Source organism: Pseudomonas sp. NyZ201 (assembly GCF_049860765.1).
Classification (GTDB): domain Bacteria; phylum Pseudomonadota; class Gammaproteobacteria; order Pseudomonadales; family Pseudomonadaceae; genus Aquipseudomonas; species Aquipseudomonas bharatica.
In genome coordinates, this window is sequence record NZ_CP187557.1 from 2710352 (window position 1) to 2823738 (window position 113387).

Sequence of the window (113387 nt, forward strand, 5' to 3'; positions counted from 1 at the left end):
GGTGTTGGGCATCAGTGATGATGCGGCGCGTGTCGCCGGCAACCTCGACGCAGGCGAACAGGTGGTGGCGCTGGGCGCGCACCTGCTGCGTGAAGGCGAAGAGGTACTGTTGGCGCAAATGGCTGGGGCATCGGTCGCCGGGGTCCAGCCATGAGCCAGCAGCGTTTCAACCTGTCGGCCCTTGCCGTGCGCGAGGGCTCCATCACGCTGTTCCTGATCCTGTTGATCGCAGCGGCCGGGACGCTGGCGTTCTTCAAGCTCGGCCGGGCGGAAGACCCGCCCTTTACCGTCAAGCAGATGACCATCATCACCGCCTGGCCAGGCGCTACCGCCCGGGAGATGCAGGATCAGGTCGCCGAACCGCTGGAAAAGCGCATGCAAGAGCTGCGCTGGTATGACCGCAGTGAAACCTTCACCCGCGCGGGGCTGGCGATCACTATGGTGTCGCTGCTCGACAGAACGCCGCCGTCGGCAGTCCAGGAGGAGTTCTACCAGGCGCGCAAGAAGCTCGGCGATGAAGCCAGGGCGCTGCCGGCGGGTGTGATCGGGCCGATGATCAACGATGAGTTCTCGGATGTGACCTTCGCGCTTTACGCGCTCAAGGCCAAGGGCGAACCGCAGCGGCAACTGGTGCGTGACGCCGAGTCGCTGCGCCAGCGCCTGTTGCACGTGCCGGGGGTCAAGAAGGTCAGCATCATCGGCGAGCAGGCCGAGCGGATTTTCGTCTCCTTCTCCCATGATCGCCTGGCAACGCTGGGGGTGACGCCGCAGGACATCTTCGCTGCCCTCAACAGCCAGAACGCGCTGACCCCCGCTGGTGCTGTCGAAACCAGCGGGCCGCAGGTGGTGGTGCGCCTGGATGGCGCCTTCGACGAACTGGCGAAGATCCGTGAAACCCCGATTGCCGTGCAAGGGCGCACGCTGAAGCTTTCCGATGTGGCAAGCGTGGAGCGCGGTTATGAAGACCCGGCCACCTTCCTGGTTCGCAACGGCTGCGAACCGGCATTGCTGCTGGGCGTGGTGATGCGCGAGGGCTGGAACGGCCTCGATCTCGGCGCAGCGCTGGACGCCGAGACGGCGAGTATCAACGAGGCCATGCCGCTGGGCATGACGCTGGCCAAGGTCACGGATCAGGCCGTCAACATCACCTCGTCGGTCGATGAATTCATGGTCAAGTTCTTCGTCGCGCTGCTGGTGGTGATGCTGGTGTGCTTCCTCAGCATGGGCTGGCGCGTGGGTGTGGTGGTTGCCGCGGCCGTACCCTTGACGCTGGCCATCGTGTTCGTGGTGATGGCGGCCACCGGCAAGAATTTTGACCGCATCACCCTGGGTTCACTGATTCTTGCCTTGGGCCTGTTGGTAGACGATGCCATCATCGCCATCGAAATGATGGTGGTGAAAATGGAGGAGGGCTACGACCGCTTCAAGGCGTCGGCCTACGCCTGGAGCCACACCGCCGCGCCGATGCTTTCCGGGACCCTGGTCACCGCCATCGGCTTCATGCCCAACGGATTCGCGCAGTCCACGGCGGGTGAATACACCAGCAACATGTTCTGGATCGTCGGCATTGCCCTGATCGCCTCCTGGATAGTGGCGGTGGCGTTTACCCCGTACCTGGGCGTGAAGCTGTTGCCGAACATCAAGCGGGTCGAAGGCGGCCATGCAGCTATCTATAACACCCGCCACTACAACCGTTTTCGCACCCTGCTGGCGCAGGTCATCGCCCATAAATGGCTGGTGGCGGCTGCGGTCATCGGCCTGTTTGTCATGGCCGTGCTCGGCATGGGGCTGGTGAAGAAACAGTTCTTTCCGACCTCCGACCGCTCCGAGGTGCTGGTCGAATTGCAGATGCCCTACGGCACCTCCATCGAACAGACCACCGCCACCGCGATCAAGGTCGAGTCCTGGCTGCGCGAGCAAGAAGAAGCCAGGATCGTCACCTCGTACATCGGCCAGGGCCCGCCGCGCTTTTTCCTGGCCATGGCACCTGAGCTGCCCGATCCGTCGTTTGCCAAGATCGTGGTGCTGACAGGCAGCCCCGAGGCCCGTGAAGCCCTCAAGTTGCGTCTGCGCGAAGCCGCCGCGCAAGGGCTGGCGCCCGAGGCCAGGGTGCGCGTCACGCAGTTGGTGTTCGGCCCGTATTCGCCTTACCCGGTGGCGTATCGGGTGATGGGGCCCGACCCTGTGCAGTTGCGCCAGATCGCTGCGCGCGTGGAGGAGGTTCTGCAGGCCAGCCCGATGATGCGCACGGTGAACGCCGACTGGGGCCCGTTGGTACCAACGCTGCATTTTTCGCTGGACCAGGATCGCCTGCAGGCGGTGGGCCTGACGTCCAGTGCGGTCGCGCAACAATTGCAATTCCTGCTCAGCGGCGTGCCGATCACCTCGGTGCGCGAGGACATCCGCTCGGTGCAGGTGGTCGGTCGCGCGGCCGGGGCGATTCGCCTTGATCCCGCGAAGATCGAAGGCTTCACCCTGGTAGGCTCGGCTGGCCAGCGCATACCGCTATCGCAGGTCGGCGAAGTCGATGTGCGCATGGAAGATCCCATCCTGCGCCGCCGTGACCGCACGCCTGCCATCACCGTACGGGGCGATATTGCCGAAGGGTTGCAGCCGCCAGACGTGTCTGCGGCGATCTGGACGACGTTGCAACCGATCATCGCGACCTTGCCGGCCGGCTACCGTATCGAAATGGCCGGCTCCATCGAGGAGTCGGGCAAGGCCAGCCGGGCGATCCTGCCGCTGCTGCCGATCATGATCGCCCTGACGCTGCTGATCATCATCGTGCAGGTACGCTCGATCTCGGCCATGGTCATGGTGTTCCTCACCTCGCCGCTGGGGTTGATCGGGGTGGTGCCCGTTCTGCTGCTGTTCCAGCAACCGTTCGGCATCAATGCCCTGGTGGGCCTGATCGCGCTGTCGGGCATTCTGATGCGCAACACGCTGATCCTGATCGGGCAGATCCACCACAACCAGCGCGACGGGCTCGACCCGTTCAATGCCGTGGTGGAGGCTACGGTACAGCGGGCCAGACCCGTCCTGCTGACCGCGCTGGCGGCCATCCTCGCCTTCATTCCGCTAACCCATTCGGTGTTCTGGGGCACGCTGGCCTACACCCTGATCGGCGGGACATTCGTCGGCACCATCATGACCCTGGTGTTCCTGCCCGCGATGTACTCCATCTGGTTCAGGATCGGCCGCGATATCACGCCGCCGAAGCGCAAGCCCGAAGCCGAACGACGCACGTACAGCGAAACCAGGAGTGTGCAATGACCGATCTGCAGAACCAGTCCGTAGCGCTCGATGGCCTGGCGCCTCCCCGGGGCAGCCCGATACTGACGGGCAGGCTCGTCGCCTTGCTGGCGTGCCTGTCGGCGATCAGCGTGCTGTCTACCAACATCATCCTTCCTGCGTTCCCGGAAATCGGCCGGGAGCTGGGCGTTACTTCCCGCGAATTGGGGCTGACCCTCTCCAGTTTCTTCATCACCTTCGCGTTCGCGCAATTGCTGGTGGGGCCGCTGGCGGATCACTACGGGCGCAAGAGGTTCGTGTTGGGAGGGCTGGCCCTGTTCGTGATCGGCACACTGGTCGCAGGCGTTGCCGGCACCCTGGATGTGCTGATTGCCGGGCGTGTCATACAGGCGTTGGGGGTGTGCGCCGCAGCCGTGCTGGCGCGGGCCATTGCCCGCGATCTGTTCGACGGCGAAACCCTGGGGCGTGCGTTGTCGCTGACGATGATCGCGACTGCCGCGGCCCCCGGGTTTTCGCCGCTGCTTGGCAGCCTGTTGACCACCGCCATGGGATGGCGGGCGATCTTCGTGATGGTCGGGGTAGCCGCTGTCCTGATCGCCTGGTTCTACGCCCGCGGCCTTGGCGAAACCTTGCCGCCTGGACGCCGCACGGCGCTATCGGCAGCGAGCGTGCTGTCGGCTTATGGCCGGCTGCTCTGCGATGGCAGGTTCATTCTTCCGGCCGCCTCGGTGAGCCTGTTGATGAGCGGTCTGTTTGCCTCGTTCGCCGCCGCGCCGGCCATTCTGATGAGCGGGATGGGCCTGTCTTCGTTGCAAGCGGGTCTCTACTTCGCTGCCACTGTTTTCGTCGTCTTCGCTGCCGGCCTGGCGGCCCCGCGACTGGCCCACCGTTTTGGCAGCCGAACGATCACTACCCTGGGGCTCGCCACGGCGTTGCTGGCCGGGGCCCTGTTGCTTATCGGGCCGAAGAACCCCGGCCTGGGCTGGTACTCGCTATCTATGGTGATTTTTCTCTGGGGCATGGGCCTTGCGAATCCATTGGGCACGGCCATCACCATGGGTCCGTTCGGCAAGGAAGCGGGCCTGGCGTCCGCATTGCTCGGCTTCTTGACCATGGGCGCCGCGGCGATCACCACCTGGCTGGGATCGGTACTCGAATACCCGCCGGTGCTGACCCTGGGGGCTATCCAGGCGACGGTGTGCGCCGTGGCACTGGTGACGTTCTTTTCGAGTAGACGCGGTTAACCTCGCAACGCCGAGGTCAAAGGGGGCAAAGGCCCGGTCAGGCACGGCCTGCATCCCCGGACCTGAACAGGTGTTCGAAGCCCAGCAGGGTGCTGTCGACGAAGCGCGCGTCAGTGATGTCGGCGGGGAATTGCAACACGCCGTGGATCACCAGCGAAGCCAGCCCGTGGGTGTACGACCAGCCTGCCAGGGCGGCGCGGCGAACGTCGGCGCTGCCGATGTCCTGGGAGAGGATTTCGGCAATGATGCGCTTGAGTTCGCCGAAGGCTTCGTCCCGGGCTTCACGGTATTGCACCGGCATTGCGTCGCCGCCCAGCTCGGGCCCGAACATCAACTGATAGAGCGCCGGGTTGGCGCGGGCGAAGCTGAAATAGGCCAGGCTGGCCTCACGCAGTTTCTGCAGGCCAGCCTGGCCCTGATCGCCCTTGCGCAGGGCCGTTCCCAGCTCGCGAAAACCCTGGGCTGCCAGATGGCCAATCAGTTCGGCGCGGTTGGCGTAGTGGTAATAGGCGGCCGTCGAGCTTACCCCGACCCGCTCCGATACCGCGCGAAGCGACAATTTGGTCGGTCCCACTTCTTCGAGCATGTGTCGCGCGGCGTCGAGAAGCTGCGGCGCGAGGTTGCCTACGTGGTAGGTGTCGCGGGCTCGCTGGGAAGACTTGGTCATGTGGGGAAGGCCTTGATCCTGTGGGTTTCGAAGCGCCGTGATCTTAGCATTCGAAAGTATCTTGACGATGATAAGATTCGATCTTAGCATCGTTAACATTGCTCCCTGTGGTACGCCATGGCTTCACGTTACGAACGGCCGAAGCCTTTTTTTGCACTTAAATCTTAGCGCTGATAAGTTCGAGGTGAAGCATGAAGCACTACGACGCCGTGGTGATTGGCGCCGGCAACGCCGGGCTGACCGCCGCGACTGCGCTGCAGCGCGGCGGCAGCCGCACGCTGCTGGTGGAGCGGCACAATATTCCGGGTGGCTGCGCCACGTCCTTCGTGCGTGGGAACTTCGAGTTCGAGGTGGCGCTGCATCAGTTGAGCGGCCTGGGTACCGAGGACAAGCCGTTCGTGATGCGCAGGTTTTTCGAGCAATTGGGGGTGATGGACAAGGTCGAGTTCATCCAGGAGCACGCGTTGTATCGCCTGGTGGTGCCGGGGGAGCTGGACGTCACCCTGCCGGCCAGCTGGTCGGGCATCCGGCGCCTGCTGCAGTCGATGTACCCGGCCGAAAGTGAGGCCATCGAGCGCTTCATGCTGGTGTGCGAAAAGGTCACCCTGGAAAGCTTCATGACCCTGCCGCAGGCTTCGCGCGCCAACAGCGAGGCGATGCTCAGGTCGATGTGCCCCTACTACTTGCGCTATGGCTTCCGTCCGGCCCGCGAGGTGCTGGACGAGTTCTTCGCCGACGCCAGGCTGAAGAATATCCTCGCCACCTACTGGCTCTACCTCGGCGTGGCGCCGAGCATGCTGCCGTTCGCCGACCTGGCCACCATGCTTTACGCCTACGCGGTGTTCAAACCCTGGCATATCAAGGGCGGCTCCCAGGCCATGTCCAGCGCGCTGGTGGAGTCCTTCCTCGAAGCGGGCGGCGAGGTTCGCTTCAACTGCGGCGTGGAGCAGATCCATACCGCGGACGGGCGCATCCGTGGCGTAAGCCTGGAAGGCGGCGAACGGATCGACTGTGATGCGGTGGTCTCCAACGCCAGCCCGTTGATCACCTTCAATGAACTGCTCGACCTGGAGCGCCCGCCGGCGAAGATCCGCCAGGACTTCAAGTCGCGACGCATGGGCACCTCGGCGTTCGTCATCTACCTGGGCCTGGACTGCACGCCCGAGGAACTGGGGGTGACCACCGCCTCCAGCTTTATCTACGAGACCCTCGACGAGGAGCAGATCCACGCGCGCATGGGCAGCCTGGAGCCGCCGCTGGGCGGCATGCTCACCTGCTACAACCTGGAAGACCCGAGCGCCGCGCCTGCGGGCAAAAGCCAGGTGGTACTGGTTTGCCTGCAGTACGGCGAGGTATGGAAGTCGGTATCCCCGGAGCGCTACGCGCAAACCAAGTATGAGTTCGCCGAAAAGCTGATCGCGGTGATCGAGAAGGTCTACCCCAAGGTGCGCGAGTACATCGAGGAGGTAGAAGTGGCTACGCCGCTGACCATGATGCGCTACCTCAACACGCCGGGCGGGGCCATCTACGGTTTCCAGCAGAGTGCCCAGGATTCGGCGCTGCTGCGCGAACGGCTGGATGCGGTGCCGGGCCTGTACATGGCCGGCGCCTGGACCACCATGGGCGGCTTCCAGCCAACCTACATGGCCGGCGAATCCACCGCCCGCGCCGTACTCAAGCAACTGAAGGCCAGGAAGTCCGAACATGTCTGAACAGAATGCGTTGAACCTGATCGCCGGTTACCCGGAGGCGGCCGCGGCCAAGCTGGCGCTGGAGCAGAGCGGCAGCGATTTCCAGGAGGTGCGCGGCGAGGTCGGCAGCACCGTGGTGCAACTGCATCCCAAGCGCCTGGCCCTGCGGGTTGCCGCGATCATCGAGGATACGCCAAGCACCAGGACCCTGCGTCTGGTGGCGGCCGATGGCCAGGCGCTGCCGCCCTTCCAGGCCGGCCAGTACATCAACCTGTTCGTCGAGATCGACGGCGTGCACACGGCCCGGCCCTACGCCATATCCTCGTCGCCGGTGCAGCGCATGCACTACGACCTGACCGTCAAGCGCGCCCGGGGCGGTTTCGTTTCCCACTACCTGCTCGACCACGCGCAGGTGGGGCAGGGCTTCAGCAGTTCCGGGCCGATGGGCACTTTCCATCACAACCCGCTGTTTCATGGCGACGACCTGGTGTTCCTGGCCGGTGGCTCCGGCGCGGCGCCGGCGCGCAGCATCCTCCTGAATATCCTCGATCGCGGGCTGCCGCAGCGCCTGCACATGATCTACCTGAACAGCCATGTGGATGACGTGATCTTCGCCGATGAGCTACGCGAACTGGCCCGGCGTCACGAGCATTTCACCCTCAGCGAAGTGATCTCGCGGCCTCCCGCCGGCTACACCGGCCGCAGCGGCCGCCTGAGCCGGAGCATGCTCCAGGAATTGCTGGGCGAGATCGGCAACCGGATGTTCTACATCTGCGGCCCGACCCCGTTCAACGACAGTTGCGTCAGCCTGCTGGGCGAGCTGGGCGTGGCCCGCAGGCGCATTCGCGTGGAGGCCAACGGTGCGCCCAAGGCGCCGGACGAGCAGCATGGCTGGCCGCAGGGCGTCAGCCTGGACGACGAGGTGCAGATAACGGTGCAGGGCAGGGGCAGGTTCCGCAGCAAGGTCGGCGAACCGCTGCTCAACGCCCTGGAACGCAATGGCTACTTCGCCGAGAACGCGTGCCGCTCGGGCGAGTGCAGCCTGTGCCGGGTCAAGCTGGTGGCGGGCACCGTGTTCAACCCCCAGGAGGCGCGCCTGCGCACGTCCGACCGCGATTTCGGCTGGATTTATTCCTGCGTGGCCTTTCCCACGGGTGATATCGAAGTGCTGTTGTGAGTCGCCGCGTTGCGCTTGCGGCGCGATTGGCTAGGCTCTGTCTGGATAGCTGATTGGAGGATGCACGCATGGGAACCAGATTGAATCTCGCCGTAGCGCTCTCGTTGGTAATGGGGATAAGCCCGATGCTGCTGGCAGACCCCGGAAAAGGAAAAGGCCATGACAAGGGTGGTCAACACGGCAACCAGGGGCATCAAGGCAACGGCAGCGACTGGCACGCAGGGCCTGCCGTCGACCTGGGCGGGGTGCGGGTCATACTTAACGACAATCGTGCCTACTGGAACCCGGGCTCCGCGCTACCGCCAGGGATCCAGAAAAACCTGGCACGCGGCAAACCGCTCCCGCCCGGAATCGCCAGGAAGCTGGACGGCAGGCTGGTTGGACGACTTCCTCACTACGATGGCTATGAGTGGCAGCAGGCTGGCACTGACCTGTTGCTGGTGGCCATTGCGTCGGGTCTCATCTACGAGGTGCTGCATAACGTGCTGGATTGAGGTCGCCAGCCCTGGGCAAGCCGTAAAGTGGCGCACCCGTCGCCCAGGCTGCAGCGGGTGACGAGGTGCGATCACTCTGCGAAAGAAGGGAAAATCACCGCGAAAAGGGTGCCGTCCTGTTCGGTCGATTCCACTTCGATCCTGCCGCCGTGCCCTGCGACGATCTCCGCCGCGATGAACAGCCCCAGGCCGAGCCCCGCCGCCGAGCCCCGCTCACCGGATGAATAGCTTGAATACCGACCTTCCGGTTTGAAGATATAGGGCATCACCTCCGGCGCAATAGGCTCTCCCTCGTTATGAATGCTGACCCGCGCAACGCCCTGTGCCTCGGCTATGGTGATCTTGATCGGGGCCGTGGAGTCGCCATGCCGAAGGGCGTTGCCAATCAGGTTGGTGAACACCTGGGCGATGCGCTCCGGATCGAATCGACCGGTTACATGGGCCTGCTCATCGAGAACGATGCTGGCATGCGGAAACCCGGTGCGTAGCTCGGCAATCACAGCGCGGCAGATCGGGTTCAACTCTGCGCTCTGCAGGTCCACTGGAATACCGCTACCCAGGTTGCAGCGAGCCAGATCCAGCAGGTCCCTGATCAGGGCGTCTGCGCGGCGCGCGCTGACACAGACCTGCGCCGCCAGGTCCATGCCTTTCTCATCCAGCCCCTGTTGCCGCTGGATCAGCTCGCCAGCCATGAGGATCGCGCCCAACGGGGAGCGCAGATCATGGCCTAGCACTGCCAGCACCGTTTTCCGGGTTGACTCGACGGCCGATCCATAGGCCGCGATCGACTCTGCCAGCGCCTGGTCGATTGCCTCGTTGAACCTGATCATGTCCTGGACCCGATGCGGGTCTGCGAACGTCTCCTGCTCCAGCCAGAGCGCCAATACGCTTGCGCGCAGTGCCCTGTATTCGGACACCAGTTGATCCATGGAAAACCCGGCTATCAAGCGCGCGACTGCGTGGGTCTGCGCGGCGGTATCGCTTGAACTCGTGGGGCCTCTTCCCTGGGCCTTCTCGGCTTGCTGGTGCCGGGTTTGTGCGGTTCGCATATCGGCGACCACCGTGTGCAGCATCATTTCGGCATGATCGCGCAAGCCGATCGAGTCCAGCTTCGGCTGCTCTGTTTCAACCGAGCGAGCGTAGTTCTCCCACGCCTGGAGAATCATCTCCATGTCGTTTTCGATGAAATCGGACAATCTCATGGAAGGGCGACCCCTGTTCTTGAAAAAAGGCGCCGAAAAGCCTAGCCCACATGTCATTGGCTCACCACGCGTGTTTGAGCATCGTGCAACGTCGCACACGGTGCCGACAGTGTTCGCCCGGAGCATGATGGTCACCCTTCAAACCGCCTACCCTGCCACCCCGGCAAAGGCGTAATCCTTGAAAACCAACCACCCGATTCCATGGGAGCACCGTACATGCGCGTCGACTTCAGACCCGCTCAAGCCTCGGACGCGCACGACATTGCGCGCTTCTTTCAACTGACATCCGAAGGCATGGCCGATTACATATGGAGCAAGCTTGCCGCGCCTGGAGAAACCTTGCTGGATGTCGGTGCGTCTCGCTATGCCAGGGAGCAGGGCGACTTTTCCTACAAGAACTGCCTGATGGCCACTTTCGAAGGGCGTGTCATCGGCATGATGCATAGCTATGCCTTGCGCGAGATCCCAGACAGGCCGGTCGAGACAGATCCGGTCCTCGCCCCTTATTCCGACATGGAAATACCCGGCACCTTGTATATATCCAGCCTGGCCCTGGATGAGGCCTGGCGCAGCCAGGGGCTGGGCGTCCAGTTTCTTCGCCACGCCCAGCAACGCGCCGAGGACGCTGGCCTGGATGGGCTATGCCTGATCGATTATGCAGAAAACCACGGTGCGCGCCGCTTCTACGAGCGTCACGGGTTCCAGATTGTCAAAACCTGCCAGATCGTTCCGCACCCGATGCTGGGCGTAACCGGTGAAGCCTATTTGATGTATCGCCCTAACCACGAAGCCCGAGAAAAAACCATGAACATGAAGAAGACACTAACCGTGTTCCGCGATCTGGAAATCCAACCGGTGCGCGACCTTCCCTTTTTTGAAGAGGTCGTTGAAGGCACCCCTCATACATTGACGTCCAAGTACTATCACGATGAACAGCACGGTCGCATTTCCGGAGAATGGCAAGCCAGTACCGGAGCGTGGCGCATCGACTACAAGGTCTGGGAGTTCTGCCATGTCCTGAGTGGATGCTGTGTCATCGAACTCGAGGGTTGCGCCCCCGTCACACTGGCCGCCGGCGACACCTTCATTATCGAACCGGGCGCCAAGGGCAAATGGACCGTGCTGGAAGACATGAAAAAGAATTTCGTGATCCTCTTGCCCGCGAACTAGATCGCGCGCCGTGCAGGAGCGCTTTGCCTGCTTGCCCGATAGCAGCGCTTGATGCTCTTGCGCAGGCTTCATGCCTGGAACAACCCACGAACGACCTCCCTCAGCCAGCGGTTCCCGGTGTCCTGGTGATAGCGGGCATGCCAGTGCTGCTTGACCGTGAACCCCTCCACGTCGAACGGGCAGTCATGCACCCGCAGCCCATGCATGTCGGCCAGGGTCTGCCCGATATGCCGCGGCAAAGTGGCCAGCAGGTCGGCCGTCCCGATGATCATCCCCAGCCCGAGAAAACCCGGTAGTTCGAGCATGATCCGCCGCTCGATGCCGGCCCGGGCCAGCCCTGCCTCCAGCAGCTTCTGCCCGGTGCCGGAACTGACCTGCACATGGCCCTCGGCGCGGTAGCGCGCCAGGCTCATGCCCTTGCGCAGGCGTGGGTGTTGCGGATTGCTCAGGCACACCCAGTCCTGCTCGAACAGCACCTGCTGGTACATCCCTCCACCCAGCGAAGGCACGAAGCCGATGGCCAGGTCCGCCTCGCCGGATTCCAGCGCGCTTTCGGTGTTGCCGTCGATCCGCGCCGCCTCCAGGCGGATGCCCGGCGCATGGCTGCGCAGGTGGTTGAGGAGACTTGGCAGCAGGGTGATGTGGCTGGCGTCACTGACACACAGGCGAAAGCGCCGCTGCGCGCTGGCAGGAATGAACTGCGGCTCCCAGGTGGTCAGCCGGCGCATGGATTCGAGCACTTCGCGGCACGGCCCGATCAACTGATCGGCCCGCGGGGTAGGGGCCATGCCACCCGGAGTACGCACGAACAACGGGTCGTTCAACTGTTCGCGCAGGCGTGCCAGCCAGATGCTGATGGTCGGCTGGCTCTGCCCGAGCTGCTCGGCCGCGCGGGTCACGCTGCGGCATTGGTACAGCACTTCGAACAACTGCAGCAGCTTGGGGTCCGGCAGGGGCGCCAGTGTCGTCATTATTGAAAATCCCAATAGCGTTATTGGTGCCATTGTATAGCTCAAATAATCGTCGCTGCATAAGGTAGTCGCAAACCACAGGAGGTCTGCGATTTGAAAATCTGCATTCTGGGTGCCGGCGCCCTGGGCTGTGCCATCGGCGCAGCGCTGAGCGAGGCCGGGCACGATACCTGGCTGATCAACCGTAGCCGCGCGCACGTCGACGCCATGAACGCGAACGGGCTGCAGGTGCATGACGAGCGCGGCGAGCGTCAGGTACGGGTCAATGCGACCAGCGACGCCAACGACGTCGGCGTAGCCGACCTGGTCGTGGTACTGGTGAAGTCGTTCCACACCGCCGAGGCGATCGCCGGGGCCACGGCCTTGCTGGGGCCCCGGACGCTGGTGCTGTCGCTGCAGAACGGCCTGGGGCACGAGGACATCCTGGCCGAAGCGGTGGGCCGGGAGCGGGTGCTGGCCGGCAAGACCTATGTCGGCGGTGTTTTGCTGGCGCCGGGTTGCGTTCGTGCCGGGGTGGCGGGCAAACACACCTATATCGGGGAACTCGACGGGCAATCGATCCCGCGCGTGCGAGCGATCGCCGAGGCCTTCAACGGTGCCGGACTGGCCACCACGGTCAGTGACAACATCCTCGGCACCATGTGGGACAAGCTGCTGGTGAATGTCGCCACCGGCGCACTCAGCGGCATCACCATGCTCAATTACGGCCAGTTGTACGCTGAGCCGTTGCTGGCGCACACCGCCAGGGCGGCGGTGGCCGAAGCCATCGCCGTGGCCGAACGTGCCGGTGTCCGCCTGAGCCTGAACAGCCCCGACGCCGCCTGGCAACTGGCGGCCGAAGGCCTGCCGGCAAGCTTCCGTACCTCGATGCTGCAGAGCCTGGAAAAAGGCTCGGTCACCGAAATCGACTTCATCAATGGCGCCGTCGTGCGCTGGGGCGAGCGCCATGGCATCGCCACGCCGGTCAACGCCACCTTGGTGGCCTGCATCAAGGGCATCGAACGCGCAATGGCCGATCACCAGAAAGAGGGCAATTCATGAGCCAGCCGAAAGCCTACCTCGAACACGTCGCCTTCTGGGTGCGTGACATCCACTGGCACATCCGCTTTTTCAGCGAGGTGTGCGGCATGACCATGCGTGAAGTGCAGGGCTCTCCCGAGCAGCCGGCGCAGTACTGGACCCTTGGTGGCCTGCAGTTCATTCACCAGCCGGACTTTGCCGGGCCGGAAGGGCGCATGGCGCACCTGGGCATCATGTGCGAGGACCTTGAGGCCGCACTGGCGGCGGCTCGACGCTTCGTTGTCAGCGAAATGCCCCAGGGCCGCAACTGGCTGCGCCTGCCTGACGGCCTGGCGGTGGAATTCATTCAGGCGCGGCCGGCCGGGTGCGTGGCCCAGGCACTGGCTATCGATCCACGTGCGGAGGTAGAGGCATGAAGGTGGTGGAAAAATACTGGGACGATGCCCGCGAAGGCGACGAATGCATCAGCCCCACCTACACCGTGACCCGCGAGCGCATCATGGCCTACGCCGACCTGACCGGCGACCACACCCCGGTGCATGTCGATGAGGCCTACGCCAACGCCAGCCACTTTGGCTGCCTGGTCGCCCACGGGCTGTTCGGCCTGTCGATTGCCGATGGCCTGAAGACCCAGTGCGAGTACCGCTTCGTGCCGGGCATGTCGCTGGGCTGGACCTGGGACTTTGTCCTGCCGATCAAGGTCAACGATGTGCTGCACGTGCGCATGCGCGTGGGGGCGATGCGCCCGAGCAACAGTCGGCCGGGGTGGGGCATCGTGGTGTTGCCGTCGGAACTGATCAATCAGCACGGCGAGGTCGTACAGCGCGGCGAGCACCGGCTGATGGTGCCAAGGAGGGCGCAGGCATGAGCCAGGCACTGCCTTTGGCGGGTATCCGCGTTATCGACTACAGCCACTTCCTCGCCGGTCCCTATGTCGGGCGCTGCCTGGCGGCGCTGGGCGCCGAGGTGATCAAGGTCGAACGGCCGGGCAGCGGCGACGCCGGTCGCCAGCACGCCTTCACCCTGGACGACCAGCAGAGTGGCTACTTCCTGCAACTGAACATGGGCAAGCAGGGCGTCAGCGTGAACATGAAGGACCCACGCGGCAAGGCCTTCATGCAGCGCCTGACCGATTCGGCCGACGTGTTCATCGAGAACTATCGCCCCGGTGCCCTGGACAAGCTTGGGCTGGGCTACGCCGAGCTGTCGGCGCGCAACCCGCGCCTGGTGTACTGCTCGATTTCCGCCTACGGCCACACCGGGCCGGATGCCCATCGCGCCGGCTTCGGGCTGATTGCCGAAGCCAAGAGCGGGATCATGCAGATGGTCGGTGTGCCGGGGGAGGCGCCGCCGTTGCTGCGCATTTCGCTGGGCGACATGTACACCGGCATCCACGCGGTCGCGGCAATCAACGCGGCGTTGCTGGGGAGGGTGAGCAGTGGCCGCGGCCAGCACATCGACATGGCCCTGTACGACACGCTGGTGTCGATGCATGAATACGCCGTGCAGTGCTTCACCTTGTCGGACGGCGCCGTGCTGCCCGAGCAGACCGGGCATGACATGCCGACTTCCACCTTGTATGGCGTGTTCCGCGCTGCCGACGGCGACCTGGTGATCGCGGCCCAGGTCGATGATGCCTGGCAGCGCTTTGCCGCCATGCTCGAAGCCAACGGCGGCCCGGCAGGCTTCGCCAGTGACCGTCGTTACCACAGCCTGAGCGGCCGCAATGCGCACCGCCAGGCGATTCTGGCGGTGGTGCGCGACTGGGTGGGCGCGCGCTCCGTGGCCGGGATCCTGGCACTGCTCGATGCCATCGACGTGCCCGGCGCCAAGGTCCAGCGCATCGACGAGGTGCTGGCCGACCCGCAGATCCAGGCGCGCAATATGGTCATCGAGCAGCAGCACCCGCGCTTCGGCACGTTGCGCCTGCCTAACCTGCCGTTCCGCTTTTCCGACTGCGACACCACGGTCCGCCAGGTGGCCCCGGACCTTGGCCAGCACAACGCCGAAGTGGCCGCCGCGCTCGGCTTCAGCCCTGAAGAAATCACCGTCCTGCAGGCAGACGGTGTCCTGTTCACCCACGGAGATGCACGATGAGCGACCGCTATGCAGTGATTGGCCGACCGATCAGCCACACCAAGTCACCGCTGATTCACGGCTTGTTCGCCCAGGCCAGCGGCCAGGCGCTGGAATACGGGGCGATCGAGGGCTCGCTGGAGGGCTTCGAGGCCCAGGTGCAGCAGTTTCGCAACGAGGGCGGGCGGGGGATGAACATCACCGCGCCGTTCAAGCTGCGGGCCTTCGAACTGGCCGAGCGGTGCAGCGAGCGTGCGCAACTGGCCCGTGCGGCCAATGCGTTGAAGTTCGAGGACGGCCTTGTCGTCGCCGAGAACTTCGATGGCATCGGCCTGCTGCGCGATATCGAGGAAAACCTTGGTGAGCCACTGCGCAACCGACGCGTGCTGGTACTGGGCGCCGGTGGCGCAGTGCGTGGTGCGTTGTTGCCCTTCCTGCAGGCCGGCCCGGGCGAGTTGGTGCTGGCCAACCGCGATATGACCAAGGCCCTGGCGCTGCGCAACGAGCTCGACCACCCACTGCTGCACATCAGGCGCTATGAAGCGTTGCAGGGGCAAACCTTCGATATCGTGGTCAACGCCACGTCCGCAAGCCTGGTCGGTGAATTACCGCCGTTGCCTGGCGGTGTGCTCGGGAAGGCCGGGTTGGCGTACGAGCTGGCGTATGGCAAGGGGCTTACCCCGTTCCTGCGCCAGGCCCGTGAGGAAGGGGTCGCCCGCCTGGCGGACGGCGTGGGCATGCTCGTCGAGCAGGCGGCGGAGGCCTTTGCCTGGTGGCGCGGGGTGCGGCCCGCTACCCGTGCCGTTATCGATCGACTGACCATCCCGCTGACGTAGGCTCAGAGGCTGGTTCTGCGCGGGATCTGTAGGAGCGTGGCTTGCCCGCGAAGGGCCGCGAAGCGGCCCCAAAACCTGCCACGCCGAACATCTGGAACACAGAGGTCAAGCAAGCGCTGAATCCAGAAAGCTTCCCCCACCTAGCTCGTGCTGGATGGTTTTGGGGCCGCTTCGCGGCCCTTCGCGGGCAAGCCACGCTCCTACGGGAACCGCGTTGGTCAGAAATCTGCGTGTCGACGCGAGCTGTGTAGATAACCCTGGCTCAGGGGCGAAGCGGCTGTGCCTGCACACTATCGAGGAATATCCTGGCATCCCGGTTGGAGCGCAGGCAGACCACCTGGCACGTCGACGGGGCCGTCGCCGCGAGTTGCTTCATCTTTTGCCGTGCCGAGATCCTCGTCCGCCACATGAACCCGAAGAACTCCGGCAGGTTGGCCAGCCGTTCCGGGCAGTCGTCCGGCAAATCCGGCCGGGAGCGACCGTGGTTAAGCAGCGTCCTGAGCACTACGCGCCAGAATCGAAGCGGTGCGGACCGGTCGATCCAGATCAGCAGGTCCGCACGGGCCAGCCTGTTGTTCCAGGTTGCAGAATGCCCACCTTCGAAGATCCAGCGCTCACCGGCCTCGACCTCATGGCAAAGACGGGTCTTCTGGTCATGGCTGCGTTCGACCCACCCAGGCTGCCAGTGAATCGTATCGATATGCACGACCGGCAAACCCGTGCGTTCGCCCAGCGCGCGCGCCAGGGTACTTTTCCCGGACCCAGGCTGACCAATGATCATCACCCGTTGCATTGAAGTTCCCTCTCGCCGTGCCTGCTGGTTTTTTGGGGGGCGCGATTGTACGGCAATGAACGGGTCGGTCCAATCATGTCATTTCAGTATTTGTCGCTACGCTGCGCTGCACGAGGGTTGGTAAATACATACACAAGTTCATCGGCGAGCAGCCGGGCTTCTCGTGTCAGAAGTTCCTGGTTTCGATAGACCAGGGAGATATTGAGTGCTGGCGGCTGTTCCTCGAGGTTCAGTACCTCCATCGCCTGGCCATCCCGGTTGACGTAGTCGAGCATGCGAAGCGGCCAAAAGCTGATGACGTCCGTGGTCCGTGCCAGTTCGCAAAATATGATTCCAGCCGAGCATTCAAGGACATTTTCCGGGGGCGCCAGTTGGTATTGCTCGAACATCAAGCCGACCTGCGAGCTTTCCAGCGGCTCCTGTAGCAGCCAGCGCTGCTCGCGCAGGTGTTCAAGGGAACGTATATGGCGCAGCGGGTGGTCCTTGCGTACCACCAGGGCAGTCGGCTGCTGGTAAAGCTCGGTCCATTGGAACCCGTCGCCATAACGACTGGCCGGTTGGCACGACAATGCCAGGTCCACTTGCCCTTCACGCAGGCCCTCCATCAGCTTCGAAGGACGCATCTCATGAATGCGCAGCCGCACCTTCGGGTAGCGTTCGCTGTATTGATTGACTGCCGCGATCACCTGTGCGCGGGGCGTCGCCGGTGACAGGCCGATCGACACCCGGCCGTTCGTTTCGCCCTTCAACGCTGCGATTTCTTCCTTGGCGCGATTAGCCTCTTCCAGCATCAGGCGGGCCCTGCGCACCAGGCGTTCGCCGTATTCGGTGGTGGTGATGCCGCGGTTGGAGCGGACCAGCAGCGGCACCCCGAGGGAGGTCTCGAGTTCCTTGATGGTCCTGGAGAGTGCCGGCTGGGAAAGGTGCAGCAGGCGCGCGGTTTCCTGAAAGCTGCCGCTCTCGCAGATGGTGACCAATATTTTCAGTTGATGGAGCTTCATAGGTTTTGCACACGGGCCAGGTAATGCAGCGTGGGCGTCCTGCCGGCCGCCCGCCGTCTGGTGTTTTTCAGGATTCGCGCGAGAGTGCTTGCGAGCGTGAATGGGCGGCTTGCACGGCGGCGCCGACCAGCCGACGCAAGCCGTCATCGTGTTCAAACGTGGAGATCGCCGCGGCAGTGGTGCCATTGGGCGAGGTGACGGCGCTGCGTAGCGTTGCAAAGTCGGCGCCTGGCTGGGTTTGCAGGGTTGCGGCACCTAGCGCTGTCTGCGCGGCCAGGGTCTTTGCCAGGTCCGGGCTCAGGCCCAGGGCCACACCCGCGGCGGCCAGTGCTTCGCTGAACAGATGGTAGTAGGCGGGGCCGCTGCCCGACAACGCCGTTACCGCATCCAGCAAGCCCTCGTGCTCCACCCAACTGGCGCTGCCGACGGTTTCGAACAGCCGGGTTACCCGCGAGCGCAGGGCTTCATCCAGGCCAGCAGGGGCGAACAGACCGGTGCAACCGGCGTTGACCAGTACCGGTGTGTTGGGCATCGCGCGTACCACCGGGCAGCTGTGGTCCAGTGCCTGGCTGAGTTTTTCGTGGGGCACGCCTGCGGCGACGGAAATCACCACGGCGTGCTCGCACGCTGCACGGGGGAGCGCGGCCAGCACTTCGCATGCGTAGTTCGGCTTGACCGCCACCACGATGATGTCAAACGCCAGCGCAGGCAGGGCTTCGACCTGGCTGTAGAGCATGACCGGGCTGGCTGTTGGCAAATCCTGCAGATAGGGGTCGACGGCGCTGACCTGGCTGACCAGCCCGGCCTTGAGCCAGGCCTGGCCAATGGCGCTGCCCATGCGACCGTAGCCCAGAAAAAGTGCGTTCATGATTGTTCCTCGTAGTGGTGCGAAGCGTAGTGGTTGCGTGTTGTTATCGCTGGACAAGAGAACTGACTAACGGAACGGCGGGCAGATTAAACCGCCCATCAACAAAGGTGCAACCGGGCGCAACCCAATAACGCGATATCTTGTACTTGGTCACTTATTCAATAAAAACAATTAGGTACTGATATAAATCAGCAAACGTTTGGCAGATACTTTTCATGCACTCTGATGGTGCACTCAAGTGTCATCCTGCCATTTTGTTATACCCATAATAAAGTCTGAGGTTGCACCTTTCGCCCGGGAAAACCTAGGATCGGTGCTACCCGGTAAAACTTGGGTCGTCGCTGCCCATCCTTAGAAAAACAAGGCATACAACATGAGCAATTCCCTCGCCGAAACACAGTCGGCAAAGACCCGTCGCCGTGCGCTGGTGGCCAGCCTTACTGGCAGTTCCATTGAATGGTTCGACTATTTTCTTTATGGCACCGCCGCCGCTCTGGTTTTCAACAAGCTGTTCTTCCCCAACTTCGATCCGGTGGTCGGGCTGCTGTTGGCTTACTTGTCGTTTTCTCTAACCTTCTTCATCCGGCCTATTGGAGGCGTGCTCTTCGCCCATATCGGCGACCGTATCGGACGCAAGAAAACCCTGGTCATCACCTTGTCGTTGATGGGGGGCGCAACCGTACTGATCGGATGCCTGCCGACTTATGAACATATCGGTGTCTGGGCACCGATACTGTTGATCCTGCTGCGGGTGATCCAGGGCCTTGGGATTGGTGGCGAGTGGGGCGGGGCGCTGCTGCTGGCCTACGAGTACGCGCCGGCCAAGCGCAAGGGCCTGTTCGGCAGCGTGCCGCAAGTAGGCGTGACACTTGGCATGTTGCTGGCCACCCTGGCCGTGAGCCTGATGGCGATGCTGCCCGAGGAAGACTTCCTGTCCTGGGGCTGGCGGGTACCCTTTGTGTTGAGTGCCGGCCTGGTGTTCCTCGGCCTATGGATCCGCCATGGCCTCGACGAAACCCCGGACTTCAAGCACGCCAAGGCCAGCGGTAACGTGTCGAAAATGCCGGTCGTGGAAACGCTACGCAACCACTGGCGTGAAGTGCTGATCGCTGCAGGCCTGAAAGTGGTCGAGACGGCGCCGTTCTACATCTTCTCGACCTTCGTGGTCAGCTATGCGGTAAACAACCTCGGCTACCAGAAAGTCTCGGCGTTGAACGCCGTCATGATCGGTGCCCTGGTGGCCTCCCTGCTGATCCCGGTGATGGGCTGGCTGTCCGACCGGGTCGGCCGCAAGCGTGTGTACATCGGCGGCATCATTGCCATCGCGCTGTACATCGTGCCGTACTTCATGCTGCTCGATACCCGCAGCCAATGGGGCATCACCCTTGCCACCGTGGTTGGCTTCGGCGTGCTCTGGGCGCCGGTCACCGCCGTGCTCGGCACCTTGTCTTCGGAAATATTCTCCACCCGCGTGCGCTACACCGGCATCACCCTGGGCTATCAACTGGGCGCTGCGCTGGCAGGCGGCACCGCACCACTGATCGCAACCTGGCTGCTGTCCGAATATAAGGGCGACTGGCGGCCGGTGGCCCTGTACATGCTGGCAACCGTAGCCATCTCGCTGGTCGCCATCCTATCCGTTGGTAAACGTCGCAAAGACGACGAAATTCAAGGCGGCGCTCGCGCTACCTGAATGCAATAACCGGAGCCTGCGCGCTCCGGGTTCTATCTGTCGCCACTCCGTATCCGTTCCCCGGTGCTGCCTTGTCATGGCAGCACCGCGGGCAGGTGCGTCCTAAAAAAGCAATACAAGGGAGAGTTGCTTCACATGAAGAGAAAACTATTGAACCTGGCCATTCTTGCAGCCACGGGGAGTTTCGGCGGGCAGGCGCTTGCCGCAGGTTTCATCGAGGACAGCACGGCCAAGCTCGAGCTGCGCAATTTCTACTTCAACCACGATTTCCGTGACACCGACACCCAGACCCAGGACGAGTGGGGCCAGGCCTTCCTGCTCAACGTGCAGTCCGGTTTCACCCAGGGCGTGGTCGGCGTCGGGGTCGATGCCACCTACACCCTGGGCGTGAAGCTCGATGCACCGGGTGCGCGCTCCATTTTCCCGGCCGACAGCGATGGCGAGGCCGTGGACAACTTCAGCCGCGGTGGCCTGACCGGCAAGGTGCGCCTTTCCAGGACCGAGGCCCGCTATGGCATCCTTACGCCGAAGCTGCCGATCCTCTGGTCGAACGACGGCCGCATGCTGCCGCAACTGTTCGAGGGCGGGCAGATCACCAGCAACGAGGTCGACAACCTGACCCTCACGGGTGGTCAGATCGAGCATGTGGTCGGCCGTATGTCGAGTAACTTCACTGGCATGGCCATCGCCGGTGGCAGCCAGCAAAGCAACCACCTGCGTTTTGCCGGCGGCGACTACAAGGGCATCAAGGACCTGACCCTGCAGTATTACTTCGCCAACCTCGAAGATTATTACGACCAGCATTTCCTCGGTGCGCTGCACAGCCTGCCGCTGGGCCCGGGCGTGCTCAAGACCGACCTGCGCTACTTCCGCACCACCTCCGATGGCAAGAATGCCGAGCGTGCCGCAGGCTACCTGGCGTCGACCAATGGCAGCGGCAATGACGGCGAACTGGACAACTCGACCTGGAGCGCCAGGTTTACCTATGCCCTGGGCGGCCATGCCCTGACCCTGGGTTACCAGCAGGTGTCGGACGACAGCATCTTCACCCAGTTGAACCAGGGCGGCCTGGTGAACGAGGGCGCAGGTGGTACCAGCACTTATGTGATCACCGACAGCCTGGTGCAGAACTTCACCTATGCCGGTGAGCGCACCCTCCTTGGCGGCTACGCCTACGACTTCACCGCGCTCGGCGTACCAGGCCTGAACGCCAGCGTCACCTGGCTCAAGGGCGACCAGATCAAGACTGCCGTCGGCTCCGACCGTGAAGAGTGGGAGCGCGACATCGTCCTGAGCTACGTGGTGCAGGGCGGAACATTCAAAGGCCTGGGCGTTGCCTGGCGCAACGGTGTACTGCGCAGCGACGTGCTGGGCGATATCGACCACAACCGCCTGACCGTCAGCTACACCTTGCCGATCTGGTAAGGGCTTCGAAGCGATGCGATGAATTCTTCCTCCTCCCGCAACCCTCGGGAGGGCCGGAGCGGTGCGTCCGTGATTTGCCACGAGCGACTCAGGGAGCATCGGTGCTTGAGCTGTTTTGCCCCGCTGGTGCAGGGGGCTGCATGACGCAGTGAGCGACGGCGACGCCGTCACGATCATTCCAAGGAGACAGTTATGCCTTTCAAGTTCCGCTCCATGCTTATCCCGACTTCGATGTTGTTCACCCTGGCCATGGCGGCACCCTTTGCGTCTGCCGCCGAGACCGTGCAGATGGGGGCCGTGCTGTCCCTGACGGGTGCCAACGCCACCGTCGGCGAAGACGTGCGCCGCGCCGTGAAGCTGGCTGAAGACAAGGTCAACGCCGACGGAGGTGTGCTCGGCAAGCCATTCCAGGTCATCGTCGAGGATTCCGGCGGCAACCCCACCACCGCCATCAACGCCGCCCGCAAGCTGGTCAGCGTTGACAAGGTGCCTGTGGTGATCGGCGAATACTCGTCGGGTATCAGCATCCCGATGGGCCAGTACCTGGTGAAAGAAGGTGTGGTGCATATCAATATCGCCAGCACCAGCGTGAAGATCCGCGACCTGGGCAGCAGTTCGTTCAACCTGATCGGTCTGGAGGACAAGGGCAACAGGTTTTCTTCCCAGGATGCCTGGGACCTGGGCTTTCGCAATGTCGCCGTCCTGGCCCCGAACAATGCCTACGGCCAGGGCGTAGCCCACGGTTTTCGCGCCGAGTTCGAAAAGCTGGGCGGCAAGATCGTCAACGAGACGCTCTACACCGCCGGCCAGTCAACCTACCGCCGCGAGCTGCAGCAGATCGCCCGCAGCAAACCGGACGCATACATCTACACCGCCTACGGGCAGGAGTCTGCCGTCATCAATCGCGAGGCCCTGGAGCTCGGGCTGCGGGAACAGCCGTGGTACGCGATCCTGTTGTCCATGAGCCTGTCGGACACTCCGGCCAACATCGCCCAGGGCCAGTTGGGCATGGAAGTCGGTTCGGTCGTCGGGCCTGCCGGCAAGGCCTACGCCGATGCCTTTGCAGCCAAGTACAAGGAAGGCATGAAGACCTCCTACACCGGCTATGCCTACGACGCCGTGCTGATGGCGGCCAAGGCGATCGAAAAGGCCGGCAGCCGCGAGCCGGCCGCAGTACAGGCCGCGCTCAAGGAGGTGGGCAAGGGCTATGACGGCGTGACCGGAACGGTAGTCTTCGACGACGGCCGCCAGCGGCTCGACCCGCCCTACGCCAAGCTCAAGTATGACGGCGGCAAAGTCGTGCCTCGATAAGTACGCGATACCCCGCCCGGTTGGCCGGGCGGGCTTGTGCCTGCTCTTGCGGAGTGTTTTCCATGTTGCAGTTCCTGATCGATACCTTGCTGCGGGCAACCGACCTGGCGCTGATCGCCTTCGGCCTCAGCCTGGTTTATGGCCTGGTCAAGTTTCCCAATATCGCCCACGTACAATACGCCATGCTGGGTGCATACCTGACCTATGGCCTGGGCGCCATGGGCGCGCCCTTGCCGCTGGCCTTGCTGCTTGCCGCACTGCTGGTCGGTGCCCTGACCCTGGTGCTGCAGCGCCTGGTGTTCCAGCGTCTGCTCAAGAGCGGTCCGGCCATCGCCATGATCGGTTCGCTGGCCATCGCCATGCTGCTGGTCGCCGCGCTCCAGGGCAGCGCGGGTACTTTCCCGCGGATGTTCGAGCTACCCCTGAAAGCACCGATTCTCCTGGGCGACGCACGCATCACCCATACCCAGCTGTACTTCTTCGCCACCACCCTGGTACTCCTGGCAGCGTTCACCGTGGCCCTGTTCCATACCCGCCTGGGGCGTGCGATGCGCGCGCTGGCCGGCAACCCGGCACTGGCCAACGCCAGCGGCCTGCACGCTGCCCGGATCACCCTGATGGTGACCTTCGCCAGTGGTGCGGTCGCCGGTCTGGGCGGCGGCCTGCTGGCCTTGTCCACTGGCGCCCATATCAACCTGGGGCATGACCTGCTTCTGCCGGTGTTCGCCGCGGCCATCCTCGGTGGCCTTGGCAACCCCATGGGGGCGGTTGCCGGTGCCTTGTTGATCGCCTTTACCGAAACCCTGGTCACCAACCTCAACTTCGGTTGGCTGCTGGGTCGGGAAATTGCCTTCCTGCCCGTGTCCTACATCAGCGGCGCGGCGTTCCTGATCCTGCTGCTGGCCTTGCTGTTCAAGCCTTACGGCCTGTTCGACCGGGAGGTGCGCCGTGTTTGATTTCCTGGTTTCCGCGCTTACGTTCGCTAGCCTCTATGGCCTGATGGCGCTGGGGCTCAACCTGCAGGGGGGTTATGGCGGCCTGCTCAATTTCGGCCACATCGCCTTCGCCGGTCTCGGCGCCTACGCCACCGGTATCGCGGTCCAGGCGGGTTATTCGCCATGGCTGGGCATGGCTGTTGGTGTGCTTCTGGCCATGGGCCTGGCTGGGTGCGTGGCCCGCCTGGGGCGCAAGCTGGCTTCGGACTACTGGGGGATCGCCACCCTGGCAATTGCCGAAATCCTGCGTGTGGTGGCGACCAACGAGGGCTGGCTTACCGGTGGTGCGCAAGGCATTGGCGCCATTCCCACGCTGTTCGACGGTGTCGGTTTCCTGGTGATGATGCTGGTGCTGCTGGGCATCGCCACGCTGCTTTGCCAGCGCCTTGGCGATGGCCGCTTCGGGCGCGCCCTGCGGCTGATGCGCGAGGAGCCGCAACTGGCCGCGTGCATGGGCTACGACCTGACCTCGCTGAAGTCGCGGGCGATCATGTCCGGCGCCGCGCTGACCGCCATCGCCGGTTCGTTGTACGCCCACTTCATGAGCTATGTCGGCCCCGACTACCTGCTCGCCTCCGAGACGTTCCTGCTCTGGACCATGTTGATGATCGGTGGCCTGGGCAACCTGCGCGGCGTGCTGCTGGGGGTGTTGCTGGTGCAGGCCGCCTACAGCCTGGTGCCGTTCGCCAAGGATTACCTGGGCCTTGGCTCCGACCTGGCCGGCGCCCTGCGCCTGGGCCTGATCGGCGCGATCCTGCTGGCCTGCCTGATGTGGCGCAGCGAGGGTCTGATCCCTGAAAAAACAAGGAAGATCCCATGAGTGCTTCTCGTGAATACCTGCTCAGTGTGCAATCGGTAGCCAAGGCCTTCGGCGGCAACCAGGTACTGCGCGACGTGAGCTTCAACGTGCAGCGCGGCGAGATCGTCGGCCTGCTTGGTCCCAACGGTTCCGGCAAAAGCACCTTGCTCAACTGCATCACCGGTTTCGAAGCGGTGGATGGTGGCGCCATTGCGCTCGGGGCGCGGCGTATCGAGCGGTTGCAGGCACATCGTATCGTCCGTCACGGCATTGCCCGGACGTTCCAGCTGCCTTCCATGCCCAGCAAGATGTCGGTCATGGAAGTGGCGATGGCAGCCTGCACTCGCCAGCATGGTGTGTTCGCCACGCTTCTCGGCCTTCCGGCGCTGCGCCGGGCCGAAGAACAGGCTCGGGCCAAGGCCGGGCGGCTGATCGATGAGTTGCTGCTCGGCCCGGTACGCGACCTGCCGGCTTCGGCGCTGTCGGGTGGGCAAAAGAAACTGCTGGGGATTGTCTGCGCCTTGATGGGCGAGCCCGAGCTGGTGCTGCTCGACGAGCCTACCGCCGGGGTCCACCCGAACCTGCGGCGTGACCTTGTCGAGGCGCTCAAGCGCCTCAATGCCCAGGGCATGACGCTGGTGATCGTCGAGCATGACATGCACTTCATCCGCGATGTGTGCAGCCGCTGCGTGGTCCTGGACCGCGGCGAGATCGTCGCCAGTTGCCGGCCGGACAAACTTGCCTCCAACCCGCGGGTGATCCAGGCCTACCTGGGTGGCCGCCACACTCCGCAAGCCCTTGAGGAAAATGCGCCATGATCGAAGTGAAGGACGTCGTCGCCGGCTACAGCGCCGAGGTGGACATCCTGCGCGGCATGACCCTGCATGCCGCGCAGAAGGAGATCGTGACCTTGCTGGGCCCCAACGGTTGCGGCAAGAGCACCTTGCTCAAGACCATCGCCGGCTACCTGCTGCCGCGCAAGGGGCAGGTCCTGCTGCGGGGGCAGGATATGTCGCGGGTGCCGGTGCACGAGAAGATCCGCCGCTGCGGGATTGGCTTCGTGCCGCAGACCGACAACGTATTCGCCAGCCTGAGCGTCCGCGAAAATCTCCACGTGGGCGGCCATTACCAGCACGCACGGGACAACCAGCGACGTATCGATGAACTGTGCACCGCCTACCCGATCCTCGCCAGCAAGTTCAACGCGCCGGCGGCGTCCATGTCCGGTGGTGAGCGGCAGATCCTCGCTCTGGCCCGGGCGCTCATGCCCAGGCCAAGCCTGCTGTTGCTCGACGAACCCTCGGCGGGGCTGTCGCCCAAGGTGCTGCTGGAAGTGTTCGAAGCCATCCAGCGGGTCCGCGACCAGGAAGGCGTGACCATCCTGATGGTGGAGCAGAACGCGATGGAGGCGCTGCGCATCTCCGACCGCGCCTATGTGCTGTCCATGGGCAATGTCGCGTTGACCGGCAATGCCCGGGAGCTGATGCATGACCCGCAAGTCAGCGAACTGTACCTGGGCGGGCGGGTCGCCTGAGACTCTGTCGGCATTCGCGATCTTGTGCTCCTGGGGCCGCGAATGGCGTAGAGCGTGCTTGGCCGCGCGGGTTTTCCTGCGCGGCCCTTTTTAAGGCCTTGATGATGAAATTCAGCCACAAGATTCTGTTGGCCGCTGCGCTGGTGGTGGTCAGTGCCTTCGCTTCGTTCACCCTGTACAACTACATCTGGCAACAGCGGTTGCTGGCTCGAGAGCTGCAAAGCCAGTTGCGCGAGGTGGGTGCCCTGGCCGCCGACAGCGTCCACAACTGGCTTGGCGGGCGGGTGCTGCTGGTGGAAAGCCTGGCGCAACGATTGGCCGCCGACACCAGCGAGGCGGCGGTCGAGCAGGCCTTCGGCCAGGATGTGTTGAAGAACACCTTCAACATGGTGTACCTGGCGCGCGCCGATGGCAGCTTCAGCATTCGCCCGCAGCAGGAAATGCCCGCCGGCTATGATGCCCGCCAGCGCGACTGGTACCAGCGTGTGCAGGCGCGCAACGACAGCGTCCTCACCGAGCCCTATATCAATGCCGCTACCCAGGAAATGATCATGGCCGCCGCCGCCCCGGTGGTACGTGCCGGCGAGTTGCTTGGCGCGGTGGGGGCGGGAATGCCGATCGACACCCTGGTGCAGATCATCGGTAGCGTCGACCTGCAGGGCAAAGGCTATGCGTACCTGGTCAATGGCGCCGGGAAGATCCTGGTACACCCGCAGACCGACCTGATCAACCGTCGTCTCGACGAGCTTGACCTGGCGCAGCCCCTGAAGGTCAGCCGTGATCTGCAAGAGCACGAGGCCGATGGCCGGGTTCGCATCGACACGTTCGTGCCGATACCCGGGCTGCCGGGTGCCGACTGGTATGTCGGGCTTTCGGTCGATCGTGACCTGGCCTACCGGCAACTGCGCGATTTCAGTGAGTCGGCATTGATCGCCATGCTGGTGTCGGTGCTGCTGGTGATGCTCGCCCTCGGCGTGCTGCTGCGTTTGCTGATGAAGCCGCTGCTGCGCATGATCGCCGCCATGCAGGACATCGCCGCCGGTGAGGGCGATCTGACCCAGCGCCTGCCGGCCTCTGGTCGTGACGAACTGGCCCGGTTGGCCCAGGCCTTCAACCTTTTCGTCGAGCGCATGCAGCGCACCATCCGCCTGGTCGCCAATGGCAGCGTAGGCGTCGAGGAAGGCTCGCGCAGCGTCGTCCAGGCCAGCCAGGCCACCCTGCGCCAGTCAAGCGACCTGGTGCAGCGCAGCGATACGGTGGCCGCTGCCATCGAACAATTGGGGGCCGCCGCCCAGGAGATTGCCAGCAACGCCGCCAATGTTTCGCTGCAAAGTGCCGCGGCGCGCAACCAGGCCGAACAGGGCCAGCGTATTCTCGGCGATGGCGCCGCGGCACTCGATGCGCTGGCGGCCAGGGTTGAAACCACCCGCGCGAGCATGGAGCAACTGGGGGACCAGACCGAAGCCATCGGCAGCATCCTCGAAGTGATTCAAAGCATCGCCCAGCAAACCAATTTGCTGGCGCTCAACGCAGCCATTGAAGCTGCGCGGGCAGGGGAGTCCGGCCGAGGCTTTGCGGTAGTGGCGGACGAGGTGCGCCAACTGGCACATCGCAGCCAGGGAGCGACACAGGAGATCCATGCCATGATCGAGTCTCTGCGGGGCGGCGCCCAAGCGTCGATTGCCTCGATGGTTACCAGTCATCAGCACGCCGAACTCAGCGTCAGCGTCATGGCCCAGGCTTGCAAGGATATCGACGCCGTGATCGAGCGCCTGGCCGATATCGATGACATGAACCAGTCCGTCGCTGCGGCCACCGATCAGCAACGCGCGGTGGTCGAATCGATCGGTCGCGAAGTCGGCGAAATCGCTACGCTCAACCAGCACGTTCAAGTGGGTCAACAGCACACTCTGGACGTTTGCAGGACCATGGACGCCAGGTCGGGTGAGTTGCGCCAGCTGGTGGCAAGTTTCCGCATCGAGCATTGACAGGTGATCCTGTCATGTCGCTGCGGATCCTTGCCATCCGGGCCGGCTGCCTGCTTGGTGACGATCACCTGGCGGTATAGCGTGGAGCAAGCCGGTTGCTGGACAACTGATCGAACAGCGCCTGCCGGCTGGCCTCATGGCGTTCGAACGGCTGCAGGTCGTGCATCGAGGGGATGGAGATCAATACCTCGTCGTCGAAGTCCTGCAGCGCGCCGTCTACCAGGTCCTCGGCCGACATCACGATGCCCGGGTCGAGGTTCTCGACGGGCAGGCCGCCGATCTGCCAGAAGTCGGTCGCGGTGGCTCCCGGCAATACGGCCTGGATCCTGATGCCCTGGTCCGCCAGTTCCTTGTGCAAGGATCGGGTAAAGGCGGTGACATAGGCCTTGCTGCCGCCGTAGACGCCGTTGAGCAGCTCCGGTGCCAGGCTGACGATGGAGGAGATGTTGATGACGGCGCCTTGCTTGCGCGCCACGAACCCCGGAATGGCCGCATAGGTGAGGCGGGTCAGGGCGGTGATGTTGAGGGTGATCATTTCGGCCATGCGCTCGACGTTGCTCTCCAGCAGGCTGGTGTGGGTGCCGATGCCGGCGTTGTTCACCAGCAGGGTGATGCTGGCGTCCTCGCGCAGCTTGCCTTCTACCCTGGCCAGGTCATCCGGGTTGGCCAGGTCGGCCGGAAACACCTCGACGTTGCGTTGGGTTTGCGTGGTGATGCGATTGGCGAGCGTGTTCAGGCGCTCGTGGTTACGGGCCACCAGCACCAGGTCGTAACCCCGGTGTGCGAGGCGTTGCGCGTAGATGGAACCGATGCCGGTGGATGCACCGGTGATGAGGGCGGTGCCTTTGGATTGCTGGGTCATGGTCGTGCTCTGTTGGCTGGTTGTGAAGCCATGATGCAGAGGATCGCCTTTGTCTTAAACGACGCATATGCTACGTTTTCAGGACATCAACACCGTGGAATTCTGCCATGCACCGTGTCGGCTATCTGCTCACCGATGGTTTCCAGGTCATGTCACTGGCGACCCAGGCCGTATTCGAGTTCGCCAATATGGTTGCCGGCGAAGCGATCTACAGGATCCAGAATTTCTCCGTCGATGGCGGTACGGTGCGCTCCTCCCTCGGGATGTATATGGACACGCTGCCGTTGGCTGCTCCCGGTTTGGCCGACACCTGGATGATCACCGGAACACTGACTCCGCTGACGCCGCCGAGCGAGAAAGTGCTGGAAAGCGTGCGAGGTTTCGCCGACGGCGCTCGCCGCACCGCCGGCCTGTGTACCGGTGGTTTCATCCTGGCCCAGGCAGGTGTCCTGGATCACCGCAGGGCCACCACACACTGGGCCTATGCGAAACAGCTGCGTGAGCTGCATCCGAAAATCGAAGTCGAGGAAGACCGGATCTTCATCGTGGATGGCCAGGTCTGGACATCCGCCGGCATGACCGCCGCCCTGGACATGGCACTTGGCATGGTGGAGAAGGATCTGGGAAACGAGGTGGCCAGGTCGGTGGCACGCCAGCTGGTCATGTATCAGCGCCGCTCCGGGGGGCAATCCCAGCATTCCGAGCTGCTGACGCTGTCGCCGAAGTCGGACCGGATCCAGGCCGCACTGGATTACGCGCGCCGGAATCTGGGGCGGCCCTTGAGTGTCGAGGAACTCGCCGAAGCCGTGCACCTGAGCCCCCGGCAATTTACCCGGGTATTCACCGCCGAGACCGGCCAATCACCCGCCAAGGCCGTGGAAAGGCTGCGTCTTGAAGCGGCCCGGGTGATGATCGAGCAGAGCCGGCACAGCCTGGACGTGGTGGCGAAGGAAGCCGGCTTCAGGGACCGGCGGCATCTGCGCGAGGTCTTCATTCGTGGTTACGGCGTGCCCCCGCAGGCGGTGCGCAGGGATGCCCGGCGGGTAGGGGCGTGAGGGCAAGGGGCCATTCATGGAGGGCTGCTAGAGATTGTCAGGGTCGCCAAAGAACATTTGGCTATGGCTCTAGATCGCTACTTACGTCTCAAAAATAAAGACATATACCCGCAAAAATACCCTCGATACCCTTGGATGGATGCGCGATCTAGAACGGCGATTTCTGAGTACTGCCGAGTTGGAGCCAGATGGAGCTCAGTGTACCTCCGTGGTGAGGGCGGCGGTACCGAGATAATCAGTTCGCATTGGATCGCAGTCGAAGGGCAACTCAACGCAGGCAAATATCCATAGCAACGTTTTCACTGCTTCACTGCGGTGGAGGTTGCTCAAATGGGGAAGTGTTTGTCGGGCTCTGTGCCGGCTGATCCTCACGCCGTCCCCCAGGTAGAAGTAGCCACTCGCCTCGGCATTTCCATCAAGATTGTGGAAAAGCTTAGGGCGAGTCAGCCTGTGGCTATTAAATTCTTCCTGAGTTATCCCGGCTGCGATTTACATCACATTGCTTCGCAACCCTGCTGTTTCACCCCGAACTCCGTCGCTGTAGGCCTGAATGAGCGGGGTACGTTGGTATCTACGGTCAACGAAAGCATTGATCGAGGTGCCGACGATACTTGGCGATATCCTGCTCAATCTGTGGGTTCTTCACGACGTCATTGGCGATGAAGGTGGGCAGCGCTTCCAGTCCGAGGAACTGATTGGCCTTGTGGAAGTGCAGATAGACGCCGTCGACCCCTACGCCGTGGAAGAACTGCTCGGGGTCGTCAAAGGCTTCCCGCGGCGCGTTCCAGGTCAGCGACAGCATGTATTTCTTTCCCTGCAGCAGGCCGCCACTGCCATATTTTTTCGAGTCATCGGTATGTGAGCGGCCATCGCTGGCATACAGGACGCCATGGCCGGCGGTGAAGACTTCATCGATGTATCGCTTGACGATCCAGGGCTCGCCCATCCACCAACCGGGCATCTGGTAGATGATGACGTCGCTGTTGGCGATTTTCTGGATTTCCTCGTCAACAGAGTAGGGGGCGTCGACCGGTGTGGTCGAGACGCGATGGCCGAGTGCGGTGAGATGCTCGGCGGCCACTGTGGAGAACATATTGTTAAGTTCTCCCTTGGAGATAAGGAACGGCTTGGCGCCGTTGATGATCAGTACGTTGCTCATGAAGTTTACTCAGTGGTTACGGCGGAGTTCGTAGGCAGCTCGGTCGTGATCGACGCTTATCTGCCATGCTTGCAAGCTAGTGGGCTTGCACGATGGTGTTTTCGCTATGAGCGGGTTCGAGTTGAACGTTGCGCCCGGCCAGCATGCCGGTACATGCGCCCGCAATAGAGATTGCGGCCGTGATCAGCAGCGGTGCTGTCCAGCCACCCGTCCAGTCGTGTAACTGGCCCAACAGTAAGGGGCCTGCGGCTGCCATTAAATAGCCCACGCATTGCGCCATTCCTGAAAGTGCTGCGGTGTCGCCCGCATTTTTTGTGCGCAAGCCAATGAACGTCAGGCCTAGCATCATGCTTGCACCAGAGCCAAAGCCCAGGAATGCGGCCCATAACATGGCGTAGCCTGGGGCACAAATAAGCCCGATCAGGGATGAGGCGGTTAGCAGGCTGACGGAAGCGGCTGCCGATCTCTGGTCTTTAAGACGGCGAAGCGTGGCCGCCAGAACCAAGCCGGGAATGGCTGTGGTCAGTTGAAGCGTGCCGTGTACCGCTCCCGCTTGCTCCGGGGATATGCCATGATCCATCAGAATGGTCGGAAGCCACCCTACGGCGACATAGAAAGGCATCGCGTTCAGCCCCATGAACAGTGTGACCTGCCAGGCAAGCGGCGAACGCCAGACGGCCACGGTAGCTACTTGTTTAGGGCCGGACAGATTTGCCTGTTCGTGCTTTTTCAATTGCGGTAGCCACGCGATCAGCGCCAGCAGCGGGGCGGCGACCAATAAACTCAGCGCAATCGGCCACCCCCATGATTGGGTCAAGGGAATTATCACTGCTGATCCGACAGCGCCTGCTGCACCCATGGTGATGGAGTAAACGCCGGTCATGGACGCCATTTTCGTTGAGAAGTCGCGTTTTATCAGGCCGGGTAGCAGTACGTTGCCCAGGGCGATGCCGGTGCCTATCAGTACCGTACCGGAGTATAACGCCCATGCACTACCAGAGGAGCGGAGCAGGATGCCCGATGAAATGACCAACAGCGCACCGAAGAGTGTGCGCTCAATGCCGAACCGGTGGGCGACCGACGCGCTGAGTGGGGAAAAGGCGGCAAAAGCCAGGAGTGGCAGTGAAGTGAGCAAGCCTAGAGCCGAGGCGCTCAAGCCATAATCATTCTGGATGAGCGGCAAAACGGGTGCGATGCTGGTAAAGGGAACGCGCAGGTTTACGGCAATAAGCAGAATGCCCGCGACGAGCGCGATGGACTGCCACTTATCTTTTACGTCGAACATATTCTCTAGTTGTCTCTGAAAAACGACGATTGTAGAAAACTTCAAAATTAACCAATATAGATATTATGACATTTTATACCTAAATTATGACACGCTCGAAAAACGTCGTTTCCTCGCCTGAAGATTTCGATTCAGATCTCTTTGCTCAAGCTGCGGTTGCCCTCAAGGTTGCGCATGCCCTCAATGATTCCAGTGTCCGCTCGCATGATCATCGTAAAGGCCAATTGATCCTGTCTCTGCACGGCGCGGTGAGTTGTGAAGTGCAGAACGCACTCTGGCTTGTGCCTCCCCAGCACGCGGTATGGATCCCCGGGGGCACACCGCACAGTTGCCGTGTGACCGAAAACGCCCGTACGTGCTTTCTTTTTGTTGAGCCCGGCGCAGCAGCCATGCCTGAAACCTGTTGTACGGTTGCCATCACGCCCCTTGTCCGGGAATTGATCCTGCATCTTGCTGAACAGGAACCCACCTATCATTCCGAGGGTAAGACAGCGCGGCTGGTTACAGTGCTTCTCGAGCAGCTTTCAGATGCCCCGTTGAAAGAGCTTCACCTGCCAATATCAGACAACCCCAAGATCAAACAGATCGCAGATACGCTCTTTGCAGATCCCGGTGACCGAACCACTTTGCGCGAGTGGGCCACTAGGCTTGCAACCAGCGAACGAACGCTGGCAAGGCTGGTAGAAAGCACGACCGGGCTGAGCTTCGGGCGCTGGCGCCAACAGTTGCATTTGATGATCGCACTGAGTCAATTGGCGGAAGGGGTATCCGTGCAGCGTGTGGCGGGCATTCTGGGCTATGACTCTGTTAACGCTTTTATCACGATGTTCAAGAAAGCTCTGGGTAAACCGCCTACCCAGTATTTTTCCTCCCTGCGTTGATACTCTGCTAGAGATGCAACGCGAGGCTGTAGAGCGATCACGAAGCACCGTTATTGGTCCATCGCGCTCGGTTAGTTGTCGATCATCTGCGCCGCTTGCTGGGTGGCCTGGCTGGTGCGCGTGGCCAGCTTGCGCACTTCGTCAGCGACCACGGCAAAACCGCGCCCTGCCTCACCTGCCCGTGCAGCCTCGATCGCCGCATTCAACGCCAGCAGGTTGGTCTGGCTGGCGATTCCCTGGATGGTGGCGACGATATGGGTAAGCTTGCCGAGGGTCTCCTGCATCACCTGGTGCTGTTGCGCCTGGGCCACCCGGGCGTTTGCCCGGCACCAGAAATCCCCGGTCGCCGAAATCTGGAAGGAACGGCTCAACGCCAGCCGCGCAGCGATCGAACGCGGCCAAATAAGACGTGTTTCCCAGGCCGCGCTGGAATTCGGGTTCTCCGATTTCTCGCATTTCAGTCATGCGTTTCGGAAGGCTTTTGGAGAGGCGCCGCATTCGTTGTTGCGGCGGAGTAGGGGGTAAGTCCGCCGCCCTTAAGGTAAAGACCAGGCTGCGTCTTATCGGCCTTGAAGCTCGGTCATGCCAGGTTGGAGTTGAACGCGCGAGCGTCGAAAAATTGAATTGTGGTGTTCAGGGCGTTCAGATTGGTTTCGTGAGTGATCGCGCTGTCGTGGTGGCAGATGAAACTGTGGCCAACATCGGCATAGACAATAAGGTGGTGTGGAACGTTAGCGGTTTCCAGTGCTTCCTTTAATTGAATACTCTGTAGATAAGGGACCTTTTCATCCTTTTCCCCCACCAAAATCAAGGTGGGTGCTGATTCGTTGGACACTTCCAGCGCAGGACTGGCCCCTTCAGGAACATCTGATGACCCGGGTGGATAACCCAGCAATTGCGACTCTGGGGCGAGCTGCTGGGGGGGCAGAGACAAGCCGAGGCGTTCAGCTTGGTATTGAAGGGTTTGGAGGCAGAATACGCCGTACCAGACCGCTACGGCTTGGACCTTCAGAGCACCGGGCCCAGGTCTGGCTGCTCGGGAGTCGCGATCTGTCCACGGATTGCCCAAGCTTGCAGCGATGTGCGCGCCAGCGGACACTCCCCAGACGTAGGTATTGGTAGTGTCAATTTGAAGATCTTCAGCCATTCCCGCCAGATAATGCAGGGCGGCTTTGGCATCCTCGAGCTGTGCAGGCCACCTTGCTTCCGCGCTCAGTCGGTAGTTGATCGACGCCACGGCATATCCACGGGCGGCTATCTCTGCCAGCAGCCGCGGGAAATCGCTGAACACGCCTGACCGATGACTGTCGCCTCGTCGCCATCCGCCGCCATGTATATAAATCAGCAACGGGGAAGGAGAGGTCCGACGCGGGCTGGGCGGTAGGTAGAGGTCCAGTGTCAGAGGACGATATCCCTCGATCCGTGCGTAGGGCATTGCTCCATTAAGGGTTACGCCATTGTCAAACTCAACAATCCAGGGCGGCATTGCGTCTTTGTACACCATCGAAGCGCTGGTCTTTGCGTCAATCCAACTGTCCATTCTATTGGGATGCTCTTTTGCTGATTCGCGAACGCTCTGAAGAACCGAACTTGCCAAACAATTGATTGATGGCACTAACGATTACCCTGTCACTGTCTGTTTTCACAGATCGGGACCAGTGAAACCCCATCAGATTATATGAGGCCTCGTCTCCAGTATCGACCTCAACGGGGTGCGCTGACGTCGGTTTGGCCGCTGGCAAGTAATGCACCCCGGATGAAGCCCTCGGCCAATCGTCGTTCGACGAAGTCTCTAACATAGGCTGCTCCAGCATCCCGGCCGTGAGGAACTGCGACTGCTTGACGAATAGCAGTGAAGGCACCCTGCATTACCCGGTAATTCAGATTCTTGGCTGCGACTTGTTCCAGCGGTTGTCTGACCCCGGCGGCAGCATCCAGGCCTTGGTCAATGAAGAGGTCAACAGCACCGGCAGACGTGTCAGCGCGGTGCAGCTCTGCATGCTGCAACGTGCGTGACAGGTACAGGTCATAGGCAGCGCCTTTGCCTACTGCAAGCCGAAGCCCCGGTTGATCCAGGTCCTCGATTTTGGAGTAGGGCGACTCGGCCTTTATCAGGTATGTACCTTCGATCAGTACGTAGGGTTCACTGAAGCTGATCTGCGCGGCGCGGACAGGCTCGATGGCCAGGAAGGCCAGCGTCCACGCGTTTTCTTCAAGTGCAGCGAACACTTTCCCCGCCGCGTCGTATGTGCGCAGCTTGAGCCCTACACCCAGCTCTTCGGCCAGCGATTTGGCCAAGGCAACAGAAACACCATGCGGTTCTCCGTCAGCGCTTGGCTGAGCCAGCACTGGGTTACCGAAATTGATCGCCGCATACAGAATGCCATTGGGCGCCAGGTCCTTGAGAACCTGCTGGGCAATAGGGCTCATACCTTCTCCAGGGTTAGAAAATTGGGAATGTGTAGGACACGATCAGGCGGTTTTCATCCGCGTCACGTGCAAAGCTCGATCGATAGCTCGCGTTACGCCACCGGACCGATACGTTCTTCAGGGCACCGGATTGCACCACATACTGCAGTTCGGTGTTGCGCTCCCATTCATGCCCCTCACCGGGGGTGGTCGCTGCGTCGGCCTGGTCGCCTCGCAGGTAGCGGGTCATGAAGGTCAGGCCAGGAATGCCGAGCGCCGCGAAGTTGTAGTCGTAGCGAAGCTGCCAAGAGCGTTCGCCGGGCTCGGCGAAGTCGTTGAGCTGGACGAAGTTGACCAGGTAAGGATCGGTTCCATCGAGATACGGCATGGAGGTGGAACCGTTCATTTTTTGCAGTCCCAGGCCAAGCGCATGTCCGCCCAGGCTGTAGGTAAACATGCTGGAAATTGCTCTGCTGTCGATACGTCCGCCCAAAGCGCGTCCGTCATCGTCGCTATCCATGTAGCGAATATCAGCTTTGATCTTCCCGGGGCCGACAGGAATCGAATAGTTCGCCCCCACGAAGTGCTGGTGGTAGACCTGTTCCAGCTCTGCGTACTGATAGGTCAGCAGCAGGTCTTTTGTTAGCTGGTAATCCAAACCGCCCAGCCAGAAGGCGTCACCTTCGGCATTGCCTGTGAAGCGACGGTTTTTGTTGTTTAACGTGATCGGTACGCGGTCTGTCGAGTCGCGATCGGTCTGGCGCTCGAAGCGGGCACCGATGAAGGACAGCGAATCAAATTCTTTGCTGGTGAGCAGGCCGCCCTCAAAGGTCTGGGGGAGGAGGCGGCCAGTGTTGGCTTGAACAGTGGGCAGCTTGGGGATCAGAGTTCCGTATTTGAGCTCTGTCTCGGACAGGCGCACCTTGCCAGTCAGGCCCAAACGGCTGAACTCGTCAGCTGCGCGACCATCATCGTGAGTCGGCAGCAGGCCGGTGCCGGTCCGATCGGGACTTGAGTCCAGCTTCAGGCCTAGCATGCCCAGAGCATCGACGCCAAAACCGACTGGGCCAGGTGTGTATCCGGACTTCGCATCGACAATGAAACCGTGGGCCCATTCTTCGCGCTTTGACTGGCCGGCGCCGTCACGGAAATCGCGGTTAATGTAGAAGTTCGTCGTTTGCAAGGTGATCTTGCTGTCGTCGATAAAGCCATCCCCATAGGCCGTAGCTGCGGCCAGGCAAGGCGTTACGGCCAGAAGCTTGCAAGCCATTTTGTTTTTGTTATGCATTTGCTGCTCCATCAATTGGAACGTGGGGTGTAGACGTGCCTCCCGGCGCGCCAGGGTCAGAAAAGGAGGTTCAGGCGGTGCGGAAAATCATGCAGACCGGGCTGCCGGTCTCGATCTGATGCTCTAGCAAAGCCAGTTCGCCTTTCGGGCTAATGGAGAAGGTCTTGATGTTGTCGCTGTCTTCGTTAGCGACGAACAAGAAGCGACCGTTAGGGGACGCGGTCATGAACCGAGGCTTCTTGCCCTGGCTAGGTACATTGCCGATCGGGTTGATCTTCCCGGTAGGCTGATCCACCGAATAAATAGTCACGCTGTCATGCCCGCGGTTGGAAGCGAACAAATATTCTCCATTCGGTGCCATGACCAATGCTGCTGCACGGCTATCGCCAACGAAGTCCTGAGGCAGTGCTGGAACCATCTGGAATGGAACCAGGGAGCCGTCCGTCTGGTTGTAGCGGTAGCTAGTGATCGTGCTGTCCAGCTCGTTCACCACGTAGGCAAAGGAACCGGTCGGAGAGAACACCACATGCCGAGGGCCGGCACCTTCGCGTGCTTTGATTTCATGGGCAAGCTCAGGCATCAGCGCGGTCCCATCCTGCTTCAGGTCGAACACGAAGACCTTATCCAGCCCTTTGTCCGGTACCACCAGGAAGCGTCCTGATGGATCGCGCGGGATCATGTGGGGGTGGGAGCTCGCCTGCTCGATCTTGTGCGGGCCAGGATTGCCCGGAAGGTCGTATGAGCTGATGACGGGTTGCAGGTTGCCGGTTTTATCGAACGGCAGAATGACAATGCTGCCGGTGGCATAGTTGGCCACAGCGAGGAAATTGTTGCTCTTGTCCACGGTAAGGTGGACAGGGTTGTTCCCTTCGCAACTAACCGAGCTCACTTTGGTGAGCGTTCCGCTGGCTGGCTCAATTTGGAATGAGCTGACAGCGGACTGGTCGCCATGCACGCAGAACAGCAGGCTCTTGGTTTGGTCGAGGCACAGGAAAGATGGATTGGTCAGATCGCCGACGGTTTGAATCAATTCGGAGCGACCTGTCTGTGGGTCATGTCGATAAACCGTGATGCCTGCACCGCGGGCGTTTCGCTCGCGAGTGGTTCTGGAGCCCACATAGACAATTTGGGTTTTGTTCACGTTGGCAGGCTGCATAGAGTCCTTCCCAAGTCCTGATTTGGTATCTGCCGCTTCCGCGCCGAGGCCCAGAATGGTTGCCGCAGCGACGATGGAAGTAGAAGAGAGCAGCGTGCGTCGAGTAATGGCGGGTAAGAACGGTGATGGACACATAGCAAAATCTCATCGTTGTTTTTGTTGTGATGAGTACCGCCGGCCGTCAAAGGTCGGCGGCAGCTGAGCAATCAGTACTTCGACGGTACGAGCACCCAACCTTCCATCAGGCGACGGGCGCTTCGGCTCATGACGGCCTTGTCCACAATCCAGTTGCCATCGACTTGGGTGGTCTGCGCACCTACGGCAACGGTGCCGGCGGTGTGGCCCATGTTGACCTGGCGTTCACCGATATCGCCGACGATACGGTTGACCAGCGTGCCTTCCAGAGCGGCTGCCACGGCAACGGCTACAGCGCCAGTGCCTGTGATTGCGTGGTGCAGTTTGCCCATGGAAAGGATGCGAGCGATCACATCGATTTCGCCGGCTTCGACTGTCTTGCCGCCGGCGGCGCCGTAGGTTTGCGGCGGAGCTACCAGGCAGAGCTTCGGTGTGTGGGGGCGAAGGCGTGTTGCTTCCTCGGCAGTAGCCGCCAGGCCCATGGCCACGGTGCAGTGTGCGCGGATGGTTTCCAGAGACTGCAGCAGTTCGGCGTTGCCGTTGATTTGGTCTTGGGTCTCGGTTCCGGTCAGGCCAACGCGCTGGGCGTCGACGAAGATCGTCGGGTTGCCTGCGTTGAGCAGCGTTGCCGGCAAGCCTGGGAAGCCAGGGATATCCAGTTCATCCACGACATTGCCGGTTGGCAGAATGCTGCCGCCCGAACCGCCAGGCTGAAGGAACTCTACGACGATTTCGGCAGCAGGGAAGGCGACGCCATCCAGCACGAAATCACCTTCTTCAACGACCTCGCCACCCTTCATTGGGACATGGGCGATGATGCGTTTCTGAATATTGGCCTGCCAGATGCGAACGGTGGCGATGCCGTCACGAGGCGCATCGACGAGCCCTTGGCGAATGGCGAATGGGCCAACGGCTGCGCTCAGGTTGCCGCAGTTACCGGACCAGTCGACCACTGGGTTTTCGATTGCCGGGGCACCGAACAAGTAGTCGACATCGCAATCGGTACGACCCGATTTACCGATGATGACGACCTTGCTGGAGCTGGAGGTGGCAGCACCCATGCCGTCGATCTGCTTGCCATAAGGATCCGGGCTGCCAATGACGCGGAGCATCATTGCATCGCGCTCTGGGCCTGCAGCCGGAACGTCTTGCTCAAGGAAAAAGACACCCTTGCTGGTGCCACCGCGCATGAATACGGCAGGGATTCGAACTTGAGTCATTACACTGCTCCTTCCAGTTGCTTCGCTTTAGCAGCCTTGTCCATGCTTTCCACCAACAGCTGCGGCAGCAGGCCGCCGCGGCGGAAGTAGCGCACGTCTTCATGCGTATCCAGGCGGCTGGTGACGGTTACGTTTTCAGTGGTGCCATCTGCACGCTCAATGACGAGTTGCAACTTGTCGCCAGGCGCGAAGGTGTCGTTGATGCCTTCCACCGAGAACTTCTCGTGACCGGTCAGGCCCAGCGTCTTGCGAGTTACACCTTCTGGGAACTGCAGCGGGAGGATGCCCAGGCCAGCCAGGTTGGTGCGGTGGATGCGCTCGAAACTCTCGGCCACGACAACGCGCACGCCCAGCAGGCGAGGGCCTTTGGCCGCCCAGTCACGCGACGAACCGCTGCCGTACTCTTTGCCTGCCACAACGATCAGCGGCTGCTTACGGTCGGCATAGGCTTGTGCGGCTTCGAACACGGTGCTTACGCGATTCTCGGGCAGCAGCAGGGTCCAAGGACCTTCACGGCCGTCGGTCATGAGCTCGTTCTTCAGGCGTGGGCTTGCGAAAGTGGCGCGCTGCGCGGCTTCGTGGTTGCCGCGACGAGTGCCGTAGGAGTTGAAGTCATCAACACCGATGCCGTGGCCTTTCAGGTACGAACCGGCGTCGCTGTCCGGCAGGATGGCGCCCGACGGCGAGATGTGGTCGGTAGTAATGTTGTCCGACAGCATCACCAGAACGCGCATGTCTTTCAGGTCGCGTTGAGGGTCAGTAGCCGTCAACTCATCGCTCCAGTACGGCGGCTTGCGGATGTAAGTGCTGCTCTGGTCCCAGGCGTACTGATCGGTAACGCCGGCGCGCAGGTCAGAGGCGATGATACCCGCTTCGCGAGGTACCGAGCTGTAGGCCTTGTCGAACAGGTCGGCCGACAGTGCTTTCTTCTCGATCTCGTCCAGCTCTTGGTCCGAAGGCCACAGCTCGCTGAGGTAAACCGGCCTGCCTTCGGCGTCGGTGCCGAGTGCATCCACTTGCGGGTCGATGCGGTAGGTGCCAGCGATCGCGTACGCCACGATCAGGGGAGGGGACATGATGAAGACTTCACGGGCCAGCGGGTGCACGCGGCCTTCGAAGTTACGGTTGCCGGATGTGGCGGCAACTGTCTCCAGCTTGCGGGCGCGGATTTCGTCTTCGATCTCCTTGCTCAGCAAAGGGCCGGACATGCCGTTGCAGGTGGTGCAGCCGTAGCCGACGACGTTGAAACCCAGTTTGTCGAGATCAACATTCAGGCCGGCGCGATCCAGATAGTCGGCGACAACCTTGGAGCCCGGCGCGAACGAGGTCTTCACCCATGGTGCGCGATGCAGGCCGCGCTTGAGTGCATTGCGAGCGACCAGGGCCGCAGCGATTACGCCGCGAGGGTTGGATGTGTTGGTGCAACTGGTGATGGCGGCGATAACGACCGAGCCATTGTCCAGGCCGGTCGGGATGTCCTTCGCGGCTTCACCTTTACCCAGCAGGATGCGCTGATGAGGTTGTTTCGGCCCGGCGATCGCGCGACCAACGCTGTTCAGGTCGAGGCTGACAACGCGGTCGTACACGACAGATTCCAGGCTGTCATGCCACAGGCCCTGGTGCTTGGCATATGCCTCGGTCAGCTCGGCAATCTCACCGCCGCGGCCGCTCAGGCGCAGGTAGTGCAGGGTGCGCTCGTCGATCGCGAACATTGCTGCGGTAGCGCCGAATTCGGGCGCCATGTTGGACAGGGTGCCGCGGTCTGCCAGGGACAGTGCTGCGACGCCTGGGCCATGGAACTCCAGCACGCTACCGATCACGCCGGCTTTGCGCAGGCTTTCGGTCAAGGCAAGCGCGATGTCGGTTGCAATGTAGCCCGATGGCGGGGCGCCTTCCAGCCGAACACCCACGATTTCCGGAACCCGCATCATCAGGGCTTTGCCCAGCATTGCAGCTTCGGCTTCGATACCACCCACACCCCAGCCCAGCACACCGATGCCGTTGATCATGGTGGTGTGGCTGTCAGTGCCGACCAGCGTATCCGGGAACGCCCACAGTTCACCTTCGACTTCGCGAGTGCCGATGACGGTGGTCAGGCGCTCCAGGTTGATCTGGTGAAGGATGCCATTGCCTGAAGGCACGATCGACAGGTTGTTGAAGGCCTTGTTGCACCAGTCGAGGAATGCAAAGCGCTCGGCATTGCGTTCGCGCTCGATGGCTTCGTTATCGGCCAGTGCGCTGGCATCACCCCAACGCTCTACGTTCAGCGAGTGGTCCACGACGAGGTGGGTAGGGGTGACCGGGTTTACCTGGCGTGGATCGCCGCCTGCTCTTGCTACGGCGTCACGCAGGCCGGCCAGGTCTACCAGGGCGGGGGTGCCGAGGAGGTCCTGAAGAACCACACGAGCGGGGCGGAATGGGATGTCGCTGTTTTTAGAGCGAGTGCAAATCACCTTCAGCGCCTCGTTCGGCTCTGCTTCGGTACGCAGGACGTTCTCAGCGAGGATCCGGAGGCTCATCGGCAGGCGGGCGAAGTCGCCGCCTATCTCTGCCACAGCTTCCGATACGTTGCAGACGCGGTACTCGCGACCGTTGACGGCCAGGGTTTGGCCAATGTGCTTGCTCATGCCGGGGACCTCACAGGCGTGTTTTTTGTGAGGCGATATTGCACTTTGTCTAAACTTGAGTCAATTTGTCTTCGGCAGATATGCACTGATGGTGCGCCGGTTGGTCGCCTCTACGCTGAAGCGCGACCACTAATCTGCCCGCCAAATCAAAGTTCCCGCACAAATATAAAAACGAGGAAAATCAAGATGAAATGCAACCAGACCTGTCGTAAATCCGCTCGGCATCAGCCCGCTTTTTCCTCCTCGTACCGCTAAAGCCTGGTTCGCGGCGCTAAAACAAGAAGGAGAGCGACATGCTTCTGACCGTACTCGGTTTTTCGATGGTCACCTGTTTCATGTACCTGATCATGACCAAGCGGCTTACCGCCCTGGTTGCCCTGATCGTGGTGCCCATCGTGTTTGCCCTGATCGGTGGCTTCTATGCTGGCTTGGGTACCATGATGCTCGATGGCATCAAAACCCTGGCGCCTACTGGCGTCATGCTAACTTTTTCGATTCTTTACTTCGGCATCATGATCGACGCGGGTTTGTTCGATTCACTGGTGCGCTGCATTCTGAAAATCGTCAAAGGCGATCCCCTCAAGGTGCTGGTCGGGACCACCATCCTGACGATGTTGGTATCGCTTGACGGTGACAGCTCCACCACCTACATGATCGTGATTGCCGCATTCCTTCCGCTTTATCAGCGTTTGGGTATGAGCGTTCTCGGGTTGACCTGTGTGGTCAACATCGCCAACGGCATCATGAATATCTCCCCTTGGGGTGGCCCAACCGCACGTGCTGCAGCTGCGCTGCATGTCGATGCGATGGATATCTTCCTGCCCATGGTTCCGTCGATGTTGCTGGGGTGTGGGTGCTTGCTGCTCATTGCGATCATGCTGGGGCGCAGGGAGCGTGCACGGCTAGGGGTGATTGCAGTGGATGATTTCCACAACGGTGCGATCGCCTTGGGTAATGGTTCGCATGAAGAATGCGACCGTAACCGCCGCCCGCACATGTTCCTGCCAAACTTGCTGCTCACCGTCACGATGATTGGCCTTTTGGTAATGGGCGTGGTACCGATTCAGGTGCTGTTCATGGTTGGCTTTGCCATTGCGGTGATGCTCAACTACCCGCATCTGGAGCAGCAAAAAGAGCGGATCTCCGCCCACGCCGGTAACGTGCTTGCCGTGACTTCGGTCATTTTCGCTGCGGGCATCTTCACCGGTATCCTATCTGGTACAGGGATGGTCGATGCGATGGCGAAGGGAATGCTGGCTGTTATCCCGGATGCCTTCGGACCTTACCTGGCGGTATTCACAGCACTGATCAGTATCCCGTTCACCTTTTTCATGTCCAACGATGCTTTCTACTTCGGGATCCTGCCGGTGCTTGCCCAAACTGCAGCCACCTATGGCATCACGCCTTTGGAAATCGCGCGGGCCTCGGTTGTGGGGCAGCCGGTACACTTGCTCAGCCCGCTGGTGCCTTCGCTTTACCTGCTGGTGGCATTGGCCAAAGTCGACCTGGGTGACCACCAGCGCTTTGCTTTGAAGTGGGCGCTCCTGGTGAGTATGGTGATGTTGGTAGGTGGCGTGATGTTCGGAGCATTCCCGCTTTATCACATAGCTTCGTGAATTGGCAGATAGGCGCTGCCTGAAAGAATGCTGCTGTGACCATTGCTTGAGCATCTGATTTTCCATTTGGAGGTCGGGTGCTCGGTGAGGCGCTATTTCGCACAGGGCAGTCAGAAGTACATTGCGACTAAGTGTTGATAATTGCACAGCCAATCAGCAGCAGTGTCTGCTCGCAGGCATTCCCTGCTGTTTGGATTTACATCAAATAGCTGTTTTTAAAGAATTTTGTTTTCTGGCATGAATCCTGTGTTGATAGTGCAGGGCGTATCAAGCTGACGCTGATTCCCGCGTCAAGCGTCAGCGGCGATGGTCGAGTACTAACGATGAACAGGCGCCGAGTGCGCTCCAGAAGGAAGACATCCATGAACCATGCGATTATTGCCCCCACCGCGCCTCAGGCGCTGCTGGCGGTCAATGACATCGAAGTCATGTACGACGACGCGATTCTCGCCGTGGCCGGCGTTTCACTGCAGGTCGGGCAAGGGGATATCGTCGCACTGCTTGGCGCAAACGGTGCAGGAAAGAGCACCACGCTGAAGGCGATATCCGGGCTGGTTCAGGCCGACCGCGCACAGGTCAGCCGCGGGCATATCCGCTTCCAGGAGCAGGACACCACCGGGGTCGCGGCTCATGTGCTGGCACGCCGGGGAATCGTCCACGTGCTGGAGGGGCGGCATGTATTCGCGCACCTGACCGTCGAGGAGAATCTGCGTAGCGGCGGCTTTCTGCGCAACCCGACGCGACGCGAGCTGGAGCATGACCTGGAGCGTATCTATGCCTGGTTTCCACGGTTGAGACACAAGCGCAGGGCGCAGGCCGGAGTGACCTCGGGCGGCGAGCAGCAGATGCTCGCCATTGGCCGCGCGTTGATGACCAAGCCTCGCCTGATGCTGCTCGACGAACCTTCGATGGGCCTGGCGCCGATCATCGTTGAGGAGATCTTCGCGATCGTCGCACAGCTAAACGCTCAAGAACGGATGAGCTTTCTGGTCGCCGAACAGAACATCAACATCGCCCTACGCCATGCCAGTTACGCTTACATCATGGAGAGCGGTCGGGTGGTGGGTGAGGGAGCCGCCGCGGAGCTGGCGAGGCGCGATGACATCCAGCATTTTTACCTGGGCGGCAAAGCCGGCTGATAGGTATCGACACCTGCCGATCCTGGCACCATCGGCTTGACGCCGCCGCAATACCCTGGCCGAGCGCTGTGCTCGGCCAGGGTGACGCTCAGTTCCAGGGATGGCGGGGCGGCTTGATTCCGTTGAGCAGATAGTTACCGATGACGTGGTACTTCCAGCGTACGGGGTCGTGCAGGGTGTGGACGCGGGCATTGCGCCAGTGACGGTCGAGGGCGTATTCCTCCAGGGTCGAGCGGGTACCAGCCAGCTCGAACAAGCGATTGCTGGCAAGGATGGCCACCTCGGTGGTAAGCACCTTGGCTTCGGCCGTGCGGATGGAGGCTTCGGCGACGTTCTCTTCGCTGGGGTCGCGTAACGCCAGGTCGATGGCATCTGCAGCCAGGTCCAATACCGCTTCGGCGGCGCGCAAGCGAATCTGCAGGTCGCCCAGTTGCTGGAGGATGTAAGGATCGTCGGTGGCCTTTTCCAGCCCGGAATCGATCCATGGGCGGGTGTGTCGACGGACATAGTCCAGGGTGTCGGCCAGCGCTCCTCGAGCCAACCCCGCATCGATGGCTGCCTGGATGAACTGGGATATCGCACCGCCAGCGGTGGGGCGGTCGAATGCCTGCCAGATCGGCACTACCTGACTGGCCGGTACACGCACCTGCTCGATCAGCACCGTGCCGCTCGCGGTGGTGCGCTGCCCGAAGCTCGACCAGTCGTTGATCACCTTGAGGCCTTCGGTTTCCCTTGGCACCACAGCCAAGTGTGGGCGGCCCTGGTCGTCCACGCTGACGATAGGAACCCAATGCGCCAGCAAAGCGCCTGTGGAGAAGAATTTCTGGCCGTTGACCCGGTAGTCGTCGCCATCCGGGGTGATACGGGTCTGGAAGTCGGCGACGTGCTTGCCGTTACGTTCGGAGAAGGCATTGCCGAAGCGTGCGCCGGACAGGGCGAGCTCGAAGAAGAAGCGCTTCTGCTCGTTGCTGGCGTCGAAGCCGATGTGCGCAAGGATGACGAAGTGGTTTTGAGGCAATTGCCCGAGCGAGCCGTCGGCTGCCGAGATGATCTTGAATACCTCGCCTACGGTGCGGTAACTGGCGCCCAGCCCGCCGAAAGCCTTGGGCACGGTGATACTCCAAAGGCCGCTTTGCGAGTAAGCGTCCAGTTCTCCCAGCGGCAGGCGGCGTTCGCGGTCACGTTCGGCGGCTTCCCGGCGGAAGTCCTGAGCGAGGGCGTGCGCTGCCTCGATCGCTTCGGGCTCGCTGCCAAGGCGACGGGCTGGGGTGTTGGATTGGCGCAGTACGATGGTTTCATCACGCTGTTGCGGATGGTTTTCGCTCATGGGTGGGCTCCTTTTAGAGGTTTTAGACGAGGTTGAGGCTTTAGATGAGCGGGTCGATGTGGACGCTGCCGGCCTTCGACCCGTTGAAATCAAATCGATGTCGCGTCCGCGCGTCGGGTTCGCGTGACGGGCTCTTCGCTCATCTTTCGTGCTATTGAGTAACTAGCTGAGGGCGTGGTGCCGCGGTGGAAGGACGCTCAGCCGCGAGGCAAGCTCGCGGGAGGGCGTGATCGATGGTTCTAGCGTTGCTTGACGCCGCCGCCAATTTGCCAGACGTAGGGCGGCTCGGTGCCGTTGACATGCCAGTCGCCGATGATGCGCTCCTTGTAGATCACCGGGTTGTGCGAGGCGGCCGTGCGGGCGTTGCGCCAGTGGCGGTCGAGCTGTTTGGCGATGCTGGTGCCAGAGGCGCCGAGCGTATTGAACAGGTCGCTGGTGGCGCGCAGCACTAGATCTATGGCGGCCACCTGAGCCTGGGCCGACTCTAGCTCGGCTGCAATGTTGGCTTGGCGCTCGGCTACTGAGTCGTTGGCAGCGTGCGCCAGATAAGCCTGTTGAGCGACCTCGGCAGCACGCAGGGTGCCCGCCTCGGCGGCGTAGACCAGACCACTGGCCTTACCGATCACCTGCAGCACCTGTGGATCCTGGCTTACGGCCGGGGCATTACCATGGCTGAACACGCGGGTGCGCAAGCGGGTTTCCTGGCTGAAATCGCGCAGCGCGGCACGCCCGGAGCCGACGATGACGGCGAGCAGTACCAGTTGGTAGAAGGCAGTCTGGTATTTGAAGCGGGTGGCGAAGTCGATGATGTTCTCTTCTTCGACCACCGCGTTCTCGAACACCGAGGTGCCGCTACCGGTGGTGCGTTGGCCGAAGCCGTCCCAGTCGTCGCTCTGGGTGATCCCAGGTTGGCGGGTCCGGATCGCCGCGATCACATCGCCGCCGGTATCGTCACGGCGGGCGAACAGGTCTATCCAGTCGGAGAAGATGCTTCCGGTGCTGTAGTACTTGGTGCCGTTGACCACCCAACGATCACCTTGGCGTGACACACGGGTGAGGACATCGCCGATCTTCACCGCACCCACTTCTGTCCAGGCGCAGCCCACCAGATCGCCGGCGACGAAGCGTTTGAACCACACGTCCTGTGGCGTGCCCGTATGTGCGTTAAGACGGTCCTCGACGAAAGCGAAATGTCCGCGCAGCGCCTGCGGCACATTGGAGTCAGCTTCTGCCAGTTCGATCAGCAATTGAAACAGTTGTGGTAGGGACGCGCCGGCACCGCCGTGTTCGACGGGGACGCGTACGGCGCCGAAGCCGGCCTCCTTGAGCCATTGGATGGGCTCATGGGGTAGGGTGCGGTTGCGTTCGCGCTCCACACTGGATTCGGCGATGCGAGCAAAGATAGGTCGGAAGCGAGAGGCAAGAGGTTCGTAGTCGGTACCGGTAGACAGGTGGGGCAGATGGGCTTGGGCGGTCATCGCAGTTCTCCTCGATTGGTGCGATTGCTGACAATGAACTGTTCGCAAACTCCGTGCCTTATCACAAATGTGTTTTAAATCAATTACTTACTATGTATCTCGCAGGCAGGTCTGTCTGGCTGGCAACAGCTTGTTGAACAGCTGTTGATGGGCGGGCAGTCGCGTTTTACGGGGTAACTGTTGCTCGGCGGTCAGTAGTTCAACAGCTTGTTGGTCAGGATGCAGTTGGCATCATCTGCATTAAGGTTCAACTGATTGAATTTTATGGGTTTTTCTTGTTGGCATGGTTGCTGCTCTACCTCCATCAAATGCATGGGCAAGGAGTAGTGAGCATGAATGCACGTGTTATCAGGGTCGTTGTGGTGTCCGGAAGTCTGCGGTCGCCATCACGCACCCACGGTTTGCTACAGGCCTTGGTGGAGCGGCTGTCAGCCCTGTTGCCGAAGCCGGAAGTGCACTGGGTGCGCATCGCCGAGCTCTCCACCAGCCTGGCCGGCTCGCTGGAGCGCGATAGCGCCTCGCCAGACCTGCAACCGCATTTGCAGGCCATCGAACAGGCCGACCTGCTGCTGGTGGGCGGCCCGGTGTATCGCGCGTCCTACACAGGTTTGTTCAAGCACCTGTTCGACCTGGTTGATCACCAGTCGCTCAAGGGCGTGCCCGTGGTGCTTGCGGCCACCGGTGGTAGCGAGCGTCATACCTTGATGATCGATCACCAGTTGCGCCCTCTGTTCGCCTTCTTCCAGGCCCACACGCTGCCGTTCGGCCTGTACGCCAGTGTCGAAGCTTTCGACGAGCATCGCCTAGCCGACCCTGCTCAGTTCGAACGGATTGAACGGGTGCTCGAGACCGTCGGCGCCTTCTTTCACATACCGGTCGCTAGCGCGGCCTGACTATCCGAGTTACAGGAGACAAACCATGAGCCAACCCATTAAGTTCGCCTATTGGGTGCCCAACGTCAGCGGCGGCCTTGTCGTCAGCAAGATCGAACAACGCACCAGTTGGGACATCGATTACAACCGTAAGCTCGCGCAGATTGCCGAGCGTTCAGGGTTTGAATACGGGCTGTCGCAGATCCGCTTCACCGCCGGCTACGGGGCTGACAACCAGCACGAGTCGGTGACCATCAGCCACGCGCTGCTGGCTGCCACCGAGAAGCTCAAGGTAATCGCCGCGATCCTGCCCGGGCCGTGGACACCGGCGCTGGCGGCCAAACAACTGGCGACCATCGACCAGTTCACCGGCGGTCGCGTTGCCATCAACGTTGTGTCCGGCTGGTTCAAAGGCGAGTTCCGCGCCATTGGCGAGCCGTGGCTGGATCATGATGAGCGCTATCGCCGTTCCGAGGAGTTCATCCGCGCCCTGAAGGGGATCTGGACGCAGGACAACTTCAGTTTCCACGGTGATTTCTATCGTTTCAACGATTACACCCTCAAGCCCAAGCCGCTGCAGCAACCGCACCCGGAAATCTTTCAGGGCGGCAGCTCGCGAGCCGCACGAGACATGGCTTCACGGGTTTCCGACTGGTACTTCACCAATGGCAACAGCGTCGAGGGCATCAAGGCCCAGATCGACGATATTCGTGCCAAGGCGGCCGCCAACGGTCATTCGGTAAAGGTCGGCGTGAACGCCTTCATCATTGCCCGCGACACTGAGGAAGAAGCCCATGCGGTGCTCGCCGAGATCATCGCCAAGGCCGATCCGGAGGCCGTCAACGGCTTCGGCAGCGAAGTGAAGAATGCCGGTGCAGCCAGCCCGGAAGGCGAGGGCAACTGGGCCAAATCCACCTTCGAGGATCTGGTGCAGTACAACGACGGGTTCAAGACCAACCTGATCGGAACGCCGCGGCAGATTGCTGAGCGCATTGTCGCGCTCAAGGCAGTCGGCGTCGATTTGATCCTTTCTGGCTTCCTGCACTTCCAGGAAGAGGTCGAGTACTTCGGCAAGCATGTAATGCCACTGGTGCGCGAGTTGGAGCAGGCGAAAGCCGCTTCCTTGGCCGTGGCCTGAGGCGCGCCATCATGCACGAGGAATCTGCCGACAACCTCCCGGCCAGCCTGCTTGCCCGCGCGCGCCAGCGTGGGGGCGACGTGGCAATGCGGCACAAGCGACTGGGGCTATGGCAGCAACACACCTGGGCGCAGCTGCTGGCCGAGGTACAGGGGCTAGCCAGTGGTTTGCGTGATGCCGGTTTCGGTGCTGGCGACAGCCTGGTGATCCTCAGCCGGCCGCGCCCCGAGGCGCTGCTGGCAAGCCTGGCGGCGCAGTGGCTGGGTGGTATCGCGGCGCTGCTCGATCCACTGACAGCGGCCGAGGAACAACTGGTGCTGCTACGTGAGCTCGAAGTCGGCTTCGTGCTCGCCGAAGGCCAGGAGGAGGTCGAGCGGGTACGTCAGGCTGGCCATGTGCCGCGTCTGTTGTTCTATGCCGATGGCCGCGGCCTGGCCGATTCCGGCGTGCAGAGTTACGCCAGGCTTGCGTTGACGCGGCCTGACCAGCCGCTGTCGATTCTCGCGCAGGGCGAACGCCCGGCGTTCAGCTTTCATCGTCTGAACAGTGATGGGCAGGCTCAGCAACAATGGCTCAACCATGCCGAGCTGCTTGAGGAGGGGCGCCGGCTGATCTTGCAGGAACGCCTGACGGCAGCTGAGGAGGCCTTGGCTGCACGTACCTTCGCTGCCAGCGGCCAGGCCCGCTATCTATTGGGACCCTGGTTGCTGGCGGGCTTTCGGCTGAATTTCCCGGAGAGTTTGGCGACCCGCGACAACGACCGCCGTGAACTGGGGCCGACCCTGGTGCTTGGCACCCACGACAGTTACGGGCGCCTGTATGCCCTGGCGCAGCAGCGTCTACCACTGCCTGGCAGCTTGCTACGGCGCTGGCTGGACAGGGCGCTCACCAGGCACGGTGCAGTCGTGCGCCACTGCGTCGGTTACTGGTTGCTGCTCAGACCGCTGCGCGATGTGCTGGGCCTGAGCCGTACTCGGGTGCCGTTGCTGGTCGACGGCGCGTTGCCAGTGGAGGCGCAGGCGTTTTTCGCAGCCCTTGGCGTTGCGCCACGGGCCTGGCCAGAAGCGCCACGTTGGCAGGCTGCGCGTAGCCTCCGTCCATCCATCGCTGCCTGGCCGCAGGGCCATGAGCAGCCTGCCTGAGGCCTTGTCATGTCGAATTCTGCCTTGCTGGAGCTGGAAGGCATCAGCCTGTCGTTCAAGGGCGTCAAGGCCATCAGTGACATCGGTTTTCGCGTTGCCGAGGGCGAGATCTGCGCGCTGATCGGCCCAAATGGTGCGGGCAAGAGCTCGCTGTTGAACATCATCAATGGTGTCTACCAAGCGCAGCAGGGGCGCATTCGCTTTGCCGGCCAGGACCGCCGCGTGATGCGCCCGCATACGGCGGCGCTTGGCGGCATTGCACGCACCTTCCAGAACATTGCGCTGTTCAAGGGCATGAGCGTGCTCGACAACGTGCTTACCGGGCGCAACCTCAAGCGCCGTAGTTCCTGGCTGGAGCAAGCGTTGCGTATCGGTCGCGCGCCAGGCGAGGACGACCGGCAGCGCGCTGCAGCCGAGCGGGTGATCGAGTTCCTGCGCATCCAGCCCTGGCGTGACGAGGTGGTCGGCACCTTGCCCTATGGCCTGCAAAAGCGCGTCGAGTTGGCTCGTGCGCTGGCCGCCGAACCGCGACTGCTATTGCTCGACGAACCCATGGCCGGGATGAATGCCAAGGAGAAGCGGGAGATGAGTCGCTTCATCGTCGAGATCAACCGTGAGTTCGGCACTACGGTGGTGTTGATCGAGCACGACATCGGCGTGGTCATGGGCATTTCCCACCACGTGGTGGTGCTCGACTATGGCCGCAAGATCGGCGATGGCACGCCCGATCAGGTTCGCCATGACCCTGAAGTGATCGCCGCCTACCTGGGCTCGTGCCCGGCGGCCTAGTCCGAGTACAGGAGCGTTGCATGGAATTTTTTCTCGAAGTGCTGATTGGTGGACTGCTGGCCGGCGTTATGTATTCCCTGGTGGCCATCGGTTTCGTACTGATCTACAAGGCCAGCGGCGTGTTCAACTTCGCTCAGGGGGCGATGGTACTCTTTGCCGCGCTGACCTTCGTCAGCTTGCTGGAGCGCGGAGTGCCGTTCTGGCTGGCGTTTATCGTCACCCTGGCGGCGATGGTGCTCTTGGCGCTGTTGATCGAGCGCGCCGTGCTGAGGCCTCTGGTCGGTCGCTCTGCGATCACCCTGTTCATGGCCACCCTCGGCATGGCTTACATCATCGAAGGCGCCGCCCAGGCAATGTGGGGCGCCCAAGTGCATGGTCTGGAACTGGGCATCAGTGATGAGCCGTTGGAACTGGGCGGCATTCTGTTGTCGCAGTTCGACCTGTTCGCCGCTGCCACGGCGGCGGCGTTGGTGCTGCTGCTGTCGTTGTTGTTCAACCGCACGCGGATGGGGCTGTCACTGCGGGCGGTCGCCGACGATCCACGTGCGGCGCTGACCATCGGCATCCGCCTGCCGAAGGTGTGGGCGGTGGTCTGGGCGGTCGCCGGTTTCGTCGGGCTGGTTGCCGGGCTGCTCTGGGGCGCACGCCTGGGCGTGCAGTTCTCGCTCTCGTTGGTGGTGCTCAAGGCTCTGCCGGTGCTGATCATCGGCGGCTTCACCTCGATCAGTGGGGCGATCATCGGCGGCTTGATCATCGGCGCCTCGGAAAAAATTGCCGAGGTCTACCTGGGGCCGATCATCGGTGGCGGCATTGAAAACTGGTTTCCCTACGTACTGGCCCTGCTGTTTCTGCTGGTCCGCCCAGCGGGGCTGTTCGGCGAACGCGCCATCGAACGGGTCTGAGGAGAGTCGATCATGCTGTACCAAGAAGCAGGCCAGTTCAGACTGCGTTACGTCGATGACCGTCGGTTCTTCCGCCTGCGCCAGGATCGTCTCGGAATGGCCGCTTTGCTGGCATTCGCCTTTATCGCTGTGCCGCTGCTAGGCAACGACTACTGGTTCAGCGCCATCCTGATGCCGTTTCTGGTGCTGTCGCTGGCCGGCCTTGGACTGAACCTGCTGACCGGTTACGCGGGGCAATTGTCGCTGGGCTCGGCGGCGTTCATGGCGGTGGGAGCCTTCGCTGCCTACAACTTCGAACTGCGCATCGCCGAGTTGCCGCTGCTTGTCAGCCTGCTCCTTGGCGGTCTGGTGGCGGCGCTGGTGGCGATCGTCTTCGGCTTGCCGAGCCTGCGCATCAAGGGTTTCTATCTGCTGGTATCGACCCTGGCGGCCCAGTTCTTCGTGCAATGGGCGCTGACTCGCTTCAGCTGGTTCAGCAACGACAGCGCTTCTGGCGTGATCAGCGCGCCGCCGTTACTGGTGGCCGGGTATGACTTTTCATCTCCGGCGGGCCGCTATCTGCTGACCCTGGCGGTGGTCAGTTCGCTGTTCTGGCTGGGGGCCAACCTGGTACGCAGCGAACTGGGGCGCAACTGGATGGCGGTGCGCGACATGGACACCGCCGCCGCGGTGATCGGCATTCCCTTGCTCAAAACCAAACTGCTGGCCTTCGCCATCAGCGGCTTCTTCCTCGGTGTTGCCGGCTCCCTCTGGGCCTTTACCTACTTGGGCACGGTGGAGCCGCATGGCTTCGACCTGAGTCGTTCGTTCCAGATCCTGTTCATCATCATCATTGGCGGCATGGGGAGCATTCTTGGCAACTTCCTTGGCGCTGCGTTCATCGTGCTGTTTCCCATCCTGCTGTCGAATCTGGCCTCGCTGCTGCCGGCGGGGCTGATCGATGCCGGGCAGGTGGAGAACCTTCAGAAGATCGTTTTCGGAATGCTGATCATCCTCTTCCTGATCAAGGAACCGGAGGGCCTGGCGCGCCTCTGGCAACGTTTTCGCGAGCGCGCACGGCGTTGGCCGTTGCGCTACTGAGCGAACCCACGCAGCGGGCGCATAGCCGCCTGCACATCCACACTGCCCACTGATTTTCAAAGGATAACCACGATGTTCATCCGATCCGTCTTCGGCCGCCTGGCGCTGGCCGTGAGCCTCGCTGCCGGTGCACTCAACGTGCAAGCGGCCAACGAACAGTACTTTCCCCTGCAGAGCTACCGCGTCGGCCCATACGCCGCTGGCGGCACGGGATTCTTTGGCGGGTTCATCGACTACCTCAAGTACGTCAACGCCGCTGGCGGCGTGAATGGCGTCAAGCTGACCTGGAGCGAGTGCGAGACCGAGTACGTGGTGGAGAAGGGCGTGGAATGCTACGAGCGCCTCAAGGGCGGGCTCAATGGCGCGCCGGCCGCTGCCACCAACCCGCTGTCGGTGGGTATCGCCTATGCGACCCTGGATCGCTCCACAGCTGACCAGCTACCGCTGATCACCATCAACCATGGACGCACTGACTCCACCGACGGCAGCGTGTTTCCCTACGTTTTCCCGCTGCAGCTCAACCCTTATTCCGAGGTGTCTGCCATCGTCAACTGGATCGGCCAGCAGTCGGGCGGTGAGCAGGGGCTCAAGGGCAGGAAGATCGTTACCCTGTATCACGGTTCGCCCTACGGTAAGGAAACCAACGAAGTGCTGCAGACTCTGGCCGACAAGTACGGCTTCGAGCTGACCCTGCTGGAAGTGCCACACCCCGGCAACGAACAACAGTCTCAGTGGCTGAACATTCGCCGGCTCAAGCCGGACTGGGTGATACTGCGCGGGTGGGGGGTGATGAACCCTGTTGCGCTGAAGACTGCACAGAAGGTCGGTTTCCCTGCCGACCACATCATCGGCAATATCTGGAGCAACTCGGAGGAAGATGCAGCGCCGGCCGGCGCGGCCGCCAAGGGCTTCATCTCCATCACCACGCACCCGTCCGGCACTGACTTCCCGGTGCTGCAAGGCATCAAGCAGGACGTGGTGGACAAAGGGCAGGGCGACCTGGCCGATCCCAAGCGCTTCGGCACCGTGTACTACAACCTCGGGGTGGTCAACGGCATCCTCAACGTCGAGGCGCTGCGCCTGGCGCAGGCGAAATTCGGTCAGCAGCCGCTGACTGGCGAACAGGTGCGCTGGGGCTTCGAGCACCTGAACCTGGACGATACACGCCTGCAGGCCCTTGGCGCCAAGGGCCTGGTGCAGCCGCTGAAACTTTCCTGCGCCGACCACGAAGGCGGTGGCGCGGTACGCTTCCAGCAGTGGGACGGGCAGAAATGGAACCTTGTCAGCGACTGGGTGCAGGCTGACCGCACGCTGCTGCGGCCGATCATCGAGGCCTCATCGCACAAGTACGCCAAGGAGAATGGCATCATTCCGCGCGATTGCAGCCAGGAAAGCTGATGGAGCAGGGCTGGCCGAGGCGGAGGCCTCGGCCGATTCGTTCCCTCAGGCACGGGTGGCACAGTGTCTAGCCAAGCTTGAACAACCGCTGGGCATTCCTGGCGAAGAACTTCTCCACGACCTCATCCTTCAGCCCTAGGCGCTGGGCATCCTCGATGCTCTGGCGGATCGGGCGGAAAGTGTAGGAGGAGCCGAATAACAATTGCTCGGCGAGAAAGCCGTTGGCCGCCTGCACATAGCCCTCGCTGCCGGGCAGGAACAGGTACATATCCGGCACCAGGTGGATATTCTCGTAGCGGAAGGCCAGGCCGATCGCCTGTTGCACGTTGGGCCAGTAGCCGTGGTAGACCACGATCCTGAGATCAGGAAAGGCACGGGCTACAGCGGCCAGGCGCGCAGGGTCGTTGTAGCTTGGGTCCGGCGTGGTCGGGCCGCTCATCAGAAACAGCGGGATGCCGCGCTTCTGCAGGTGCTCGTAGATCGGCCAGTACAGCGCATCGTCCGGGTGCCGCGCCGGGTCGCCGAAGCCCGGTTCCAGGTCGATGCCGGCCAGGCCGAGCACGTCGATGGCGCGGTCGATTTCCCTCAGTGCGCCTTCGATGCCCTGCTATGCCGGCTCCACCGCACCGATACCGAGCAGTTCGTCGTGGCCATGGACGATGACGTGGATCGTATCGTTGGGCAGGTGCTGGCTCGGCGTATGGCGGCCAACCACCACGGCCTTGTACAGACCGGCCTCGCGTACTTCGGCCAGGAAGCCTTCGGGCGTCAGCGAGCGCTCGAAGTGATCGTCCGCGCCACGGGTGCCGACGCGGCGGTTGAGCCAACGGGCGACGTCATGTTCGGGCGAGCCGGGTACGCCACCGAAGAAGGGGTGCAGGTAGGCGGGGCGACAGCGCAGGTCGATGATTTTCATGCGACGTTCTCCTTGCTGGCACGCACGTCGAACGCACCACCGGTGAAGGCACCTTCGACGGTGACCTTGCCCTTGCCGGGCAGCAGTGGGAAAACCAGCTCGGCGAAACGATAGGCTTCTTCCAGGTGGGGATAGCCAGATAGCACGAAACTGTCGACACCCAAATCGGCGTATTCCAGCAGACGGGCGGCGACGGTTTCCGGGTCGCCCACAAGCGCGGTGCCGGCGCCACCGCGTACCAGGCCGACACCGGCCCAGAGGTTGGGCGCCACTTCCAGTTTGTTGCGGTCGCCACCGTGCAGCGCGGTCATGCGCCGCTGGCCTTCGGAGTCCATTCTGGCGTAATTGGCCTGGGCAGCGGCGATGGTGGAGTCGTCCAGATGACTGATCAGCTCGTCGGCGGCGGCCCAAGCCTTCTCGTTGGTTTCGCGCACGATCACATGCAGGCGTACACCGAAGCGCACCGTGCGACCGCGGCTGGCTGCGCGGGCGCGCACGTCGGCAATTTTCTCGGCTACGGCGGTAGGAGGCTCTCCCCAGGTCAGGTAGGCATCGACGTGCTTGGCCGCCAGTTCGTGGGCGGCAGGGGAGGAACCGCCGAAATACAAAGGCGGGTAGGGCTTCTGCACAGGTTCGAAGAAGTTCTGCGCGCCGCGCACCTTGAGGTGTTTGCCGTCGAAATCGACCTTCTCGCCTTGTAACAGTCGTCGCCAGATGCTGAGAAATTCGTCCGAGGCGGCGTAGCGCTCGTCGTGGGCGAGGAAGACACCATCGGCCTCCAGCTCGGTGGCGTCGCCGCCCGGCACTACGTTGAGCAGCAGGCGCCCGCCGCTAGCCTGATCCAGGCTGGCGGCCTGGCGCGCGGAGGCGGTGGGATTGCCCAGCGAGGTGCGCAGGGCCACTAGGAGTTTGATGCGCTGGGTGACCGGCACCAGGCTGGCAGCGGTGACCCAAGGGTCGAGGCAACTGGCTCCGGTGGGAATCAGCAAGCCATCGTAGCCGAGTTGGTCGGCGGCCACGGCGATCTGTCGCATGTAGGCGTTGGTGGCCGTGCGGCCACTGGCGGATTGACCGAGGTAGCGGGTGTCGCCCGATGTGGGCAGGAACCAGAAGATATCAAGGCTCATGAAAATCAGTCCTTGTGCGGTTGGGCGTGTGGGAGGGCGATTGACCCTTGCGTTGTCGCAGCGCTAGGCGTTCGAATGACCTGCTGGGCGTCTGCAGCTTGGACTTGGAAGTGCACCTGCGGGCAGGCCTTGCTTGTTTTCTGTCAGATACACAACTGCACGGCCCGATCGGGATGGGCCTGCGCCTGGGGGCGACGTCGATTGACCACCAGCTCGCCGATGGCGATCAGCCGCGCGCGGGTGATATTGCGGCTCAGCCCCAGCAGGCTGGCCGTGTGCACCTGGTTGTGGTGGCAGAATCGATAGGCCGCGCGCAGCAGGCTGTCCTCGACCTTCTCGTGCAAACCACCGGCTTGCTCTTCGAAGAAACGATGGAATGCACGTAGCAACTGCTCGTCGGCGGTTTCCACAGGAAAGGAAGGTGACTGCTCCTGACGCTCTATGCGCAGGTGCGAAAGGCGCAGGTCGTCGTGCTGCACCAGGCCGTTACGACACACCAACAGGGTATGGTGGATGACGTTCTCCAGCTCGCGGATGTTGCCCGGCCAGTCGTAGCTCACCAGCTTGCGCTCGGCCTCGGCGGACAGACGCACTTCGCCGTAACCCAGGCGGTTGCAGTAGGTTTTGATGAAGTGCCGGGTCAGCGGCATGATATCGCCTGGTCGTTCACGTAGTGGGTAGAGCTGCAGGCTGACTACGTTGAGACGATAGTACAGATCCTCGCGGAAGTTGCCGGCACCGATGGCCTTGTCTAGCTGCACATTGGTAGCGGCGACCACGCGCACGTTGATCGGGATGCTTTTGCGCGAGCCCAGGCGCACCACTTCGCGTTCTTGCAGCACGCGCAGCAGCTTGACCTGGATGGCCATGGGCAGGTCGCCGATCTCATCGAGAAACAGCGTGCCGCCATTGGCTTCCTCGAACCAGCCGGCCTTGGCCGCCAGGGCGCCGGTAAACGCGCCCTTCTCATGGCCGAACAGCTCCGCTTCCACCAGCGATTCCGAGAAGGCACCGCAGTTGACTGCGACGAAGGGGCCGGTGTGGCGTGCGCTGAGGTTGTGGATATGGCGTGCGACCAACTCCTTGCCTGTGCCGGTCTCACCGATGATCAGGACGCTGGCCTCGCTGGGGGCGACCTGTTGCAAGTGGGCGAGCAGCGCCTGCGATCTAGGGTCTTCGAAGACTTGTGCGGTGGCCCGGATCGAGGTAGCGAGTGTCGGCGAAGGGGGGAGGGTCAGCAGCTGCATGGAAATCCCTATGAATAGAAAGAGGGTGAAGGTCTTGTCTGGTTCAGCGCCCAATCACCCAGTTCGTGAAGCTTGTAGTCCACCGGGTCGTGCAGGCTCTGCGTGCGCAGGTTGCGCCAATAGCGGTCGAGACGGAGCGAGGCGTGGGTGGCACGGGCACCAGTCACCTCGAATAGACGGTTGCAGACGTCCAGGCCGTTGCGCACCGCTGCCACCTTGGCAGTGGAGATGGCCAGTGCCAGTTGCGCGCGTTCTTCGGCGCCTAGGGCATGCTCCTTGTTCCAGGCTGTATCAAGCTGCTCGGCAGCCCGCTCCACCAAAAGGCGCACGCCTTCCAGGCCGACCCAGAACTCGCCGTAGTGACGCAGGATGTATGGGTCTTCGCTGACGTGCTGGGCCTTGGAGCGGAACCACGGACGGCCCTCCTTGAGGGTGTACTGGCGTGCCTCTTCCAGCGCGCCTTCGGTGATGCCGAGGAAGATATGGGCGAAATGCAACTGTGCGATCAGCGGGCGCAGGCAGGCGAAAGGGGTGCTCAATGGCCCGGGGTCGAGCAAAAGTTCGCTTTCTTCCACACGCACGCGCTCGAAGGTGGCGCTGCCGCTGTCGGTCTGGCGCTGGCCCATGTTGTTCCAGTCGCCGTGCAGGGTAATGCCGGTGCGCGCGCTGGGAATGGCAGCAATCAGCAGCTTGCCGCCGGCGCTCTCGTCGATGGCCGAGGCGATCAGCATTTCCGAGTCGCTGGCGCCGGAGCAAAAGCTTTTCTTGCCGGAAAACTCGAACCAACCATCGAAACGCTTGAGTACGGTGCGGGTGTCCAGCGGGTTGAGGGCATTGCCCCAGAACCAGTTCTTGCGCGCGGTCTGCTCGAACCAGGGTTGCCACTGGTCGGGGCGGGAAAACAGGCGCACTGTGGCCAGCATCAGATGCTGGAAGCCGAATACGTGTGCGATGGAGCTGTCGACCTTGGCGAACTCGCGCACTGCACCCAAGGTTTCACTCCAACTGGCACCGAGGCCGCCATACTGGGTCGGGATGCTCATGGCCAATAGGCCGCTCTGGCGCAATGCATCGCGCTGCTGTTTGGGCGTGCCGCCGGCCTCGTCGCGCTCGACGGCAGTTTCAGCAAACTCGGCCGCCAGGCGGCGGGCGGTCTGAATGGGGCTGAGCACGGTGGGTTGCTGGTGCGTTCTCATGCGTCCGCGCTCCTCAGGCGATCTTGCGCAGAACATGCGCCTGGTAGCTGAGCACGCCAGTTGCGCGTTCGGCCGCCAGCTCTACACGTGCCTGCAAGGCCGGGTTGACGATGCGATAGTCGGCAAAATCGGCTTCGCTGGCGTAGACACCGATCGGCAGCGTCAGCGCCTGGAAAAAGCTGAAAAGCGGGCGAAGCTGATGATCGAGCACCAGTGCATGCCGTTCGCTGCCACCGGTGGCGGCGAGCAGCACCGGCGTGTCGATCAGGGCGTCCTGGCCGATGAGGTCGAACAGGTGCTTGAACAGGCCGGGGTAAGTCCCGCGATAGACCGGCGCGGCAACGATCAGCAAATCAGCCGACTCGATGTGGCGCAGTTCGTGTTCGACGGTTTCCGGCAATTCATTACGCCACTGCGCCCCTCCGAGCGGGCGGGCGATGTTGCCCAGTTCGATAAGGTGAGTATCGATGTTCAACTGTCGGCTAATTGCGTCGATGATGGCTTCGGTCAGGGCCAGGGTGCGTGAGGGGCGGGAGGTGCCGCCGGAAACGGCGACGATTTTCAGGGCAGTAGTCATGCTAGACGTTCCTGTTTGCTGTGGCTCGAGATGACACATCGGGAGCAAATGCCATACCAGAAGCGCACACCTTGAAAATACTGGCTTGTCCAGTGTTCAGGGGGTACCAGGGTGTTGAAACTCAAGCGCATTTGTTGAATGGCTGTTGCTGGTGAAACAGTTGAAGAGGTGTTGGCATGGCAACAAGCAAAGCGTAAACCGGGACTGATATCTCAAAAAAGAATAATGAACTATATCTATATATTTTAATGATATATGTATTCGCTGCGCATTTGGTTTACAGGGCCGAGTAGCACTTCAACGTCCAACCAAACCCCAGGCGTGGTCCCTGCTGTTTGCGATGCAACAGCAGTTAGGCACTGTTGCTGCTTCTTCAACACCACGCTGCCCTGCGAATAGCCCTTATACCGCTCTAGCACTTGGGTTTTAGCGATTGGCATGGAGTCTGCTTTGCTGCCTTGGAATCCATTGAACGCCAGGGGGCGACGTGATCGCTGATAAATACCCACTGATTACCAATGACCCTTTGGAAGCCACTGCGCAGATCAGCGCAGATTCCTTTGACTCTGCATCGATTGGTGATATCGCGCTGGAATTCCGCACGGTCACCAAACGCTACGAGGGTAGCCGGTCAGGTTCCACCAACGCGGTTGAGCATGTGAACCTCGCTGTGCGGCGTGGCGAGGTGCTTTGCTTGATGGGTACATCTGGCAGCGGCAAGTCGACTTTGCTTCGGCACGTCAACCGCTTGATAGAACCGAGCAGCGGCGAGGTGCTCGTGGACGGTGAGGTGCTGGGCGACTTGACGCAGCCTGCGTTGCGTCAACTGCGGTCGCAGCGCATCGGCATGGTGTTTCAACACTTCGGTTTGCTGCCGCATCGAAACGTGCTCGACAACGTCGCCTTTCCCCTGGAATTGCGCGGTGCGCCAGAAAGCATCCGCCGCGAAGCGGCACTACGCCAATTACAGGCGGTGGGGTTGAAAGAATGGAGCGAGCGCTTTCCCTACGAGCTGTCTGGCGGCATGCAGCAACGTGTCGGGCTGGCGCGGGCACTGGTCAGCGATCCTGACATTTTGCTGATGGACGAACCCTTCAGTGCGCTGGATCCAACCATTCGCCGCGATTTGCAGGGGCGCTTCCTGCAACTGGTGCGCGAACGGGGAGTTACTACGTTGCTGGTGACACACGATCCGGGGGAGGCGTTACGTTTGGCTGATCGTATCGCCGTCTTGCGTGGTGGTCGGTTGATTCAAGTCGGCACTCCTGGGGAATTGCTTGAGCACCCGGCAGACGAGGGTGTGGCAGATTTCTTCGACGAGCGGCCGCCTATTGGCTCCAGCATTCCGCCGCTTAGCGACGAGGTTTCCAGCGAGCCTCCGTCGGTCGCTGTGCAAGAACGATCGACAACCGGCTGGATTCGCCAAAGCCTGTTGGGCCCGGCCGCGCTCGCTGCGGCCGAACGAGGTGGTCTGTTCTGGCTGGCGCTGCTGGTGGAGTTGACGGCCTTGGCCCTGCTTGCCGGCGCGTGGCGCGAGGAGGGTGGCTGGCTGCCGGTCATTGCGCTGGCAGTGCTGCTGGCCAATCGCTTTGGCTGTGCCTGGGTGAGCATGCACGCCCATGGCCGTAACGCCCAAGGCGCCGCACTACCCCTGGCGCTGCTACTGGTGAGTCAGGCGCTGACCGTATGGCGGGCCCTGACGCCAGATGCAGCCGGTGCACTGGCGCAATTCCCCTCCGATCGCGACAGTATGCTGGCGGTCGCGGGTGCCATCGACAAGTTGATTGGCTGGTCTCAGGTAACCTTCGAGAGTGCCTTCGTCGGGGTGATCGTGGCGGTGCGCACTGTCATCGATGGCGTAGAAGGTGCGCTGGGCTGGATTCCGTGGCCGGTACCGGCGCTTGCCCTGGTCTACCTGGCCTGGCGATCTGCCGGGGCGATCCTGGCCCTGACGACTGCCTTAGCCTTGGGCTACATCGGCCTGTTCGGTTTCTGGGATCGCACGGTTTCCACAATTGCTCTGGTCGGCTCCTCGGTGTTGCTGTCACTGCTTATCGGTGTTCCCACCGGAATCCTCTTGGCCAAGCGGCCACTGGCTCGGCGTTTGATCACGCCCCTTCTGGATGTCATGCAGACCTTGCCGACTTTCGTTTATCTGATTCCTGCGGTGGCGTTCTTCTCGGTCGGAAAGACGCCGGCGGTGATCGCCACCGTGATTTTCGCCTTGGCACCGATGATCCGTCTTACCGCCCTAGGTATTCAGGAGGTGCCCAAGGCCGCCGTGGAGGCTGCGGTTGCCCATGGCGCAACACCCTGGCAGACCCTTACTCGGGTCGAGCTGCCACTGGCCTCAGGCTCTCTGTTGCTAGGGGTGAACCAGACCATTGTGATGAGCCTGTCCATGGTCGTCGTGGCCGCGCTGATCGGTGCCGGAGGCCTCGGCTACGACGTCATGACCGCCTTGCGCAACATCAAGGGTGGTGAGGGCGCCCTGGCGGGTATTGCCATTGTTTTCTGTGCCTTGGTACCCGACCGGATCATCCAGGCATCCCTTCGCAAACGTCATCATTCTACTCAGGAGCAACAGGTCCCATGACTCGATTCCTTTCCCGTGCGTTTACCGGGTTCACTTTGCTTGGCGCTTTGGTGTCGGCGACATCAAGCTTCGCCAAGGAAAAGATCGTTATCGGCGAGCAGAACTGGACCGGCGCCATCGCCATCCAGTACCTCCTCGGCGACATCATTTCCAATCGCCTCGACGGCGATGTGTCCTATCTGGCCGGTGATCTGCCGGTACTGTTCGCTGCCGCTGCCAAGGGCGACGGCTCGGTGGACGTGCTGACCGACATCTGGTTGCCGAACCAATCAGCAGCCTTCGCCAAGTATGTGACCGGTGGTACCCGGTCGCTGATTCCCAACAAGCAGCCCTATGTCGGAGTGCAGGGTTTCTATATCCCGGGCTACATCCAGGACAAGTACAACGTTAAGTCGGTGTATGACCTGAAAAAACCAGAGGTCGCCAAGTTGTTCGCTCCGCTGGGCGGCGGCAAGTCGCAGTTGTTGGTCGGGCCAGCAGGCTGGGAGTCGACGTATATCGGCCAGATAAAAGCCAAGGACTTCGGTTTCGACGGCAACTTCGAATCGGTCTCCACCGAAGCCTCGGTGACTTACGCCAGGCTTGACGCTGCGTACAAAGCCGAGCGGGGGGTGATTTTCTATGCCTACACGCCGGACTGGATCTTCTCTGCCTATGACCTGCGCCGTCTCGATGAGCCGCCGTTCGATGGGTATGCCCAAGACAACAAGAAAGGCGACCCGCTGTACAAGGCTGACGGCTGCTGGAAGTTCATCAGTCCGACCGTGGATGCCGATTGGTTGGATAAGAGCAATATCACCTGCGCTTATCCCGATGCGAAGGTGCACATTCTCGCGTCTTCGGCACTGCGCCAGCGCGCCCCCCGGATTGCAGCATTTCTGGAGAACGTGAGCATCGATCCTGCGTCGCTCAACGATCTGATCCTCAAGATCGAGCGCGAGAAGCAGCCGGCTGAGGTTGCGGCCAAGGCCTGGGTTGCAGCCAACCAGGTTACCGTCGATCGTTGGTTGAGTGCCGCCGGCGCCCAGGTGGCTGCCCAATGACTCAGCATGCCTGGACGTTGCTTGATGGTGGAATGGGACGAGAGCTCAAGCGGATCGGCGCGCCTTTCCGGCAGCCGGAATGGTCGGCACTGACACTGCTCGAAGCGCCTGAATACGTGGTACAGGTACACCGAGCGTTCATAGCCGCAGGGGCCAAGGTGATCACCACCAATAGCTATGCGGTGGTGCCGTTTCACATTGGCGAGGAGCGCTTTGCCCGTTCCGGCCGGAGGCTGGCTGAACTGTCCGGGCAGCTTGCCCGTGCCGCTGCCGATGAGGCGGGCGCTTCGGTGCGAGTTGCCGGCTCGCTGCCGCCGGCGCTGGGGTCGTATCGTCCGGATCTTTTCGATCCGTCCCGTTCCGAGGCCATCCACCGTGAATTGATCCGGGGCCTCGCGCAGCATGTGGATTTCTGGTTGGCGGAAACACAGAGTTCCCTGGCCGAGGCGCGCGCCGTGCACGCGGCTCTGGATGGCGATCGCAAGCCGCTCTGGCTGTCCTTCACGTTACTCGATATTGACACCGAGGACGCGGTGCCTTTACTGCGCTCGGGTGAAAGCGTGCAGCAGGCCGTTCTGCTGGCCATTGAGCTCGGGGCCAGCGCGTTGCTGTTCAATTGCAGCCAGCCAGAGAGCATGGGTGCAGCGCTGCGCAGTGCCCGGCAGGTGCTGAATAAGGAGGCTGCCGCGCTGTCGCTGGGCGTCTATGCCAATGCCTTTGCGCCGGTGCGTGAAGATGCCCAGGCCAACGACACGCTGCTCGATATTCGTGCTGACCTTGGGCCTGAGGCGTATCTGCAATGGGCACAGCAGTGGGTCGAGGAGGGGGCTAGCATTGTGGGCGGTTGCTGCGGCATCGGGCCGGAGCACATCGCCCGACTGGACGAGTATTTGCAAGCAAGCAAACAGGGGACGGAATGAGTGAAATAGCGGTGTCTACGGTTACGCAGTGTCGGTTGGGCTGGTGTCGATGCAGTTTTTGCATTGCCTATGACACGCAAGCCAATGGTTCTTGCCACAGTTGAGATCGAGCTCGATTTGGAAACGGGGCCGCACAAGGCATAATGTAGGACCGGTGGGGCCCGGTTAGTGTACCCGCCCTGAATCTTATGCCTTGACTCGGAAAAGTTATGAATCTGACGGCGCTTCAAGCCCGCGTAGCCCGCGATATAGTGACCTATGTTCGCCAGGAACAACTGGCTGCCGGGCATCACGTTTCGGAACTGGGGCTGGCCAAGGCTCTGAAGACGTCGCGCACCCCTATCAAAATTGCTCTGAATTACCTCGCCGAGCGAGGCATGCTTAACCAGGACCGGAACCGCGGTTTTTTTCTGGCAAAACCGTACGATGATCTGGCAGAAATCGCCCAGGATTTATCGATTTCTATCGATGATCCGATCTATCAGCAGATCGCGGTGATGCGTCTCAATGGGCAGATTCCTGAGCAGTTCGCTGAGACGGACCTGATGCGTTTATTCGACGTTTCACGCTATATGCTGCGTGGCGTGTTGATGCGAATTCAACAGGAGGGTTGGATCGAGCAGCGTGCAGGTCAGGGTTGGCAGTTTCTGCCGATGATCGACTCGGTCGAGGCTTATGAAGAGAGCTATTCGTTCAGGGCGATTATCGAGCCAGCAGGCCTGCTGGCCCCTACGTTCATGGTCGATACCGAAGCTTTGGCTCGCTGTAAGAAACAGCAGCAATTCATCGCAGATGGCGGTTACCTGACCATGACACCTCAGGAGCTGTTCGAGTCCAATGCACAGTTTCACGAGACGCTTGCCGGTTTTTCAGGCAACAGGTTCCACGTTCAGACTGTTCGCCGTCTCGATCAGCTTCGCCGATTGGTGGAGTACCGACAGGCCAGCAAACGTTCGCCTCGCCGTGAGCAGGCCGTCGAGCATCTCGCGATTCTTGCCTGTCTTGAGCAAGGTGATCGCCTTGCGGCGGCTGATCATATGCGTAAGCACTTGGAACAAGCTCGCCGCCACAAAGTATCTGCAGAACTGTTTGAGTCGGTTAAGCTGAGTGTTGAAGCCTCTGCTGAGTCAGCTTGAGCGGGTATTCATCTCGAGTCTGCGTGGCTTTCTATGCCTTCAAACATCGCGCCAAATTATCGAGCACAACGCCTGTCCTGGCAGCCTTAGATAAAGATTGACCCAGTCTGCTATCCGGGCATTCCTGAACGTTGTTAGTTGTTCGCATCTACAATCAACCGGCCGCGGATCCTTCCATCCAGCAGTTCAGTGGCGGCCGACAGTGCATCTTCAAGACCGATAGTTCGGGTCATCACAGATAAGGCTTGCAGGTCGAGTTGATCAGCCAGGCGTTGCCAAGCGTTGACGCGGCGTTGGAATGGCTGAGTGACGCTGTTGATGCCGAGCAGGCTGACCCCGCGAAGAATGAAAGGGGCAACGGTTGCCGGGAAATCCATTCCCTGGGCCAGCCCGCATGCCGCCACCAGTCCTTCGGACTTTGTGCCTGCGCACGCATTGGCCAGGGTATGGCTGCCGACCGAGTCGATCACTACTGCCCATTGTTCTTTTGCCAAGGGCCGCCCCGGGGCTGAAAGCTCGGCTCGGTCGATAATGGCTGTCGCTCCCAGGCTCTTGAGGTAAGCGGCTTCGCTGGACTTGCCCGTGGCCGCCGTGACGGTGTACCCGGCGCCGGCCAGAAGGCTGATGGCGAAGCTGCCCACGCCGCCTGTGGCGCCTGTGACCAGCACCGGACCATCGGCGGGTTTCAACCCATGGCGTTCCAAGGCGATCAGGCACAGCATGGCGGTGTAGCCTGCGGTGCCGATGGCCATGGTTTGGCGCTCATCAAGGCCCTCGGGGTGAGGGATAAGCCAGTCCCCGCTCAGTCTCGCCTTCTGTGCAAGCCCACCCCAATGGCTCTCACCCACGCCCCAGCCATTAAGGAGTACGCGGTCACCTGGCTTATAGCGCGGATCATCGCTTGACTCGACGGTGCCTGCGAGGTCGATGCCCGGCACCATAGGGAAGCTGCGAACAACCGGCCCTCTTCCTGTGATAGCCAGAGCATCCTTGTAGTTCAAGGTGCTGTAGGCGACCTTCACCGTCACGTTCCCGCTTGGTAGTTGGTCGTCATTCAGCTCAGTGAGTTGGGCTGAATACTTGTCTTCCTGCTTCTCAATCAGAATGCCTTTGAACATTACCAACTCTCATTTAGACCGATTGTCTTTAAATTGTCGCAAGGAATCACCTGGTGATTCCCGCCAGAAAACCTTGCAAAAAAATCTCGAGGGGACGGACATCCTGCACAAGACGCGCTCGAAGGACGGCGCCCTCCCACCCAACCCAGAAGAAGGCCGCGAGGGCTCTGCAGTCACACGTGGAGGATAGCTCTCCCAGCTCGACCGCTTCCTCCAGGCAGGCAGACAAGCGCTGCTCCCAGTCCAGCAGGGTCAATTCCAGCTGCTCACGGAAGCTGTCGGGCAGCACCAATACCTCCTGGCCGAGGTTGCCCACCAGGCAGCCTCTTCGGAAGCGGTACTTGGCCATCCCGAGCTTCGCTTCTTCAACGAAGTGGGACAGCCTTTGCAGCGGCGACAGGCTCGGGTCGCTGAAGCAGCGATCGAGTTTGCGGGCAAAGTAGTCGGCATAGCGCTTCAGGACGGCTTGGCCGAATGCTTCTTTGCTTTCGAAGTAATGGTAGAACGAGCCTTTGGGTACCTGGACGCGCTTGAGCACGGCGTCGATACCGGTGGCGGCGAAGCCCTGTTCGGTGAGGATTTCCATGCCACAGCGCAGCAGCAGCTCAAGCGTGTCACCATGTTCACGGGCGATTTTAGGCGGCCTGCCTCTGCGGGGCGTCGGGTTGGTGCTATTCATGCGTTGTAATTTAGACTGATCGTCTCTAATGTCAACCCTGTAGCGATTCGATACCCGATGAGCCTTGCGTTGGATGGGTCATGAAAAAGCGTTTACCTCCCTTGAACTGGCTTCGGGCATTCGAGGTGTCTGCTCGGTTGTTGAATTTCACCCATGCCGCTGAGGAGCTCAATCTCACCCAAGCGGCGATCAGTCAGCAGGTAAAAGCCTTGGAGTCCCAACTCGGCATCGCGCTTTTCAAGCGCCTGCCTCGTGGGCTTGAACTCACCGAGGCCGGTAAATCCTACTTTCCTGTGGTGCGGGAATCGGTCGAGCGCCTTGCGGCATCCACCGATGAGATTTTCGGGCATGGTCATCGAAGTGCATTGAGCATCCGCAGCAGCCTGGTGTTCTTCACGCATTGGATAGCCCCCCGGTTACCCCGGTTCAAAGCACGACATCCGCACGTGAGCATTCGCGTGGCAAGTAACATTTGGGTGGATGAAACAGAGTTCGATGCCGACCTGGAAATCAGGTATGGGCAAGGGCGCTGGCCTGGTATGAAGGCCGAGCGATTGACATGGGACACGCTGGTGCCTGTGTGTTCACCGGCATTGATCAGTGCGGATTGTCCGTTGCAGCGCCCCCATGATCTTGCGAGGCACTCGTTACTGCACGTGCTGGGCTACGAAGAAGGGTGGGGCTATTGGCTGCAGAAAAACAACGCAGAGCGTGTCGACTCCTCGCTGGGTATGCAGTTCGACACCCTGATTTCGGCACTGACGATGGCTGAACTGGGTCAGGGCGTCGCGTTGGCGCGCTCCTCACTGGTCAAGCACCTGCTGGACGAAGGCCGACTCGTCGCCCCCTTGGGCTGCCAGGTGCCGACCAAGGAAGCGTTTTACCTGGTGTATTCCAGCCACAGCCTGGTCAATCCTGATGCGGCGGCCTTCGCTCAGTGGTTGTGCGAAGAAGCCCAGTCGTTCAAGGCAGCGTCCGACGCGCAGGAGGGAGAACCCCTCCAGCAATAAGCAAGGCGTTCCAGCAATAAAAAAAATGGCCCCTTGGGCCAATTTTTATTGCTTTCGCGTTGCCGTCGAATTTCTGAAAGTAGCAAGCACATCGCAAGCCCTTGGATGGTGCGGTCGTCCAGGGACCGGTCAGTACGAGGTCTCAATAACAACAATAACCGGGCCGGCTAATGGCGTCGGCCCGGGTTACCTTGGGTGATCCTCATGCAGCAAACCAACCAGTTGCCTTTGCAAGGCGTCAATGCCATCGATTTCGGACAGTACATCGCAGGCCCTGCAGTCGCGATGATCCTCGCTGATCTGGGCGCGACGGTTGTTCACATCGACCCGCTGGGTGGGCCCCTCTGGGACAGCCCGGCCAATGCCACGCTCAACCGCAACAAGCTGTGCATGCGCCTGAATCTGAAGGCGCCAGAGGGGCTGCAGCAAGCGCGCGAACTCATCTCCCGTGCCGATATCGTGATCGAAAATTTCCGGCCTGGGGTGCTGTCCAGGTTGGGCCTTGATTTCGCAGAGCTGCGACGTGCACGCCCTGAGTTGATCACCTTGTCGATTCCGGGCTTTGCCAGCGATGACGAGTTGCGGGCGCAATGGCGTGCGACCGAGTCGGTGATCGCCTCGGCTTCCGGTGTGTTCACCGATATGGGCCAAAACCGCGTGCTGATGGGAATCAACCCGAGTTTCTCGCCACTTCCCCTGGCATCGGCGTACGGCACCATGTTGGCGGTGTCTTCCGTGGTGCTTGCGCTGCAGGCACGTGAAAAAAATGGTGTTGGCGATCAGATCGAAGTACCCTTGGCGTCAGCAGTCATGGAAGGACTCTCATACAACTCGATCAAGATCGACGGGTATCCGCTGCGCTACAAAACACTGCGTGAAAAGGAGAGCGAGCGTCGTGGGGCCGAAAACCTGGCGATGAACCTGAGCTACCAGGATCTGCAGGAGTTTCTCGACCCGTTCTACCGCACCTATGAATGTGCCGATGGCCGCAAGTTCTACGCTGTGTGCCCCTCGCACCGTGAGCATGCCAAGCGCTGCCTGCAGGCAATGGGCATCTACGAGGAAATGGTTGCCGCCGGCTTGCCGAAAGTCGATGACCCCTACCTGCCGATCGATCAATGGGAAGGAAATGCATCCCTGGGCGTTTACCCGTTGCCTGCTGATTGGGCGGCGCGTATTTCTGCCAGGATGAAAGAGGTGTTCCTGACCAAAACAGCCGCTGAGTGGGAAGTCATCTTCGGTGAGGGGCGGTTCCCCGGTGCGCCCCACAGATCTACCCAAGAGTGGCTCCATGATGAGCACTCGAATACTGCTGGGTTGATCGTTGAGGTCAATGATCGCGAGTTTGGCCTCATGAAGCAGCCTGGCCCGATCGCATGGCTGCAGGGCTGCTCTGAGCCAATGCTTAAGCCACTTTCGCGCCGTGATGTGAGCTTCGAAGAAGCGTTGGTGACCTTGTCCGAGAGCCCTGCGCGTGCATTGCCTCCTGCCAAACTCGACAAGCCTGCCGGTTGGCTGGAGGGGGTCAAGATCCTCGATCTGACCAACGTGATCGCAGGGCCGCACTCGACTTCGTTCTTGGGCCGCTTCGGTGCTGACGTCATCAAGCTCGACCCGGTCATGCCCAATTACGATCCCTGGAATACCGTGGTCTTCGGCATGTCGTCGGCACGCGGCAAGGAAAGTGTTCTGGTCGATCTGAACAAACCCGAAGGCCGAGAGGTATTCAATCGCCTGGTGCGGGAGGTCGACGTGATCGTCATGAACGCACCTGACCGCCAGCTGGCACCGCTGGGCCTGGATGAGGCGAGCCTCCAGGCAGTGAATCCTGGTGTGATCTTCTGCCAGCTGGACTGCTTCGGCGGGCCACGTCGCGGCCCTCGTACTGACTATCTGGGGTATGACGATCTTATCCAGGCCACCACCGGGATCATGCTGCGCTTTGGTGGAGGGATGGATACACCAGAAGAACATGCTCACGTCGGCACCATTGATGTGATGTGCGGGTTTGCTGCCGCTCTGGGTGTTGCAACAGCCCTGTATCGCAAGCATCACTCCGGCGAAGCTCACCGGGCCCGCACCTCGCTCGCATCACTGGGGAATCTGGTACAGATCCCGTTCTGCTACGACTACTCAGGTCGAGCACCATTCAACGAGCCGTCCGGGCGTAACGTCGTTGGCTACAGCGACCTTTCTCGGTTCTACAAGACGGCGGATGGTTGGATCTACCTGGATGCCTCCGAGTCAGAGCTGCACAAGTTCGCGGCCATCTCCGAGCTCCGCGGGTTGGCGTCTGCAGGTGATCGCGCTGCCTATCTGAACACCGCCATTGGCCGCATGAGCAGCTCGGTCCTTCAACAGCATTTCCAGGCTGCCAACATTGCAGCAGCGGTGCCGGACAACATTGATCACCTGCGCAGCCAATACAGCCGATCTGCTGATGGCTTGCCAGGCACTGATAATGGAAGCTACTCCTTCAGCATCTACAGCGACCATCCGAGTGGTCATAGGGTGACGCAGCTGGATCCCTACGCCATTCGCCCACGCGTAGCGCGAATTCGAGCGTTGCCACCCGCCGAGAAGTTTGGCGCATCCACTCGCAAGGTACTGGGGCGCTACGGCTATACCGACGAGCAGATTCAATCGCTCCTAGATGCCGGCGCAATCGGCGAGTCCTGGAGCGAGGAATATCTGCCCAGCTAACTGCCGAGGGTTATTCAGGGGGAGGCCCTATCAGCGTCCTCCCTTGCACTTCGATTCACCGATCCGAACACGAGCCCAAGGCAGCTCGCGGGCGCGTTCATGCCCAGGAAATGAGATAGAGCCATAACTTACAACAGCATCCTCCCGCGTATCCTGCAAACCGGTGCCGGTGCCAGCCAGCACATCCATCAGGTTTTTGGCGAGCCTCGGCTGCCGCAAGCCACTGATCATCACCGACCGAATGATGGTCGACCTGGGGTACGCAGGTCGTATCAGCGCCGTACTGGCTGAGCACGGCATCGAAGTTGACGTGTTCTCCGATACCGTGCCGGAGCCCACTGCATGGCATGGCTTGGTGCAGAAGATGTTACGTGTCTTGGTTCATGACTAACTGCAAGGAGCAGTCGGATTGCAGGACGATGATGCCGGTCAACTTCCTGCGATGCCGAAAGTGCTTCGCGCCAAGGATATCTATTACTCACAAGGCATACCTTGCCAAGGGCCAGCCGATGGCGAAAACGAAGTTGCGAACAATAGCGGGAGGCTAACGATCGTGCTGGAGCGAGGGCACTGCGGTAGGGGTTTGCCATGATGGTTTCTTTACCTCCTGGTTATCGAAGGCTCGACGTGCTTTGCGGAACTCCTCGGCGTTCTCGACCACCCACATCCAAACAGGAGACATACGAACCAACAGTTCCATACCAAGAGGCGTTAGTTCATATTCAACCCTTGGTGGAATTTCACCGAACTCCCGCCGGATTAAAAGCCCGTCCCGCTCCATGGCGCGTAGCGTCTTCGTCAGCATTCGCTGAGTCACTCCAGCCATCTGCCTTTTGATCTCTGCGTGGCGCATCGTGCCGTAAACGCCCAATGCATGCAGTAAGCCCAGTGACCAACGGCTGCCTGCGTGAGCGAGGACCTCTCGCCTGACACCATCATCATCTTGTCTGAGCGTTTGGCACAGGGCCTCTGCGTCACGAAGAGTCTGCAGGTCTGTCATTTCTCCCCCTGGTATCACGTGTGTGCCTTCTTACGAGCGCTGCCCGATCGTGCAAGTATGCACTCATGTTACAGGCGTACTGCCTTAAGGAGAAATCATGACCGAATCGACCCCTCAATCCATCCTCGTCCTTGGCGCCGGTGAACTTGGCCTCCCTGTCTTGCGCAATCTAGCACGGGTAGCCAAGCGCGTACCCGGCTCCCGGATCAGCGTCCTGCTCAGGGAATCGACCATAAATACCCAGGTACCGGAGAAAAAGATTGAGATTGACGAGCTTCGGGGGCTGGGCATCCAGATGGTCGCTGCAGACCTGGTGAGCGACTCGATCGATCAGTTGGCTGAGGTGTTCGCCCAGTTCGATACCGTCATTGGTTGCGCCGGCATGGTCGCGGGCCGTGAAACCCCGATGAAGTTGGCCACTGCCGCGCTCAAGTCAGGCGTGAAGCGCTACTTCCCGTGGCAGTTCGGCGTGGACTTCGAAGTGATCGGGCGTGGAAGCCCTCAGGATTTGTTCGATGCTCAACTCGATGTACGCGAATTGCTTCGTGCACAGGACAAAACCGAATGGGTCATCATCTCAACGGGTATGTTCACCAGTTTCCTGTTCGAGCCCGTGTTTGAGGTGGTCGATTTTGAAAACGACACCGTTAACGCGCTCGGTAGCCTCGATACCAGTGTAACGCTGACGACGCCAGACGACATCGGCGCTCTCACGGCCGAAATCGTCTTCTTTGAACCCCGATTCCGCAATGAAATCGTCTACCTCTCCGGCGACACGGTGTCGTATGGGCAGGTAGCGAGCATCCTCGAACGTGTTCTGCGGCGTCCATTCACGACCAACGTCTGGACCGTTCCGTATCTTATGGAGGAGTTGGAAAAAGATCCTGCTCACCACATCAAAAAATACCGAGCCGTATTCGCGCAGGGCAGGGGTGTATCATGGCCTAAGGCTGCGACCTTCAACGCGCAGCAGGCGATTCCGGTCACGACCGCCGAGGAGTGGGCTCGGAACCACCTCGTAAGCAAGTGAGCGTACTGGTCGCTCACCGACGCTACTAAGCGTTTCAGCCATCTGTGGCTGCGGTAAACCGAAGCTGAAAGTAAGATACGACAAACCGTCGTGAACTTTTTAGTACGAGATTTCAGTGTCCTCTACTTGTCGGTGGCGGAGACTCTTTTGCTGCGAGTTAGTACTCCTACGCTTCCGCCACTATTTCTCATTAAAGCCCTGATTTTTCAGGGCTTTTTTGTGCCTGTGCGGTTTTAGTCCCCCATCTGGTCCCCCATTTTTAGGTTGGCTTCCGCTGGCTCATTGCGGACTATGATGGACGTGCTGTTTTCATGGGGCCTAATGAGTCACGTTAGGAAGGGGGCGATTTTACCAAGGCAGCTTAGGTGTGCTTGGCTCTTGCCGGCAGCTATTGACCCGGTGCCTGAATATTAGGGCCGCTTCGCGCCCCATCGCCGACACGCGCGGCTCTCACAGGTGGTGGCGTTGGTCTGGAGTTGGTGAGATTCCGGTGGGAACCGGTTTGCCGCGATGAGGCCTGAACTGGTGAATTCAAAGCCTTGGGTCGATGCCTATCATCACTCCGTCGCTATCGCTCTAAAATGGCTTGACAGAGCAGATTGGGTAGATCATGAAGCGAACCTTGAAAGGCCTGGCCAGAGCTGGCGAGCCGCTACTGCGCGAAGCCCTTGATGCGATAAGGGCGCATCAGGCCGCACAAGACAGCGGGGCATCTCCAGAGACAATCGAGCGGCTTAGAGTGTTGGCCGACTCCCTTTATCACGCAGTAGTGGATTTCCAGTTGCTTCAAGCCGGCAGTCTGTCTGAATCAATTCACTGATATCGAGGCACTGATGCCCAAACAGTCCAAGATTTTGCCGCCCGACCACCCAGCCTACACCGAGGCAATTGAGGCAATGCGCCGGTACCACGAAGCTCAGGATACCGGCGCGCCTGCTATAGAGGTGGAAAGATTATGCCTGATAGCTGAGTCTCTGTTCCAAGCTGTAAGCGACTATCAAATGAGAGCCTTTGGCCAAGGAGGCGGAACTACTCACTGATTGGCAGTTGCGCGGAAGATGGTACGTCCTGTGAGTGACTGCTAACGACCCAGGCTGTGTGAAAACGCCAGTAAGTACGTCGAGTAGCGAAAGAAGCTGGGTCCCCCTGTGAATTCGGCAGATCTAAGTGCAGATCTACCTCAGTCGGGCACCAGGCGCGACCTGTGCTATCTCGGCCGCGGCAGCGGCCCAGATAGCCGTATACGGACGCATAGAACGCGTGGACTCATGTCCTGATCGCCTCAATCAGCCCAGCGATGCCGAAGATGCTCATCATTCGTTTGAGATTGTAAGCAAGCACGTGAAGGCTCATCTCGGTGCTTACCCTCGGTAGGGTTTTGGTCAGGAAGTGAGTGCTTCCCATCCAGTATTTGAGCGTTCCGAAGGGGTGCTCCACCGTTTGCCGGCGTACCTTCATCTTTCCTGGGTCATGCTCCAATCGGATCTGAACGGCCTCAACTACCGTTTCATGCTCCCAGCGCTTCAACCGGCGTTCCTTACCCGTCGTACACTGCTTATGCATGGCGCAACTTTGGCAGCCAGAGAACCAGTAGGAGTGCAGCAACATGCCGTCTTCCACCGAAGAATGCCTGCGGGTCAGTAGTTGATCCGCAGGGCATCGGTATTCATCCGATGCAGCGATGTAGATGAAGTCCTGCTTGCCGAATCTGCCTTCCGCTTTGCTGCTTGATGTCATCGGCTTCGGGACAAAAGTGGTGATCCCGGCCTGCTCGCAAGCAAGGATCTCCGGACCTTTGTAATAGCCTCGGTCGGCGACCACTGTCAGCGCCTCGGCACCGATTTCTTCTCGTGCCTGGTTAGCCATATTGCTCAGTTGCCCGCGATCATTACCAACGTTGGTCACCTCATGGGCAATGATCAGATGGTGCTTGTCGTCGACTGCTGTTTGTACGTTGTACCCAACTGTGCCGGAGCCTCGGCCGCTAGTGGCCATTGAGCGGGCATCTGGATCGGTAAGAGAGATTTACTGATCGGGACTGGCGTGAAGCTGCGCCTCAATGTCCTTGAGTTTTTGCATCTGCTGTTTCAGCTTTTCGACTTTGTCTTTCAATCGCTCAGTCTTGGCCTCGGCCACTTCCGGCGCTGCCTGATCGGCTGAATCCATTGCCGCTAGATAGCGGTCAATGCTCTGCTCGATCTGCTGCATGCGCGCCTTCACCTTGCCTTGAGTGAAATTTCGGTCGCGGTTGTTCACGGCTTTGAATTTGCTGCCATCGATGGCGATGATCGATTGGGAGAAGAGATTGAGGCTGCGGCAAAGCACTACGAATTGCCGGCAGACGCTGCGAATAGCTTTGCCGTTGTCTCGCCGAAAGTCGGCAATCGTTTTGAAGTCGGGAGCCAACCGGCCCGTTAGCCACATCAGCTCGACATTGCGCTCTGCCTCGCGCTCAAGCCGGCGGCTGGACTGAATCCGGTTGAGGTAGCCATAGATGTAGATTTTCAGCAGGACTGCTGGATGGTAGGCCGGGCGCCCCGTTGCAGCCGGATCGACACCCTCGAAGCCGAGTGCTCCGAGGTCGAGTTCATCGACGAAAACGTCGACCACCCGAACTGGATTTTCTTCGGTGATGTAATCGTCCAGGCACTCCGGCAGCAACGTGACTTGCGTCCGAGATTCACCTTTAATGAATCGCTTCATGATCGTCCCCGCCACGATCTCGACGATCAGAAGGTTAGACAATCACGTGCGTTTTCACACAGCCTGGACCCAGAGCTGCCTTTGAATGCAGCAGCAATCCTGTGGCAGCGGTGATATCACCGAGGACCTATTCGCCGTCATTCAACCTCTGGGGTAAGCTTCGCAATAGACTTCAGTGACCAAGGGTGATAAACGGCGATGGGCTTGTTCGATCGATTGTTCGGCGGTCGTTTCACACAACCTCCACCCGATGAACCACGGATGAGCGACGCCGCGATAATGCGAGAGCTTTATCCGCTGCGTGCACAGTTGAAAGTATTTACCCAAGTTTTGTTGGCGCGCCTACCTGAAAAAGAACGCATGCGTCTCGTCAGAAGGGTATTGCGCTATTACAACCAGGGAGAGGATCCAGCCACCGCGCTCGTCAGCGGTCTTTTGGACGCAGAGAAAGGCCAGTCACTCAGTCATCTGATTCTCATGGCCGTGGATGTGCGTGGCTTCGATGATTTCGAGTACCTGGCACCGAAGCTGGTTGAAGCCAGCGGTATTGACCAGGTCTATGCCTGCAAGCATGAAGGGACACAATCACTGATGCAGGTTCTAATCGATTTCGATCGATGGCTGATCGGGTTCGGAAAGCGCTTTCTGCATGTGGATACAGGCGGCGCCGATTACGTGGGTTGCATAATTGAACATGATGGCGTTGAAAACCTAATTGCGCTGGCCAAGGAGGCTGGCATCAACGCACGGCTCGATCCCTTTTGAGGCACTTTGGCAGGCTGCTTTTGAACCCTGGCAAGTGCTGAAATTAACTTACTTCGCGGGTGCACCACGTACTCTGAGGGAGCAGGTTCATCGAGGCGTCGAACCGCCGCGAAGCAGGCGCCGCGTTAGATGGCACCGCCTGTGCGGGTGTTCGCGGGTAAACCTGTTCCTACAAAGTTTCCTATCGGGGCCTACGGCAGCTTCGCGTCGAAAGCGGCCGTTCTCGACAGACCGCTTTCGACCCATTGCGGACCTTCGCCTGAGACCGCTTCATCAGAAGCTGAGGAAGGACTGGCCTGAAAAAATCTGCTTCGATGAGCTATGCAGCTGGTTAGGGAGAGGCCATCCCTTACCGCAAACGTCTGACCGGCTAGCCGTCCGTATCTGGTAGCTCGCACAGCATCAGGACTGCACGGACTTTGAGCAGCTCCTCGGCGTGATCGCTCAGGAAGGCACGTAACCGGTCCTCGGTATCCAGCAACTCCAGGCATTGGGGATGACGCATCCCGCCAATCTCAGGGTGATAATGCGAAAGACGCTGACCAGGCAAATAGCCTGCTGTCACAGTGCGTAGAATCACCTGCTCGATTTTCGCCGCAGTGGCCACCCTCAACAGGTGTTGGGCGAGGGTAGGGGCACTGAATCGGTGCCAGAACTTGGTCACACGAGTACGGCTCGCACTTGGAAAATACAGCTGCAACAGGGTTGGGCGATTAGGTTCTGAGTCACTCATTTCTGCTTGTCCTCGACGATCGGTTTTGCTGTGCTCGCGGTGTTGCGCTGTGCGTGAAAAGTCTTGATCTCCGAAAGGCGGATATCAGCGGGCAGGACGCCACGATGCTTGCCATGACCCACGCGCTGGGCGTGATAGATCCCGGTATGACCCGACACCAAATAGCTGGCGATACAGGCAATCGCGGCAAGTGGGGCGATATCGGGGCCGAACAACTCCATGGCCATGACAATGGTCGCCAGCGGGGTGTTGGCGGCGCCGGCAAAGACCGCCACGAAGCCGATACCAGCAAGCATCGAGAACGGCAGGTGCAGCAGCGGCGCAAGGGCATTGCCCAGCGTCGCGCCGATGTAGAACAGCGGTGTGACCTCGCCACCTTTGAAACCCGTACCGAGCGAGGCAACGGTAAACGCAAGTTTGCCAAGCCAGTCCCAAGGGGCCACGGGGGCTGCAAAGGACTGAACGATGCTCGGGATGCCCAGGCCGATGTACTGATAGGCTTCCAGTGCCCACACCGCCGTGGCTACCACGATCCCTCCGAATACAGGACGCAAGGGCGAGTAGGGAATCAGCTTCTTTATCCACGCCCCAAGGGTATGGGTGGCGGTGGCAAACAGCAGCCCCGCGAGCCCGAACACGATGCCGGCGGCGACCACTGCCATCACTGTCCAGAACTGCACGGGCGCGATTTCGCCGATGACGTAGTGAGTGTGTGCAACGCCCCAGAGCAGCCCGACCTGATCAGCGACGATGGCGGCGACCATGCACGGGAACAGCGCGTCGTAACGCATGCGGCCAATGGCGAGCACTTCAAGGCCGAACAATGCTCCGGCCAGCGGCGTGCCGAAAACCGAAGCGAAGCCTGCGCTGATGCCTGCCATGAGCATGATTCGGCGATCTTCGCGGCGCAGGCGGAACAGGTGAGTAATCTGATCAGCCAGCGTACCGCCCATTTGCACGGCGGTGCCTTCGCGTCCGACCGATGCGCCAAACAGATGCGAGATCAGCGTACCCGCAAGCACCAGCGGTACCATGCGCAACGGCACGGTTTTCTTCGGATCGTGAACTTCGTCGATCAACAGGTTGTTGCCCGCGTCTACCGGCTTGCCGATGAGGTGGTAAACCAGCCCCACCGCAAAGCCTGCAAGGGGTAGCAGCCAGATGGCCCAGCGGTGGCTTTCGCGCCATTGGGTCGCGTGATCGAGGGAGAACAGAAACAGCGCGGATGCCGATCCCGCCAGGAGCGCCACGGCACTGGCAAGCACCAGCCATTTCCCGATATAGGGAAGCAGGTCGAGTTGTTCAGGTTTTCTAAGTTTTGACATGAGGTCGGCCACACAAGGGAAAGTGAGCCTGACCAAAAAAGGGGGGATTCTGCGCGCGAACGCCTACAGACCTGTCTTGATCAGGTGTCTGTAGGCATCATCAGCTGCTATAGGCGCAGCGGTTGGTAGGTGGAGGAATGCCATCTCCAGCGCCCGATCATATCGGCCTCTCCATGAGATGTAAAATTTTGTTACGAGCTAGAGGGCCGCTATGGGTCGGTTAGCGACGGTCTGCCCTCGACCGTCGCTTTAGATGGTCAGACCTCCGTCTGCTCTGCCATCTCCAAGGCATCGTCGACCTCAATCCCCAGATATCTGACGGTGCTTTCAAGCTTCGTATGGCCAAGCAAGAGTTGGACTGCCCTCAGATTCTTGGTTTTACGATAGATCAATGAGGCCTTCGTTCGCCGCAGAGTGTGGGTGCCGTACAGCGCTGGATCAAGGCCAATGGATGTCACCCAGTCTTTCACTATTCGAGCGTATTGCCTGGTGGAGAGATGATCTGAACCGTGTAGCCGACCCGGAAACAGACAGTCCTCGCTACGGAGGTGAGCCTGATGCATCCAGGCTTCCAAAGCCATACGGGTTTGCTCGGTGATCTCAAATTGCACTGGATGTTGAGTTTTCTGCTGCATCACGATCGCTCGCGATGACACGTGCTCCCCATGAGCAATGTCGCGTACGCGAAGCTTGGTTAAGTCGCAGGCTCGCAGCTTGCTGTCGATTGCCAAGTTGAACAACGCCAGATCCCGAGATTTCTCCGCGATCTGGAGCCTTACCCGGATGGCCCAGATATCTCTGAGTCGGAGCGGGGATTTCTGCCCGACTAGCTTTCCCTTGTTCCATGGGCGATGGGTGTAGATAGCAGCGGTTTTCATGGGTTGTCCTCCGCGTTAGGGGAGAACAAGAATGAACTCGATCCGGTGGACGGTCGCTAACCGACCCATTGCGGACACTTCCTACGTTGTTTGGCTAGAGAGCGAAGCGTCAAGGGACTGAACAATGAAACGCCGCAGACCGTCAACCGCATTCGATCCCTGTGACGCCTTGCTTCGGTAGACAGCAACGTTCATGGGTTCGAGCGGCCCCAGCCCATGCACGGCACCTAGTATCTGGAGATGCGTGGGAACGCTGCACCGCGTGAGAACAGCCACTGCCAAACCGCTTTCAACCGCCACGATCTGCCCAGCCAGGCTGGAGCTGTTTAGACCACCTTGTAATCGCGTCCTTGCCTGGCCAGGGCGCTGAATGCACCGAGGCGAGCCAAGCTTCCCGCTTCGTAAACGGCGATAGGCAGCGGATCTCGTGTCCAGAGTTCGAACTGGGGCGACCCCACCCAGACCATGGGTTCCCGGAAAAGCACCGAACCTCGACGAGGGCTATCGCTGGAGACCAGGGCAAGGTCGAGCTCACCACTGTCTACCCGAGGTATCAGGGTTGTGGATTGCTCGCACGTCAGTTCGATTTCCACCCCCTCATGCCTGGGAGCGAAGCGCTTGAGTATCGGCGTGAGGTAATGCGCTGCATAGTCTTCTGCCACGCCAAGCCGGACCCGTCCAGTAAGCAGTTCACCGCGAAACGCCGCCTGAGTTTGAGCGTGCAATGCAAGCAAGCGCCGCGCATAGCCCAGCAGCATCTGGCCATCCTCGGTCAACTCGAGATTGCGTGGACCCCGCTTGAGCACCTCTCGGCCAAGTGCAGCTTCCAGTTTCTTGAGTTGCATGCTCACTGCGGATTGGGACCGATGCACTTCGACCGCCGCGCTCGACAGTGAGCCGGTATCGACGGCGGCGACAAAGCATTTCAGCCAGTCTATCTGCAAATCGCGAAGTGACATGGTGCTCTCTTGCTGATTTCGATAATCGAATACCTAGATGCCATATTATTCGCTTTTCGTCCAATATGAGCAGGCCTGATGATGCCCGGAATCTGAAATCCTGGAGACATCATGCAGCTCGATACCTGGTTGCTTTATCTGATTACGTGCTGCGGTATTGCAGTGGTCCCCGGACCGAATGCACTACTGGTCCTTACCCATGGCGCCTTACACGGAAGAAGCAAGACGCTCTTCACAATCAGCGGGGGCGTGATCGGCTTCGTCGGAATGATCGCGCTCTGCGTGCTTGGCCTGGGCGCACTGCTTCAGGCTTCGATGCTGTGGCTGACGGTGTTGAAGATCGTCGGCGGGCTCTACCTGATTTGGCTAGGGGTCAATGTGTGGCGATCAGAACCGATTACGCTGGCCAATAAGGATAACTCTAGCTCTGGCAGCTGGTCGCTTTTCTATCAAGGGCTGCTCAGCGCGGCTTCCAACCCCAAGGCACTGCTGTTGTTCACGGCATTTATTACACCCTTCATTGATCCTCGAGGAGATCTCGTGGCCCAAGCTGCGATTCTGTCCGTGACATATGCCGTGGTGGAGTTTGGAGTCGAACTAGGCGTGGCAAGTGCTGCGCACAAAGTGAAGCCTTGGCTGGCTCGAACGGGGCGTCGATTCAACCAGATCTGCGGAGGGTTCTTCGTGATCTTCGGTGTGTTGATCCCCGCGCATTAGCAATGATCATGTGACTGCATTGGGTCGATAGCAGCCGGTCACGACGGACCGCTACCGACCCATATGGCTTTTGCATGGGGTGCAAGGGGTCGAGTGTTCGAATCACTCCGTCCCGACCAAATAACTCCAAAGAATCCAGTCACTTAACGGTGACTGGATTTTTTTATGGGACACTGTTTTTCGTCGTCCGTCTTTTTACCCCACTTTTTACCCCACCGAATGAGTGGCAGCAAACGCCATCCAGCATGCAATTGGAATCCAGAGTGGCATGATCAGGCCGTCAGCACTGTGCGCCTCTGAGAATGCGGTTGCTGGAGTGATCTCTCACCAGCGGGTGGCTGGGCTCAACGTTTTACGGTAGTTTGTGATGGCATGAAGCCACACCAACAGCAGGAAGCACCTCGACGACACGGGCGATCGCTCTGCGGTCGTTACTGTTCCTGCGCATTCTTTTGTGACAGGAACGACCATGTCAGGCGGCGAAACCGAAAAAATTGCGAGGCTGGCGGAGCTCGTATCCAACGAGATCTTCAGCTTCTTCCGATGGAAGAAAGAGGGGCCTGCGAACCTTAATTTCGCTTGCGTGAAGAAGGATACACACGCCCCCCTGAAAAAATCTGAGCACACGCACCCGACTGATGTGGTGTTCAAATACGCAGACCCTTACCTGAACAAGGCCGTCTTCCTTCATACCGATTTGAAGAGCTACGCGGTGGGCTCCATCACGCTGGACTCGATCAAGAAGGCTTTGAAATCCCTGGGAAAGACCATCGACTGTGCCCGCGCCTCGCCGGAGTGGCAGACGCGTTACCACCTGAACAAGCGTGAGAAGTATGAAGTGCGCGGCATGCTGTTCGTATACAACCACGACGACGAGTATGACAAGGATTTCTACGATCACTTCAAAGACTACAAGGGCGAGAACCTCCACATCAAGGATTCTCAGCAGGTTCATATCGTCGAACCTTCACTGATCAATTACCTGAAGACCCTTCAGGTCGATGTGAACGCCCTGAGGGCGGCAGGAACATTTCCGAAGGATAACTACACCTTCTATTACCCCGACCTTGTCCTGCACAAGGCCAGTGGTGAGTACTGGGAGCGTGCGGCCACAGCAGAGCTCATTGCATCGCCCTACATGATCATCCACCACAAGGAGGTGATCTCGTACTGTGAGAAAGCCGAGGCGCTGGCCGAGACGTATAGCGAAGGCTACCTGATCTATTATCGCCGCGATGGCAGTACCGAGATCGAGTTCAGATACCTTTTTGATGCCCTGTCCAGGTTTCAGATCCTAAACGCAAACAAGGACTTGAAGATCCGGATCAGAGTTGCCAATCGCTATCATCACAGCAGCATCCTCAGCAACTTCAACGCTGCTATTAACAGCTACGTGACTGAGTGGGGCGAAGACGAGAATCGCAAGCGGAAACTGCAGGCGATCGACTTGGACATCGTGAATCACGCGATTCCGAACTATAAGCCCGAAGCGATCGGCTGGGAGCGTGACTGATATGAGAATGGGTAGCCTATACTTCGCGTCCGACAAAGCGATCTTTGACGCGCTCACGCAGCGAAGCCTGACGAGCGCTGAGCTCAGGAAGGTCTTCCTGTCCAGAGGCATCGTGATCTCCAACGAGTCGGACAAAAAATTCCTGGCCAATCGGTTCAGTGCCCTGTTCCATGATTACTACGACTACCGGAACCTGTCGCTCCTGGTGGGTGGCCGTGACAGTCGGGAGAAAACCACGAATGTGGTCGTCACTACAGCGGTTACGAAAGAGCAGCTGACCGATGCGCTCACCTCCGTCAAGGAGTGGCTGATGGATGATCAGCATGAGCAAGCGGAAGTGGCGATTCATGGAGATCAGCTCAAGCTAACCGTCAAATATCAGAAGCTTGATCTGAGCCAGGCGGAGTTCCGCCAAGTCGTCGAGAAGACCGCGGAGGTCATCCTTGAGAAGCAGGGCAGCGGCTGGAAAATCACTGGCCCCATGAACGATAAATTCAAGGACATCATCGGTCAGTTGTATTTCCAGATCGAGATTGTCACTGAGCAAGACGTGGCGACCCGAACCATCTCCCTGGAGGCAATTTCGGATGCTGGCATCAGGACCAATTTCCTACGCAGCCTGATCCGCAACCTCAAGGATATGGAGGTGGTGGATGTCGTCGACGTGTCTACGTTCAACCCTAAAGATCGAGAGGATGATAACCTGGATCTCAGTGACGAAGCCCTGGTGATTGAGGATTCGATCCAGATTGAGTCTGACGACGAAGAGGACGGGGAGGAGGGCGACCCCGAAGCCGAGCTGGCCAGGCCGCAGACTGAAGCCAGTGTCCACAAGATCATCCGTATCGACAAGGCATCTCTGAAAGGCGTAACCGTCCGGGCAACACACCTTCCTGACACCGTCGCTTGAGGCGATGGTGTCCACCTAAATTTAAGTGGACACCATATTTAGCCTTTTTTAAGCGGACGCCCATGCCACAAGAACGCCGTTCCTATTCCAAATCCTTCAAGGCCCAGGTCATTGCCGAATGTGCGCAGCCTGACACCTCGATTGCCAATGTCGCATTGACCCACAACCTCAATGCCAACCTCGTCCATAAATGGATTCGCGTGCATGCGCAGAGAAATTTGGCACTGCAAGCTGCCTTCATTCCGGTCAAGGCAGCGCCGCCGATAGCGACGCATCAAGCTCTTCCCGCGACGATCCGAATCGAAGTGCCTCATTCAAAAGGCATAGTCGTTGTGAGTTGGCCGGCAGAAAATGCAGCGGCGTGTTCTGCTTTCCTGCGAGATCTACTGCGATGATCCGCATCGATTCGATCTGGCTCGCCACCGAGCCCATGGACATGCGCGCCGGCACTGAAACCGCGCTGGCGCGAGTTGTCGCGGTGTTCGGTGCGGCGAAGCCACACTGTGCTTATCTGTTCGCCAACCGCCGCGCCAATCGAATGAAAGTTCTAGTGCATGACGGCGTGGGGATTTGGCTTGCCGCCCGGCGCTTGAATCAAGGACGCTTCTTTTGGCCTGGCGTGCGGCACGGCTCTGAAGTCGCGTTGGATGCAGAGCAACTTCAAGCCTTAGTGCTCGGTTTACCTTGGCAACGCGTCGGTTCCGGAGGAGCCTTCACGGTGCTCTAACTCGCCTGCCGTGGCGCGCTTGCCAACGCAATTGGCCCATCAGTCTATCGCCGCCACTAGCCCTCTCTGGCAAAGTCGGCGGCATGACTTCGCATCCGAATCTCGATCAATTAAACCCTGAAGAACTGCGTGCCTTGGCGGCGCAGTTGATCCAGCGCGTCGAGACGATGGACAAGCAAATCACTCATCACAAGTCGGTCAACGAGACACTGGCCCACGAGATCGCGCTGCTCAAACGCTTCAAGTTTGCCAAGCGCAGCGAGCAGTTGAGCCCGGATCAGGCCAGCCTGCTCGACGACTTGATCGACACCGATATCGCCGCTATCGAAGCCGAACTTGAGGCGCTGCAACCGGCAGCTGTCGATGCAAAAGTGCGCCAGCAACCCAAGCGCGTGCCGCTGCCACCGCAGTTTCCTCGCACACTGATCCATCACGAACCAGACAACAGCCACTGCCATTGTGGCTGCGCCCTCAAGCGCATCGGCGAAGATGCCAGTGAAAAGCTCGACTACACGCCCGGCGTGTTCACCGTCGAGCGCCACATCCGTGGCAAGTGGGTCTGCGAACAGTGCGAAACGTTGATACAGGCGCCGGTACCGGCGCACGTCATCGACAAAGGCATTCCGACAGCGGGCCTGCTGGCCCACATCATGGTGGCCAAGTTCGCCGACCATCTGCCGCTATATCGCCAAGAGAAAATCTTCGGTCGCGCCGGGCTGCCCATCGCCCGTTCGACCTTGGCGCAGTGGATGGGCAACTGCGGCGTGCAATTACAGCCGCTGGTTGATGCGCTGCGCGAAGCCGTGCTGACGCACGGCGTCGTCCACGCTGACGAAACGCCGGTACAAATGCTGACGCCTGGCGCGAAGAAAACTCATCGCGCTTACGTCTGGGCCTATGCCACCAGCCAGTTCTCCGATCTGGCTGCGGTCGTTTATGACTTCAGTCCGAGCCGGGCTGGCGAACATGCCCGAGCCTTCCTTGGCCACTGGAACGGCAAGCTGGTCTGCGACGACTTCGCTGGCTACAAGGCAGGCTTTGAACTGGGCGTCACGGAGATCGGCTGCATGGCCCATGCACGCCGCAAGTTCTTCGACTTGCACGCGACCAACAAAAGCCAGATCGCCGAAAAAGCGCTGCACTACATCGCGGCCCTGTACGAAGTTGAGCGAGAAGTCCGCGAGCTGGAACCGGGTGTCCGGCAGCGAATACGGCAGGAAAAAGCAGCGCCGATTATCGACGCACTTCATACTTGGATGATCGCCCAGAGGCAGTTTGTGCCTGAGGGATCGGCCATCGCTAAGGCGTTGGATTACAGCCTCAAACGCTGGATAGCGCTGACGCGCTATCTGGATGACGGTGCTGTGCCCATTGACAATAACTGGTGCGAGAATCAAATCCGACCGTGGGCTCTTGGACGCTCGAACTGGCTGTTCGCGGGTTCGTTACGCAGCGGAAAACGGGCAGCGGCGATCATGAGTTTGATCCAATCGGCACGACTCAACGGGCATGATCCCTATGCTTATCTTAAAGACGTGTTGAATCGACTGCCGACCCAAAAAGCGCATGAGGTGAAGAATTTGCTACCGCATCGATGGCAAGCCCTGTAATCATGGGACGTTTTTGAAGATTTGAAATTGCTCCGCCTCGTCGACCCACAATTTCAGTTTCCTAAGGCTAGTCGCGTTCCTCTATGGTTTATGCATCCTTCCTTTTGATCGCATTGCTCTACGCCAGCGTCGGCCAGGCGGGGGCTTCAGGTTATATAGCAGTCATGGCGCTGCTTGAGTTTGCCCCGGAAAGCATTAAACCAACTGCATTAGTTCTGAACGCATTGGTTTCTCTACTGGTTACTTGGCGCTTTATGCGCTCAGGCCGAGTGGATTGGAAGTTACTTTGGCCCTTTGCTTTAGCAGCGGTGCCCATGGCACTGCTAGGCGGTGCTCTGACTCTGCCAGTGCTTTGGTTTGACTGGCTACTAGGATCGCTCTTAGTGGTCGCCGGAATACCCTTCTTTCTGAAAAAGCCTAATGAAGAAAGCATTAAGCCGCCCAGAGTTGCGGCGGCCTTACTCGTTGGTAGCGTAATAGGAGTTCTATCTGGATTAACCGGAGTGGGAGGTGGCGTTCTGATTACGCCCCTGCTGATCTATTGCAGATGGGCTAGCGTGAAAACGGCAGCGGCAATTTCTGCTCCGTTCATTCTTCTCAACTCTCTAGCTGCTCTGGCAGGACATTGGGGCAGCACCAGTCAACTCCCCGAGAACGTCTGGGTGTTAGCGATGATCGCACTCTTGGGAGCGTTGATCGGTTCCCACCTCGGAACCAAGTTCCTACCGACAAATGCGGTGCAGAAGATACTTGGAGCGATTCTTCTGATGTCAGGGCTCAAACTGCTGCTCGGGTAAGCATTTAGAAATTACGACACGGATGAAAAATCAGCCATGACGCCCCCTCCGACCCGATCCCGTCGTCAACTTGGTTTAACCAGACGCTTACTGAAAGGCAAGGGTGTCTTGGAGTCGAAGCAGTTGATGGAGCTTGAGGGCCACGGTTTTTATCTGTGGAAGATTCGGTGGACTGCTCGTGAGAAGCTTGTAGGGTCAGAGATCGTCCAGTTCGAGGCTCAGTTTGGTAACCAGGCCAAGTACTGCGATTTCTCCTACATCGTGAAAGGAGTCTACAACTACAACAACGGGAAATACGCCAAGAACCTGGTGCGCGCCGAGCAGGTGGTTGAGCAGAAGCTCAAGATCCGCTTGGAGGAAGCGGCGCAAAAGACACTGGATGATATCGAAAGGAGTTTGTTGGCATGAAGTCAAAGCGGCTGAAACTATGGGTTCTGACCGCTCGCATTGACTTTCAGACCCTCGTGCATGGGCTTCGACAGCAGCCGTTCAACGACCAGAATCGGCTCGGTGTCGAGATTCTTGAGACTCTGGATGGCAAGGCAACCTTTCGGTATCACGAGCAGCGGGATATCACGCAGTCGTTCACGAACCCTCTAGGCGAAACGGTCGAATCGAGTTACTCCACATTCATCAGCTTCGACATGGTGTTCGAATCGCTAGGGACGGATCGTTTTTCGATCTGCATGAGTTCGCCTCCCAAGGATGTGAAGCCGTTCGTGGAGCTCATCCGGGCGGCAACTGCGACAAACTTCGCCCTAGAGATCGTGAAGCCAGACATCTCGACGGTCTACCAGCAGCTTAAGGCAGACAAGCGTTTCACGAGGGTGATGGCCAAGCGCATCGTATCTGGAGCGGTTACTTTTGATATTGAAAGCAGCTATCGGGTGGATATCGCCTCTACCGGGAATGCGATGACGAAACTGCTGGAAATTACGGGTGGGCGCGCGGCGCCGATTGATAAGATCAAAATTGTCTACGTCTACAACTCAAGGCAAGTTCAAATTGAGCTCTCGCGTTCAGGTTCCGTCGCAGTGTCCTGGGATGATGAGGAGCATATACACCTGTTGACAGCGCTCTTGATCCGGTAGATTGGCAGTGTTCTTGAGAGGTTGATCGAAACTGTTCCAGGGTTAATTTGGCCGGTTCGTTGCTTGGGGCGCTCATAGAACCTATCGCGGTCGATTAAGTCTCTGGCCGCCAGAGGCGACCTCTACTCCTCCGGCTGGGAGGGCGCTCTGACTTGATGGAGTGATGACCTGTACAGCCGTGCTCGAGCGTACTGTGCGAAGTCAGGCTATTTACAGGATTTCGCCGGTACCGCTAGAAATCTTTGGTTTTCCCTCGAGGTAGCTTGTACCTGATGCAGAACCCTGATGAGGCATAACTCACATGTAACCGGGTAAGGAGCGGAAGGTGGGCCCGGTAAGAAAACTGAGGCCAAAACTCCCTGTTCAGCACATACTTGTACACGTGGAGGATCGTGTTGTTCCGTAGATGGAACAGGTGTGCCGACGAAGGCAAAGGTGAAGCGGCCAAGAAAGATAGGCCGCTAATACCCCAAGGCTAGTAAATCATCCCCTAGCCTTTGCCGTCTCTCTCAAGCGCTTGTCCAGTGATCCTCTCCACGTTGACAGTTTTTCAATATCTTGCTCAAGCTCATCGGGCTCTGGCATAGGAAGTCTCCCGACCGGTGTTGCCGCGTCGTGTTCAAACTTTGAGCTTTTGGACATCCCGGACTCGACTTCCCGGTAATCGTCATCTGTCACGACTACAGATTTGAGGCGCTGCGTCGATACACCCTCACCAAACCGTTGTACCGCACCGTTTAGCAGCACTTCTTCGATACACCGTTCCCAAGCAAGGCGCAGCCGGCCGTAGCACGCCGACGTTAAACGTCGATGCTCATCCTCTTCGCCAGCTTTCAGTGCCTGGCGTATTGCTACTAATTCCTGCCGCAGTCGCCCCAAACGATCCTTCGTTCCCAGGACGTCAAAAGGCAGGTCCTGCGAATGAACACCGTAACCCTGCGCTGTCCGGCGGATGTAGTTCTTGGTTAAGGCACCACCCAGCTCCTCGAGCTTCTGCTCCAAAATGCAGAGGAAATAAATGTCGTGAGTGAATACGATCACCTGCCTGTGGAGCGACTCACGTGCCAAACGTTCCGCCACCTCCCAGCGACGGCGGTGATCCAGTGATGAAACAGGGTCGTCCAGCACAATCCCTCCACGGCCCTTGCCAAGCTTAATCTCGGCGAGGAAGGAGGCGATCGCGATTGCGCGTTGCTCCCCCTCGCTGAGAATGGCAGAAGGAGCGCCCCCTCCGGGCAGTTGCAAAACTAGTTTGAATTGAGTTTTGCCACCAGGAGATTCTGGTTTCATCACCACCTGCAACTGATGTACCTTGAGATACTGGAGTTCTTGGTTCAGTGCGTCCGCCAACTCCTGGCTTGCCGTCGTTCGCGATAGCTCTGTCGACTTTCTGGATATGCCCCGTGTTTCCATGCTGTCAACGCATGCCTGAAGTTTGCCGCAGAGCTCGTGCTTCGAAATTGCTTCGAGTACCGCGGCTTTGATTTCACCCAGGCGCAAGCGCGCATCCAGCTCCCGCTTCTCCGCCGTCATTTCCCCCCGCACTTTTTGATCAGCAGTTGCTTCCAGCGCTTTGGCTTGATCCAGTAAGCCCTCAATGACGTGCGCCAAGCCTGGTTGTGGATCAGCCGGGAGCGCGGGGACCTGATCCCACTGAGCTTCAGATGCTGCTGCCTGCATCACCCAATGTCGGCGGCTGGTGAGGCACTCCTGCATGGACGAGCACGCCACAGCAAGCGCCGGATCAATCTCCGTCGTTTCTTCGACCAAACCATCACGAAACATCATATCCAAAGAGCCTTTCTGAATTTCCCGGTAAGCCGTCGCGGCGGTTTCTCGGCTCTCTTTGGCGGTTTTCTCCGCTGCTTGCTGGATGAAGGTTTCGAATTGAATCAGTCGTGCAGCACCGTTCGGCCCAAGGCTGTTTTGACAGAGCGGGCAGTTTGTATCTGCCGGAAGGGCGGGAAATACATGTTCTGGATGGCTCACCACGGCAAACAGCCGGGCTGCTTCAAACAGCGCCTTCCACTCATCACCGCCGGTACCCGCAAGTTGACCAGGCGACTGTTTGAACTCAGTTGCAGCCAATTCTGCGGCGGCCTTTGCGCTGTTCGACTTATCAATGAGCTCCCTTAGTCGAGCGACCTTATCATCATTGATCAGAGCCACTGCTGCACCGATGCGGTCCTTCAATCCCGAGAGACGCAACGCCTTCTGGCGCAACGCCTGAGCCTTCTGCTTCGGATCTGCTTCGGCCAGGGTTTTAGTCAGTAAGGCTTGCCGATCAAGCTCCGCCTGGCTGAGGGTGGCCAAGAGTTCGATATCCCCGGGTCTGGTCTTGGCGGGGATGCCGGACAATGCTGCGCCCACAGCTGTCTGCTCTTTCGCGAGCATGCTGTACGCCGCGTCACTGGGTGCATTTGCTGCTTTCTCTTGCGTGGCCCGCTGTTTAAGCTTACCGCAGGCGCCCGCCAACCCTTCCAGGATGTCCAGGCCGTAAGGGGCGTAGGCAAAATCGCCATGGTTGTCGATGTATGCGCGAGCGCAATGGGTGTCGAAAATGGCAATTTCCGAGAGTGGTTCAGGGGCACCTGAACCGTATTGCCAATGAAGGTCTGTGGGCACGCCGTCGATGACTGCCGAGAAGACGGCTTGAGCAACACCGGTTTGCTTTGCATCTAGGTGCGCGTTCGGCAGTATCGGTTCACGTCTATCGCGAGCACGACAGGCATGCTTGAAGACCCTGGAGTAACCCGACTTACCCGCACCGTTTTCCCCGTAGATTACGGTCAGTCCGGTCAAAGCGATCGGCACGCCACCGCCATTTGCCAAGGCATTGACATGGTTCAGATCTTTGACTGCAGCCAGCTGAACAACACGAGCAGGATCAGCCGGAGGGGCAATCTGAGTGTCCTCGAGCTTGCTCGGCTTTCGGCCATTGAGGTCCGGAATACCAACCTCGGCCTTGGCCAGTGCGTAGAGGTCCTCCAAATCCGCAGCACCGAGCGAGCGGTCTTGGTAGAGGCGTGCAATCGCATCTTGTTGCCAAGCAGGTAATCCTTTAGACCACTCATGAATTTCTTGAATAATAGACACCTGTCCTCCCTGGCGTATTTTTTACGCACACCTGTTGGTTTTCAGTGATATGGCAATTTGCCCTCAACTATGTGTAGCAGGGAAAGGAGAACTTGAAAGGGCGGGGCGAAAACTGGCCAATAGCGAACAATGTGCTCGCCAGCTTGGCAATCGCTATTGGGCGACTATGTCACACAGCAAGTGCAGGTTTCACGCGGTAATCGTCCGTCACCAACGAGCAGTGACCGAGGGCCGGCTACAGCGCCTCTTGCTCGACCGTGAAGCCACAAGTCAGTAACGCTCTGCTCACTTCGTGCCAGCCAGCCTGTTCAGCAAAACGGGTCATGCGTTGTAAAGTCCGTTCGGAGGCTGGTTTTCTGAGGGCTATCGGCACGTCATCAGGGTGCATGGCATGTGGCTGCAGGCAATGGCCTGTGACTGTCGCTGTTTCAGCGAGCTTGGCGGCAATGCGAAATCCGCCTTCGTCGACATCACCCCAATGATGGACGGGTGATTCGCGTTCAATGCTGGATAGGATGCGTTGATACATTGCCCGCCATGCTGGAGACGGCATGCCTGCGGTGTAGATCAGCAGTTTTGGTTGATCGGCTTGGCGTTTGGCCTCGCTGTGAAACGTCGTCAGGTTCTCGATGGACAGGACACCTTCCACTGCTCCCGATATTCTGAGGATGGCGCTGGCAGGCAGACCCGTATAGGGGGCGTCGAGAACAGCACTGACACGGTCTCTGACGACCGTCACATTGCCAGCCAAGAGTACCGGCTGTTCCTCTTTAAACAGCCCGAGCTCCTGCCAAACCTCGGAAGGCTTCCTCGCCGAAACCTCCAGCGAACCCTGAAGCAGGATATCCAGCGGAACAGTCAGCTGCTCAATCCGCTTGCTGTTGCGAAGCAGCCGTGCGCTGACTTCACGCACTGAAGACAAGGTCATGTCCTGGGCTCGAGAGCATTGCTCTACGACTGTGATGGCTTCCACCCAGTCTGCAGCGTCGGCCGGCCCCATTCCTCGAACACTGACCATCCGTGCCCACCTGTCGACAACCAGCTGAAGGACATCATGCTGCGTCAGATAGGGCTCCAAGAGGGACTTGGCTGCGCCCAGAACATCTGCATGGGTGGGTTGCTTGAGAAAGCGGGCGAGGGCGGTTGTGTCAATCAAGTTGATTCGTTCAACCAGGCCATCTTCAGGATTCAGCTTGTCGCGCACCAAACTGATGGCGCCGGCATCTCGGGCAGCGAGCATCACTTCTTCGCATCTTTGCTTGTCATGCCAATTTCTTATAGCGCTGTACGTTTTGAGTTGTGCGGTGGTCAGCGCTGGCGCGCGTTTACGCACGCCAGCGGTGGCTTGGTTGCCCGCCTTCAAGAGCTTGTACAGCAATTTGTTGGTGATCTCTTCCGGAGTCATTGGGGCGCACCGCTGATCCGGGCGGGCACCGGGGCGGCTTGTGCGCGCATCGAAGCGATTTCTTCGTCGACCAACTCAGGGTGAAATTCCCAAAGATCTTCTCGGAACTGTTCACGCATTGCTTCCGTCACTTCGACGCGGTCAATCTGAACGGCATGGCGGACAGGGTCTTTTTGTATTTCGAAGTAGCTGTCGAGGAAAGCATTGAGGATACCGAGGTTTTCTCCTGGACTGGCGAGCAGTACTTGTAGGCCGAGCTCCTGCAGGTATTTCATTGTCGCCACAATGTTCGAGGTGTCCATCTTGTCGAAGGCTTCGTCCAGCATGATCAATCTCAGGCCGTCGTTCGCCCCATGATCCATGCGATAGGCGGACCACAGTCCTGCACCGGCAATGACGTACAGCGGGGCGCGATGCTCTCCTCCAGAGCCGGGACCGACTCGCCTACTCAGGTGGCCGATGGTTTTAGATGTCATACCGTCTGCGGCCACCTGCTCAATGCGCACGTCGAACTCGTAGAACTCGCGGTAATCATCCAGCGGACTCTTGCCGCCCGCATTGCCAACAGCAGCCTTGTCGCGCAGTAGTTCCTCGAACTGCGGAGGAATATGGCCGGCTTCGCCGAACAGCCCGCCATCGACGCCAAAGTCGGCGACTTGTTTGATGAAGTCGAGCAAGGGCTTGAGGTGGGGGCGAACCTTGTACATGAACTGATAGCGCTCGCCGTTGGTGAACGGTGGCGTACTGCGTAACGCTGCGTTGAGGCGCTCGAAGGTTTGACGAAGGAATTCAAGGTTGGTGTTCAAAGCGATTGCCACATCACGACGGAAAGTTTCCTGCGAGGCTTTGTAGGCGGCTTCTGCGTGAGCCTTGTGCTCCGGCAGCTCGGTGTCTTCCAGTTTTTGCACGTGCTGGTCGATCCAGGCTTTGGCAACACGCCAATCGTCGAGTGCGCCATCAGGGACAACTTCATGATGGTCTTGCAGGTAAATCCCCAGTTTGTTGTATGCCAGGCCGGCCTGCTTCTGTCCGGCGTTCTCAGCGCTGGCGCATTCTTCCCTACAGTGACTGGCCATAGAGCCTGGTTCATCAAAGCGTTCGAGAAGCTTGTCCCAAGCGCTTGCGACAAAGGTGGTATCGTAGTCCGGGTGTTGTCGGCATTGCTCCTTGAACTGAATGCATTGCTCAAGTCGTAAGGTGCTGCTTCCATAAGCAGCTTCAAGCGCTTGGAGGCCCGACTCGCTCTTCACTGCTGCTTCCAGTGCCTGTTTGGCATCTGATTTCAGCCGGGCCAACGTTACCTGGTGCGAGTGTATGCCGCCGCAGATAGCGAGATACTCTGCGTCAGTAATATTGGCGACACGCTGATCAGCCAACTCACATTGCCGGACAGCTTCGGCGTGGGTAGTTGTCAAACCGAGGATCAACCGGCTGACCATGGAGCTGGCGAAGTCTTCGCTGCTGCCCAGCGCTTGGTTGATCACCATGATCCTATCCTCCGACTGCCGAAGGATTAGCGCAGCTTGCCCCAGTTCGGCCCGAAGGCGCTCTGCCTGACCTTGAGTGCCGGAGCCGATGCGCAGGTTCTGCTCATCAAGTCTAAGGCGCTCAAAGTCCCGTGGACTGACATACATACCATCCATGGTCAGCGTCCGCTCACCTTTGAGCGCTTCGTTAGTTTCATCTACGCGTTTCAGATTGCCCAACTGGCTTCGGAGATAGGCCACCGCAACTGGGTTAGTGCCTTCAATCAGCTCTGCGACTAGTCCGCTCTGGTGCATCGAGGGCATTTTGACCTGATTGCTGCGCACAATCTTCACCCCATAGATCGCTCGGCGGCCTTTCAATTCTCGGTAGATCTCGAATGCCCTCTGCTCCTGCTCCTGCGGCAGTAAAAGCGCTTCGATGTTCTTGCCCAAATAGGCCTCGATTGCAGGTTGCCAGCGTGGGTCTTTGACTTTCACCAGGTCGCACACCGGGATGGCGTTTACTCCATCATCGAGCAGCTCCCTCAACAGGGTTTGTGCTCCGAGACTCAGCGGCGCTTTACCTTGCTTGGCTCGCTCCAGAGCATCTGCAATCGTCCGCATCTGTTCGCGGGCTTCGTTGGCCTGGTTCTGCTGTGTCAGCAGTGCTGCCTGCAAGGTGGAGCGGATCTCGCTACCTGCCGCGGCCATTTCCTGCAACGACTGCTGCAGCACCTCCGTCACCGCCAACTCGGGCGAAGCGACCAGGGGCCGAATACCGGCTGCTAAACTCAGCAGCAGTTCCCGATGATCTACTAGGTACGGCAATTGCGCGGTGTCATTCAGCGCGGTACACACCTTCCTAAGTTCGCCTTGAAGCGCCTTGGCACTATTGCTCAACTGGGTTTGCGCATTTTCCTGGTTCAGTTGTGCATCAGCATTTTCCTGATGCGCAGTGTGAAGCTGCTGCCGGGTTGTCAGGTGTCTGAGCTCTGCCTCGGTGGTGTTCTGGTTTTGTTCCAGTCGCTCGCAGGTGGTCCTGAGTTGCCTGGCGGTCTGTTTAGCTGTTTGCCACTGTTCATGACTGGCTTCACAAGCCAGCTGGGCTTCTTCTTCGGTGGCAATCGCCGCCAGGCCACGCCATGAAGCAGCTTGGCGTAATCGGCGTTGTGCTTTGTGATAGATGTCGGCCACCTGTTTACCGTCGGCGATCTTCTTTTCGACGGTCTCGATGAGCTGGTTGAGATGCTTGAAGGTATCGACGATGGCTTTGAACTTCTTGACGTTGGTAGGACGGCTCTCCAGCACGTCGCTACGAACGATCTGATCTACCGATTTATCGAACTTCATGCGCAGAGCAAAGCGGAAGGCGCGGATGAAGGCGTCATAGGACGGCTGACCGTTCTTGCCTCGTAAAGCAAAAAGGATCTGCTTGGTAAAACTGCTGGGGTCCTCGAACAGCGGGTTCTCTCCCGAGATTTTCGCGCGCGCCATGAGGCGACTACGAAAACTATTCCAAGGCAGCGGCGCAGTTCCGCCGTCAATTGCTTGTAGATGGTCAGCCATGGCCAGCTCAACGCCGTTGATGACGTAACGGCCTTGGACTCTGGCGTCCTCGCTATCGAGGGAGGCCTCTATGCAAATACCAGCGGTAGTGGGTTCGCCAGTCTCGAGGTTTCTCCAAGTCAAAGTAATGTAGGTGGTCGCATTCGGGCGAACGCTTTCGACGATGTCATCGCCGTACTGGCCAAGGCAGTAGGAGCGCAGTGTACGTGTTTGCTTGACACCCGAAGAGTCAGCTTGAGCGTTAAAGGCCATCAGGTTTTTGTTGGCACCGAACATAGCGATCTGCACGGCGTCCAGGGCTGAGCTTTTACCGCTGCCATTGGGGCCAAAGATGCCACTGGTCTCGCCCAGGCGAAACTCTTCGCTCTCGTACAGCAGGAATTGGATCAACTTGATGCTTTCAAGGCGCTTCATTGACACTCCTCATCGACTTGGTCTGAGTAGCTGTCATCAGTAGATGAGGCAGTGGCGCTTGCAGACGCCCCCCAGAGCGCGAGCTGTTGTAACGCTGACTCTCCCAGAATGACGCGAATGGCTGGGCGAATCGCGATGCCGCCATCCTCTGAGTCGATGCGAAGACCGGCCAACTGGCTGTCTGCTGCCTCCAGTCGCCGAACGATACCCCAACGGCGTGTGGTTCGGATGAGGGCTTCAAGCTCACCTTTGGGCGGAAGCTCGCGGCCGGTCATCAATCGATATTTTTCCTGAAGCTCGATGAAGTCGCAGATGATCTCTCCGCTTTCATCCGCGACCTCACCAGCTCGCATGCCTTCTTCATAGAGCCCACGCAACACCAGAGCAAACAAGGTCTGTGGCACTGTTGCCGAAGTCGGGCTGGGGTGCTGGGGTAACGCGTAAGCAAACATCAGTTGGCGATCTACGCCGACGGTGATTCCCAGTGGCGCCAGGGCCTTGCTGATATGCCGCTCGTACTGTTCAATGATTCCGAATGCCTTTCGACTCTTTAGATCTGCGTGATACATCACCTGCTCGGCCACCAGCCGGTAGGCTGCTGCGGCAAAGTCTTCCGCTTCGTAGTAGCCGTTCGAATTGCTTGCCAAGTCCTGCCAATAGCTACTCATGAGTCTTGCCTCTTCTTGACCAGGCTGGGTTTGCGCAAGCGGATTTCAAATGACCGGGCGAGCAGGAAAGGGTGCTCAATGGAGCCGTCTTCCTCATACACCACGTCGAGGCCGGGAATCTGTCGGCGAGCCTGCATGATGGATGAGGCGATACCTGACTTCAGTGCTGTAGCTAGACTGTTGAAGCTCTGGTAAGCGCGCAATTCTTCAATGCTAGTCACGGGTAGATCATTGCTGGTGACCTTGTCTTCAGCACCAAGGGCTGATTTTGCATAATCCCGCAGCTTTACTGGCGTAATGCGTCTACGCTCCTGGGCGCGCCGTACCAGATTGCCAATCGCGCGAGTATGTTCTGAGAGCACTGCCTGTCGGAGCGCTGACGGCGGCTGGCGCTGAGTTTCCTTGCGCGGCTGCGCCAATCGGGAGGCGGAGATCAGTGTGTCGGGGGCAAACACTGCTGGCCAAGTTTCCAGGGGGCCTTCGAAGCCACCGTCTAAACCGCTGGCAAGCAAACCGTCGATGGCGTGACGCAGCAAATCGTCGATCGGGCGAATTGACTGCAGGCGATATTGCAGAACGATCAAAGCGCGCTTATTGGCAGTCCTGATTTCATCGTCCAGCCGTTCCAGATATTCCTCGACCCGATCCAGGTCCTCCAGACGTCGCACGTCACGCTCGAAAGCAGCCTCAGCTTTAGCTTCATCGCCGTTGGCGAGACGCTTGGTGTACCACTCCAAGAGTCGCGAGCGGTGGTGCGGCTTCGACGCTAGTTCTTCCACTGACTGCAAAATTTGCGGGCGTTTGGACAGAGGGTGTTCCTGGGTGCGTAATTCCTTGTAGTCGCCAATGAACATATTGACCACGTAGCCCTGAAAGAACTGCCGAGCATAGTCAGCGGTGGTCTCTTGAGTAGCAATTGATGCCATCAGGTCTCTGACGTTGGTGCCAGTGGTGCGGATGTAATTCAGCAGATTTCGGCATTGCTCAGCAGCTTCATGAAACAGGTCGCCAGCGCCATTTTCTCGCAGAACGTTCGTAATCAATGCGTCAATGGCGCTAATCTTCCCAGAGACAAATACGGGATCTTTCTCGGCATAATCGATGAGCAGACTGAGCATCTGATTGACGGCGGGCGCCATCGATACAGTTTGTGTCAGACCATACTTCTCGGTTCGCAACCAGCCAGCTTGCAACAGTCGGCGAAAATAGTTGGAGGCTCGTTGCTCCAGGCTTAGATTAGGCTCTTCCTCATCTTCTGGTTGCCATTTCGGAGCAAAGCGGATGTGATCCTCAATCTCTTGGAGGAGTTCGCGCTGCACAAAACCATGGCTAGGTGGAAGCGGCGCATCGGGTCCAAAGCGGCGGCGGTAGAGGTGGCAGAGTAGTGCCCAGAAATGATGTCGATTGGGTGAGGCCAGTGGACTGAAGAGCCGGTCTGGTATTTTTTCGAATAGCTTTAACCCACCATCATCTAAACCGTGAACAGCCATGGTCGCAACTCCTCCATGTTCTCCACCGCTAGCTGGTACTCGGGGGGCAACTGCTTGGCAGGATCAGTGGCCGCCCGTAGATCTTGAATGAAATACGTCGCCATCGCGGCGCGACAGCGCTCAACTCGAGCGGCGGCATTCGCGAAGTATTCGAAGCGAATCATGTCCTGCTGATCCTGATCCATTGCTGGATGAGCAATCAGGCGGATTTCGAGAATCGTGTGCCAGGCAATATCTTCATCGGCCAACCGCGCACTGGGTGCGCTGAGCAGGGTGGGCGAATCGATCCGACCCAGGGCGAAATCGCGGAAATCTTGCCTGCTTGAACAGAAGGCGCGGACATGCCAACGGCGGCCAGCACGTACGACGCTGTGGGGTGAAATCACGCGTGAGTGCGGTCGTGGATTGTTCATGGACCGGTAATTGATCTGCAGTTGCCTGGACAACTCAATGGACTCGGTGATTTGAGCAAAAATACGAGCCGTGGGTACAGAAAGATCAGGAAACGCGTTCCACAGAGCTCGCTCGCTGACCGTTTCGCCTTTCGCGTGAGGGATGCCTACAAGCGACAGATATTGGCTCAGTGTCGCCGCTGAATCGAAACTACTGCGGTAAAGGGCTGGTGTGGCTCGATAGCCGCGTGAGATCGCATCCCACTCCACCCAATCAGGGTGTGCTTGATGAAACTCACTGATCAACTGGCTAACCCGGGTAACCTTCATGCCGAGCAGTTCACGCACTCGGGCATTGCCAAGGCGACCTCCCCAAAGCAGCAAAGTCTTGAGCAGCTCAGAGCGAGCGCGTGGTTCTTTGATCATGGGGGACGCCCCTTCCAAGAAGAGTGGGTCATGGCAGTGCTTACAAAAAATGTAGCTTACAAAAAGTGAAAGGCAAGGAACTCAGGCGTGCGGAGGTCGGAGCGAAAGGAACGGGTTGTCCGAGGGAGGAGGCTGGCCTAGGAAATTCGCATCACGCAGGATGTAGCCGTTGAGGGCGCTTGTTTTCCGCGGGCCTCGTACGTTGCAAGTCCAAATGTTCTGGCCATTGGGCTTTTTCACATGGACATCTAGCTTTTCGAATTGGCGTTGGGGGAGCCGCCAACTGTCACTCTTGGGACCTGCGTCAGCCAAACCTGGGTGCTCAGCAGCATAGCGTTGGAAAATGCCCGGTGTGACTAGGAAGAATGTGCCATCCACGGTATGCACTTTAGCCTTACTGTCGTTGACCACTAAGCGATGACTGCGAATGCCCTCCCGCAGCCACTCGATAAAGGCTAATCCCGCGGCGTCCTGCTCCGGCGAAGTGGTAGGCCGGAGGCTTGCTGCAGTTGGTTCAGCCTGAAGCTCGGCCGGGTCCTCAAGCATGCCCATCAGGTCGTCGAGGTAGTCGAATTCCTGATTCAGCGGCACAGCGGCGAGCGTTTGTTTTACCGCTGCAATCTGCGGCCCGGCTAGGGCAGACTCCCTGACGTCATCAGTCGGCAGGGCTGAGTCCATCATCGGTTCAACCGTGCCACTGAAGCAGTCTGGCCTGGACTCATTGGCCCAGATAAGGCTGGGCTGCAGGCGAATGAAGGTGAAGCGATGCTGCCAGTCACCGTCTGTCACCGCAGCGTTCCAAATCGCTTTGCCTTCCGGTGTCGCTTCCACCAATCCATGTGACTGCAGTTCATCGAACAAGGCGATGTTGGAGGAGGGGATACCGTCCACAGCCTGAGCCAGTAGGTGCGCGCGTAGTTTGTCGGTCGTGGTTTTGCTGACCAGCCACAGGTGGTCTTCGGTGAGCCAGCCGGCCGCGCCGGGCTGGTTGAGCTTGAACTCGTTCTTCACCAGATGGCGCAGTCCCGTTAGCAAGTGGTGCTGCAGGGAGTGCTTGGGCGCCTGCAAAGCCTTCGCAGGATTGCCACCGATGTTTTGCGCGGTGGAGACACGGTCAGCCTGCAGCACTAATTCCCCGAGGGTCCCAGCTTGCTCGTAGTGGTCAGAGAGCAGAAACAGCAATTGACTCCATAATTCGGGATAATCGCTGAGCCAGCCGAGCAGGGCGGGCGATAGGATCTGCGTGTAGAGCAACCCCGCCGCGGCACCGTGCAGCTTGTAATCGCGGCCTCGGTGGTAACGGAAACGGTAGGGCTGGCTCAGCGGTCCGTGCCAGGGGTGCCAGAGCTCTCCGCTTTGGTACTCCACCTGCAGGTCGACGGCGATTTTGCCGATATCATGGAGCAGAGAACCATAGGCAATCGCGGCGCTCCAGGCATCGGCCTGAGCGGCTTGGTCTTCCGGTGCAGCACCGCTGGGAAGTAGATAGGATTGGCGTAGCTTCAAGCTGCAGGCCACCAGCTCCAACCCGTGATCGAGCATGCCCCCGGGATAGGCGTGATGATGGCTTTCGCTGGCCGGAAGTTGCTGTACGAAGCTGGCGTAGCGGCGGATGGGCTCGAGGTAGAGCCGATCAAACTGCGCTTCGGAGAGGGCCGTGTACTGCCAGATGCGTCCGAGCAGCTTTCTCCGGTGATCGGCGGCGAGTAGAGATTCGGCCGATTGCGGGAGCAGGAAGCCCTCGGCGATGGGCGTGGGGGTGGGCTCTGCCGCCTCACCTTTTTGAAATGTTAGCCACCAGCGTTTCATCGCATGACCTGCTGTTCGTTCGGGAGGTCCTTTTGCCTTTTCGGATAGAGCTCTTACCCTTGCGCCCCCTTCCATTGCCGCCGTTACCCTTTACCGCCTTGGCCTTTTTCGCGTATGTGATAATTCGAAGCCAGGTCCATCGGGATCGGCGGCGGATCGGAATAGCGAACCTTTTGGTCGGGGCGTAGACTGGCCGGTATCATTTCTAAAGCAGGGATACGGATGACGTTGAGTGATGCGGTTTTGGTCGTGTTATTGGCTGATCGGATCCATGGCACAGATGCGGCCATCCGATCTGCGGCCAAGCGCTGTGCGAAAAAACTGCCCCGCAGCCAGCGCGATATCTTGTTCCAGATCGGAAACAGCGCAAACCCGAGGCAACTTGTGGCGCACCTGTGTCAGCACTTGTCTGATTGAGCGACCAAGGGAGGTCGTTTTAACCGGCGCCTCGCAAGAACGCTCGCGCTTTTCGTAAACTCTCGGCTAACTCCGCAGTCTCAGTTATTATCCCTGCACTTGTCCCACGCCTAGGAATAGCATTAATGTCCAAACTTGCCGAGTTCAAAGCACTCGAAGCGCAACTGGCCGCCCAGCTGCAACAGCTGGATGCCATGAAAAACGACTCCGGTTTGAAGCTGGAAATCGAGTTTGAACAGAAACTCAAAGCGTTGCTGGAACAATACGGCATGGGCCTGCGCCAGGTGATCAGCATTCTGGATCCATCCAAGGGCCTGAGTGTACCGACCGCGAGTGCATCCAGCAGCAGTCAGCGCAAGCCTCGCGAGGTGAAGCGCTACAAGCATCCACAGAGCGGTGAGGTTGTGGAAACCAAGGGCGGCAACCACAAGATCCTCAAGCAGTGGAAGCAGGAGCACGGCTCGGACACCGTCGAGAGCTGGCTGCAGTAATCAGTGGCTTTCTGACGGCGGCAGGTGCCGCGCAGCAGATAAAACAAAGGCCCCGGATAGGGGCCTTTTGCTAGATGAGTGGAATCACGCGGTGAGACGAGCTGGCGTATCCGGAGCTTGATCAGACTGCAAGGCCAACAGGTACTCAGAGGCTTCCCGGGCCTGACCGCTGGCGCGGAAAATGGCTCGTTTGTCTTCCTTGAGTATTTTCAGCCAGGACGCTAGGTATTCCTCGTGACGCAACTCGCCTGCGGTACCGGTGAGTGCGCAGAGAAACGCGGCGCCCATTTCTGCGACCAGTTCCTCGAAAGCATAAGCCGTGGAGCCGAATGCATGCCCGCCGGTGATACCTTCACGGTTCAGACGAGTTCGGTGGCCCGACCAGTGCGTCAGCTCATGCAGAGCCGTTGCGTAGTAGCTGCCGACGTCTTCGAACTGTGCCTTCGTAGGCAGTTGGATCAGATCACGGATCGGCTGATAGAACACGTCATCGCTGTAGCGATGCTCGATGCGCGCCCCGCTGGCGACCAGCAGTTGCTCGGCCGGTTCATGATCGATGAAGGTTGCGGGCTCGGCGTGCTCAGCGGAGGCTGGCTTCTCATCAGGCAAGCCTTCGGTCTGCTCGATGTTGAATAGGCAGTGCGTGCGCAGGAGTGCGAATTGCACCAATTTGATGTTGCCCTGTTCATCACGAACGACCTGGCCGTCCTCGTCATGCGCCTCCTTGCTCATTGGTTTGTACAGTACCGCGAGGGTGGATTGCTCGCCCTTGCGCACATGGCCGCCGGCCTTGCGTGCCTGATTGAAGGTCAGCCAGCGATCCTGGGTGAACCCTCGCAGGCGAGCCTCAGCCCACAGCAGTGGAACGTTGATGCCGGCGTAGGGCCGCCGGGTAATGGCGTTGATGGGAAATGGAGAGTCAGCGTTCGAACCTGTGGTGGTCCAAGGTTTGATCCAGGGGATCACGCCTTGGCTCAGGGCACTGACGATCTTGTTGGTGACGTCCAGATAGATATCGGACATGGCGTTCTCCGGTCGTGAAAGGGGGAACGCTGCCCAGCCGGGAAGGGTTCCCGATGGGGGTAGAGGAGGCTGCGACGGTGCTGAGTGGGTCAGAGGGCGGCGATGTCTACCGCGCTCTCATCAGGCAGTCGGACGAGTAAAAAAGCCGGGCCGCTGCGCGGTGTGACGCGAGCCAGCTGAAGCGGCGGCAAATGGGCAACTACTGAAGTGTCGTTGCTCTGCAGGTCGAGCTGCAGTGCTACAGGACGGTGCAAGGCAAGCGGTGCAGAGGTCAGCGCGCTATTGAGCAGGCCAGCCAAGCGCAGTGCAGACTGTCCAACCGGCTCCTCGCCTGTGGCAGGTTCAATGAACTGCCGCCAGACACCTGGGCTCAGCACAATGGCAGTGGAGAGGTGGTTCATCCTGGGCATGGTGGCCTCCGGTTAGCAGATTGCGAGTCACCTTTCTGAGGTTTGGTGTGGATTTGCCGGATCCGATCAACCCGCCGTGCAGGGAGCGTCCGTCCATTAAAACGCGCCTGAACGTGGGGTCAATCTCCGCTCCTGACCTCTTTGAACGGGTCTATCCAGGGCGTTCCAAGGAAGACTATCGGCCGTGAATTCCTGACCAGCGGCGATCTCCACTCAGTCTGAACGTAGTGCGAAATGCCTCCCGAAAGGCCCGCTAGGTGCCTCTCGGGAAGCGCGACGTGCTCGCTTTTACGTTCAAGCTTTTCCCGCAGGATCAACCTCGGCGGCCAGGTACAGATGGGTAGAGGTGGCCTCCACCACCAGCGATCCTGCAGTGCCGCGAAGGCTGACTAGAACGGGATCATCGACGTCAAAGTACTCAGTAAAATCATCGCCGCCGAATTCATCGCGAGCGCGACTCCACCAAGTGTCGAAGTCGTCGACGGCAGGGTTGCAACCGGTGGCATAGGCCACGCGTTTACGTCCACCGCCATCTGGTTTGCTTTCGCCAACCTCTGACATGAGGTAGACGCCGTGGTCTTTGACCAATATCACTCTGCAACCGTTGATGCCGGCCTCTGCCAATACGGCGTGAAGTTCAGTGCCTGTGAAACGCAGCATGATGAGATCCTCCAGAAGGTGCGGAGGAATGCCACCCATGCGGGAGAATTCCCAGCACTGGTATGGATTGGGTTTGGGGGCGTCGAAGACGCAGGCTCAATGAGCTATGGGGGGATTGGAAGGCGTTCATCACCGGGGAACGGTGACCATGCGAGCTGCCGAACGCGAATCGCATTTGGGGATAACCATCACAAACGTGACGTAGCCTCAAAGGTTACGGCTACCTGGGATGCTGGATAACCAGCGATTGCACTTACTCAATATCAGGCCGGCTGGCTTCGGTCAACGGCGGGGCAGGTGCAGAGTCAGGATCCGTGTCCGCATAGTTCCATGGCGATGTTTCAGTCCGCTGCTGAACGATGAGCGGTACTGTTCGCGGGACTGAAAGGAGTAAACTTGAATCTTGGATCCAACGGGCTACCGGCCTGTGGAGGTGTAACATGAGTACCAAAATCCGTCCTCATTCAGTTCCGGGCCTTTTAGGTTCTAGCCTTGGAACAGCCTGGCGAAATTTGGCATCCAAATTAGTAAGCGCTCAGAGTTCGACTCAATTACCGCATAGAAAATTTTGGGTTACGGCAGATGTTAGACTACTTTGCTTGATTGGCCTTGCTGCAGTAGCTCTCGCCTTTGCTTTGCTGATCATTACCAGCCTGGCAGTTGCTTTGGTTCGAAGCTGGTGGGAGAACGGCGAACCATTGGCGAGTCGAGAAGAATCAGTCCCAGACTCTCTGGGTGCTGACCTCTATATTGGCGATTATGATAGCAACGGCCATTACATAGGTGACTTTAAGTCACCTGATTGATTTTTTGCCGGCACTAGTCAATTGCGCTGTGCCTTTGCTTGCAGCGTCGGTTGCATTCTTACCGCCACTTGCCAACATACTCTGGATCCCGTTACCCACGGCATAACCTGCCCAGCTTAAAGTGCCCACGAACAATGCAGGCAATACAATGAACATTGCCCCCATGACGTACTCGATTATCTGCGCGGTGACTGTTCCGTCCATGAAGCCTGCCGTCGGCAACGACAACAGTCCCTGGTCTGTGGCGGAGACTTGGTTGTATAGCGTTTCCAGCATGCTCGAATCGACCCACCGCGCAAGCTCCCACCAGAACGTCAGCATATGTAGGGTGAACAGCGCGAACGTGATCGTCATAAGCGCTTTCAACTGGTAGGTGCTGATCAGCAGCACCAGCGGCAAACTGATGATCGTGCCCATGATCAGGAAGGCTTGAACCATAGGTAGGGCGGTACGCAAGGCATTCATCGCCGGGAAATTGCTGAACGAGCCCAGGGCCAGGCCGGTGTTGGTGGCCAGGTTGTTGAGCCCTTGCGTCAGTGAGCCGCCCCTGGCACTGCTGCCGTAGTCCTGGAACACTTGCCCGGGCGCCATGCTCAACGATTGCTGCCGCGGACTCACCAGCTCTCGCAAGGTAGCGTCTTCGATCTCGGTGGTGGTGCGCCCAGTCAGCCAGCCCCGCAACTGCGATATCAACGATGGATCGACCTCGGCCACCAGGCGATCACGTAATCCGATGGTGCCATCGCTCCACCACTGTTTGCAGGCGGGGTAACCGGCACCGTTGTCGAGCTGGGGCAGCGAGGTATCTCTCGTCTCGTCGTATGGCCAATCGACCCTGGGCATTCGCGAGCGATCGGTATCGTAGTAGCCCGGTGTGTTGAGGAGGTAGGTCGAGCCAATCCAGGACGCGTCGTAGCTCTGAGCTTCGTCCAGTTCGGGTCGATTGGTAAACAGCCGCGAGCGCGAAAAGCCGTAGCAGTCCCGGGTGAAGTCGGCGACCTCCTGCAGCAACACTTGGTCATTGATCCGCGAGCTGTCGATCTCCATGCGCATCGCACGGATGTCAGGTGCGCAGGGGATCGATGCGGTCGCGGCGGCGGTGATGCCTTTGCTCATGGCATGCACCAGGAACCACCACACGGGCACGTTCGCGGATTTCTCGCCGATGGTGTTGAAGGTTGTGCCCCAGGCCGTATCCGCAGGTTTGGCCATGGAAATCCCGCAGCGCTGGCTCGCCGCATCGTCAAAGCTCACGGAGGACAGGTTCAGCGGAAAGAACGGCATGCAGCCAAACAGAATGACCACGTAGCTCATCCACAGCCGGTTCTCGACGCGAGGGATCGACAACAGCCCCTTGTTGCCCTCGTCGGCACCCTGTTGGCGGGCCGACAGCCATTCCTGCAGGATGATTGCACCGAAGGGCGCGGCGAACAGCCCGGTGTCTGCCAGCGTGTTCCAGATGCCGTTATTGATGATCCAGGCCAGCAGCGACAGGTAGTACTCAAGGTAGCTGTTGGTGCTCATGTTCATGTCTGCACCTCACACGCGAGACAGTTCGACCAGGATGATCGAGCTGAAGCCGATCAATCCCAGGCGCTTCAGCCGTTGTTGATCTGCAGGCGTGGGCCGCCTGCGCAACGCTGCGGCCCAACCGGCAATAATCAGGGTGTACAAGAGCGTGCGCCAGCACGCGAAGTAGGCTGTTGTCCCTCGTGCCGGTTCGAGCCAATTCAACTGGGTCACGGACAGGTGCAGCGCCATCCAAGCAATCAGCAACATGCCCAGCATGGCGCCGAGGATCATCAGCACACGTGCGAGCGTGGATCTCACCGAAACCAAGATCATGGCGTGCTCCTCTCCTGTTCGGCTCGGCGCAAACGGTCCGGCTCCGGATCGCGCTGATCGATGCTACGCGAGGCGTCTGCACCGCCGGCGTGGCGATCGAGGACAAGGCTGGCGGTATTGGTGGCCAGCGCCTGGCGTACCTGCAGCTCGGTTTGCAGCAGGCGGATCTCGCGCTCGAGGGTTTCGACGTTGCCGTTGAGGGCAGTGGTGGCGGGCTGCGCCGAGGCCACATTGGGCTCATGGCTGCCGGCAAACAGCGTGCGCTGCAGCAGCATCGCCTTGTAGATCACGCTCGATAGCGCGGTTTCGCTGGCCAGGCGTCGGGCCAGCAGGTTCTGGTCGGGGTCGTCGCGCAGCCCCTCGATGACACCTCGGGAGACCTGCAGCAACGGGCTGGAGACTTTACCCAGGTGCTCCGGCGTCGGCTGCTCGGCACCCGAGACCATGCGTTGCAAGCCTTCAAGGTTTTCCGTGTAGGTTTCCTGGATCAGCGGTGACAGGCCGGTACCGGCGGTTACCCGCAGCGTCTCGCAGTCGTCGCAGGTCTGAACCTCGGTTTCCCCGAGCACACGCGTCGCCCACTCGGAGGCCTCCTCGGGACTCGACCAGGCTTGGCAGATGGCGCCATTCTGGCAACTCGAGCCCAGTGCTGAGGTGTCCTCGACCGCCCGGTTGTGCAGCAGGTTGTAGCCGGCTTTAACCACATCCGACGTCACCCGGATGGGTTGCTGGCCGTTGCCACCGGCTTTCTGCCCGCCGACCCAACTGACGCCGTTGTTGCCGTTGTTCGCTTCGGTGTCCTTCACCGCCCTCACAGCGTCACCGCCGGACTGCTCGAGGTTGTGCTGCATCTCCTGGTTCTGCGCCAGCGCGCCCCAGCCGGCTTGGTCGACCTTGTCGGCCATCTTCGCCGCCATTGCCTGACAGGTGAGCTTGGAGCGGCCGAAGTCGATCCGCCCCTGCAGAACGCCATTGCTCAGCAGCTCATACAGCCCGGGGTTGGCCCGCTGGATGATCATCGCCGGCAGCGACATCACCGCCTGTGTGGCGTTCTGAATGACGTTGCCCATGATCTGCTGGAAACCCTGGGTAGCGCCATTGAGCTGGTTCTGCAGGGTGTTCGAGAGGTTCATGTTTCCGCACATCATGTTGGCGCGCCAAGACATGCCCACGCCAAGGCCATTGGGTCGGTAGAGCGAGGAGGGCGCTCCTGCCGCTGAACCGCCGCCGATGGTGTACATCACCCGATCGTCCAGCACCGGAGCCTGGTCACCAAGGTGGTAGCCGTTCTCGGCGGCGTGGCCCACGGCATAGACGAGGAAGCACAGCAGGCCGAGCGAGAGGGTCTTCATCATTGGCCTCCGTCAAAATCGATGCTGAACAGGAAGGTCTGGCCCATGCGCTGGCAGCAGCGGTAGGGCCGCCACAGCGACCAGGCATAGGCGCCGTCGCCGCTCTGGATCGTCGGACCGGGGAAGATGGCGCAGGTGTTCTGGATCACCGGTGTGAGCAGTTGCCAGCGGTGGTTGTTGACGTTGTTCTCCAGTACCGGCTGCGGCGGCCAATAGCCGGGCGCAGGCATCGGCTGCAGCGGCAGGTACACATGCGGCTGGCCAGCGCGGGTGATGAAGTCGCTGGCGCGCTGAGCCATCACGGCACCGGCCTTGAAATCATCGGGCTGCACCAGAAATCCGTGGCGTGGATAGACACTACCCCACATGTCGCCGAGTGCCTGGTTGCCGATCTCGCGCATTCCCGGCACCAGTGCCTGCGGGTAGACGGATTCGGGAATGGCCTGGCGCCACGCCAGCGGGTCGAGGGTACTGAGGTAGTAGGGCGCAAACGGCACGGCACCGCTTGGGCACGCATAGCCGAACGTATGCGCCAGGGCGGTAAGGGCAGCCCCGCCGGGGTGCCCGATGCCGTCGACATTCTTGAACCGTGGCAGGTTATCGCGCTGCGGTGACGGTGTGATCAGGTTGCCACCTCCTTGTGACGCTGGCGTCGGTGTCGACAGTGCCGACATCTCGCTCCAGGGGTTGGCGCCGGTGTCGGCGTAGCTCGACACCACTAGCTCGGGAATGAAATGACGAATCTTCGGCGAGGTGCGCACCGTGCAGCCGAACGGTGTGCACAGCAGCCAGTAGCAGATCCCGACGATCCGGTACTCCAGGCACTGCAGCGAAGTGACGGAGGCGATGATGGTTGAGGTGGTCAGTGCCAGGCACTGCTCGGTAGTGATGAGCAGAATCGCCGCAATGAATGCACGACTTCGACCAGTCTTCTTGGGCATCGGTGATCTGCAGCGGGTGGAGGCGGTCACGTTCATGGGCAACGCTCGGCAGGTGGCAGCGGTGTGCGTCCATGCGCCAAGTCTCAGCATCCCGGATCCGGTGCTGGAGGAGGGGAGACAAACTGAGCCTGGGTTTATCGATTTCGTCTGGCGGGCTGATTTGGCAGAGCGAGTCAGGCAAAATAGCGAAAGAGTACAAATGTGCTCTTTTCGATTTTTTGCTGAACTAAGGGATTGCGAACAGTCCTGGAGGTATCGGTCACTACATGCCGCGCAGGCGATCGATGTCCGTCGCGACCTGCAGGGCGGCCTCCAGCTCGGACTGCTGGTGCTCTTCCATCAATCGCCAGCGCTGGGCCTTTTCCTCGGGTTCGGTCATGGCCAGAGCGAGGTACAGGCTCGGCGGCACTGCGCGGAACAGTGTCTCCAGGTTCTTCGACAGGACCACGCCCTCTGTGTACTTGCCCGAAGCCTTGCTCGCGGAGAGCAGCAGCGCCTTCTGAGCCGGCGTGAGTTTCTTGAAGCGAGCGATTTCCTCGATTTCCGCCGGCGGCATGTTCAGGCAGATCCACCACTCGATCATGTTGAGCATGGTCTGCGCCGCGTCGGGGAAGTCGGCCAGGTTCTGCGTTGCCAGCCAGAACCAGGCGCCCAGCTTCCGCCACATCTTCGTGCCCTTGACCACAAAGGGGGCGAGCAACGGGTTCTTGGTGATGATGTGGCCCTCATCGGTGACCATGATGATCGGCCGCCCGAGGTACTGGTCGCGCTCGGCGAGGTTGTTCACCGTGCTCATCAGGCTGATGTAGCTGATCGACATCTGCGCTTCGTAGCCCTCACGGGCGTAGGTGGCGAGGTCGACAATCGTCACATCGCTCTCTGGCCAGGGCGTGCCGGACCGGTCAAACAGGGCGCCCTCAAAACCTTGGCAGAACAGGTCGATGGACTCGGCCATCTCCTGGGCGCGCTCCCGGCGTTTGTCAGGCAAATGGGCGTCGCTGGCGACCTGGCGCAGGGCATCGCGCACATGCCGCGTGAGCACCTGTTGGTCGGTCGCGGCGCAGTGCTGGGCGGCATCGAGGATGCACTCGCGAATCAGGCTGCGGTCCGCGCGGGTCAGGCGTGCCTCTTCCTTCGCTTCACCACCGGTGATCATCAGCCGTGCGGTGATCTCCAATTCGCCCAGCACATCGCGCTGTTCATCACTGTCCGGCGCGGTTTCCTCCAGGTCTTCGGTCGACAGGCTGGCGACCTGGTCCGGATGCTCGATCAGCCGACGAGCATCGGCGAACGGCGCCAGGCTCAAACCACTGCCGGGTTTGAGTTGCACCTTGTTGACGGACAACCCGAGCGTGGCGAAGTAGTCGCCCTGCAGGCCAAAGGAGTTGCCCGCTTCGACGATGAACAGCCGAGGCCGGTACACGGCCATGACCTGCATCAGGATCGAAACCAAGGTGGCCGACTTGCCGGCGCCGGTCGGCCCGAACAGCAGCAGGTGGCCATTCATGGAGCGGTCGATACGGGACAATGGGTCAAACGACAGCGGTGCACCCCCACGGTTGAAGAACGTGATGCCCGGATTGCCGGTACCGATGCTGCGGCCCCAGAGCGGCAACAGGTTGGCGATGTGCTGGGCGAACAACAGGCGGGTGTACCAGTTGCGTGTGTCTCGTGCCGGGTTGTAGACCATCGGCAACCAGCGTAGGTAGCTGTTGCATGAAGCCACTTCATCGCCCTCGCGCACCGGCTGCAGGCCGGCCCCGAGCAGTACGTTGGCGGCCTGGACCGAGCGCTGGCGCAGCTGTTGTTCATCCGCACCGCGCAAGTACACTGCCAAGGTGCCGCGATACAGCTTGTGCTGGCGCCCAATCAGCGCGCGCGCTTCTTCAACGTCCTGGCGGGTCTGGGTCGAGGCGAGGTTCTCGCCGATGGCTTTTCGCGCCAGACGGTTGAGCTGCTCCTCGAGTACATCCTGAGGCGTGATCACCAGGGTCAGGCTCATGACCGCCTGCTCGGGCAACTGATCGAACAAGGCATTCAACGCCTCGCCTTTACGCGTTTCGCCGGTCAGCTGGCCGATATGTGGCGGCCTGCGCAGCTTGTCGACCACCATCACCGCATGGGGCTGTTGATCGAAGTACCACAGGCCCTGTTCGCTATCGGAGCGCGGCTCCTGGAAGAACAGTCGCTCGGCAAAATCGTGGTCGAATGGCAGCGGCAGCTCCTCGCCGTCGTTCGTCTCTGGATAGGGCACGCGTCGATAGAACGCCGCGGGGGACTCATCGGTGAGGGCGGGGGACGGGTTGAACCAGGGCAGCAACCAAGCGTAGAAGTCGCGTCCAGTCAACCGGCGAGGGCAGACGCCGCAGGCCTGCAGCGAGGCCACCAGGCGGTCGCAGGTGCGGCTCAGCAGTTGAATCGGGCTCTGCCCGTCGTCGTCCCCCTGGTCCCCGAGCCAGCGGTAGACCACCAGGCGAATCCGCCGATTGCTGCCGCGCCAGGGCAGGTGGGACACGACATGGTCGTCGAACAGCCCGCCCGGTTTAGCTATGGCGTCGAGGTGACGTCGCATCGAAGCGAGGAAAGCTTGGGTAAACGGTGTGCCGCGTACCCTCGGCGCGATATAGCGCTCCAGGCGTTCGAGGTACGGGGCAAAGTCACTGTCGTCCTGGCAAAAGAACTGCACCACCCAGGGCGCCTGGTCCAGTTCGTCGAAGCTATCCTGCAGCGCATCTTCCAGGGCGTCGCGGGCCGCCATCAGCCACTCGAGCTCACGACCCTCGGTACCGATCGGCTGCAGCTCGAAGACCGCGCCCACGGAGCGGTTGTCGTCGAGCAGAAAGCACTGCTCCTCCTCAAGGTATTCAACCCAGGGCAGGTGATCGGTGAAGCTGGGATGGTGCGCATACTGGGCGGCATCGTCGGCAAGCGTCGCGCGCCGGCGCTGTTCCGCGCGCCAGGGCTTCCAGCGTGGCGGGTCGTGACTTGCGTCATCGGCCATCACAGATCGTCCAGGCGTTCGCCGGGCAGCGCGTACTGGACCTTCTCGTACAGCGGAAACACGGTCGAGTAGCCTGGCACCGGGGTCTGCTGGGTACCGGCCAGGTGCGGGTACACGTACATGACCAGGTCCGGGTTGGGCAGGCGCGGGAACTGGGCGCGGATCTCGTTGGCGGCAGTGCGCGTGTGAGCGCTTTGGTCGCTTATCAGGCGCTCAGGGTCGAGTACTGGACGGCGCAGTTCGCCACGCGCTTCCTGCAACTGCTGCTGGGAACCGACGGAGCCGCCGCCGTTCCAGATGTCCAGCATGGTTTGATCGCCATGGGGCAGCATTTCCTCCTTGCTGGTGGAGCAGCCGCTCAGGTGCAGGGCGAGCAGTAGACTAATCCAGATCCAGTACCGAGACGGATGGGTTTTCATGGTTCACTCTCCGGCCTTTCGGCTCGTAGTCGATGCTGATCTCGTGATCCAGGTGCAGGGCCACCTTGGCCCCGGGCGGCACGTAGATGGCGGCAAAGGCTTCGCCATAGAGCTTGTTGATCCACTCACGGATATCGCCAATGCCACCGCTGATAACCGAGTTCAGCGCACTGTTGCCGCTGTTCTGGGTCAAGCCCAGGCTGCCGCCGGCCGAGTTGATGAACGAGGTGTTGGTCTGCTCGCTGCCCAGGGCTGCGGCGAAGCCGGCCCCCGCTGCGGTGATCAGGCTCTGGCTGCCCAAGTATTGCTGGGCGTTGGAGCGGCGCTCCCCGGAAATGCAGGGAATGCCGTAGGGATCGGAGATATAGCCCAGCCCGCCACGGATCTTCTCGGTGTCCGAGGTCTGGGCGCTGCTGCGATTGCGGCTGACGACCTTCTGCGGCTGTGGCACTGTGCGGACCGTACCGTCACTGAAGACGAAGGTGATGGACTCAACCTGGCCGCGTACGCAGGACAGCGTCCAGTCGCCAGCGGCGGTGCCGCTCATGACCGCGCCGACCACATCCGGCAGGTCGATGCCGTTGGCGGTGAGGTTGTCCGGGCCCACAAGCACCTTGAATGGATAAGGGTCGTTCACGGTACCGTCCACCGGTACCCGGCCAATCAGCGCGGTCATGGCGATCGAGCCCATCAGCGTCGAGTTCTCGGGGAGGGTGTAAACGGGTTTGGCGCCCTCGGTTCGGTCCTGGGTGTTCTCCAGGTCACGCTCGCCTTTGGCAGCGGCACGCAAACGGTCCTGGCCACGATCGATGGCGTTGCTGTCCAGACCGTGCAGGTCCTTGAACGTCGACGTCAGTGAAGACAGAGGACCTTCAGCTTTGCTGGCGTCGTCCTGGCCGGCACGCGCATTCGACGGCTCGATCCACTGCACTGCATCAGGCGCTGATTGCGCACCAGAAAGCTGTTGCTCGTCGCCGGGCTCAAGCCCGAAACCTGCGGGGAGATCCGACTTCGCGGCCGGCTTGTTGGTGAGCTGGTCCTTGAGCCTGGACAGCAGGCCCTGGGTTTCGCGGTGCTGCTGCTCAGCCTTCTGCCGCGC

The 113387-nt window shown here is 60.1% G+C and carries 96 protein-coding genes, 1 tRNA gene, 8 pseudogenes and 1 riboswitch (2 of these 106 running past the window's edge); of the genes and pseudogenes, 57 read left to right on the plus strand and 48 right to left on the minus strand.

Annotation, left to right across the window (positions count from 1 at the left end; genetic code table 11):
* The 3 genes in view from ACPFMA_RS12020 to ACPFMA_RS12030 are tightly spaced (each overlapping or abutting the next) and all read left to right on the plus strand, a layout consistent with a single transcriptional unit that may run on beyond the window.
* Window positions 1-154 carry the end of an efflux RND transporter periplasmic adaptor subunit gene (locus ACPFMA_RS12020; protein ID WP_425930274.1) on the plus strand. 953 nt of this gene lie to the left of the window's left edge, so 154 of the gene's 1107 nt are visible here — the last part of the coding sequence; its start codon lies off the left edge, out of view; its stop codon occupies window positions 152-154.
* Window positions 151-3273 (plus strand): efflux RND transporter permease subunit, encoded by a 3123-nt coding sequence (locus tag ACPFMA_RS12025; RefSeq protein WP_425930275.1) that lies wholly within the window; start codon window positions 151-153, stop codon window positions 3271-3273. The genes ACPFMA_RS12020 and ACPFMA_RS12025 overlap by 4 nt, the downstream gene beginning before the upstream one ends.
* The gene (locus ACPFMA_RS12030; protein ID WP_425930276.1) at window positions 3270-4496 is read left to right on the plus strand and encodes a multidrug effflux MFS transporter; all 1227 of its coding nucleotides are present in this window, start codon (window positions 3270-3272) and stop codon (window positions 4494-4496) included. Before ACPFMA_RS12025 ends, ACPFMA_RS12030 begins: the two co-directional genes overlap by 4 nt.
* A 37-nt stretch (window positions 4497-4533) precedes the next feature.
* Here the strand turns inward: ACPFMA_RS12030 and ACPFMA_RS12035 are convergent, their stop codons facing one another.
* Window positions 4534-5163: a TetR/AcrR family transcriptional regulator gene (locus ACPFMA_RS12035; RefSeq protein ID WP_425930277.1), complete on the minus strand. Its 630-nt coding sequence runs from the start codon at window positions 5161-5163 to the stop codon at window positions 4534-4536.
* 191 nt (window positions 5164-5354) lie between these two features.
* On the opposite strand from ACPFMA_RS12035, the gene ACPFMA_RS12040 reads away from it, so the two are divergent.
* From ACPFMA_RS12040 to ACPFMA_RS12050, 3 genes are all read left to right on the plus strand, one after another.
* Window positions 5355-6875: a phytoene desaturase family protein gene (locus ACPFMA_RS12040; RefSeq protein ID WP_425930278.1), complete on the plus strand. Its 1521-nt coding sequence runs from the start codon at window positions 5355-5357 to the stop codon at window positions 6873-6875.
* A complete protein-coding gene (locus tag ACPFMA_RS12045) occupies window positions 6868-8031 on the plus strand; it encodes an FAD-binding oxidoreductase (RefSeq protein ID WP_420056632.1) in 1164 nt (387 codons plus the stop codon). The genes ACPFMA_RS12040 and ACPFMA_RS12045 overlap by 8 nt, the downstream gene beginning before the upstream one ends.
* 68 nt (window positions 8032-8099) lie before the next feature.
* Window positions 8100-8525: an anti-virulence regulator CigR family protein gene (locus ACPFMA_RS12050; protein ID WP_420056631.1), complete on the plus strand. Its 426-nt coding sequence runs from the start codon at window positions 8100-8102 to the stop codon at window positions 8523-8525.
* A 71-nt stretch (window positions 8526-8596) separates the two neighbouring features.
* On the opposite strand, the gene ACPFMA_RS12055 is transcribed toward ACPFMA_RS12050, so the two are convergent.
* Window positions 8597-9727 (minus strand): sensor histidine kinase, encoded by a 1131-nt coding sequence (locus ACPFMA_RS12055; protein WP_425930279.1) that lies wholly within the window; start codon window positions 9725-9727, stop codon window positions 8597-8599.
* A 201-nt stretch (window positions 9728-9928) separates the two neighbouring features.
* Here ACPFMA_RS12055 and ACPFMA_RS12060 point away from each other — a divergent pair.
* Window positions 9929-10528: pseudogene (locus ACPFMA_RS12060) on the plus strand (GNAT family N-acetyltransferase); the annotation flags it as partial.
* Window positions 10529-10537: 9 nt separating this feature from the next.
* A complete protein-coding gene (locus ACPFMA_RS12065) occupies window positions 10538-10897 on the plus strand; it encodes a cupin domain-containing protein (RefSeq protein ID WP_205884573.1) in 360 nt (119 codons plus the stop codon).
* Window positions 10898-10965: 68 nt separating this feature from the next.
* Here ACPFMA_RS12065 and ACPFMA_RS12070 read toward each other — a convergent pair whose 3' ends face one another.
* Entirely contained in the window at window positions 10966-11868 is a 903-nt protein-coding gene (locus tag ACPFMA_RS12070) for a LysR family transcriptional regulator (protein ID WP_425930280.1), read from the minus strand.
* 93 nt (window positions 11869-11961) lie between these two features.
* On the opposite strand from ACPFMA_RS12070, the gene ACPFMA_RS12075 reads away from it, so the two are divergent.
* Genes ACPFMA_RS12075 through aroE form a run of 5 tightly spaced genes read left to right on the plus strand, consistent with a single transcriptional unit; the run spans window position 11962 to window position 15800 of the window.
* Window positions 11962-12909, plus strand: coding sequence for a ketopantoate reductase family protein (locus ACPFMA_RS12075; RefSeq protein ID WP_425930281.1), 948 nt, complete (start codon window positions 11962-11964; stop codon window positions 12907-12909).
* Complete coding sequence (locus ACPFMA_RS12080; protein ID WP_420056627.1) at window positions 12906-13304, plus strand: VOC family protein; 399 nt, start codon at window positions 12906-12908, stop codon at window positions 13302-13304. Before ACPFMA_RS12075 ends, ACPFMA_RS12080 begins: the two co-directional genes overlap by 4 nt.
* Window positions 13301-13756 (plus strand): MaoC family dehydratase, encoded by a 456-nt coding sequence (locus ACPFMA_RS12085; RefSeq protein ID WP_064301441.1) that lies wholly within the window; start codon window positions 13301-13303, stop codon window positions 13754-13756. Before ACPFMA_RS12080 ends, ACPFMA_RS12085 begins: the two co-directional genes overlap by 4 nt.
* Window positions 13753-14985, plus strand: a complete 1233-nt coding sequence (locus tag ACPFMA_RS12090; protein WP_425930282.1) for a CaiB/BaiF CoA transferase family protein — start codon at window positions 13753-13755, stop codon at window positions 14983-14985. The genes ACPFMA_RS12085 and ACPFMA_RS12090 overlap by 4 nt, the downstream gene beginning before the upstream one ends.
* Window positions 14982-15800, plus strand: coding sequence for a shikimate dehydrogenase (gene aroE / locus ACPFMA_RS12095; RefSeq protein ID WP_425930283.1), 819 nt, complete (start codon window positions 14982-14984; stop codon window positions 15798-15800). Before ACPFMA_RS12090 ends, aroE begins: the two co-directional genes overlap by 4 nt.
* Before the next feature lie 262 nt (window positions 15801-16062).
* Here the strand turns inward: aroE and ACPFMA_RS12100 are convergent, their stop codons facing one another.
* From ACPFMA_RS12100 to proC, 3 genes are all read right to left on the minus strand, one after another.
* Window positions 16063-16593, minus strand: coding sequence for an AAA family ATPase (locus ACPFMA_RS12100; protein ID WP_420056624.1), 531 nt, complete (start codon window positions 16591-16593; stop codon window positions 16063-16065).
* Window positions 16594-16676: 83 nt separating this feature from the next.
* On the minus strand, window positions 16677-17594 hold the full coding sequence (locus tag ACPFMA_RS12105) for a LysR family transcriptional regulator (protein WP_064301437.1): 918 nt from the start codon (window positions 17592-17594) through the stop codon (window positions 16677-16679).
* A gap of 67 nt (window positions 17595-17661) precedes the next feature.
* Window positions 17662-18462 (minus strand): pyrroline-5-carboxylate reductase, encoded by an 801-nt coding sequence (gene proC / locus ACPFMA_RS12110; protein ID WP_425930284.1) that lies wholly within the window; start codon window positions 18460-18462, stop codon window positions 17662-17664.
* Window positions 18463-18835: 373 nt separating this feature from the next.
* Between proC and ACPFMA_RS12115 the strand changes: the two genes are divergently transcribed.
* From ACPFMA_RS12115 to ACPFMA_RS12155, 9 genes and pseudogenes are all read left to right on the plus strand, one after another.
* Window positions 18836-20155 carry an MFS transporter gene (locus ACPFMA_RS12115; protein ID WP_420056622.1) on the plus strand — a complete coding sequence of 440 codons (1320 nt, stop codon included), beginning with the start codon at window positions 18836-18838 and terminating at the stop codon, window positions 20153-20155.
* 135 nt (window positions 20156-20290) lie between these two features.
* Window positions 20291-21580 carry an OprD family porin gene (locus ACPFMA_RS12120; RefSeq protein ID WP_420056621.1) on the plus strand — a complete coding sequence of 430 codons (1290 nt, stop codon included), beginning with the start codon at window positions 20291-20293 and terminating at the stop codon, window positions 21578-21580.
* Between the two features lie 192 nt (window positions 21581-21772).
* Entirely contained in the window at window positions 21773-22891 is a 1119-nt protein-coding gene (locus ACPFMA_RS12125) for an ABC transporter substrate-binding protein (RefSeq protein ID WP_420056620.1), read from the plus strand.
* A gap of 62 nt (window positions 22892-22953) precedes the next feature.
* Complete coding sequence (locus ACPFMA_RS12130; protein WP_064301433.1) at window positions 22954-23847, plus strand: branched-chain amino acid ABC transporter permease; 894 nt, start codon at window positions 22954-22956, stop codon at window positions 23845-23847.
* Window positions 23840-24706: a branched-chain amino acid ABC transporter permease gene (locus tag ACPFMA_RS12135; RefSeq protein WP_425930285.1), complete on the plus strand. Its 867-nt coding sequence runs from the start codon at window positions 23840-23842 to the stop codon at window positions 24704-24706. The genes ACPFMA_RS12130 and ACPFMA_RS12135 overlap by 8 nt, the downstream gene beginning before the upstream one ends.
* A complete protein-coding gene (locus ACPFMA_RS12140; protein WP_420056617.1) occupies window positions 24703-25503 on the plus strand; it encodes an ABC transporter ATP-binding protein in 801 nt (266 codons plus the stop codon). Before ACPFMA_RS12135 ends, ACPFMA_RS12140 begins: the two co-directional genes overlap by 4 nt.
* Window positions 25500-26219 (plus strand): ABC transporter ATP-binding protein, encoded by a 720-nt coding sequence (locus ACPFMA_RS12145; RefSeq protein WP_420056616.1) that lies wholly within the window; start codon window positions 25500-25502, stop codon window positions 26217-26219. Before ACPFMA_RS12140 ends, ACPFMA_RS12145 begins: the two co-directional genes overlap by 4 nt.
* 104 nt (window positions 26220-26323) lie before the next feature.
* Window positions 26324-27343, plus strand: a pseudogene (locus tag ACPFMA_RS12150) (HAMP domain-containing protein); the annotation flags it as partial.
* Window positions 27344-27349: 6 nt separating this feature from the next.
* Window positions 27350-28207 carry a methyl-accepting chemotaxis protein gene (locus ACPFMA_RS12155; RefSeq protein ID WP_425930593.1) on the plus strand — a complete coding sequence of 286 codons (858 nt, stop codon included), beginning with the start codon at window positions 27350-27352 and terminating at the stop codon, window positions 28205-28207.
* Between the two features lie 64 nt (window positions 28208-28271).
* On the opposite strand, the gene ACPFMA_RS12160 is transcribed toward ACPFMA_RS12155, so the two are convergent.
* Entirely contained in the window at window positions 28272-29069 is a 798-nt protein-coding gene (locus tag ACPFMA_RS12160) for an SDR family NAD(P)-dependent oxidoreductase (RefSeq protein ID WP_425930286.1), read from the minus strand.
* A gap of 107 nt (window positions 29070-29176) precedes the next feature.
* Between ACPFMA_RS12160 and ACPFMA_RS12165 the strand changes: the two genes are divergently transcribed.
* Window positions 29177-30124 carry a GlxA family transcriptional regulator gene (locus tag ACPFMA_RS12165; RefSeq protein WP_425930287.1) on the plus strand — a complete coding sequence of 316 codons (948 nt, stop codon included), beginning with the start codon at window positions 29177-29179 and terminating at the stop codon, window positions 30122-30124.
* Window positions 30125-30701: 577 nt separating this feature from the next.
* Here ACPFMA_RS12165 and ACPFMA_RS12170 read toward each other — a convergent pair.
* Both ACPFMA_RS12170 and ACPFMA_RS12175 read right to left on the minus strand, forming a co-directional pair.
* A complete protein-coding gene (locus ACPFMA_RS12170; RefSeq protein WP_425930288.1) occupies window positions 30702-31283 on the minus strand; it encodes an NAD(P)H-dependent oxidoreductase in 582 nt (193 codons plus the stop codon).
* Window positions 31284-31359: 76 nt separating this feature from the next.
* Window positions 31360-32568, minus strand: a complete 1209-nt coding sequence (locus ACPFMA_RS12175; protein ID WP_425930289.1) for an MFS transporter — start codon at window positions 32566-32568, stop codon at window positions 31360-31362.
* A gap of 86 nt (window positions 32569-32654) precedes the next feature.
* Between ACPFMA_RS12175 and ACPFMA_RS12180 the strand changes: the two genes are divergently transcribed.
* Complete coding sequence (locus ACPFMA_RS12180) at window positions 32655-33449, plus strand: AraC family transcriptional regulator (RefSeq protein ID WP_425930290.1); 795 nt, start codon at window positions 32655-32657, stop codon at window positions 33447-33449.
* A 77-nt stretch (window positions 33450-33526) separates the two neighbouring features.
* Here the strand turns inward: ACPFMA_RS12180 and ACPFMA_RS12185 are convergent.
* A pseudogene (locus ACPFMA_RS12185) lies at window positions 33527-33703 on the minus strand (methyl-accepting chemotaxis protein); the annotation flags it as partial.
* 55 nt (window positions 33704-33758) lie between these two features.
* Between ACPFMA_RS12185 and ACPFMA_RS12190 the strand changes: the two are divergent.
* A pseudogene (locus ACPFMA_RS12190) lies at window positions 33759-33974 on the plus strand (helix-turn-helix domain-containing protein); the annotation flags it as partial.
* 55 nt (window positions 33975-34029) lie between these two features.
* On the opposite strand, the gene ACPFMA_RS12195 reads toward ACPFMA_RS12190, so the two are convergent.
* The 6 genes from ACPFMA_RS12195 to acnA all read right to left on the minus strand — a co-directional run bounded on the left by ACPFMA_RS12195 (window position 34030) and on the right by acnA (window position 42284).
* Window positions 34030-34989 (minus strand): alpha/beta hydrolase fold domain-containing protein, encoded by a 960-nt coding sequence (locus ACPFMA_RS12195; RefSeq protein WP_425930291.1) that lies wholly within the window; start codon window positions 34987-34989, stop codon window positions 34030-34032.
* Between the two features lie 164 nt (window positions 34990-35153).
* Entirely contained in the window at window positions 35154-35879 is a 726-nt protein-coding gene (locus ACPFMA_RS12200) for a transporter substrate-binding domain-containing protein (protein WP_425930292.1), read from the minus strand.
* A 13-nt stretch (window positions 35880-35892) separates the two neighbouring features.
* Window positions 35893-37146, minus strand: a complete 1254-nt coding sequence (locus ACPFMA_RS12205; RefSeq protein WP_425930293.1) for an OprD family porin — start codon at window positions 37144-37146, stop codon at window positions 35893-35895.
* 70 nt (window positions 37147-37216) lie between these two features.
* Window positions 37217-38437, minus strand: a complete 1221-nt coding sequence (locus ACPFMA_RS12210; RefSeq protein WP_425930294.1) for a lactonase family protein — start codon at window positions 38435-38437, stop codon at window positions 37217-37219.
* 71 nt (window positions 38438-38508) lie between these two features.
* The gene (gene prpF / locus ACPFMA_RS12215) at window positions 38509-39657 is read right to left on the minus strand and encodes a 2-methylaconitate cis-trans isomerase PrpF (RefSeq protein ID WP_425930295.1); all 1149 of its coding nucleotides are present in this window, start codon (window positions 39655-39657) and stop codon (window positions 38509-38511) included.
* Window positions 39657-42284, minus strand: a complete 2628-nt coding sequence (gene acnA / locus ACPFMA_RS12220; protein WP_425930296.1) for an aconitate hydratase AcnA — start codon at window positions 42282-42284, stop codon at window positions 39657-39659. The genes prpF and acnA overlap by 1 nt, the downstream gene beginning before the upstream one ends.
* 293 nt (window positions 42285-42577) lie before the next feature.
* Between acnA and ACPFMA_RS12225 the strand changes: the two genes are divergently transcribed.
* Together ACPFMA_RS12225 and ACPFMA_RS12230 are read left to right on the plus strand one after the other, a co-directional pair.
* Window positions 42578-43900 (plus strand): CitMHS family transporter, encoded by a 1323-nt coding sequence (locus tag ACPFMA_RS12225; protein WP_425930297.1) that lies wholly within the window; start codon window positions 42578-42580, stop codon window positions 43898-43900.
* Window positions 43901-44262: 362 nt separating this feature from the next.
* On the plus strand, window positions 44263-45039 hold the full coding sequence (locus ACPFMA_RS12230; protein ID WP_425930298.1) for an ABC transporter ATP-binding protein: 777 nt from the start codon (window positions 44263-44265) through the stop codon (window positions 45037-45039).
* An 88-nt stretch (window positions 45040-45127) separates the two neighbouring features.
* Here the strand turns inward: ACPFMA_RS12230 and ACPFMA_RS12235 are convergent, their stop codons facing one another.
* Both ACPFMA_RS12235 and ACPFMA_RS12240 read right to left on the minus strand, forming a co-directional pair.
* Window positions 45128-46366, minus strand: a complete 1239-nt coding sequence (locus ACPFMA_RS12235) for an SfnB family sulfur acquisition oxidoreductase (protein WP_425930299.1) — start codon at window positions 46364-46366, stop codon at window positions 45128-45130.
* A gap of 239 nt (window positions 46367-46605) precedes the next feature.
* Window positions 46606-47844 (minus strand): acyl-CoA dehydrogenase family protein, encoded by a 1239-nt coding sequence (locus tag ACPFMA_RS12240; RefSeq protein WP_425930300.1) that lies wholly within the window; start codon window positions 47842-47844, stop codon window positions 46606-46608.
* Window positions 47845-48176: 332 nt separating this feature from the next.
* Here ACPFMA_RS12240 and msuE (ACPFMA_RS12245) point away from each other — a divergent pair, with 332 nt between their 5' ends.
* The 7 genes from msuE (ACPFMA_RS12245) to ACPFMA_RS12275 all read left to right on the plus strand — a co-directional run bounded on the left by msuE (ACPFMA_RS12245) (window position 48177) and on the right by ACPFMA_RS12275 (window position 55165).
* Complete coding sequence (msuE, locus tag ACPFMA_RS12245) at window positions 48177-48737, plus strand: FMN reductase (protein ID WP_425930301.1); 561 nt, start codon at window positions 48177-48179, stop codon at window positions 48735-48737.
* Window positions 48738-48762: 25 nt separating this feature from the next.
* Window positions 48763-49854 carry a dimethylsulfone monooxygenase SfnG gene (gene sfnG / locus ACPFMA_RS12250; RefSeq protein WP_425930302.1) on the plus strand — a complete coding sequence of 364 codons (1092 nt, stop codon included), beginning with the start codon at window positions 48763-48765 and terminating at the stop codon, window positions 49852-49854.
* Window positions 49855-49865: 11 nt separating this feature from the next.
* On the plus strand, window positions 49866-50996 hold the full coding sequence (locus tag ACPFMA_RS12255) for an AMP-binding protein (protein WP_425930303.1): 1131 nt from the start codon (window positions 49866-49868) through the stop codon (window positions 50994-50996).
* A gap of 9 nt (window positions 50997-51005) precedes the next feature.
* Window positions 51006-51785, plus strand: a complete 780-nt coding sequence (locus ACPFMA_RS12260) for an ABC transporter ATP-binding protein (RefSeq protein ID WP_425930304.1) — start codon at window positions 51006-51008, stop codon at window positions 51783-51785.
* Window positions 51786-51805: 20 nt separating this feature from the next.
* A complete protein-coding gene (locus ACPFMA_RS12265) occupies window positions 51806-52687 on the plus strand; it encodes a branched-chain amino acid ABC transporter permease (RefSeq protein WP_425930305.1) in 882 nt (293 codons plus the stop codon).
* A gap of 12 nt (window positions 52688-52699) precedes the next feature.
* Window positions 52700-53767 carry a branched-chain amino acid ABC transporter permease gene (locus ACPFMA_RS12270; protein ID WP_425930306.1) on the plus strand — a complete coding sequence of 356 codons (1068 nt, stop codon included), beginning with the start codon at window positions 52700-52702 and terminating at the stop codon, window positions 53765-53767.
* Window positions 53768-53839: 72 nt separating this feature from the next.
* The gene (locus ACPFMA_RS12275; protein WP_425930307.1) at window positions 53840-55165 is read left to right on the plus strand and encodes an ABC transporter substrate-binding protein; all 1326 of its coding nucleotides are present in this window, start codon (window positions 53840-53842) and stop codon (window positions 55163-55165) included.
* Window positions 55166-55232: 67 nt separating this feature from the next.
* Here the strand turns inward: ACPFMA_RS12275 and ACPFMA_RS12280 are convergent.
* The 5 genes and pseudogenes from ACPFMA_RS12280 to msuE (ACPFMA_RS12300) form a co-directional block, all read right to left on the minus strand.
* Window positions 55233-56081: pseudogene (locus ACPFMA_RS12280) on the minus strand (amidohydrolase family protein).
* Window positions 56078-57208 carry an FMNH2-dependent alkanesulfonate monooxygenase gene (gene ssuD / locus ACPFMA_RS12285; protein WP_425930308.1) on the minus strand — a complete coding sequence of 377 codons (1131 nt, stop codon included), beginning with the start codon at window positions 57206-57208 and terminating at the stop codon, window positions 56078-56080. The pseudogene ACPFMA_RS12280 and the gene ssuD overlap by 4 nt, the downstream one beginning before the upstream one ends.
* 143 nt (window positions 57209-57351) lie before the next feature.
* Window positions 57352-58455: a sigma-54 interaction domain-containing protein gene (locus tag ACPFMA_RS12290; RefSeq protein WP_425930309.1), complete on the minus strand. Its 1104-nt coding sequence runs from the start codon at window positions 58453-58455 to the stop codon at window positions 57352-57354.
* Window positions 58456-58463: 8 nt separating this feature from the next.
* Window positions 58464-59651 (minus strand): acyl-CoA dehydrogenase family protein, encoded by a 1188-nt coding sequence (locus tag ACPFMA_RS12295; RefSeq protein WP_425930310.1) that lies wholly within the window; start codon window positions 59649-59651, stop codon window positions 58464-58466.
* Between the two features lie 13 nt (window positions 59652-59664).
* Complete coding sequence (gene msuE, locus ACPFMA_RS12300; RefSeq protein WP_425930311.1) at window positions 59665-60228, minus strand: FMN reductase; 564 nt, start codon at window positions 60226-60228, stop codon at window positions 59665-59667.
* 487 nt (window positions 60229-60715) lie between these two features.
* Here msuE (ACPFMA_RS12300) and ACPFMA_RS12305 point away from each other — a divergent pair, with 487 nt between their 5' ends.
* From ACPFMA_RS12305 to ACPFMA_RS12320, 4 genes are all read left to right on the plus strand, one after another.
* Entirely contained in the window at window positions 60716-62824 is a 2109-nt protein-coding gene (locus ACPFMA_RS12305; protein ID WP_425930312.1) for an ATP-binding cassette domain-containing protein, read from the plus strand.
* Window positions 62821-63867, plus strand: a complete 1047-nt coding sequence (locus ACPFMA_RS12310) for a glycine betaine ABC transporter substrate-binding protein (protein ID WP_425930313.1) — start codon at window positions 62821-62823, stop codon at window positions 63865-63867. The genes ACPFMA_RS12305 and ACPFMA_RS12310 overlap by 4 nt, the downstream gene beginning before the upstream one ends.
* A complete protein-coding gene (locus tag ACPFMA_RS12315; protein ID WP_425930314.1) occupies window positions 63864-64787 on the plus strand; it encodes a homocysteine S-methyltransferase family protein in 924 nt (307 codons plus the stop codon). Before ACPFMA_RS12310 ends, ACPFMA_RS12315 begins: the two co-directional genes overlap by 4 nt.
* Window positions 64788-64996: 209 nt before the next feature.
* Window positions 64997-65923, plus strand: a complete 927-nt coding sequence (locus ACPFMA_RS12320; RefSeq protein WP_425930315.1) for an FCD domain-containing protein — start codon at window positions 64997-64999, stop codon at window positions 65921-65923.
* Between the two features lie 134 nt (window positions 65924-66057).
* On the opposite strand, the gene ACPFMA_RS12325 is transcribed toward ACPFMA_RS12320, so the two are convergent.
* A complete protein-coding gene (locus ACPFMA_RS12325) occupies window positions 66058-67041 on the minus strand; it encodes an MDR family oxidoreductase (RefSeq protein WP_425930316.1) in 984 nt (327 codons plus the stop codon).
* A 46-nt stretch (window positions 67042-67087) separates the two neighbouring features.
* Window positions 67088-67720: a TetR/AcrR family transcriptional regulator gene (locus ACPFMA_RS12330; RefSeq protein WP_425930317.1), complete on the minus strand. Its 633-nt coding sequence runs from the start codon at window positions 67718-67720 to the stop codon at window positions 67088-67090.
* Window positions 67721-67800: 80 nt separating this feature from the next.
* Between ACPFMA_RS12330 and gcvA the strand changes: the two genes are divergently transcribed.
* The 3 genes and pseudogenes from gcvA to ACPFMA_RS12345 form a co-directional block, all read left to right on the plus strand.
* Window positions 67801-68730 carry a transcriptional regulator GcvA gene (gene gcvA, locus ACPFMA_RS12335; RefSeq protein WP_425930318.1) on the plus strand — a complete coding sequence of 310 codons (930 nt, stop codon included), beginning with the start codon at window positions 67801-67803 and terminating at the stop codon, window positions 68728-68730.
* A gap of 204 nt (window positions 68731-68934) precedes the next feature.
* Window positions 68935-71433 (plus strand): CoA transferase, encoded by a 2499-nt coding sequence (locus ACPFMA_RS12340; RefSeq protein WP_425930319.1) that lies wholly within the window; start codon window positions 68935-68937, stop codon window positions 71431-71433.
* A 123-nt stretch (window positions 71434-71556) separates the two neighbouring features.
* Window positions 71557-71773, plus strand: a pseudogene (locus ACPFMA_RS12345) (iron-containing alcohol dehydrogenase); the annotation flags it as partial.
* Between the two features lie 204 nt (window positions 71774-71977).
* On the opposite strand, the gene ACPFMA_RS12350 reads toward ACPFMA_RS12345, so the two are convergent.
* Entirely contained in the window at window positions 71978-72433 is a 456-nt protein-coding gene (locus ACPFMA_RS12350) for a winged helix-turn-helix transcriptional regulator (protein WP_425930320.1), read from the minus strand.
* A 97-nt stretch (window positions 72434-72530) separates the two neighbouring features.
* On the opposite strand from ACPFMA_RS12350, the gene ACPFMA_RS12355 reads away from it, so the two are divergent.
* A complete protein-coding gene (locus ACPFMA_RS12355) occupies window positions 72531-73463 on the plus strand; it encodes an aromatic alcohol reductase (protein ID WP_425930321.1) in 933 nt (310 codons plus the stop codon).
* An 833-nt stretch (window positions 73464-74296) separates the two neighbouring features.
* On the plus strand, window positions 74297-74503 hold the full coding sequence (locus tag ACPFMA_RS12360) for a hypothetical protein (RefSeq protein ID WP_425930322.1): 207 nt from the start codon (window positions 74297-74299) through the stop codon (window positions 74501-74503).
* Between the two features lie 226 nt (window positions 74504-74729).
* On the opposite strand, the pseudogene ACPFMA_RS12365 reads toward ACPFMA_RS12360, so the two are convergent.
* Window positions 74730-76166 (minus strand): annotated as a pseudogene (locus ACPFMA_RS12365) (IS1182 family transposase).
* Window positions 76167-76427: 261 nt separating this feature from the next.
* Here ACPFMA_RS12365 and ACPFMA_RS12370 point away from each other — a divergent pair.
* Entirely contained in the window at window positions 76428-76931 is a 504-nt protein-coding gene (locus ACPFMA_RS12370) for a DUF6630 family protein (RefSeq protein WP_371915767.1), read from the plus strand.
* A gap of 370 nt (window positions 76932-77301) precedes the next feature.
* Here ACPFMA_RS12370 and ACPFMA_RS12375 read toward each other — a convergent pair whose 3' ends face one another.
* The 4 genes and pseudogenes from ACPFMA_RS12375 to ACPFMA_RS12390 all read right to left on the minus strand — a co-directional run bounded on the left by ACPFMA_RS12375 (window position 77302) and on the right by ACPFMA_RS12390 (window position 80826).
* Window positions 77302-77664: a hypothetical protein gene (locus ACPFMA_RS12375; protein WP_425930323.1), complete on the minus strand. Its 363-nt coding sequence runs from the start codon at window positions 77662-77664 to the stop codon at window positions 77302-77304.
* Window positions 77661-78989 carry a voltage-gated chloride channel family protein gene (locus ACPFMA_RS12380; protein ID WP_425930324.1) on the minus strand — a complete coding sequence of 443 codons (1329 nt, stop codon included), beginning with the start codon at window positions 78987-78989 and terminating at the stop codon, window positions 77661-77663. The genes ACPFMA_RS12375 and ACPFMA_RS12380 overlap by 4 nt, the downstream gene beginning before the upstream one ends.
* 84 nt (window positions 78990-79073) lie before the next feature.
* A riboswitch (Fluoride riboswitch) is annotated at window positions 79074-79146 on the minus strand.
* A gap of 100 nt (window positions 79147-79246) precedes the next feature.
* Entirely contained in the window at window positions 79247-79867 is a 621-nt protein-coding gene (locus ACPFMA_RS12385; RefSeq protein WP_425930325.1) for a tyrosine-type recombinase/integrase, read from the minus strand.
* Between the two features lie 81 nt (window positions 79868-79948).
* Window positions 79949-80826 (minus strand): annotated as a pseudogene (locus ACPFMA_RS12390) (LysR family transcriptional regulator).
* Between the two features lie 111 nt (window positions 80827-80937).
* On the opposite strand from ACPFMA_RS12390, the gene ACPFMA_RS12395 reads away from it, so the two are divergent.
* From ACPFMA_RS12395 to ACPFMA_RS12440, 10 genes are all read left to right on the plus strand, one after another.
* Window positions 80938-81543, plus strand: coding sequence for a LysE family translocator (locus ACPFMA_RS12395; RefSeq protein WP_425930326.1), 606 nt, complete (start codon window positions 80938-80940; stop codon window positions 81541-81543).
* 20 nt (window positions 81544-81563) lie between these two features.
* A tRNA-Pro gene (locus ACPFMA_RS12400) sits at window positions 81564-81662 on the plus strand.
* 350 nt (window positions 81663-82012) lie between these two features.
* A complete protein-coding gene (locus ACPFMA_RS12405; protein WP_425930327.1) occupies window positions 82013-83056 on the plus strand; it encodes a hypothetical protein in 1044 nt (347 codons plus the stop codon).
* Between the two features lie 7 nt (window positions 83057-83063).
* The gene (locus tag ACPFMA_RS12410; protein WP_425930328.1) at window positions 83064-83966 is read left to right on the plus strand and encodes a hypothetical protein; all 903 of its coding nucleotides are present in this window, start codon (window positions 83064-83066) and stop codon (window positions 83964-83966) included.
* A gap of 62 nt (window positions 83967-84028) precedes the next feature.
* Window positions 84029-84361, plus strand: a complete 333-nt coding sequence (tnpA, locus tag ACPFMA_RS12415; RefSeq protein WP_425930329.1) for an IS66-like element accessory protein TnpA — start codon at window positions 84029-84031, stop codon at window positions 84359-84361.
* Window positions 84358-84693, plus strand: a complete 336-nt coding sequence (gene tnpB / locus ACPFMA_RS12420) for an IS66 family insertion sequence element accessory protein TnpB (RefSeq protein ID WP_425930330.1) — start codon at window positions 84358-84360, stop codon at window positions 84691-84693. Before tnpA ends, tnpB begins: the two co-directional genes overlap by 4 nt.
* Window positions 84694-84776: 83 nt before the next feature.
* Complete coding sequence (gene tnpC, locus ACPFMA_RS12425; RefSeq protein ID WP_425930331.1) at window positions 84777-86303, plus strand: IS66 family transposase; 1527 nt, start codon at window positions 84777-84779, stop codon at window positions 86301-86303.
* Window positions 86304-86386: 83 nt separating this feature from the next.
* On the plus strand, window positions 86387-87100 hold the full coding sequence (locus tag ACPFMA_RS12430) for a sulfite exporter TauE/SafE family protein (protein ID WP_425930332.1): 714 nt from the start codon (window positions 86387-86389) through the stop codon (window positions 87098-87100).
* Window positions 87101-87136: 36 nt separating this feature from the next.
* A complete protein-coding gene (locus tag ACPFMA_RS12435; RefSeq protein WP_425930333.1) occupies window positions 87137-87508 on the plus strand; it encodes a hypothetical protein in 372 nt (123 codons plus the stop codon).
* Window positions 87505-88191, plus strand: a complete 687-nt coding sequence (locus tag ACPFMA_RS12440) for a hypothetical protein (protein WP_425930334.1) — start codon at window positions 87505-87507, stop codon at window positions 88189-88191. Before ACPFMA_RS12435 ends, ACPFMA_RS12440 begins: the two co-directional genes overlap by 4 nt.
* Before the next feature lie 483 nt (window positions 88192-88674).
* Here the strand turns inward: ACPFMA_RS12440 and ACPFMA_RS12445 are convergent, their stop codons facing one another.
* From ACPFMA_RS12445 to mobH, 7 genes are all read right to left on the minus strand, one after another.
* Window positions 88675-91287, minus strand: coding sequence for an AAA family ATPase (locus tag ACPFMA_RS12445; RefSeq protein ID WP_425930335.1), 2613 nt, complete (start codon window positions 91285-91287; stop codon window positions 88675-88677).
* 235 nt (window positions 91288-91522) lie between these two features.
* The gene (locus tag ACPFMA_RS12450; protein ID WP_425930336.1) at window positions 91523-92692 is read right to left on the minus strand and encodes a Wadjet anti-phage system protein JetD domain-containing protein; all 1170 of its coding nucleotides are present in this window, start codon (window positions 92690-92692) and stop codon (window positions 91523-91525) included.
* Window positions 92689-96138, minus strand: coding sequence for an SbcC/MukB-like Walker B domain-containing protein (locus tag ACPFMA_RS12455; protein ID WP_425930337.1), 3450 nt, complete (start codon window positions 96136-96138; stop codon window positions 92689-92691). The genes ACPFMA_RS12450 and ACPFMA_RS12455 overlap by 4 nt, the downstream gene beginning before the upstream one ends.
* On the minus strand, window positions 96135-96806 hold the full coding sequence (locus tag ACPFMA_RS12460; RefSeq protein WP_425930338.1) for a DUF4194 domain-containing protein: 672 nt from the start codon (window positions 96804-96806) through the stop codon (window positions 96135-96137). Before ACPFMA_RS12460 ends, ACPFMA_RS12455 begins: the two co-directional genes overlap by 4 nt.
* A complete protein-coding gene (locus ACPFMA_RS12465) occupies window positions 96803-98296 on the minus strand; it encodes a Wadjet anti-phage system protein JetA family protein (protein WP_425930339.1) in 1494 nt (497 codons plus the stop codon). The genes ACPFMA_RS12460 and ACPFMA_RS12465 overlap by 4 nt, the downstream gene beginning before the upstream one ends.
* Window positions 98278-99114, minus strand: coding sequence for a WYL domain-containing protein (locus tag ACPFMA_RS12470; RefSeq protein WP_425930340.1), 837 nt, complete (start codon window positions 99112-99114; stop codon window positions 98278-98280). Before ACPFMA_RS12470 ends, ACPFMA_RS12465 begins: the two co-directional genes overlap by 19 nt.
* Window positions 99115-99195: 81 nt before the next feature.
* Window positions 99196-100923, minus strand: coding sequence for a MobH family relaxase (mobH, locus tag ACPFMA_RS12475; RefSeq protein WP_425930341.1), 1728 nt, complete (start codon window positions 100921-100923; stop codon window positions 99196-99198).
* A 222-nt stretch (window positions 100924-101145) separates the two neighbouring features.
* Here mobH and ACPFMA_RS12480 point away from each other — a divergent pair, with 222 nt between their 5' ends.
* On the plus strand, window positions 101146-101340 hold the full coding sequence (locus ACPFMA_RS12480) for a hypothetical protein (RefSeq protein ID WP_425930342.1): 195 nt from the start codon (window positions 101146-101148) through the stop codon (window positions 101338-101340).
* Window positions 101341-101465: 125 nt separating this feature from the next.
* The gene (locus ACPFMA_RS12485; RefSeq protein ID WP_425930343.1) at window positions 101466-101831 is read left to right on the plus strand and encodes a histone-like nucleoid-structuring protein, MvaT/MvaU family; all 366 of its coding nucleotides are present in this window, start codon (window positions 101466-101468) and stop codon (window positions 101829-101831) included.
* Window positions 101832-101915: 84 nt separating this feature from the next.
* Here the strand turns inward: ACPFMA_RS12485 and ACPFMA_RS12490 are convergent, their stop codons facing one another.
* From ACPFMA_RS12490 to ACPFMA_RS12500, 3 genes are all read right to left on the minus strand, one after another.
* Entirely contained in the window at window positions 101916-102854 is a 939-nt protein-coding gene (locus tag ACPFMA_RS12490; RefSeq protein ID WP_425930344.1) for an ArdC family protein, read from the minus strand.
* An 89-nt stretch (window positions 102855-102943) separates the two neighbouring features.
* Entirely contained in the window at window positions 102944-103264 is a 321-nt protein-coding gene (locus ACPFMA_RS12495; protein ID WP_425930345.1) for a hypothetical protein, read from the minus strand.
* Window positions 103265-103558: 294 nt separating this feature from the next.
* Window positions 103559-103924 carry a DUF3085 domain-containing protein gene (locus ACPFMA_RS12500; protein WP_425930346.1) on the minus strand — a complete coding sequence of 122 codons (366 nt, stop codon included), beginning with the start codon at window positions 103922-103924 and terminating at the stop codon, window positions 103559-103561.
* Window positions 103925-104364: 440 nt separating this feature from the next.
* On the opposite strand from ACPFMA_RS12500, the gene ACPFMA_RS12505 reads away from it, so the two are divergent.
* On the plus strand, window positions 104365-104730 hold the full coding sequence (locus tag ACPFMA_RS12505) for a hypothetical protein (protein WP_425930347.1): 366 nt from the start codon (window positions 104365-104367) through the stop codon (window positions 104728-104730).
* On the opposite strand, the gene ACPFMA_RS12510 is transcribed toward ACPFMA_RS12505, so the two are convergent.
* The 7 genes from ACPFMA_RS12510 to ACPFMA_RS12540 all read right to left on the minus strand — a co-directional run.
* Window positions 104719-106260, minus strand: a complete 1542-nt coding sequence (locus ACPFMA_RS12510) for a conjugal transfer protein TraG N-terminal domain-containing protein (protein ID WP_425930348.1) — start codon at window positions 106258-106260, stop codon at window positions 104719-104721. The genes ACPFMA_RS12505 and ACPFMA_RS12510 overlap by 12 nt on opposite strands.
* 9 nt (window positions 106261-106269) lie before the next feature.
* Window positions 106270-106575 carry a hypothetical protein gene (locus tag ACPFMA_RS12515; protein ID WP_425930349.1) on the minus strand — a complete coding sequence of 102 codons (306 nt, stop codon included), beginning with the start codon at window positions 106573-106575 and terminating at the stop codon, window positions 106270-106272.
* A complete protein-coding gene (locus tag ACPFMA_RS12520) occupies window positions 106572-107927 on the minus strand; it encodes an integrating conjugative element protein (RefSeq protein WP_425930350.1) in 1356 nt (451 codons plus the stop codon). The genes ACPFMA_RS12515 and ACPFMA_RS12520 overlap by 4 nt, the downstream gene beginning before the upstream one ends.
* On the minus strand, window positions 107927-108904 hold the full coding sequence (locus ACPFMA_RS12525; protein WP_425930351.1) for a TIGR03756 family integrating conjugative element protein: 978 nt from the start codon (window positions 108902-108904) through the stop codon (window positions 107927-107929). Before ACPFMA_RS12525 ends, ACPFMA_RS12520 begins: the two co-directional genes overlap by 1 nt.
* 226 nt (window positions 108905-109130) lie before the next feature.
* Window positions 109131-111869 carry a conjugative transfer ATPase gene (locus tag ACPFMA_RS12530; RefSeq protein WP_425930352.1) on the minus strand — a complete coding sequence of 913 codons (2739 nt, stop codon included), beginning with the start codon at window positions 111867-111869 and terminating at the stop codon, window positions 109131-109133.
* Window positions 111869-112288 (minus strand): TIGR03751 family conjugal transfer lipoprotein, encoded by a 420-nt coding sequence (locus tag ACPFMA_RS12535; protein ID WP_425930353.1) that lies wholly within the window; start codon window positions 112286-112288, stop codon window positions 111869-111871. The genes ACPFMA_RS12530 and ACPFMA_RS12535 overlap by 1 nt, the downstream gene beginning before the upstream one ends.
* On the minus strand, window positions 112251-113387 hold the 3' portion of the coding sequence (locus tag ACPFMA_RS12540) for a TIGR03752 family integrating conjugative element protein (protein ID WP_425930354.1). 384 nt of this gene lie beyond the right edge of the window; the window shows 1137 of its 1521 coding nt (coding positions 385-1521); the start codon falls outside the window, past its right edge — the gene reads right to left on this strand; it ends in the stop codon at window positions 112251-112253. The genes ACPFMA_RS12535 and ACPFMA_RS12540 overlap by 38 nt, the downstream gene beginning before the upstream one ends.

Bases quoted from the DNA above. Each gene is read 5' to 3' on its own strand.
- ACPFMA_RS12025 (WP_425930275.1), top strand. From the start codon at position 151: ATGAGCCAGCAGCGTTTCAACCTGTCGGCCCTTGCCGTGCGCGAGGGC.
- ACPFMA_RS12030 (WP_425930276.1), top strand. From the start codon at position 3,270: ATGACCGATCTGCAGAACCAGTCCGTAGCGCTCGATGGCCTGGCGCCT.
- ACPFMA_RS12035 (WP_425930277.1), bottom strand. From the start codon at position 5,163: ATGACCAAGTCTTCCCAGCGAGCCCGCGACACCTACCACGTAGGCAAC.
- ACPFMA_RS12040 (WP_425930278.1), top strand. From the start codon at position 5,355: ATGAAGCACTACGACGCCGTGGTGATTGGCGCCGGCAACGCCGGGCTG.
- ACPFMA_RS12045 (WP_420056632.1), top strand. From the start codon at position 6,868: ATGTCTGAACAGAATGCGTTGAACCTGATCGCCGGTTACCCGGAGGCG.
- ACPFMA_RS12050 (WP_420056631.1), top strand. From the start codon at position 8,100: ATGGGAACCAGATTGAATCTCGCCGTAGCGCTCTCGTTGGTAATGGGG.
- ACPFMA_RS12055 (WP_425930279.1), bottom strand. From the start codon at position 9,727: ATGAGATTGTCCGATTTCATCGAAAACGACATGGAGATGATTCTCCAG.
- ACPFMA_RS12065 (WP_205884573.1), top strand. From the start codon at position 10,538: ATGAAGAAGACACTAACCGTGTTCCGCGATCTGGAAATCCAACCGGTG.
- ACPFMA_RS12070 (WP_425930280.1), bottom strand. From the start codon at position 11,868: ATGACGACACTGGCGCCCCTGCCGGACCCCAAGCTGCTGCAGTTGTTC.
- ACPFMA_RS12080 (WP_420056627.1), top strand. From the start codon at position 12,906: ATGAGCCAGCCGAAAGCCTACCTCGAACACGTCGCCTTCTGGGTGCGT.
- ACPFMA_RS12085 (WP_064301441.1), top strand. From the start codon at position 13,301: ATGAAGGTGGTGGAAAAATACTGGGACGATGCCCGCGAAGGCGACGAA.
- ACPFMA_RS12090 (WP_425930282.1), top strand. From the start codon at position 13,753: ATGAGCCAGGCACTGCCTTTGGCGGGTATCCGCGTTATCGACTACAGC.
- aroE (WP_425930283.1), top strand. From the start codon at position 14,982: ATGAGCGACCGCTATGCAGTGATTGGCCGACCGATCAGCCACACCAAG.
- ACPFMA_RS12100 (WP_420056624.1), bottom strand. From the start codon at position 16,593: ATGCAACGGGTGATGATCATTGGTCAGCCTGGGTCCGGGAAAAGTACC.
- ACPFMA_RS12105 (WP_064301437.1), bottom strand. From the start codon at position 17,594: ATGAAGCTCCATCAACTGAAAATATTGGTCACCATCTGCGAGAGCGGC.
- proC (WP_425930284.1), bottom strand. From the start codon at position 18,462: ATGAACGCACTTTTTCTGGGCTACGGTCGCATGGGCAGCGCCATTGGC.
- ACPFMA_RS12115 (WP_420056622.1), top strand. From the start codon at position 18,836: ATGAGCAATTCCCTCGCCGAAACACAGTCGGCAAAGACCCGTCGCCGT.
- ACPFMA_RS12120 (WP_420056621.1), top strand. From the start codon at position 20,291: ATGAAGAGAAAACTATTGAACCTGGCCATTCTTGCAGCCACGGGGAGT.
- ACPFMA_RS12125 (WP_420056620.1), top strand. From the start codon at position 21,773: ATGCCTTTCAAGTTCCGCTCCATGCTTATCCCGACTTCGATGTTGTTC.
- ACPFMA_RS12130 (WP_064301433.1), top strand. From the start codon at position 22,954: ATGTTGCAGTTCCTGATCGATACCTTGCTGCGGGCAACCGACCTGGCG.
- ACPFMA_RS12140 (WP_420056617.1), top strand. From the start codon at position 24,703: ATGAGTGCTTCTCGTGAATACCTGCTCAGTGTGCAATCGGTAGCCAAG.
- ACPFMA_RS12145 (WP_420056616.1), top strand. From the start codon at position 25,500: ATGATCGAAGTGAAGGACGTCGTCGCCGGCTACAGCGCCGAGGTGGAC.
- ACPFMA_RS12155 (WP_425930593.1), top strand. From the start codon at position 27,350: ATGCAGCGCACCATCCGCCTGGTCGCCAATGGCAGCGTAGGCGTCGAG.
- ACPFMA_RS12160 (WP_425930286.1), bottom strand. From the start codon at position 29,069: ATGACCCAGCAATCCAAAGGCACCGCCCTCATCACCGGTGCATCCACC.
- ACPFMA_RS12165 (WP_425930287.1), top strand. From the start codon at position 29,177: ATGCACCGTGTCGGCTATCTGCTCACCGATGGTTTCCAGGTCATGTCA.
- ACPFMA_RS12170 (WP_425930288.1), bottom strand. From the start codon at position 31,283: ATGAGCAACGTACTGATCATCAACGGCGCCAAGCCGTTCCTTATCTCC.
- ACPFMA_RS12175 (WP_425930289.1), bottom strand. From the start codon at position 32,568: ATGTTCGACGTAAAAGATAAGTGGCAGTCCATCGCGCTCGTCGCGGGC.
- ACPFMA_RS12180 (WP_425930290.1), top strand. From the start codon at position 32,655: ATGACACGCTCGAAAAACGTCGTTTCCTCGCCTGAAGATTTCGATTCA.
- ACPFMA_RS12195 (WP_425930291.1), bottom strand. From the start codon at position 34,989: ATGGACAGTTGGATTGACGCAAAGACCAGCGCTTCGATGGTGTACAAA.
- ACPFMA_RS12200 (WP_425930292.1), bottom strand. From the start codon at position 35,879: ATGAGCCCTATTGCCCAGCAGGTTCTCAAGGACCTGGCGCCCAATGGC.
- ACPFMA_RS12205 (WP_425930293.1), bottom strand. From the start codon at position 37,146: ATGCATAACAAAAACAAAATGGCTTGCAAGCTTCTGGCCGTAACGCCT.
- ACPFMA_RS12210 (WP_425930294.1), bottom strand. From the start codon at position 38,437: ATGTGTCCATCACCGTTCTTACCCGCCATTACTCGACGCACGCTGCTC.
- prpF (WP_425930295.1), bottom strand. From the start codon at position 39,657: ATGACTCAAGTTCGAATCCCTGCCGTATTCATGCGCGGTGGCACCAGC.
- acnA (WP_425930296.1), bottom strand. From the start codon at position 42,284: ATGAGCAAGCACATTGGCCAAACCCTGGCCGTCAACGGTCGCGAGTAC.
- ACPFMA_RS12225 (WP_425930297.1), top strand. From the start codon at position 42,578: ATGCTTCTGACCGTACTCGGTTTTTCGATGGTCACCTGTTTCATGTAC.
- ACPFMA_RS12230 (WP_425930298.1), top strand. From the start codon at position 44,263: ATGAACCATGCGATTATTGCCCCCACCGCGCCTCAGGCGCTGCTGGCG.
- ACPFMA_RS12235 (WP_425930299.1), bottom strand. From the start codon at position 46,366: ATGAGCGAAAACCATCCGCAACAGCGTGATGAAACCATCGTACTGCGC.
- ACPFMA_RS12240 (WP_425930300.1), bottom strand. From the start codon at position 47,844: ATGACCGCCCAAGCCCATCTGCCCCACCTGTCTACCGGTACCGACTAC.
- msuE (WP_425930301.1), top strand. From the start codon at position 48,177: ATGAATGCACGTGTTATCAGGGTCGTTGTGGTGTCCGGAAGTCTGCGG.
- sfnG (WP_425930302.1), top strand. From the start codon at position 48,763: ATGAGCCAACCCATTAAGTTCGCCTATTGGGTGCCCAACGTCAGCGGC.
- ACPFMA_RS12255 (WP_425930303.1), top strand. From the start codon at position 49,866: ATGCACGAGGAATCTGCCGACAACCTCCCGGCCAGCCTGCTTGCCCGC.
- ACPFMA_RS12260 (WP_425930304.1), top strand. From the start codon at position 51,006: ATGTCGAATTCTGCCTTGCTGGAGCTGGAAGGCATCAGCCTGTCGTTC.
- ACPFMA_RS12265 (WP_425930305.1), top strand. From the start codon at position 51,806: ATGGAATTTTTTCTCGAAGTGCTGATTGGTGGACTGCTGGCCGGCGTT.
- ACPFMA_RS12270 (WP_425930306.1), top strand. From the start codon at position 52,700: ATGCTGTACCAAGAAGCAGGCCAGTTCAGACTGCGTTACGTCGATGAC.
- ACPFMA_RS12275 (WP_425930307.1), top strand. From the start codon at position 53,840: ATGTTCATCCGATCCGTCTTCGGCCGCCTGGCGCTGGCCGTGAGCCTC.
- ssuD (WP_425930308.1), bottom strand. From the start codon at position 57,208: ATGAGCCTTGATATCTTCTGGTTCCTGCCCACATCGGGCGACACCCGC.
- ACPFMA_RS12290 (WP_425930309.1), bottom strand. From the start codon at position 58,455: ATGCAGCTGCTGACCCTCCCCCCTTCGCCGACACTCGCTACCTCGATC.
- ACPFMA_RS12295 (WP_425930310.1), bottom strand. From the start codon at position 59,651: ATGAGAACGCACCAGCAACCCACCGTGCTCAGCCCCATTCAGACCGCC.
- msuE (WP_425930311.1), bottom strand. From the start codon at position 60,228: ATGACTACTGCCCTGAAAATCGTCGCCGTTTCCGGCGGCACCTCCCGC.
- ACPFMA_RS12310 (WP_425930313.1), top strand. From the start codon at position 62,821: ATGACTCGATTCCTTTCCCGTGCGTTTACCGGGTTCACTTTGCTTGGC.
- ACPFMA_RS12315 (WP_425930314.1), top strand. From the start codon at position 63,864: ATGACTCAGCATGCCTGGACGTTGCTTGATGGTGGAATGGGACGAGAG.
- ACPFMA_RS12320 (WP_425930315.1), top strand. From the start codon at position 64,997: ATGAATCTGACGGCGCTTCAAGCCCGCGTAGCCCGCGATATAGTGACC.
- ACPFMA_RS12325 (WP_425930316.1), bottom strand. From the start codon at position 67,041: ATGTTCAAAGGCATTCTGATTGAGAAGCAGGAAGACAAGTATTCAGCC.
- ACPFMA_RS12330 (WP_425930317.1), bottom strand. From the start codon at position 67,720: ATGAATAGCACCAACCCGACGCCCCGCAGAGGCAGGCCGCCTAAAATC.
- gcvA (WP_425930318.1), top strand. From the start codon at position 67,801: ATGAAAAAGCGTTTACCTCCCTTGAACTGGCTTCGGGCATTCGAGGTG.
- ACPFMA_RS12340 (WP_425930319.1), top strand. From the start codon at position 68,935: ATGCAGCAAACCAACCAGTTGCCTTTGCAAGGCGTCAATGCCATCGAT.
- ACPFMA_RS12350 (WP_425930320.1), bottom strand. From the start codon at position 72,433: ATGACAGACCTGCAGACTCTTCGTGACGCAGAGGCCCTGTGCCAAACG.
- ACPFMA_RS12355 (WP_425930321.1), top strand. From the start codon at position 72,531: ATGACCGAATCGACCCCTCAATCCATCCTCGTCCTTGGCGCCGGTGAA.
- ACPFMA_RS12360 (WP_425930322.1), top strand. From the start codon at position 74,297: ATGCCCAAACAGTCCAAGATTTTGCCGCCCGACCACCCAGCCTACACC.
- ACPFMA_RS12370 (WP_371915767.1), top strand. From the start codon at position 76,428: ATGAGCGACGCCGCGATAATGCGAGAGCTTTATCCGCTGCGTGCACAG.
- ACPFMA_RS12375 (WP_425930323.1), bottom strand. From the start codon at position 77,664: ATGAGTGACTCAGAACCTAATCGCCCAACCCTGTTGCAGCTGTATTTT.
- ACPFMA_RS12380 (WP_425930324.1), bottom strand. From the start codon at position 78,989: ATGTCAAAACTTAGAAAACCTGAACAACTCGACCTGCTTCCCTATATC.
- ACPFMA_RS12385 (WP_425930325.1), bottom strand. From the start codon at position 79,867: ATGAAAACCGCTGCTATCTACACCCATCGCCCATGGAACAAGGGAAAG.
- ACPFMA_RS12395 (WP_425930326.1), top strand. From the start codon at position 80,938: ATGCAGCTCGATACCTGGTTGCTTTATCTGATTACGTGCTGCGGTATT.
- ACPFMA_RS12405 (WP_425930327.1), top strand. From the start codon at position 82,013: ATGTCAGGCGGCGAAACCGAAAAAATTGCGAGGCTGGCGGAGCTCGTA.
- ACPFMA_RS12410 (WP_425930328.1), top strand. From the start codon at position 83,064: ATGGGTAGCCTATACTTCGCGTCCGACAAAGCGATCTTTGACGCGCTC.
- tnpA (WP_425930329.1), top strand. From the start codon at position 84,029: ATGCCACAAGAACGCCGTTCCTATTCCAAATCCTTCAAGGCCCAGGTC.
- tnpB (WP_425930330.1), top strand. From the start codon at position 84,358: ATGATCCGCATCGATTCGATCTGGCTCGCCACCGAGCCCATGGACATG.
- tnpC (WP_425930331.1), top strand. From the start codon at position 84,777: ATGACTTCGCATCCGAATCTCGATCAATTAAACCCTGAAGAACTGCGT.
- ACPFMA_RS12430 (WP_425930332.1), top strand. From the start codon at position 86,387: ATGGTTTATGCATCCTTCCTTTTGATCGCATTGCTCTACGCCAGCGTC.
- ACPFMA_RS12435 (WP_425930333.1), top strand. From the start codon at position 87,137: ATGACGCCCCCTCCGACCCGATCCCGTCGTCAACTTGGTTTAACCAGA.
- ACPFMA_RS12440 (WP_425930334.1), top strand. From the start codon at position 87,505: ATGAAGTCAAAGCGGCTGAAACTATGGGTTCTGACCGCTCGCATTGAC.
- ACPFMA_RS12450 (WP_425930336.1), bottom strand. From the start codon at position 92,692: ATGACTCCGGAAGAGATCACCAACAAATTGCTGTACAAGCTCTTGAAG.
- ACPFMA_RS12455 (WP_425930337.1), bottom strand. From the start codon at position 96,138: ATGAAGCGCCTTGAAAGCATCAAGTTGATCCAATTCCTGCTGTACGAG.
- ACPFMA_RS12460 (WP_425930338.1), bottom strand. From the start codon at position 96,806: ATGAGTAGCTATTGGCAGGACTTGGCAAGCAATTCGAACGGCTACTAC.
- ACPFMA_RS12465 (WP_425930339.1), bottom strand. From the start codon at position 98,296: ATGGCTGTTCACGGTTTAGATGATGGTGGGTTAAAGCTATTCGAAAAA.
- ACPFMA_RS12470 (WP_425930340.1), bottom strand. From the start codon at position 99,114: ATGATCAAAGAACCACGCGCTCGCTCTGAGCTGCTCAAGACTTTGCTG.
- mobH (WP_425930341.1), bottom strand. From the start codon at position 100,923: ATGAAACGCTGGTGGCTAACATTTCAAAAAGGTGAGGCGGCAGAGCCC.
- ACPFMA_RS12480 (WP_425930342.1), top strand. From the start codon at position 101,146: ATGACGTTGAGTGATGCGGTTTTGGTCGTGTTATTGGCTGATCGGATC.
- ACPFMA_RS12485 (WP_425930343.1), top strand. From the start codon at position 101,466: ATGTCCAAACTTGCCGAGTTCAAAGCACTCGAAGCGCAACTGGCCGCC.
- ACPFMA_RS12490 (WP_425930344.1), bottom strand. From the start codon at position 102,854: ATGTCCGATATCTATCTGGACGTCACCAACAAGATCGTCAGTGCCCTG.
- ACPFMA_RS12495 (WP_425930345.1), bottom strand. From the start codon at position 103,264: ATGCCCAGGATGAACCACCTCTCCACTGCCATTGTGCTGAGCCCAGGT.
- ACPFMA_RS12500 (WP_425930346.1), bottom strand. From the start codon at position 103,924: ATGCTGCGTTTCACAGGCACTGAACTTCACGCCGTATTGGCAGAGGCC.
- ACPFMA_RS12505 (WP_425930347.1), top strand. From the start codon at position 104,365: ATGAGTACCAAAATCCGTCCTCATTCAGTTCCGGGCCTTTTAGGTTCT.
- ACPFMA_RS12510 (WP_425930348.1), bottom strand. From the start codon at position 106,260: ATGAACATGAGCACCAACAGCTACCTTGAGTACTACCTGTCGCTGCTG.
- ACPFMA_RS12515 (WP_425930349.1), bottom strand. From the start codon at position 106,575: ATGATCTTGGTTTCGGTGAGATCCACGCTCGCACGTGTGCTGATGATC.
- ACPFMA_RS12520 (WP_425930350.1), bottom strand. From the start codon at position 107,927: ATGAAGACCCTCTCGCTCGGCCTGCTGTGCTTCCTCGTCTATGCCGTG.
- ACPFMA_RS12525 (WP_425930351.1), bottom strand. From the start codon at position 108,904: ATGAACGTGACCGCCTCCACCCGCTGCAGATCACCGATGCCCAAGAAG.
- ACPFMA_RS12530 (WP_425930352.1), bottom strand. From the start codon at position 111,869: ATGGCCGATGACGCAAGTCACGACCCGCCACGCTGGAAGCCCTGGCGC.
- ACPFMA_RS12535 (WP_425930353.1), bottom strand. From the start codon at position 112,288: ATGAAAACCCATCCGTCTCGGTACTGGATCTGGATTAGTCTACTGCTC.